General features: G+C 34.2%; 112 protein-coding genes (2 of these 112 running past the window's edge). 48 read left to right on the forward strand and 64 right to left on the reverse strand.

Translation table 11 applies throughout. The features are described from left to right. The 4 genes from pckA to BM296_RS01780 all read right to left on the reverse strand — a co-directional run. On the reverse strand, positions 1 to 1,449 hold the 5' portion of the coding sequence (pckA, locus tag BM296_RS01765; RefSeq protein ID WP_091901020.1) for a phosphoenolpyruvate carboxykinase (ATP). It extends 168 nt beyond the left edge of the window; 1,449 of the gene's 1,617 nt are visible here — the first part of the coding sequence; it begins with the start codon at positions 1,447 to 1,449; its stop codon lies off the left edge, out of view. A gap of 257 nt (positions 1,450 to 1,706) precedes the next feature. Then, on the reverse strand, positions 1,707 to 2,834 hold the full coding sequence (locus BM296_RS01770) for a glycerate kinase (protein WP_091901022.1): 1,128 nt from the start codon (positions 2,832 to 2,834) through the stop codon (positions 1,707 to 1,709). Beyond that, positions 2,835 to 4,301, reverse strand: coding sequence for an SLC13 family permease (locus BM296_RS01775; protein WP_091901023.1), 1,467 nt, complete (start codon positions 4,299 to 4,301; stop codon positions 2,835 to 2,837). 61 nt (positions 4,302 to 4,362) lie between these two features. Next, the gene (locus tag BM296_RS01780; RefSeq protein WP_091901025.1) at positions 4,363 to 4,755 is read right to left on the reverse strand and encodes a DUF423 domain-containing protein; all 393 of its coding nucleotides are present in this window, start codon (positions 4,753 to 4,755) and stop codon (positions 4,363 to 4,365) included. 81 nt (positions 4,756 to 4,836) lie between these two features. Here BM296_RS01780 and BM296_RS01785 point away from each other — a divergent pair, with 81 nt between their 5' ends. Together BM296_RS01785 and BM296_RS01790 are read left to right on the forward strand one after the other, a co-directional pair. Further along, complete coding sequence (locus BM296_RS01785; RefSeq protein ID WP_091901027.1) at positions 4,837 to 6,210, forward strand: saccharopine dehydrogenase family protein; 1,374 nt, start codon at positions 4,837 to 4,839, stop codon at positions 6,208 to 6,210. Between the two features lie 59 nt (positions 6,211 to 6,269). Further along, entirely contained in the window at positions 6,270 to 6,740 is a 471-nt protein-coding gene (locus BM296_RS01790; RefSeq protein ID WP_027065872.1) for an Lrp/AsnC ligand binding domain-containing protein, read from the forward strand. On the opposite strand, the gene BM296_RS01795 is transcribed toward BM296_RS01790, so the two are convergent. The 5 genes from BM296_RS01795 to BM296_RS01815 form a co-directional block, all read right to left on the reverse strand. Next, complete coding sequence (locus BM296_RS01795) at positions 6,737 to 7,237, reverse strand: GNAT family N-acetyltransferase (protein WP_091901029.1); 501 nt, start codon at positions 7,235 to 7,237, stop codon at positions 6,737 to 6,739. The two genes, BM296_RS01790 and BM296_RS01795, sit on opposite strands and share 4 nt — an antisense overlap. A 75-nt stretch (positions 7,238 to 7,312) precedes the next feature. Beyond that, positions 7,313 to 8,008 carry a zinc metallopeptidase gene (locus tag BM296_RS01800; protein WP_027065871.1) on the reverse strand — a complete coding sequence of 232 codons (696 nt, stop codon included), beginning with the start codon at positions 8,006 to 8,008 and terminating at the stop codon, positions 7,313 to 7,315. Positions 8,009 to 8,143: 135 nt separating this feature from the next. Next, complete coding sequence (gene ald / locus BM296_RS01805) at positions 8,144 to 9,244, reverse strand: alanine dehydrogenase (protein WP_091901031.1); 1,101 nt, start codon at positions 9,242 to 9,244, stop codon at positions 8,144 to 8,146. A 301-nt stretch (positions 9,245 to 9,545) separates the two neighbouring features. Then, positions 9,546 to 12,527 carry a leucine--tRNA ligase gene (locus BM296_RS01810; RefSeq protein WP_091901033.1) on the reverse strand — a complete coding sequence of 994 codons (2,982 nt, stop codon included), beginning with the start codon at positions 12,525 to 12,527 and terminating at the stop codon, positions 9,546 to 9,548. A gap of 83 nt (positions 12,528 to 12,610) precedes the next feature. After that, positions 12,611 to 13,471, reverse strand: coding sequence for a UbiA family prenyltransferase (locus BM296_RS01815; protein ID WP_091901034.1), 861 nt, complete (start codon positions 13,469 to 13,471; stop codon positions 12,611 to 12,613). A 114-nt stretch (positions 13,472 to 13,585) separates the two neighbouring features. Here BM296_RS01815 and BM296_RS01820 point away from each other — a divergent pair, with 114 nt between their 5' ends. The 6 genes from BM296_RS01820 (at position 13,586) to BM296_RS01845 (ending at position 19,002) form a co-directional block, all read left to right on the forward strand. Beyond that, complete coding sequence (locus tag BM296_RS01820; RefSeq protein ID WP_091901036.1) at positions 13,586 to 15,460, forward strand: T9SS type B sorting domain-containing protein; 1,875 nt, start codon at positions 13,586 to 13,588, stop codon at positions 15,458 to 15,460. Between the two features lie 63 nt (positions 15,461 to 15,523). After that, the gene (locus BM296_RS01825) at positions 15,524 to 16,402 is read left to right on the forward strand and encodes a cell division protein FtsX (RefSeq protein WP_027065865.1); all 879 of its coding nucleotides are present in this window, start codon (positions 15,524 to 15,526) and stop codon (positions 16,400 to 16,402) included. A gap of 9 nt (positions 16,403 to 16,411) precedes the next feature. Then, positions 16,412 to 16,675, forward strand: a complete 264-nt coding sequence (locus BM296_RS01830) for a DUF3098 domain-containing protein (protein ID WP_027065864.1) — start codon at positions 16,412 to 16,414, stop codon at positions 16,673 to 16,675. After that, complete coding sequence (locus tag BM296_RS01835) at positions 16,676 to 17,473, forward strand: undecaprenyl-diphosphate phosphatase (protein WP_027065863.1); 798 nt, start codon at positions 16,676 to 16,678, stop codon at positions 17,471 to 17,473. A 22-nt stretch (positions 17,474 to 17,495) separates the two neighbouring features. Beyond that, positions 17,496 to 18,209, forward strand: coding sequence for a tRNA pseudouridine(55) synthase TruB (gene truB / locus BM296_RS01840; protein ID WP_027065862.1), 714 nt, complete (start codon positions 17,496 to 17,498; stop codon positions 18,207 to 18,209). Between the two features lie 64 nt (positions 18,210 to 18,273). Then, complete coding sequence (locus BM296_RS01845; RefSeq protein ID WP_027065861.1) at positions 18,274 to 19,002, forward strand: hypothetical protein; 729 nt, start codon at positions 18,274 to 18,276, stop codon at positions 19,000 to 19,002. Between the two features lie 81 nt (positions 19,003 to 19,083). Here the strand turns inward: BM296_RS01845 and BM296_RS01850 are convergent, their stop codons facing one another. The 5 genes from BM296_RS01850 to BM296_RS01870 form a co-directional block, all read right to left on the reverse strand. Next, entirely contained in the window at positions 19,084 to 19,692 is a 609-nt protein-coding gene (locus BM296_RS01850; RefSeq protein ID WP_091901038.1) for a thioredoxin family protein, read from the reverse strand. Positions 19,693 to 19,755: 63 nt separating this feature from the next. After that, a complete protein-coding gene (locus tag BM296_RS01855) occupies positions 19,756 to 21,159 on the reverse strand; it encodes a TolC family protein (protein ID WP_091901039.1) in 1,404 nt (467 codons plus the stop codon). Positions 21,160 to 21,161: 2 nt separating this feature from the next. After that, positions 21,162 to 22,514 carry an HlyD family secretion protein gene (locus tag BM296_RS01860; RefSeq protein ID WP_027065858.1) on the reverse strand — a complete coding sequence of 451 codons (1,353 nt, stop codon included), beginning with the start codon at positions 22,512 to 22,514 and terminating at the stop codon, positions 21,162 to 21,164. Further along, positions 22,507 to 24,189: a peptidase domain-containing ABC transporter gene (locus tag BM296_RS01865; RefSeq protein WP_091901041.1), complete on the reverse strand. Its 1,683-nt coding sequence runs from the start codon at positions 24,187 to 24,189 to the stop codon at positions 22,507 to 22,509. The genes BM296_RS01860 and BM296_RS01865 overlap by 8 nt, the downstream gene beginning before the upstream one ends. After that, a complete protein-coding gene (locus tag BM296_RS01870) occupies positions 24,182 to 24,868 on the reverse strand; it encodes a TetR/AcrR family transcriptional regulator (protein WP_036145938.1) in 687 nt (228 codons plus the stop codon). Before BM296_RS01870 ends, BM296_RS01865 begins: the two co-directional genes overlap by 8 nt. A gap of 177 nt (positions 24,869 to 25,045) precedes the next feature. Between BM296_RS01870 and BM296_RS01875 the strand changes: the two genes are divergently transcribed. The 6 genes from BM296_RS01875 (at position 25,046) to BM296_RS01895 (ending at position 27,857) form a co-directional block, all read left to right on the forward strand. Next, positions 25,046 to 25,408: a hypothetical protein gene (locus BM296_RS01875; protein ID WP_143099033.1), complete on the forward strand. Its 363-nt coding sequence runs from the start codon at positions 25,046 to 25,048 to the stop codon at positions 25,406 to 25,408. Positions 25,409 to 25,560: 152 nt separating this feature from the next. Continuing rightward, positions 25,561 to 25,863: a divalent cation tolerance protein CutA gene (gene cutA, locus BM296_RS19760; RefSeq protein WP_091901045.1), complete on the forward strand. Its 303-nt coding sequence runs from the start codon at positions 25,561 to 25,563 to the stop codon at positions 25,861 to 25,863. Next, positions 25,860 to 25,973: a sodium-dependent bicarbonate transport family permease gene (locus tag BM296_RS19285; RefSeq protein ID WP_394365300.1), complete on the forward strand. Its 114-nt coding sequence runs from the start codon at positions 25,860 to 25,862 to the stop codon at positions 25,971 to 25,973. The genes cutA and BM296_RS19285 overlap by 4 nt, the downstream gene beginning before the upstream one ends. 35 nt (positions 25,974 to 26,008) lie before the next feature. Beyond that, entirely contained in the window at positions 26,009 to 26,572 is a 564-nt protein-coding gene (locus BM296_RS01885; protein ID WP_091901047.1) for a DNA-3-methyladenine glycosylase I, read from the forward strand. Positions 26,573 to 26,593: 21 nt separating this feature from the next. Further along, entirely contained in the window at positions 26,594 to 27,181 is a 588-nt protein-coding gene (locus tag BM296_RS01890; RefSeq protein WP_245786954.1) for a hypothetical protein, read from the forward strand. Next, entirely contained in the window at positions 27,162 to 27,857 is a 696-nt protein-coding gene (locus tag BM296_RS01895; protein ID WP_091901049.1) for a DUF2490 domain-containing protein, read from the forward strand. The genes BM296_RS01890 and BM296_RS01895 overlap by 20 nt, the downstream gene beginning before the upstream one ends. Here BM296_RS01895 and aat read toward each other — a convergent pair. Both aat and BM296_RS01905 read right to left on the reverse strand, forming a co-directional pair. After that, entirely contained in the window at positions 27,849 to 28,481 is a 633-nt protein-coding gene (gene aat, locus BM296_RS01900; RefSeq protein ID WP_027065851.1) for a leucyl/phenylalanyl-tRNA--protein transferase, read from the reverse strand. The genes BM296_RS01895 and aat overlap by 9 nt on opposite strands. Positions 28,482 to 28,614: 133 nt before the next feature. Beyond that, on the reverse strand, positions 28,615 to 28,992 hold the full coding sequence (locus tag BM296_RS01905; protein WP_027065850.1) for a DUF3127 domain-containing protein: 378 nt from the start codon (positions 28,990 to 28,992) through the stop codon (positions 28,615 to 28,617). Between the two features lie 126 nt (positions 28,993 to 29,118). Here BM296_RS01905 and BM296_RS01910 point away from each other — a divergent pair, with 126 nt between their 5' ends. Together BM296_RS01910 and BM296_RS01915 are read left to right on the forward strand one after the other, a co-directional pair. Continuing rightward, complete coding sequence (locus BM296_RS01910; protein ID WP_091901051.1) at positions 29,119 to 30,267, forward strand: sensor histidine kinase; 1,149 nt, start codon at positions 29,119 to 29,121, stop codon at positions 30,265 to 30,267. Between the two features lie 2 nt (positions 30,268 to 30,269). Beyond that, positions 30,270 to 30,626, forward strand: a complete 357-nt coding sequence (locus BM296_RS01915) for a hypothetical protein (RefSeq protein ID WP_091901053.1) — start codon at positions 30,270 to 30,272, stop codon at positions 30,624 to 30,626. Here the strand turns inward: BM296_RS01915 and BM296_RS01920 are convergent. Further along, complete coding sequence (locus BM296_RS01920; RefSeq protein WP_027065847.1) at positions 30,613 to 31,005, reverse strand: HIT family protein; 393 nt, start codon at positions 31,003 to 31,005, stop codon at positions 30,613 to 30,615. The genes BM296_RS01915 and BM296_RS01920 overlap by 14 nt on opposite strands. Positions 31,006 to 31,082: 77 nt before the next feature. Further along, positions 31,083 to 31,559 (reverse strand): transcription elongation factor GreA, encoded by a 477-nt coding sequence (gene greA, locus BM296_RS01925; RefSeq protein WP_027065846.1) that lies wholly within the window; start codon positions 31,557 to 31,559, stop codon positions 31,083 to 31,085. 132 nt (positions 31,560 to 31,691) lie between these two features. On the opposite strand from greA, the gene BM296_RS01930 reads away from it, so the two are divergent. Further along, the gene (locus tag BM296_RS01930) at positions 31,692 to 32,129 is read left to right on the forward strand and encodes a Rieske (2Fe-2S) protein (RefSeq protein WP_317041471.1); all 438 of its coding nucleotides are present in this window, start codon (positions 31,692 to 31,694) and stop codon (positions 32,127 to 32,129) included. A 3-nt stretch (positions 32,130 to 32,132) separates the two neighbouring features. Here the strand turns inward: BM296_RS01930 and BM296_RS01935 are convergent, their stop codons facing one another. Together BM296_RS01935 and BM296_RS01940 are read right to left on the reverse strand one after the other, a co-directional pair. Next, the gene (locus tag BM296_RS01935) at positions 32,133 to 32,798 is read right to left on the reverse strand and encodes a hydrolase (RefSeq protein ID WP_027065844.1); all 666 of its coding nucleotides are present in this window, start codon (positions 32,796 to 32,798) and stop codon (positions 32,133 to 32,135) included. 104 nt (positions 32,799 to 32,902) lie between these two features. Further along, on the reverse strand, positions 32,903 to 35,065 hold the full coding sequence (locus BM296_RS01940; protein ID WP_091901055.1) for a TonB-dependent receptor: 2,163 nt from the start codon (positions 35,063 to 35,065) through the stop codon (positions 32,903 to 32,905). A gap of 368 nt (positions 35,066 to 35,433) precedes the next feature. On the opposite strand from BM296_RS01940, the gene BM296_RS01945 reads away from it, so the two are divergent. Then, positions 35,434 to 37,893 carry a hybrid sensor histidine kinase/response regulator gene (locus tag BM296_RS01945; RefSeq protein WP_091901057.1) on the forward strand — a complete coding sequence of 820 codons (2,460 nt, stop codon included), beginning with the start codon at positions 35,434 to 35,436 and terminating at the stop codon, positions 37,891 to 37,893. On the opposite strand, the gene BM296_RS01950 is transcribed toward BM296_RS01945, so the two are convergent. From BM296_RS01950 to BM296_RS01990, 9 genes are all read right to left on the reverse strand, one after another. After that, a complete protein-coding gene (locus tag BM296_RS01950) occupies positions 37,868 to 39,226 on the reverse strand; it encodes a sigma-54-dependent transcriptional regulator (protein WP_091901059.1) in 1,359 nt (452 codons plus the stop codon). The two genes, BM296_RS01945 and BM296_RS01950, sit on opposite strands and share 26 nt — an antisense overlap. Positions 39,227 to 39,403: 177 nt before the next feature. Then, complete coding sequence (locus BM296_RS01955; protein WP_027065840.1) at positions 39,404 to 39,721, reverse strand: hypothetical protein; 318 nt, start codon at positions 39,719 to 39,721, stop codon at positions 39,404 to 39,406. A gap of 613 nt (positions 39,722 to 40,334) precedes the next feature. Next, a complete protein-coding gene (locus BM296_RS01960) occupies positions 40,335 to 40,640 on the reverse strand; it encodes a hypothetical protein (protein ID WP_027065839.1) in 306 nt (101 codons plus the stop codon). Positions 40,641 to 40,793: 153 nt separating this feature from the next. Further along, entirely contained in the window at positions 40,794 to 41,096 is a 303-nt protein-coding gene (locus BM296_RS01965) for a hypothetical protein (RefSeq protein ID WP_091902928.1), read from the reverse strand. A gap of 208 nt (positions 41,097 to 41,304) precedes the next feature. Next, positions 41,305 to 42,843, reverse strand: coding sequence for a DUF4301 family protein (locus tag BM296_RS01970; protein WP_091901061.1), 1,539 nt, complete (start codon positions 42,841 to 42,843; stop codon positions 41,305 to 41,307). Beyond that, on the reverse strand, positions 42,836 to 43,402 hold the full coding sequence (locus BM296_RS01975) for an AAA family ATPase (protein ID WP_027065836.1): 567 nt from the start codon (positions 43,400 to 43,402) through the stop codon (positions 42,836 to 42,838). The genes BM296_RS01970 and BM296_RS01975 overlap by 8 nt, the downstream gene beginning before the upstream one ends. Then, positions 43,363 to 43,995, reverse strand: a complete 633-nt coding sequence (gene pnuC / locus BM296_RS01980) for a nicotinamide riboside transporter PnuC (protein ID WP_091901063.1) — start codon at positions 43,993 to 43,995, stop codon at positions 43,363 to 43,365. Before pnuC ends, BM296_RS01975 begins: the two co-directional genes overlap by 40 nt. Beyond that, positions 43,979 to 44,239, reverse strand: a complete 261-nt coding sequence (locus BM296_RS01985) for a thiamine-binding protein (RefSeq protein ID WP_091901064.1) — start codon at positions 44,237 to 44,239, stop codon at positions 43,979 to 43,981. Before BM296_RS01985 ends, pnuC begins: the two co-directional genes overlap by 17 nt. A gap of 27 nt (positions 44,240 to 44,266) precedes the next feature. After that, positions 44,267 to 44,905, reverse strand: a complete 639-nt coding sequence (locus BM296_RS01990) for a 4'-phosphopantetheinyl transferase family protein (protein WP_091901066.1) — start codon at positions 44,903 to 44,905, stop codon at positions 44,267 to 44,269. Between the two features lie 82 nt (positions 44,906 to 44,987). On the opposite strand from BM296_RS01990, the gene ahcY reads away from it, so the two are divergent. Further along, complete coding sequence (ahcY, locus tag BM296_RS01995; RefSeq protein ID WP_091901068.1) at positions 44,988 to 46,304, forward strand: adenosylhomocysteinase; 1,317 nt, start codon at positions 44,988 to 44,990, stop codon at positions 46,302 to 46,304. Positions 46,305 to 46,375: 71 nt separating this feature from the next. Here the strand turns inward: ahcY and BM296_RS02000 are convergent, their stop codons facing one another. Beyond that, positions 46,376 to 46,960 (reverse strand): DUF3332 domain-containing protein, encoded by a 585-nt coding sequence (locus BM296_RS02000; RefSeq protein ID WP_091901070.1) that lies wholly within the window; start codon positions 46,958 to 46,960, stop codon positions 46,376 to 46,378. 223 nt (positions 46,961 to 47,183) lie between these two features. On the opposite strand from BM296_RS02000, the gene BM296_RS02005 reads away from it, so the two are divergent. Further along, positions 47,184 to 47,705 (forward strand): 5' nucleotidase, NT5C type, encoded by a 522-nt coding sequence (locus BM296_RS02005; protein ID WP_091901072.1) that lies wholly within the window; start codon positions 47,184 to 47,186, stop codon positions 47,703 to 47,705. On the opposite strand, the gene BM296_RS02010 is transcribed toward BM296_RS02005, so the two are convergent. From BM296_RS02010 to BM296_RS02030, 5 genes are all read right to left on the reverse strand, one after another. After that, positions 47,697 to 48,710 carry a phytase gene (locus tag BM296_RS02010; RefSeq protein ID WP_027065829.1) on the reverse strand — a complete coding sequence of 338 codons (1,014 nt, stop codon included), beginning with the start codon at positions 48,708 to 48,710 and terminating at the stop codon, positions 47,697 to 47,699. The genes BM296_RS02005 and BM296_RS02010 overlap by 9 nt on opposite strands. Before the next feature lie 26 nt (positions 48,711 to 48,736). Then, positions 48,737 to 51,619, reverse strand: a complete 2,883-nt coding sequence (locus BM296_RS02015; RefSeq protein WP_091901073.1) for a TonB-dependent receptor — start codon at positions 51,617 to 51,619, stop codon at positions 48,737 to 48,739. Between the two features lie 184 nt (positions 51,620 to 51,803). Beyond that, a complete protein-coding gene (gene rpmA, locus BM296_RS02020) occupies positions 51,804 to 52,064 on the reverse strand; it encodes a 50S ribosomal protein L27 (RefSeq protein ID WP_027065827.1) in 261 nt (86 codons plus the stop codon). A gap of 40 nt (positions 52,065 to 52,104) precedes the next feature. Further along, positions 52,105 to 52,770, reverse strand: a complete 666-nt coding sequence (gene rplU / locus BM296_RS02025; RefSeq protein ID WP_027065826.1) for a 50S ribosomal protein L21 — start codon at positions 52,768 to 52,770, stop codon at positions 52,105 to 52,107. 97 nt (positions 52,771 to 52,867) lie between these two features. Next, positions 52,868 to 53,323, reverse strand: coding sequence for a DUF4199 domain-containing protein (locus BM296_RS02030; RefSeq protein WP_091901075.1), 456 nt, complete (start codon positions 53,321 to 53,323; stop codon positions 52,868 to 52,870). Positions 53,324 to 53,506: 183 nt separating this feature from the next. Between BM296_RS02030 and BM296_RS02035 the strand changes: the two genes are divergently transcribed. Then, positions 53,507 to 54,829 carry a M16 family metallopeptidase gene (locus tag BM296_RS02035; RefSeq protein ID WP_091901077.1) on the forward strand — a complete coding sequence of 441 codons (1,323 nt, stop codon included), beginning with the start codon at positions 53,507 to 53,509 and terminating at the stop codon, positions 54,827 to 54,829. Between the two features lie 7 nt (positions 54,830 to 54,836). Beyond that, a complete protein-coding gene (locus BM296_RS02040; RefSeq protein WP_091901079.1) occupies positions 54,837 to 56,909 on the forward strand; it encodes a M16 family metallopeptidase in 2,073 nt (690 codons plus the stop codon). 70 nt (positions 56,910 to 56,979) lie between these two features. Here the strand turns inward: BM296_RS02040 and BM296_RS02045 are convergent, their stop codons facing one another. Both BM296_RS02045 and BM296_RS02050 read right to left on the reverse strand, forming a co-directional pair. After that, positions 56,980 to 57,720: a head GIN domain-containing protein gene (locus BM296_RS02045; RefSeq protein ID WP_027065822.1), complete on the reverse strand. Its 741-nt coding sequence runs from the start codon at positions 57,718 to 57,720 to the stop codon at positions 56,980 to 56,982. A gap of 60 nt (positions 57,721 to 57,780) precedes the next feature. Continuing rightward, the gene (locus BM296_RS02050; protein ID WP_091901081.1) at positions 57,781 to 58,677 is read right to left on the reverse strand and encodes a DMT family transporter; all 897 of its coding nucleotides are present in this window, start codon (positions 58,675 to 58,677) and stop codon (positions 57,781 to 57,783) included. A 152-nt stretch (positions 58,678 to 58,829) separates the two neighbouring features. On the opposite strand from BM296_RS02050, the gene BM296_RS02055 reads away from it, so the two are divergent. Continuing rightward, positions 58,830 to 59,177, forward strand: coding sequence for a heavy-metal-associated domain-containing protein (locus BM296_RS02055; RefSeq protein ID WP_091901083.1), 348 nt, complete (start codon positions 58,830 to 58,832; stop codon positions 59,175 to 59,177). Position 59,178: 1 nt separating this feature from the next. Then, positions 59,179 to 59,601, forward strand: coding sequence for a hypothetical protein (locus BM296_RS02060; RefSeq protein WP_091901085.1), 423 nt, complete (start codon positions 59,179 to 59,181; stop codon positions 59,599 to 59,601). 13 nt (positions 59,602 to 59,614) lie between these two features. Here the strand turns inward: BM296_RS02060 and BM296_RS02065 are convergent, their stop codons facing one another. Genes BM296_RS02065 through mutY form a run of 5 tightly spaced genes read right to left on the reverse strand, consistent with a single transcriptional unit; the run spans position 59,615 to position 64,010 of the window. Further along, the gene (locus BM296_RS02065; protein ID WP_091901087.1) at positions 59,615 to 60,562 is read right to left on the reverse strand and encodes a pyridoxal-phosphate dependent enzyme; all 948 of its coding nucleotides are present in this window, start codon (positions 60,560 to 60,562) and stop codon (positions 59,615 to 59,617) included. A gap of 9 nt (positions 60,563 to 60,571) precedes the next feature. Then, positions 60,572 to 61,132 (reverse strand): gliding motility lipoprotein GldD, encoded by a 561-nt coding sequence (gldD, locus tag BM296_RS02070; RefSeq protein ID WP_091901089.1) that lies wholly within the window; start codon positions 61,130 to 61,132, stop codon positions 60,572 to 60,574. Continuing rightward, positions 61,122 to 62,450 (reverse strand): gliding motility-associated protein GldE, encoded by a 1,329-nt coding sequence (locus BM296_RS02075; RefSeq protein ID WP_027065816.1) that lies wholly within the window; start codon positions 62,448 to 62,450, stop codon positions 61,122 to 61,124. The genes gldD and BM296_RS02075 overlap by 11 nt, the downstream gene beginning before the upstream one ends. A 21-nt stretch (positions 62,451 to 62,471) precedes the next feature. After that, positions 62,472 to 62,933, reverse strand: a complete 462-nt coding sequence (locus tag BM296_RS02080) for a single-stranded DNA-binding protein (RefSeq protein WP_091901093.1) — start codon at positions 62,931 to 62,933, stop codon at positions 62,472 to 62,474. A gap of 27 nt (positions 62,934 to 62,960) precedes the next feature. Next, entirely contained in the window at positions 62,961 to 64,010 is a 1,050-nt protein-coding gene (mutY, locus tag BM296_RS02085) for an A/G-specific adenine glycosylase (RefSeq protein WP_091901095.1), read from the reverse strand. A 127-nt stretch (positions 64,011 to 64,137) separates the two neighbouring features. Between mutY and BM296_RS02090 the strand changes: the two genes are divergently transcribed. The 4 genes from BM296_RS02090 to BM296_RS02105 all read left to right on the forward strand — a co-directional run bounded on the left by BM296_RS02090 (position 64,138) and on the right by BM296_RS02105 (position 68,029). Beyond that, positions 64,138 to 64,428 (forward strand): HU family DNA-binding protein, encoded by a 291-nt coding sequence (locus BM296_RS02090; protein ID WP_027065813.1) that lies wholly within the window; start codon positions 64,138 to 64,140, stop codon positions 64,426 to 64,428. Positions 64,429 to 64,690: 262 nt separating this feature from the next. Continuing rightward, positions 64,691 to 66,241, forward strand: coding sequence for an Rne/Rng family ribonuclease (locus BM296_RS02095; protein WP_091901097.1), 1,551 nt, complete (start codon positions 64,691 to 64,693; stop codon positions 66,239 to 66,241). Between the two features lie 84 nt (positions 66,242 to 66,325). Next, a complete protein-coding gene (locus BM296_RS02100) occupies positions 66,326 to 67,513 on the forward strand; it encodes a hypothetical protein (RefSeq protein WP_091901099.1) in 1,188 nt (395 codons plus the stop codon). 39 nt (positions 67,514 to 67,552) lie between these two features. Then, positions 67,553 to 68,029, forward strand: a complete 477-nt coding sequence (locus BM296_RS02105) for a regulatory protein RecX (RefSeq protein WP_091901101.1) — start codon at positions 67,553 to 67,555, stop codon at positions 68,027 to 68,029. A gap of 13 nt (positions 68,030 to 68,042) precedes the next feature. On the opposite strand, the gene BM296_RS02110 is transcribed toward BM296_RS02105, so the two are convergent. From BM296_RS02110 to bioA, 4 genes are all read right to left on the reverse strand, one after another. Then, positions 68,043 to 68,909 (reverse strand): cupin-like domain-containing protein, encoded by an 867-nt coding sequence (locus tag BM296_RS02110; protein ID WP_091901103.1) that lies wholly within the window; start codon positions 68,907 to 68,909, stop codon positions 68,043 to 68,045. A 77-nt stretch (positions 68,910 to 68,986) separates the two neighbouring features. Beyond that, on the reverse strand, positions 68,987 to 70,081 hold the full coding sequence (gene bioB / locus BM296_RS02115; RefSeq protein WP_091901105.1) for a biotin synthase BioB: 1,095 nt from the start codon (positions 70,079 to 70,081) through the stop codon (positions 68,987 to 68,989). Positions 70,082 to 70,193: 112 nt separating this feature from the next. Further along, positions 70,194 to 71,405: a beta-ketoacyl synthase N-terminal-like domain-containing protein gene (locus tag BM296_RS02120; RefSeq protein ID WP_091901106.1), complete on the reverse strand. Its 1,212-nt coding sequence runs from the start codon at positions 71,403 to 71,405 to the stop codon at positions 70,194 to 70,196. Between the two features lie 8 nt (positions 71,406 to 71,413). Beyond that, positions 71,414 to 72,688, reverse strand: coding sequence for an adenosylmethionine--8-amino-7-oxononanoate transaminase (gene bioA, locus BM296_RS02125; RefSeq protein WP_091901108.1), 1,275 nt, complete (start codon positions 72,686 to 72,688; stop codon positions 71,414 to 71,416). 108 nt (positions 72,689 to 72,796) lie between these two features. Between bioA and BM296_RS02130 the strand changes: the two genes are divergently transcribed. Further along, the gene (locus BM296_RS02130; protein WP_245786955.1) at positions 72,797 to 74,236 is read left to right on the forward strand and encodes an ArnT family glycosyltransferase; all 1,440 of its coding nucleotides are present in this window, start codon (positions 72,797 to 72,799) and stop codon (positions 74,234 to 74,236) included. Here BM296_RS02130 and bioD read toward each other — a convergent pair. The 3 genes from bioD to BM296_RS02145 are packed head-to-tail and all read right to left on the reverse strand — an operon-like array spanning position 74,228 to position 76,399. Further along, entirely contained in the window at positions 74,228 to 74,845 is a 618-nt protein-coding gene (gene bioD, locus BM296_RS02135; protein WP_091901112.1) for a dethiobiotin synthase, read from the reverse strand. The genes BM296_RS02130 and bioD overlap by 9 nt on opposite strands. A gap of 6 nt (positions 74,846 to 74,851) precedes the next feature. Then, positions 74,852 to 75,235 carry a putative signal transducing protein gene (locus BM296_RS02140; protein ID WP_027065803.1) on the reverse strand — a complete coding sequence of 128 codons (384 nt, stop codon included), beginning with the start codon at positions 75,233 to 75,235 and terminating at the stop codon, positions 74,852 to 74,854. 6 nt (positions 75,236 to 75,241) lie between these two features. Further along, a complete protein-coding gene (locus tag BM296_RS02145) occupies positions 75,242 to 76,399 on the reverse strand; it encodes an aminotransferase class I/II-fold pyridoxal phosphate-dependent enzyme (protein WP_091901114.1) in 1,158 nt (385 codons plus the stop codon). Between the two features lie 306 nt (positions 76,400 to 76,705). On the opposite strand from BM296_RS02145, the gene BM296_RS02150 reads away from it, so the two are divergent. From BM296_RS02150 to BM296_RS02175, 6 genes are all read left to right on the forward strand, one after another. Then, positions 76,706 to 78,985, forward strand: coding sequence for a PAS domain S-box protein (locus tag BM296_RS02150; protein WP_091901116.1), 2,280 nt, complete (start codon positions 76,706 to 76,708; stop codon positions 78,983 to 78,985). After that, entirely contained in the window at positions 78,982 to 79,383 is a 402-nt protein-coding gene (locus tag BM296_RS02155) for a response regulator (RefSeq protein WP_091901118.1), read from the forward strand. Before BM296_RS02150 ends, BM296_RS02155 begins: the two co-directional genes overlap by 4 nt. A 107-nt stretch (positions 79,384 to 79,490) precedes the next feature. Next, a complete protein-coding gene (locus BM296_RS02160; protein WP_091901120.1) occupies positions 79,491 to 81,290 on the forward strand; it encodes a M61 family metallopeptidase in 1,800 nt (599 codons plus the stop codon). Continuing rightward, complete coding sequence (locus tag BM296_RS02165; RefSeq protein WP_091901122.1) at positions 81,291 to 81,824, forward strand: GNAT family N-acetyltransferase; 534 nt, start codon at positions 81,291 to 81,293, stop codon at positions 81,822 to 81,824. It begins immediately after the preceding gene. 78 nt (positions 81,825 to 81,902) lie between these two features. Next, positions 81,903 to 82,391, forward strand: coding sequence for a DUF2975 domain-containing protein (locus BM296_RS19765; protein WP_091901124.1), 489 nt, complete (start codon positions 81,903 to 81,905; stop codon positions 82,389 to 82,391). 2 nt (positions 82,392 to 82,393) lie between these two features. Next, entirely contained in the window at positions 82,394 to 82,600 is a 207-nt protein-coding gene (locus tag BM296_RS02175) for a helix-turn-helix domain-containing protein (RefSeq protein ID WP_091901126.1), read from the forward strand. 51 nt (positions 82,601 to 82,651) lie between these two features. On the opposite strand, the gene BM296_RS02180 is transcribed toward BM296_RS02175, so the two are convergent. From BM296_RS02180 to BM296_RS02210, 7 genes are all read right to left on the reverse strand, one after another. Continuing rightward, positions 82,652 to 82,930, reverse strand: coding sequence for a F0F1 ATP synthase subunit delta/epsilon (locus tag BM296_RS02180; RefSeq protein ID WP_027065796.1), 279 nt, complete (start codon positions 82,928 to 82,930; stop codon positions 82,652 to 82,654). 73 nt (positions 82,931 to 83,003) lie between these two features. Then, on the reverse strand, positions 83,004 to 84,512 hold the full coding sequence (atpD, locus tag BM296_RS02185) for a F0F1 ATP synthase subunit beta (RefSeq protein WP_027065795.1): 1,509 nt from the start codon (positions 84,510 to 84,512) through the stop codon (positions 83,004 to 83,006). A gap of 167 nt (positions 84,513 to 84,679) precedes the next feature. Beyond that, a complete protein-coding gene (locus BM296_RS02190) occupies positions 84,680 to 86,314 on the reverse strand; it encodes an SGNH/GDSL hydrolase family protein (protein WP_091901128.1) in 1,635 nt (544 codons plus the stop codon). A gap of 17 nt (positions 86,315 to 86,331) precedes the next feature. Then, positions 86,332 to 89,121, reverse strand: coding sequence for a TonB-dependent receptor (locus BM296_RS02195; RefSeq protein WP_091901130.1), 2,790 nt, complete (start codon positions 89,119 to 89,121; stop codon positions 86,332 to 86,334). A gap of 243 nt (positions 89,122 to 89,364) precedes the next feature. Next, positions 89,365 to 91,209, reverse strand: a complete 1,845-nt coding sequence (gene glmS / locus BM296_RS02200; RefSeq protein WP_091901132.1) for a glutamine--fructose-6-phosphate transaminase (isomerizing) — start codon at positions 91,207 to 91,209, stop codon at positions 89,365 to 89,367. A 153-nt stretch (positions 91,210 to 91,362) separates the two neighbouring features. Beyond that, positions 91,363 to 93,270, reverse strand: a complete 1,908-nt coding sequence (locus BM296_RS02205) for a DUF4270 domain-containing protein (protein ID WP_091901134.1) — start codon at positions 93,268 to 93,270, stop codon at positions 91,363 to 91,365. A 5-nt stretch (positions 93,271 to 93,275) separates the two neighbouring features. Next, positions 93,276 to 94,085, reverse strand: coding sequence for a glycogen/starch synthase (locus tag BM296_RS02210; protein ID WP_027065790.1), 810 nt, complete (start codon positions 94,083 to 94,085; stop codon positions 93,276 to 93,278). Positions 94,086 to 94,187: 102 nt separating this feature from the next. Between BM296_RS02210 and panC the strand changes: the two genes are divergently transcribed. The 6 genes from panC to radA all read left to right on the forward strand — a co-directional run bounded on the left by panC (position 94,188) and on the right by radA (position 99,185). Further along, positions 94,188 to 95,033 carry a pantoate--beta-alanine ligase gene (panC, locus tag BM296_RS02215; RefSeq protein ID WP_091901136.1) on the forward strand — a complete coding sequence of 282 codons (846 nt, stop codon included), beginning with the start codon at positions 94,188 to 94,190 and terminating at the stop codon, positions 95,031 to 95,033. Between the two features lie 9 nt (positions 95,034 to 95,042). After that, positions 95,043 to 95,393: an aspartate 1-decarboxylase gene (panD, locus tag BM296_RS02220; RefSeq protein WP_027065788.1), complete on the forward strand. Its 351-nt coding sequence runs from the start codon at positions 95,043 to 95,045 to the stop codon at positions 95,391 to 95,393. Positions 95,394 to 95,395: 2 nt separating this feature from the next. Continuing rightward, positions 95,396 to 96,361, forward strand: a complete 966-nt coding sequence (locus BM296_RS02225; protein ID WP_091901138.1) for a lysylphosphatidylglycerol synthase transmembrane domain-containing protein — start codon at positions 95,396 to 95,398, stop codon at positions 96,359 to 96,361. Between the two features lie 28 nt (positions 96,362 to 96,389). Further along, a complete protein-coding gene (locus BM296_RS02230; protein ID WP_091901140.1) occupies positions 96,390 to 97,532 on the forward strand; it encodes an alpha/beta hydrolase in 1,143 nt (380 codons plus the stop codon). A 48-nt stretch (positions 97,533 to 97,580) separates the two neighbouring features. Further along, positions 97,581 to 97,751, forward strand: coding sequence for a hypothetical protein (locus tag BM296_RS19360; RefSeq protein ID WP_155941599.1), 171 nt, complete (start codon positions 97,581 to 97,583; stop codon positions 97,749 to 97,751). Positions 97,752 to 97,823: 72 nt separating this feature from the next. Then, complete coding sequence (gene radA, locus BM296_RS02235) at positions 97,824 to 99,185, forward strand: DNA repair protein RadA (RefSeq protein ID WP_091901142.1); 1,362 nt, start codon at positions 97,824 to 97,826, stop codon at positions 99,183 to 99,185. 105 nt (positions 99,186 to 99,290) lie between these two features. Here radA and BM296_RS02240 read toward each other — a convergent pair whose 3' ends face one another. Together BM296_RS02240 and BM296_RS02245 are read right to left on the reverse strand one after the other, a co-directional pair. Continuing rightward, complete coding sequence (locus tag BM296_RS02240) at positions 99,291 to 100,331, reverse strand: aldo/keto reductase (protein WP_091901144.1); 1,041 nt, start codon at positions 100,329 to 100,331, stop codon at positions 99,291 to 99,293. A 70-nt stretch (positions 100,332 to 100,401) separates the two neighbouring features. Beyond that, a complete protein-coding gene (locus BM296_RS02245; protein ID WP_091901146.1) occupies positions 100,402 to 101,166 on the reverse strand; it encodes an exodeoxyribonuclease III in 765 nt (254 codons plus the stop codon). A gap of 115 nt (positions 101,167 to 101,281) precedes the next feature. On the opposite strand from BM296_RS02245, the gene BM296_RS02250 reads away from it, so the two are divergent. Together BM296_RS02250 and BM296_RS02255 are read left to right on the forward strand one after the other, a co-directional pair. After that, positions 101,282 to 101,803 (forward strand): DUF3575 domain-containing protein, encoded by a 522-nt coding sequence (locus BM296_RS02250; RefSeq protein WP_027065782.1) that lies wholly within the window; start codon positions 101,282 to 101,284, stop codon positions 101,801 to 101,803. A 26-nt stretch (positions 101,804 to 101,829) separates the two neighbouring features. Then, a complete protein-coding gene (locus tag BM296_RS02255) occupies positions 101,830 to 103,917 on the forward strand; it encodes a TonB-dependent receptor family protein (RefSeq protein WP_091901148.1) in 2,088 nt (695 codons plus the stop codon). A 1-nt stretch (position 103,918) separates the two neighbouring features. Here the strand turns inward: BM296_RS02255 and BM296_RS02260 are convergent, their stop codons facing one another. Next, positions 103,919 to 105,463, reverse strand: coding sequence for a glycine--tRNA ligase (locus BM296_RS02260; protein WP_091901150.1), 1,545 nt, complete (start codon positions 105,461 to 105,463; stop codon positions 103,919 to 103,921). 36 nt (positions 105,464 to 105,499) lie between these two features. Beyond that, on the reverse strand, positions 105,500 to 106,399 hold the full coding sequence (locus BM296_RS02265; protein WP_091901153.1) for a DUF8428 domain-containing protein: 900 nt from the start codon (positions 106,397 to 106,399) through the stop codon (positions 105,500 to 105,502). 40 nt (positions 106,400 to 106,439) lie between these two features. Here BM296_RS02265 and BM296_RS02270 point away from each other — a divergent pair, with 40 nt between their 5' ends. Both BM296_RS02270 and BM296_RS02275 read left to right on the forward strand, forming a co-directional pair. Next, a complete protein-coding gene (locus tag BM296_RS02270) occupies positions 106,440 to 107,147 on the forward strand; it encodes a ComF family protein (RefSeq protein WP_091901154.1) in 708 nt (235 codons plus the stop codon). 43 nt (positions 107,148 to 107,190) lie between these two features. Further along, the gene (locus tag BM296_RS02275) at positions 107,191 to 108,807 is read left to right on the forward strand and encodes an Ig-like domain-containing domain (RefSeq protein ID WP_091901155.1); all 1,617 of its coding nucleotides are present in this window, start codon (positions 107,191 to 107,193) and stop codon (positions 108,805 to 108,807) included. On the opposite strand, the gene BM296_RS02280 is transcribed toward BM296_RS02275, so the two are convergent. Next, positions 108,791 to 109,576, reverse strand: a complete 786-nt coding sequence (locus tag BM296_RS02280) for an amidohydrolase (protein WP_091901156.1) — start codon at positions 109,574 to 109,576, stop codon at positions 108,791 to 108,793. The genes BM296_RS02275 and BM296_RS02280 overlap by 17 nt on opposite strands. A 5-nt stretch (positions 109,577 to 109,581) precedes the next feature. Then, entirely contained in the window at positions 109,582 to 110,046 is a 465-nt protein-coding gene (locus BM296_RS02285; protein ID WP_027065776.1) for an ankyrin repeat domain-containing protein, read from the reverse strand. Positions 110,047 to 110,177: 131 nt separating this feature from the next. On the opposite strand from BM296_RS02285, the gene BM296_RS02290 reads away from it, so the two are divergent. The 3 genes from BM296_RS02290 to BM296_RS02300 all read left to right on the forward strand — a co-directional run bounded on the left by BM296_RS02290 (position 110,178) and on the right by BM296_RS02300 (position 113,367). Then, a complete protein-coding gene (locus tag BM296_RS02290; RefSeq protein ID WP_091901158.1) occupies positions 110,178 to 112,373 on the forward strand; it encodes a PAS domain-containing sensor histidine kinase in 2,196 nt (731 codons plus the stop codon). Positions 112,374 to 112,389: 16 nt separating this feature from the next. Next, positions 112,390 to 112,797 (forward strand): response regulator, encoded by a 408-nt coding sequence (locus BM296_RS02295; protein ID WP_091901159.1) that lies wholly within the window; start codon positions 112,390 to 112,392, stop codon positions 112,795 to 112,797. 162 nt (positions 112,798 to 112,959) lie between these two features. Next, entirely contained in the window at positions 112,960 to 113,367 is a 408-nt protein-coding gene (locus BM296_RS02300; RefSeq protein WP_091901161.1) for a response regulator, read from the forward strand. Between the two features lie 2 nt (positions 113,368 to 113,369). On the opposite strand, the gene BM296_RS02305 is transcribed toward BM296_RS02300, so the two are convergent. Both BM296_RS02305 and BM296_RS02310 read right to left on the reverse strand, forming a co-directional pair. Next, positions 113,370 to 114,704, reverse strand: a complete 1,335-nt coding sequence (locus BM296_RS02305; RefSeq protein ID WP_091902929.1) for a DUF5689 domain-containing protein — start codon at positions 114,702 to 114,704, stop codon at positions 113,370 to 113,372. A gap of 32 nt (positions 114,705 to 114,736) precedes the next feature. Beyond that, on the reverse strand, positions 114,737 to 115,343 hold the final stretch of the coding sequence (locus tag BM296_RS02310; RefSeq protein ID WP_091901163.1) for a TonB-dependent receptor. The gene runs 2,135 nt beyond the window's last position; only the last 607 of its 2,742 coding nucleotides appear in the window; its start codon lies off the right edge, out of view; the stop codon is at positions 114,737 to 114,739.

Raw genomic sequence — 115,343 nt, forward strand, 5'->3', positions numbered from 1 at the left:
TGGACACTCTCTAGGCTGCGCTACACCAAATACGGAGTGGATATGATACTTATCATACGAATACAAGCCTAAGTCACCGTTTAAGACCGCTGAGATCATAGCTCTTGTGTATTTCAATTTCATACGTGTACCAACGCCGTAAGGTCCACCTGTCCAACCTGTATTTACAAGCCAAACATTTACACCAGACTCCTTCATCTTTTTACTTAGCATTTCTGCATACTTAGTAGGATGTAATGGCATAAACGGTGCTCCAAAACATGCCGAAAATGACGGTACCGGCTCTACAACACCTGCTTCCGTACCCGCTACCTTAGCAGTATAACCAGATATAAAGTGATATGCAGCTTGACTTGGAGTTAGTTTAGATATTGGAGGCAATACACCAAAAGCATCTGCCGTTAAAAAGAAAATATTCTTAACATTCTTACCAATTGATGGTTGTTGAATATTATCTATATGATGAATTGGGTAACTAACCCTTGTGTTCTGTGTAATTGAAGTATCGGCAAAATCAACATTACCATCTTTATCCAATACTACATTTTCTAAGATAGCACCTGGTTTAATAGCACCGTATATTTCTGGTTCTTGCTCTTCAGATAAGTTTATAACCTTAGCATAACAACCACCTTCAAAATTGAATACAGTGTTTCTACTGGTCCAACCATGCTCATCATCTCCAATTAATTTTCTATTAGGATCCGTTGATAAGGTTGTTTTACCTGTACCTGATAATCCAAAAAAGATTGCGGTATCCCCATCTTCACCCACATTAGCAGAGCAATGCATTGGCAATGTTTCTTTAAAAACAGGTAAAATAAAGTTTAAGGCAGAGAAAATTCCTTTCTTAATCTCGCCTGTATATCCTGTTCCACCAATTAAGGCAACTTTATCTGTAAAATTTAAAATTGCAAAATTATGCTGTCTTGTACCATCTACTTCTGCATCTGCCATAAAGCCAGGAGCATTAATTACAGTCCATTCTGGAGTAAAGTCTTTTAACTCTGCTTCAGTTGGACGAAGAAACATGTTATAAGCAAACATATTAGACCAAGGATATTCGTTTATAACCCTAATATTTAATTTATAATCCTCATCTGCACAAGCATAACTATCCCTAACAAAAAGTTCTTTTTCATTTAAATAGGAAATTACCTTAGCGTATAATGATTCAAATTTTTCTTGTTCAAACGGAATATTAATATTTCCCCACCATACCTTATCTTTTGTAATATCATCTTTTACGATAAATCTATCCATAGGGGATCTACCGGTGAATTCACCAGTATTGACAGCAAGCGTTCCATTGCCAGTCTCAACTCCCATACCCATTTCCAGTGTGGCTTTTTGTAGTTGTTCTGGTGTTTCTTGATAATGAAAATTGGCGTGTGTAATCCCATATTGTTTTAGGGATATGGTATTCGCATTTGTCATTGAGCTTTTCATGCTTTAGAAAATTTGTTCGTGTAAAACTAAAAAAATAAAAGCTGAACCATTGATTTTCAGAGCTCAATTAGCCGCATTCGTCGTCGAAATACGAATTCAATTAAAGAATCGTGAAAAATGAAAAATATTCGCAGACACTTTATTCCTTTTAATACACATTATAAAGAAATAACGCATATTAAATGTATTATTGTTATTTTGGAATTAAAATTTTAAGAAATAAATAAAAAAAGTCGTGTTTTTTTGACAACAGATTTTCATTTTACACTGAAATAATCAGCCGTTTTTGTAGCTAAAAGCACGGCTGCGTGCTTCATATTATACTCAAGATCCTTACTCTCATCTTGAATTTCAAATACATCGAAAATACCCCTTTGTTTTAATACATGTTTAGAGATGTCCAACTTTCCACAAATAGCAATTACAGGTAAATCATACCTTCTACCCAAATTAATTATCCCTTGCAATAATTTACCATTCAAAGTCTGCTCATCAATTTTACCCTCTCCTGTAATAATATAATCAAAACGTTCTCTTGCCAAAAGCTTATGAACACCAGAAAGCTCTAAAATAAAATCTATACCACTTAAAAATTCTGCATCGAAAAAAGTTTTCAACCCAAAAGCAGCTCCTCCTGCCGCACCAGCACCAGGTAGTTCCGCATGATCTACGTTGTATTTCTTCGACACAATGGTATTTAGATTTTTAAGCCCCATATCAAGATCTTCAATAATCACATCTGTTGCTCCTTTTTGTTTAGCATAAACATAAGCAGCTCCATTTTCACCGAATAATGGATTGGTAACATCATTTACCGCATAAAACTTAACCTTCTTTAAATCTGTAGATATGGCTGTATCATCTATAGTTTTTAATAACTGTAAGCTAGACCCTATTGTATCTAACTTCTCTCCCTTATCATCTAAAAATAGATACCCCAAAGCTCTAGCCATGCCAATACCACCATCGTTTGTTGCACTACCCCCTAAGCCAATATAAATATGCTCTACACCTTTTTCAACGGCGTCCTTTATTTGTAAACCAGTTCCATAGGTTGTGGTTAACATAGGATTTTGCTGTTCTGGCAACAACAACTCCATACCAGATGCATTTGCCAATTCTATGTATGCAGAATTTGTTTTCTGATTGTATAAGTAATAAGATTGAATCAATTTCCCTAATGGGTTCTCGCTAATTACCTGCATAGAAATGCAAGGTATGTAACTGGCAACGGCATTCATAAAACCATCACCACCATCTGATGCTTTGATGTAGTGAGAGGCATACGGAATACCTGATTCTTTTATACCTGAAATAAAAGCCTTGGTAAAGGCTTCACTCGATAAAGACCCTTTAAATTTATCTGGAATGAGTAATAGTTTCATTTATTTAAATTTTTGGGGGAAACTATTTATTGAAATATCCCATAACTCTGGGAGTACAAAATATACGAAAAAGGTTAATATAATAATAGAAATAACATTCATAAAGAAACCTTTACTCACCATATCCGGTATTCTTAAGTAACCAGACCCAAAAACAACAGCATTTGGTGGCGTGGCTACAGGCAACATAAAAGCACATGATGCCGCCACCGCAGCACCTACCATTAAAACGAAAGGATGCACATCTATAGTCAATGCCATCGGAGCCAAAACTGGCAGTAACATTGCCGTAGTTGCCAAATTAGAAGTTATTTCGGTTAAAAAATTCACTGCTGCGATCAGCACTAGTATCAAAATAATAATTGGCAAACCTGCCAAAGAAGTCATTTGACTTCCTATCCAGACTGCCAAACCACTTACCTCAAATCCCTTTGCCAGCGCCATTCCACCACCAAACAATAGAATTATACCCCATGGCATTTTTACCGCTTCTTCCCAATTTATTATCTGATCTCCTTTCTTTTTAGACGGAATCAAAAACAATACGATTGCAAAAAATATAGCAATAATGGTATCATCTAAACCAGGTAGTATTTTCTGTAATAAAAATGAACGCGTGATCCAACAGAAAGCTGTTAATGCAAATACGAATGCCACAACTTTCTCTTCATATGATATTTTACCAAGATTAGATAACAATCTTTTGATTTCTTCCTTACCGCCCGGAAAGGATTTTTGCTTAAACTTGAAAGCATACTTCGTTAGATATTTCCAACAGATAAAAATAAGTATAATGGATATTGGCAATCCAAAAGCAAACCATTGCATAAAGGTTATTTCATAGCCATAAGTATCTAAAACTACACCTGCTAAAACCAAATTTGGCGGCGTACCTATTAATGTTGCCACACCACCTATAGAGGCACTATAGGCAATTGCCAACATTAATGCCTTCCCAAAAGTTTTATTCTCGTCTTCAGCTGTTTTTGGATTATCTTCTAGTTGCTTAATTATCGCCAAACCTATCGGTAACATCATCACCGATGTTGCCGTATTTGAAATCCACATAGATAAAAATGCGGTAGCCACCATAAAGCCAAGAATAATCTTTCTAACATCTGACCCTATTAAATTGATGATATTTAAGGCTATTCTTCTGTGTAAATTCCATTTTTCAATAGCTATAGCTATTATAAAACCGCCCATATACAAAAAAACATACTTATGACCGAAAGAACCTGATGTTGCCGATAATTCTAACCCACCAGATAATGGAAATAAAACCAAAGGCAATAGCGCCGTTACGGCAATTGGAATAGCTTCCGTAATCCACCATACGGCAATCCAAATGGTTGAAGCCAGCACTGCATTGGCTTGCTCAGAAAGTCCTACTGGATGAAAAAAGAAATGAATTATAATAAATAAAATAGGACCCAAGATCAATCCCAGTAATTTTGTTTTACTCATACTAGCGCCATTATAGGTTGAAAATACGTTATTTAAGTGCTAAAATGCCGTATTAACCTGTCTATTTCAAAATTTTTGACTTCACAATTCCGTAACCTAATAATGCCCAGGCCGCCAATAAAAATAAGCCGCCAATAGGAGTGACAATTCCAAAAACTTTAAAGTCAAAATCTACAAGTGAATTCAAGGCCAGTACATAAATTGAAAATGAAAATAGCACTACACCAATTACTGTACATAGGTATATTGTCTTTTTAGATTTCACCATTTCAAAAGGTATTAAGCCAAGAGCGAACAGAAAAAAGGCATGATACATTTGATACCGAACTCCTGTTTCAAAAGTTGCCACAGCTTGGGCATCCACTATATTTTTTAACCCATGTGCGCCAAATGCACCAAATGCAACCGCCAACAGTCCAAATAGACAAGCTGTACCTAAAATTGTTTTTTTCATAACTTTTTCTATAACATTATTTATAAATGTAACAATTTGATACCTTAGTAAAATCGTTACAATCAAAAATACTGAAAACGTATGATGCGAAAAATTCTTGTTATCGGCGCAGGTAAGTCCACCTCTTATTTATTGGATTATCTTTTAGGAAAAGCGGAATCTGAAAAATTAGAAATCACCATTGGTGATATTAACCCTGATGCAATATCACCAGTTATCGCCAACCATGAATATTGTAATGTTATTGGTCTAGATATTTTTGATGATGCTGAAAGGAAAAAAGTAATTGAAAACTCTGATATCGTTATTTCAATGCTTCCTGCTCGTTTTCACATTAAGGTAGCAAAAGATTGTGTTACTTTAAAAAAACACCTTGTAACTGCTTCTTACGTTAGTCCAGAACTACTTGCTCTTGATAAAAAAGTTAAGGAAGCCGGACTCGTATTCATGAATGAAATAGGTCTTGACCCTGGTGTAGATCACATGAGTGCCATGCAAGTAATTGACCGTATACGCGATAACGGTGGCAAAATAATATTATTTGAATCTTTTTGTGGAGGTCTGGTAGCCCCAGAACATGATAATAACCTTTGGAACTATAAATTTACATGGAACCCAAGAAATGTTGTACTTGCCGGCCAAGGTGGTACCGCTAAGTTTATTCAAGAAGGGACATACAAATACATACCTTACCACCGACTTTTTAGACGTACAGAGTTTTTTGAAATTGAAGGGTATGGTCGTTTTGAGGGATATGCCAATCGCGATTCATTAAACTACAGGGAAGCATATAAGTTACAAGATGCCTTAACCATTTACAGAGGAACCATGCGTCGTGTAGGTTTTTCCAAAGCATGGAATATGTTCATACAATTAGGAGCTACCGACGATACATATACTATTGAAAACTCTGAAAATATGAGCTATCGTGAGTTCATTAACCTTTTTCTTCCTTATTCCCCAACCGATTCTGTTGAATTAAAACTGAGGCACTACCTTAAAATAGATCAAGATGATATTCGTTGGGACAAATTATTGGAACTAAACATTTTTGACCAGACAAAACAAATAGGAATACCTAATGCGACCCCCGCACAGGCACTCCAAAAGATTCTTGAAGATAGCTGGACATTAAAGGCCGAAGAGAAAGACATGATTGTTATGTACCATAAATTCGGATACGAATTAAATGGAGAGAAAAAGCAAATTGATTCTAAATTAGTGGTTACAGGAGAAAATCAAACTTTTACGGCAATGGCAAAAACCGTAGGATTACCAGTTGCCATGGCCGCTTTAAAAATTCTTAACGGCGAAATTAATACTCCAGGTGTACAGATACCTATTAGCAAAGAAGTATATGAACCAATATTAAAAGAGCTTGAGTCTTACGGCGTTAATTTTAAGGAGTATGAATTACCATATTTAGGCTATAATCCAAATTCTGTAGTTAACTAAACCCTTTTAACTGTCAGATTGAAACCAAATAAGTACATTTATGTTTATTTTGATAAAACATGAAAACACCAACTTCTTTGGCTAAAATTGACGGAATAGATAAGAAAATCTTACGATTTTTAATGGAAGATGCCCGTAAACCAGTTCTTGAAATTGCAAGAAGTATTGGTATATCTGGCGCAGCTATACACCAACGATTAAGAAAGTTAGAGGCATCAGGACTTTTATCTGGCTCTAAATTCATAGTAAATCCTAAATCTTTAGGGTATACTACAATGGCATATATCGGTATTTATTTGGATAAAGCAATGAGCAACCCGATGGCGGTAAAACAATTAGAAAAAATACCTGAAGTATTAGAGTGCCATTACACTACTGGTAACTGGTCTATTCTAATTAAAGTACTATGTAGAGATAATGAACACTTAATGCAGGTACTGAACAAAGAAATACAAGCTATAGAAGGGGTCTCTAGAACAGAAACCTTTATATCATTGGCACAACAAATAGATAGACAAATATCTATTTAAGTAGAAAGCAAGAGCAATTCTTCTGATTCTTCACTAAGTTTAATTGTATCTATTTTGTTGAACCCCAATTTACTCAATAGGGCAAGTGACTTTTCATTTGTTTCCATACAAATTGCCAACATGCGATTTAGCTTTAATTCTAATTTTCCAAATTGCATGGTAGCACTTGCGGCTTCGAATGCATGACCATAACCTTCGTATTTTGGTAATAAGGCGAAACCCAAATCTAAAGTATCTAAATAATCTCTTTTTAGAAATCCACAAATACCTATTGGAGTTCCATCTTTGAGGGTTACCACCATAAGTCCAAACCCATTAGTAGTATACCCTACAATTAATGAATTTTGAATATACTCTTTTGCATTATCGAGATTTGTAATGTTCTTATCTCCGATATATTTCAACCAACTATCACTGTTCAGTAGTTCATAAATGAAATACGCATCTTCCGAGTTTGCAGGTTTTAAATACAATCTTGCGGTTTTCAGTTGTTTCATTTGCTTTTAATTAAGAACAAAAAAACCCGCCTTAAATAGGTAGGTTTTTATAATTATTATGAATTGAATTCAAAATTAATCTCTACCACCAAAAACTTGAAGTCCCCAGTATACTAAAGTTGCCAATGAACCAATTGCTGCTACCAAATACGTACGAGCAGCCCATTTTAAGGCATCTTCAGATCCTTTATATTCTTCTGGCGTAACTATATTTTTATTTTTTAACCATGCCAACGCTCTATTACTTGCATCATATTCTACAGGTAAGGTCACAAAACTAAATAATGTAGCAAAGCCCATCATTACCAGACCAGCTACGGCAACCCAATACCCAAATCCTACTCCAGCAGCGGCACCTAAAGCCAAACCACCGAAAACAACCCACATAGACATGCTTGATGTAACACTTACTATTGGCACTAACTTAGAGCGCATTCCTAACCACTCATACGCCTGTGCATGTTGTACCGCGTGACCACATTCGTGAGCCGCAACGGCAGCTGCAGATGCATTTCTTTGGTTATACACACCCTCACTTAAGTTTACTGTTTTGTTTTTAGGATTGTAATGATCTGTAAGCATACCAGGGGTAGAAACAACTTTAACATCGCGTATACCATGGTCAGCCAACATTTTTTCTGCAATTTCAGCACCACTCATTCCATTTTGCAAATGCACCTTGGAATAAAATTTAAACTTACTTTTTAATTTGCTGCTTACTAACCAGCTAACCAAAGCAATGGCACCAATCAATATATAATATCCCATCATAACGTTTCAATTTTTAAATCGATTAAATATACTAAAGATTCGTTCTTTTCTAAGAATCTAATATTATAAAAGCAAAAACCCCGCCAAATTCCTTTCGGAAATGGCAGGGCATATTTTACTGACATTTTGTACAGGTTAAGCGACTATCTCTTCCCAACCAAAAGCTTCTATAATTTCTTGGTATACAACTTCTCCCTTAATTATATTCAGCCCTTTCTTTAAGGTTGGGTCTTTTTCACAAGCTGCTTCCCATCCTAAATTGGCTAGCTTTAAAGCATATGGCAACGTTACATTAGTTAAGGCCATAGTAGATGTATACGGTACGGCACCCGGCATATTCGCTACAGAATAATGAACCACATCGTCTATTATATAAATAGGATCTTCGTGTGTTGTAGGCTTGGTGGTTTCTACACATCCACCTTGATCAACAGCAACATCAACGATAACCGTACCCGGCCTCATTTCTTTCAACATGTCTCTGGTAATCAAATTTGGCGCCTTGGCGCCTTTTAATAAGACTCCACCAATAATTAAATCATGTGTCTTAATAAGTCTTCTGATATTAAATTCATTAGAGAATTCAGTAACTACATGTGGTGGCATTACATCATTTGCATAACGCAGGCGCTTCATGTTAACATCTAATATAGTTACGTGAGCCCCTAAACCTGCTGCCATTTTAGCAGCTTGTATACCAACAACACCCGCTCCTAGTACCAAAACTTTACCCGGAGCTACACCAGGAACTCCGCCTAACAATACACCACGTCCTTTAACTGGTTTCTCTAAATATTTTGCTCCTTGCTGAATTGCCATTCTACCGGCAACTTCTGACATTGGCGTTAAAAGTGGCAAAGTACCTTCTTCATCTTCAACTGTTTCATATGCTATACAAACCGCTTTTTGCTTGATCATAGCCTTGGTCAACGCTTCACTAGATGCAAAGTGGAAATAGGTAAATAATATTTGTCCTTCTTGAATTAAATCATACTCTTCGGCGATAGGCTCCTTTACTTTAACTATCATTTCGCTCATGGCATAAACCTGACCAATAGTATCTAGTATTATAGCACCTGCCTGTTGATAATCTTGATTGAAAAAACCACTGCCTTCTCCTGCTTCTGACTGAACATATACTTTGTGGCCGTTTTTTACCAATTCAAAAACTCCGCCTGGCGTCATACCTACCCTGCTTTCATTGTTCTTTATTTCTTTTGGAATACCAACAATCATGATTTATCATTTTATGTTATACTGCAAAATTGAAACTAATTACTCACATATCAAACATAAAATCGATAAAACATAGGGGTTGTATATTTATAAACATATTTTAAATGTACCACACCCCTCTTTTTATAGGGGTTAATACCGTAAATTATATCAATTACAAATTACTACCCCTATAATTAATTCACTATCCCTACTAACAAAATTGACATCGTCTAACTTTTTAAACTAAACTCAGTCGCTAATTCTATAAAACAAAAAGAGGCGATGAAAATCGCCTCTTTTTTCACTATTTATATTGTAATCATCCTACGATATTGACAATTTTACCCGGCACTACAATCACCTTTTTAGGCTCTCGACCTTGTAATTGTTGTTGGGTTTTTTCATTGGCCATTACCGCAGCTTCTATCTCTTCTTTAGATAAGTCTAACGAAAGCTCTAAAGTAAATTTCATTTTACCATTAAAGGAAATAGGATACTCCTTACTGCTCTCTACCAAGTACTTTCCTTCGAATTTTGGGAAAGGTGCCGTAGCAATAGATTCTGAATGACCCAATTTATTCCATAACTCTTCTGCAATATGTGGTGCGTACGGCGATACTAAAATAGCCAACGGCTCTAGTACTTTTCTACTGTAACATTTTTGCGAAGAAAGTTCATTAACACAGATCATAAATGTTGATACCGATGTATTGAAACTAAAGTTCTCTATATCTTCTTCTACCTTTTTAATAGTCTTGTGTAATGTTTTCCACGATTCTTTTGAAGGCTCATCTTCAGTTACCTGAAAAGAAGCATTTTCATTGGAATGGAATTGTCTCCATAATTTCTTTAAGAAAGAATGTGTTCCTGTAATACCAGCCGTGTTCCATGGTTTAGATTGCTCTAAAGGACCTAAGAACATTTCATATAAACGCAAACTATCTGCACCGTACTCCTCACAAATAGCATCAGGATTAACAACGTTGTATTTGGATTTGGACATTTTTTCGACTTCGCGACCTACTTTAAATGTTCCATCCTCTTCAGTGATAAATTCCGCATCCGCAAATTCATCCCTCCACTTTTTAAATCCTTCAATATCCAACTCGTCCGATGCATTTACTAATGATACATCTGCATGAATTGGAACAACCTGATTTATTCTTAATTCAGCTTTCGCCAACTTATTATCAAAGTAACCAGCAAGCCTACTCTTTAAGTTCATATTAAACTCTTTCAGCATTTCAGACGACCTTTCCAACTTAGAAAACAAAGTATAAGAAATGTAAACTTGATTCATTCTTTGCATGTCCTTCCCTAAGTCAGAACTACTACCTTCAAAACCAAATGTTGCCGGCGACAATCTATACACAAAAGCACTAGTCCCCGTAATCATTCCTTGGTTGATGAGCTTTTTAGCAAACTCATCTTTAGGCACCAAACCTTTATCAAACATGAATTTTTGCCAGAAACGAGAATACAACAAATGCCCTGTTGCGTGCTCACTACCGCCAATATATAAATCTACATCTTGCCAATAGTTAATCGCTTTTTCAGAGAATATGTTCTCGCTATTGTGCGGATCCATATACCTATTAAAGTATTGCGAACTACCTGCCCAACCCGGCATAGTATTCAACTCTAAAGGAAATACCGTTTCATTATCTATTTTATCATTAGAAACTACCTTATTTTCTTTGGTACACCATGCCCAAACCTCAGCATTACCTAATGGCGGCTCTCCTGTCTCGGTAGGTAAATATTTTTCAACTTCTGGCAAGGCAATAGGTAAATACTCTTTTGCAATCATTTGAGGCATCCCGTCTACATAATATACTGGGAAAGGTTCTCCCCAATATCTTTGACGACTGAATACAGCATCACGCAATCTATAGTTTATTTTTCCTTCGCCATGTCCTATTTTCTCTAACTCATATATCGCTAATTTCATAGCTTTCTTATACGGTAATCCGTTTAGAAAATCAGAATTTGCAATAACCGTTTTATCCTTATCTGCGAATGCTTCCTCAGAAATATCCACACCTTCAAATATGTTAGGTATAGGTATATTGAAATGCTTTGCAAAATCGTAATCTCTTTGATCACCACATGGCACGGACATTACCGCTCCAGTCCCATAACCAGCCAATACATAATCACCAATCCAAATTGGAATAGGTTCTTTTGTAAATGGATGTTCTGCATATGCACCTGTAAAAGCACCTGAAATAGTCTTCACATCTGCCATACGATCACGCTCCGAACGTTTTGCAGTTGCTTCTATATAGGCTTCAACTTCAGCTTTTTGTTCTGCGGTCGTAATTTTACTTACCAGTTCATGCTCGGGAGCTAAAGTCATAAAAGAAACTCCAAAAATAGTATCGGGTCTGGTGGTAAAAACTTCTATTTTCTCATCATGCTCCTTCACATTAAAAACAGCCGAAGCACCTTGAGAACGACCTATCCAATTCGTTTGGGAATCTTTCAATGGTTGTGGCCAATCGATTTTCGCCAAACCGTCTAACAAACGCTGTGCATATGCGGAAATACGCATGCTCCATTGGGTCATTTTTTTACGAACTACCGGGTGACCACCACGTTCCGACACTCCGTTTACTATTTCGTCATTCGCCAATACCGTACCTAGTGCAGGGCACCAGTTTACTTCAATATCTGCCAAGTACGTTAATCTATATTGCAATAATATTTCTTGTTTTTTAACATCAGAAAACGTAGTCCATTCCTCAGCTGTAAAAGATTCTATATCATCATCGCATACTGCATTTACATTGGCATTTCCATCCGAAGAAAATTTAGCAATTAACGTTTCTATATCCTCTGCTTTGTCGGTATCATTATTATACCAAGAATTGAATATTTGAATGAATATCCACTGTGTCCATTTGTAATACTCAGGACTAGAAGTACGTACCTCTCTGCTCCAATCAAAAGAAAAACCTAGCTGATCTAACTGCCTTCTATAGGTTTTAATATTTGCAGCTGTAGTTACCGCAGGATGCTGACCTGTTTGAATAGCATATTGCTCTGCCGGCAAACCAAAAGAATCATATCCTTGTGGGTGCAATACATTATAACCTTTGTGCCTTTTATATCGTGCATAAATATCACTTGCAATATACCCTAGCGGATGACCCACATGAAGTCCTGCCCCAGAAGGATAAGGAAACATGTCTAACACATAGAACTTTTCTTTTTCAGAATCGTTCTCTGCTTTAAATGTTTGATTTTCTGCCCAGTATTTTTGCCATTTGGCTTCAATTTCGTTGAAATTGTATTGCATGATCTTTACTTCTTTTCTGTAAGTCGCAAAAATAGGTTTATTCTGTTAAAGGCGAAAGAATAACGTTATGGATACAGCCTGTGCTATACCTCTAATAAATTTCCACTGTATAACACCCACAGCATAGAAGCTAGGGCAGATAAATTAATGAGGTAACCAAACAATTTCATTTCTGACAATGTATAAGCCCTACCCTTAAATATCACAAAAATATCTAATACCATAAACGCAGAAAAGAGACCAAGAAATGATGCCAAAACTATATCTTGAAACCAATACCAAACTAAAACAGATTCGCACACCAATATTAAAAGCATCAGTAATTTTGAATTTTTACGCCCAATTAACGTTGCGGTAGTGCGTTTACCCGAAGCTAAATCTGGTTCTATGTCCATTATTTCACCAGCTATGTGAGCCTGAAATGCAAACAATGATAAATAGACCAATGTCTGCCATGGTAGTGTGTCTAAATTATTCAGTTCTGTTGAAAAGAATACCGTAACCACATACCCAACCTGAATTAGAATTTCAAATGGAGGTCTTTCTTTTATTCTAAACGGCTTAAAATTATAAAGGATATTCACGACCACCATAAACAGTAGTAAAAAGAACATTTTTAAACCAGAAATAAAGGTAAATACAATTACAAACACAGACGTGAGTATGGTATTTTTAGTCAGCACACCACTGAGCTGAGACTTTGAAGCCTTCGCACCAAAAAGAAAATTTCCTTTTCTGTCATTTACGGCATCTGCATCTATATCATTATAATCGTTTAGACCGTAAACCAAATAGTTTAATGGAAAGGTGACAAAGAGTAGCCCTAACCAAAAATTCATATTCAACCAAAACTCTGACTGATTGCCAAAAGGAACTAAATAAATCCAAATTGTAGGAAACCAAAGTCCGGGTCTCGATATTTTTAGATCCAATAAATTAAGCATCTTGTATAATTAGGTTGTGATTTTGGTGAAAATACCAATCTTCAAATAGGCTCTGTATCTTGAATTGAGTTTATTTATTCATCGTACTAAAAAGTATATCTTTAACCAGTGAATATGATGTACTCCAGATGTTTTCTACTTACTATTCTACTAACGTGTTGCGGCATAACTTCATTGCATGCGCAACTAGGTTTCTGTGGTGGTAATTCTGGTGACCCAATTTTTACAGAAGATTTTGGTTCTGGAACAACCGACGGGCCTGCTTTACCTGCCGGTACAACTACCTATAGATTTACCACAGGAACCCCAAACGACGGAGATTACACAATTTCAAGCACATCTAACTACTTTGATTGGCTCTCTATACAAGATCATACACCTGGTGATAGCAATGGAAAATCTTTTATAGTCAATGCCAGTTTTACGGCGGGAGAATTTTACCAGCGAGAGGTAACAGGGTTATGCGAGAATACCACATATGAATTTTCATCGTGGCTCATTAATTTACAACCAACAGGTAGCTGTGAAGGCAACAGTATTCCCGTAAATGTACGTTTTCAAATATGGGACGAAACAGATACTAACCTTCTTGCACAAGGTGATACAGGGAGCATACCTGGTACTGGAAGTACTCAATGGAATCAATACGCCTTAGTTTTTAAAACAGAACCAGGGCAGACATCCGTAATTCTAAAGATGAGAAACAACAGTAATGGCGGCTGCGGAAATGACCTTGCCATAGATGATATTCTATTTAAATCTTGCGGAGATAATATCAACGTTTCTTCTGGTGCCAACGAACAAAGCTTGGTGGTTTGCGAAAATCAAGGCGGTGTATCAAGAACATTAACCGTTACACCAGATTTTTCCATTTTCTCAACACATGCGTACCAATGGCAACAGAGTACAGACCAGCAAAACTGGACAGATATTCCTGGGGAAACGGGTGACACCTTATCGACACCTGCTGTAACCAGTACCACATATTTCAGGGTAAAAACGTCTGAAGACCCCATAAATGTGAACAATGACTTATGCAATGTAGTATCGGATGTTTTTGATATTATAGTTTTACCAGTACCCAACGCCCCAACCAGCGCAGGGGATGTTATTATTTGCGAAGGCGAATTAGGAACCTTAACTGCTACAACTCAAAATTCATATTCCATTAATTGGTATGATGCCCCTACTGGTGGAAATTTAATTTTAGCTGAAAATCAAAATTTAGAAATAGGGATAGCCGGCACGTATTATGCCGAGTCCAATTCAAATGAAATAGAATGTGCATCCATCACTAGGACTGCAGTTACCTTAACCGTTAATCCATTACCCCTAATCCCAGATGATGTAAGCACTTTTATTTGTGAAGACTCTTTTATTACTCTCGATGCAGCTGTTGATAAGGTTACTTACCAATGGAGCACAGGGGCAACCACCAAACTTATAGATATTACTGAGCCAGGTGAATATTCGGTGACCGTTACCAATACCAATGGATGTTCAGAATCTCGCAATTTCTTTGTAGAACAAATAGACTTACCAAGGATAGACCGAATAGAATCTGACGGACCCTCTATTATTGTTTCCACTATTAACGAAGGAAATTTTGAATATTCCTTAGATGGAATTTCATTTCAATCCAACCCAATTTTTGAAGCTGTAAAAGGAGGCTTTTATACTATTTATGTGCAAGACAATACAAATTGTGGCGTAGTAACCGAAGATTTTTATCACTTAGTCATTCCTAAGTTTTTTACGCCTAACGGAGATGCCGTCAATGATGTTTTTGAACCAGACGGGCTTGAGATTTTTAATTCTGTTACGATTTCAATTTTTGACCGCTACGGCAAGCTCATCAAATTCGGAAATACAAATTCGGCTTCATGGGATGGCACTTTTCAAGGTGAAAGATTACCAGAAGATGATTATTGGTATCTAATTGAAGCGGATTCTGTCCAATTTAAGGGACACTTCAGTTTAAAACGTTAACGGTTCAAATTTTTAAGTTCCATTTGACAATACTTTGCTATTTTTACTGCACTTTTAAGTACTATGGCGAACTCTTTCGAAAATTACCAAAGACGCAAACTCATCTCCTCCTATTTTTCTGTGGTGCTAAGTATTGCATTGGTCTTGTTCCTATTAGGAATATTAGGATTACTGGTATTGAATACCAAAAAAATGGCAGACCGTTCTAAAGAACAGATTACCATATCTGTCTTTTTAAAGGAGAACACCAAAGAGATTGAAGTAGAACAACTTCAAAAAACTTTGGCAATGTCAGAATACACCAAATCTTCTACTTATGTTTCTAAAGAAGAAGCAGCAAAGCAACACAGTGAAGAAATAGGCGAAGACTTTGTTGATTATTTAGGCTATAATCCACTAAAAAATTCTATCGACGTAAAACTTAACGCAGATTTCGTAACTGCAGAAAAAGTAGAAGAAATAGCCGATACCCTAGCAGAAAAGAGCTTTGTAGACGAAGTAAGTTATGATAAGGTCTTAGTAAGTATGGTAGCCAAAAGTGTAGAACAAATAGGCTTCTGGATTTTAGTAGCCAGTGCCATCTTTACCTTTATAGCTGTATTATTAATAAACAGCTCTATTCGATTATCTATCTACTCTAAAAGATTTATCATCAAAACCATGCAAATGGTTGGGGCGACAAAGACCTTTATTAGAAGACCGTTCATATGGCAAAATATTAAACTAGGTATGATTGGTGCCGCAATTGCTTTATTGGCTATTGGCGGCGTCGTATATTATGTAAATACTAATTTTCAAGATTTAGGCCTTTTAGATGAACCTTATATTCTGGTAATTTTATTCGTTAGTGTTTTTCTATTAGGAATTCTTATTTCGTTCATTAGTACCTATTTCGCGACCCAACGCTTCTTAAATCTTAGAACGGACGAATTATATTATTAAATTTGCGGCATGAGTAAAAACAATAGAGTAGAACAGCATACCAAGCAAGAATTTATTTTTCAAAAGAAGAATTACGTATTCATGTTCATTGGTCTTGCCTGTATTACGGTAGGTTTCATTTTAATGAGTGGTGGTGGTAGTGACGATCCAAACGTTTTTAATCCTGAAATCTTTAATTTCAGAAGAATTAGACTAGCACCTACTTTGGTACTTATTGGCCTAGGAATAGAGATTTATGCCATTTTGTTGAACCCTCACAAAAAGAAAGATTAATTGGATACTTTAGATGCTATTATACTCGGTATTATTCAAGGATTAACCGAGTTTCTTCCTGTTTCTTCAAGTGGTCATTTAGAATTAGGTAAAGCCATTTTAGGAGATAACTCTGTACAAGAAGAAAGCTTATTGTTTACCGTAGTTCTTCACTTTGCTACCGCACTGAGTACCATTGTTGTTTTCAGAAAAGATATCTGGGAAATTTTAAGTGGGCTATTTCAATTTAAATGGAACGAAGAAAGTCAGTTTTCTGCTAAAATTATCATCTCTATGCTTCCGGCCGTATTCGTAGGTCTGTTTTTTGAAGAACAATTAGAAGCTTTTTTTGGTGGCAATATTAGGTTTGTAGGCTTTATGCTTATCATTACCGCAGTACTATTATACTTTGCAGATAAAGCAAAAGACACCGATAAAAAAGTAAGTTTCGCCAATGCATTTATTGTAGGTATATCTCAAGCAATTGCTATGTTACCTGGTATTTCTCGTAGTGGAGCTACTATTTCTACTTCTGTTCTTTTAGGTGTAGATAAATCAAAAGCTGCTCGTTTTTCTTTCTTAATGGTTGTGCCGTTAATTTTCGGTAAAATTGCCAAGGACCTTATGAGCGGAGATTTAACTTTCGACGGAGAAAATAATGTAGCGATGGGCGCAGGTTTTATTGCTGCCTTTCTTGCCGGTCTTGCCGCTTGTACTTGGATGATTAAATTGGTACGAAAAAGTAAGCTTTCGTATTTCGCCATCTACTGTCTTGTTGTAGGATTGATTGCCGTAATTTACGGATTCACTAATCCGTAGTACTACTTAAACACTCAAATTCATGAAAGATTTGACCAAAGAAGACTATTTAAACGGTCAAGTATTATTGATTGATAAACCATTAGAATGGTCCTCTTTTCAGGCGGTCAATAAATTGAAATGGGCTATCAGAAAAAGGTTTAGTTTAAAGAAATTTAAAATCGGACACGCAGGTACTTTAGATCCGTTAGCTACGGGACTTCTTATAATTTGCACCGGAAAATTTACCAAGAAAATCACCGAATACCAAGGACAAGAAAAAGAATACACTGGTGTTTTCACCTTAGGTGGCACCACACCATCTTACGACCTTGAAACAGAAATAAACGAGACTTTCTCAACAGAACACATTACCCCCGATTTAATTAAAACCACCACTAGCCAGTTTCTTGGTGAAATTGAACAAGCACCACCTGTTTTTTCTGCACTAAAGAAAGATGGAAAACGTTTGTATGAATTAGCTCGCGAAGGCGTATCCGTAGATATCCCAAAACGAAAAGTATCTGTAAGTGCTTTCGAAATTACTAAAATTGACGGTCTAAATATTCACTTTAGAATTGCATGCAGTAAAGGCACTTATATAAGATCAATAGCTCACGATTTTGGCAAAGCCCTAAATTCGGGAGCACATTTAACTGCACTTAGAAGAACCAAAATAGGTGATTTTAACGTAGATAATGCACAAGACCCTTTGGTCTTTGCCGATATATTATTAGGACCTGAAGAAAATAAGTAACCAAGATTTGATTGTCATTTATCGATCTTCTAAAATATTTTGGTGTTATTAAGGTTATATAACCATGAATCTGAACAGAAAACAATTATCATTACTTGCCACTATTTTTAGCTTGTCTATTGTAGTGCTGGTTTTGTATGGAATTCAGTTTGGTGGACAACAAGAATCTCATGAAGATTATGTTGTAGAAATGATCATGGACCAAGAGGTTTTAGAAGAAATTCTAAAAAAAGAGGAACCATTAGAGGAGCAAATCAATGCAGACCCTATAAAAAGCCACTTAGCCTTTAATGAAACGGCAAAGCCAAGTTATGGCAATCCAGAACCTTTACAGACTTTAGAAGAATTAATGGAAGAACGCAGCGAAATGAGCGACGGTGACCCTACCGAAGATATCATTTCTGATACGGGTTATTCTGAGAGAGTAAAAGCGCTGGCTAAAAAGAGAGAAGAAAAAAAACAATTATTAGGTGAAAAGGAGGCTCAGAAGAAAGAGTTTACCAATAACCTAGCCGCAAGAAGAACATCTGTTTCTTACTCTTTGGTTGATAGAAACAATTATAAATTACCTCCCCCCATATATACTTGTATTGAAGGAGGCAAGGTTGTTATCAATATAGAAGTAAATGCATTAGGCTATGTTACCGAAGCAGATTACAATGAAAGAAGTTCGGGAACTTCTAATGGCTGTCTTGTTGAGAACGCTATTAATTACGCCTTAAAAGCAAGATTCAATTCTTCTGAAAAAGATTCTCAAAAAGGTACAATTACTTACTTATTTCAAGGGAAGTAAACTAGTCCAGAAAAGAAACACACAAAACATTGCTAAAAATGCTAATTTGAACTTTTGAGTACCGCCTCGAAATTTTTAATCTTAATTATCGAGTAATTTTAGCAAATCTTCTAGAATACTTTGCCCTTTATCTTTATTATAAAAAATCTGTAAGTCTTGTTTAAATTCTGCTGTTAACTGACCATTTTCCGCTTTATAGGTATCTACCAATTTTGTCGCTTTCATTGACCTTGGTCCCCAAGTGGCTACTACGGTATTTTCCTCTCCATCAATTGCTATTAATTTTGGTATAGACATACCGCCATTGGTTAGAAACTGATTCATAATATCTAAATTCTCATCACGTAGAATTATAGACAATGATATATTAGGATTTAATTCTGTTATCTTGTTCATCACCGGTAATGCAGGTGACGCATCTCCACACCAGCTTTCTGACAATACCAACCAAGATATTTTTTGCTGAACAGATTTAATCTTAGCAACAGCATCATCGCTAAACTTCAAGGTTTTGTCCCATCTTCGCATACGACTATTATTCAATTGCGTGTATTGAGACAATGCTTCCGATTGAACCGGACCTGTTGCCAATCCTTTTTCAGCTAAATCTGAAACCAAATTTCTATATTCTGAATAGCTATAACCAGTTTCTAATCCTTTTTTAACTAAATCTTCTATCACTAATTCCATCAAGCTTACTTTTATTTTTATCTATTCTAATCGAACGCTTTAGTAGTGATAAATGTACAAAGCTTACAAATTCTCTGGATTGACCGCTAGACTATTAAATAATTTAGCCTTAGCCGTAAAGTATTTATTCTCTACCTGATTTTGTTTTAAAACAGCATCTATCAGCTTACTTTCCCTTGAATTAATAAGGAACAGCGAGCTTTCTCCAAAGGTAAATTTTCGTTCTTCTGCTGCCAATAAGGCTTCATAACTTGCCACAATATCATCTATTAAAACATTCTGATTTTCAAATGAATCTAACTCATTGTAAATAGCCGTTATTTTATTTTGAATCTGTACCTCAGCATTATCAAACTCGTACTGAGCATCTTTTAATTTCAATTTTGCCAATTTCAAATCTCCCCTTTCTTTTCTCAGAAATAACGGGAGCTCAAAATTCAATCCACCCTTGTAGTTCTGTGTTTCAAATGAATTTATATACTCTGGTGTTTCCGTAATAAATTTATACTCCACGTCTATTTTAGGCAATAACTTGTTTGTCTTTAAACGCTTATCTACTACCAAACCATCTATTTTATACCCTAATGATTTTAATTTAGGGTGATTATCCAGAACAAAACTATCTAATGGCTTTCCTAAAATTTCCAATGCTTGATCTATCTCTGTATCTAAAGAAGTATCTGGTACCACTTGCGGCTGTAGTTCCATTGGTATGTTTTCACCCATCCACAAGTAATTAGAAAGTTCTAACCTCGCATTTTGCAAAACAACATTTGCTTGCTCCTTTTCTAACGCTCTATTCTGAACTGCTATTTTAGCCTCAACCGTATCTATTGCTGCTATTTCTCCAGACTGCGCACTTCTGTTTACGCCTTTTAATCTAACCTTTGCATTTTTTAAAAAGTCATTAAACAATAAACTATTGCGGTAAGCCTGCAACCAATTGAAATAGGCCAAAGAAGCATCGAACAATACTTGATTGACCAATAAATCTCTATCTGCCTTAGACTGCTCCCTAAAAAATTTGGCTTTTTTTACGGTGGCCATGCGCTCGTTCATCCAAGATCCACGACCTAAAGAAAGAGACACCCCGGCACTGTAAAGCCCGTCATCTGGCACATTTCTTTCGGCATTTAAATACTCACCAGAATACTGCTCAAATTCACCTTTCAACTCTATTCCGTACCAAGTAGGCACTTTAAAAGTAGAATTCAATAAATCATAATACTCCGTTCCTTTAAACTCCTTTGTAGCATAATCAAGGGAAATTTTAGGGTCAAAACCGCCACGTGCTTTCATAAGATTTGCTTGCCCCACGCTCATAACCATCTCTGCCTGTTTGGTAATAGGGTGGTACTTTTTTACATACCCCAAATACTCTTTAAAATTCAATGGTATAGTATCTTCCGTTTGGGCATTTGCAACAAAACCAAGGCACAGATAGAAAAAGAAAATAAATCTTCTCATCGTTATTTTTTTACGGGTTTGTCTTGTGCTCCTTCTGGTTGATAATAATTTGGCGGAAATCCGTTTAATTGACGCCACAGCTCGTACCAAATTGGCACATCTTCCAATAATGCAATTGTATTTGCCCCAGAACCTACACGTAATGCATTTGGCCAAGCTTGATCTTCCTTATCCGGGGACAGCAACACTCTATATTTCCCATTCGGATTTATAAATGTTTCAATGGCAACTACTTTACCGGCATACGTACCGTATGATGCATTTGGCCACCCGCTAAATACTATTGCAGGCCATCCATCAAACTGAATTCTGACTGTTTCTCCTAAATGAATAAGCGGTAAATCTATAGGATTTACAAATGTCTCAACCGCCATATCATAATCTGCAGGCATAATACCAACCAACGGAGTTCCTTCTTTAAAGGTCTCTCCAATACCAGATGTTATTACCTTATTTATATACCCATTTTGCGGTGCACGTATATATCGTAACGCACTTCGCATTTGATAATTTGTATAATCATTCTCCAATTTACTTACCTGTGCCTCAGAGTCAAATTGGTTGGACATCGCCGTAAATTTATCGCTCTGTGCTTTTGAAATTTTATCGGTATACGAAGCCTGCACTCTATTAATTTCTACCTCGGCATTTATAATTTCATTCTTGGCAGCCAATAATTTATTCTCTTGAGAAAGTAATTTTGCTTGCGTTTCCTGTAGTTTTAATCTTTTCTCTTCAACATCTGTTACCGCCTTTAAACCTTCGCTTTGCAATTGCGCCGTACGCTCATATTGCCGCTCCGCGATTTTAATATTGGTTTTAGCAGCTTCAAAATCTATACTATCACTTTGCGCTTTTAGCTTTGACTGCAACAGTTTGTTTTTTGCCTGCTCTAACTTTAACCTTCTTTCATTAAAAAGTGCACCAACCTGATTATCCAATGATTTTACCTTACCCTCGTAAGATGTAACAGAAGAACTTTTAGACTTCAATTGTTGCCCGGTGCGTTCTACTAAATCTGGATCGAAATATTCTGATTTAACTTCAGATATAAAGAGAATAGTATCTCCCTTTTCTACATAATCTCCCTCTTGTACAAACCACTCTTCTATTCTACCCGGTATTTGAGATTGAATAGTTTGTGGTCTTTGACCAGGAGTTAAAGTAGTTAAATATCCTCTTGCATTTATAGTTTGTGTCCAAGGAAGAAACAATACAATAACACCTACTGCCGCAAAAGCAAAAAGAAACCTATTAAAGTGCTTGTAATGTCTATTATGATTAACTTTTTGAACGGATTTAAAACGCTCTATAGACACATTTTGGTTTAGTTTTTTATGAGATATATTAAGCATCTTTTCCTTCGATTTCGTTAATTATCTGTCCTTTTTCCATCGTAATGATTCGCGAACATTTTTTGATCCACTTATCATTCTCACTCACCACTAACAATGCCCAGCCGTTAGATGGGTCACTTAAAAAGCTTAAAATTTTATCTGCTTCTTCAACGTTAAACTGATCTAAAGGATCTTTTAGAATAAGTAGTTTTGGCTTACGCACAATACTTCTGGCTAAAACAATTTTCTTTGACACCGTATGCGGAATCTGTTTCCCCTCTGGATACAGAATTGTATTTAAACCTTCTGGTTGTTTTTTAACAAAATCAGTCAGTCCAACTTTATCAAGTGCCCAATACACTTGCTCATTAGTGGTGTCTTTATCGCCAAAAGTAATATTGTGTAAAATTGTACCTTCAAAAGGCGATTCTTCTGGTAGCGATTGCCCTAGATGAGAACGATAATAATTTAAGTTCATTCCTTTTAAAGAAACACCATTCACATATACTCCACCGGAATCGGGCTCTATGATACCTGCTATAATTCTTAGCAGCGTATTTTTACCAGAACCACTGCTTCCTCTTAATAGAATAGTACACGATGGAGAAATTGTTAAACTTAAATTAGAAATTATCTCTCTTTTAGGTTGCGGTACGCTATATGAAATTTCATTTAATTCTATGGTAAACGCTTGGTTCTCCAAAAATGGTTTTTCACCATTCTGTTGTTCCAATTCCTTATCTACCACCTGTCCCATTTTTTCTAAAGAAGTTAATAGGTCATAAAAAGTTTCAAGTCCTAAAATCAGCTTCTCTACTGAACTTATCACTAAAAGAATAATGATTTCTGCAGCTACAAATTGACCTATGTTCATCTCTTGGTTTAGCACCAACAATCCACCTATCAATAAAAGTCCGCCAGTTACCAAAACCTTAAAACCAATCATCTGTATAAACTGTAGCACTATTACCTTAAAGTGGCTTTCTCTGGCATTCAAATACTCTACTACTAGGGTATCGTTTTTATCCAAAGCATGAGAAGTTTTACCAGATAGTTTAAAACTTACAATTGAACGGGCAATTTCCTGAAGCCAATGCGCCACTTTATATTTACTCTTAGACTCATCTAAACTAGTGTCTAAACCTCGTTGTGCGGTAAACTTAAATACTACATATATCAGCAAAAGCAATAAAATACCATACACGATAAAGAAAGGATGGTAGAATGACAACAGCAATAAACCAAATACAATTTGTAATAATGCGGCAGGAAAATCTATTAAAACTTTAGACAATGATTTTTGAATCGTTAGCGTATCAAAAAACCTATTCGCCAATTCTGGCGGATAGTAATTATGAAGTTCGCTCATTTTTATTTTCGGAAATCTATATGCGAACTCAAATGATGCCCTAGTAAAAATTTTTTGCTGAACATTTTCAATAATTCTAATTTGCATTAACTGAAGTATCCCCACAAATGCTACACCCAAGGTTACCAATACAACCAATACTATCCACGATGTACTTATTTGAGCACCTTGCATTAAGTTAATTATTGCTTGTATACCTAATGGCAAAGACAAGTTTACCACACCAGCAAATATGGCATAGTAAAAAACCTGAAATACGTCTTTCTTATCTAGTTTTAATAAGCCAAGAAAACGTTGCCAAGCAGTTAGTATATTTTTACTCATCTATTTCTTTATTTAGCGTATTGAATACAAGGTGTGTTAGATACTGTGTCGGGGTTACCTTGTCGTTACAATCTGTAAGGGAAGGAAAATGTTCTTTTAAAAAATGCTGATGCAAACCATTTTCTAAAATGGTACTTGCCAGACTTGTTGGATATTGATAATCAGAATCAACTTCTGTAATCATTTCTCCCAGCCTACCTATAAGTCTTTTGTAAATGATGTAGAAACCTTCTTTATTTTCGGCATCTACCTCTTTAGTTAAGTATGACTTAGAGTACTCATTAATAACAATTTTATTTAGCAAAACTTCATTAATGTGAGAGAAAGCAGAATCTTCTTTAACCTCTCTAGTCATTATTAATATTGCTTTTAGCAGTTTTTCTTTTGAGCTTTTAATACTATTAGTTGCGAATACCATTTGATACTCCATCCAACCCCAATACCAAGATGTTAGATATAATAGAAGCTTATGTTTATTCTCAAAATAACGATAAATAGAACTTTCGTTAGAGCCTATTTTAAGTCCTAATTTTTTGAAAGTAAAGTTTTCAAAACCCATTTCATTAATCATCTGAATACTTATTTCGATGATTCTCTTTCCCAATTCAGAGGACTCTGGATTCTTAACAAATAACTTGTCGTTAATCTTAATAGTTACGCCCTGTAATAATCTATCCATTACTCCTAAATTTAAATCTATTGCAAATATAATAGTATTACTATCATACTATAATAGTTTAACATTTTTTAACGAAAGTAATGCTTTCTTATTTGAAGTTTTTGTTATTTTCGAGTTGAATGAAACATCACAGAAAAGATGTTTACAAAAAGAATGTTTAATTTAAAATGTAGTGTTATGAAATATACCATTGTACTGCTTGCATTTTTAATGTTTTCAACGAGCAGCTTTAGTCAAAACGAGGTCAGTAATTTAAAACCTGGCGATATCTTATTTATAAGTAAAGATGGAAACACACCGTTTCAACATCTCTATTTTCCAAAAACAAATTTTATTATTAAGCGCGGCGCCATTGCCAATTATAAAGGTTTAAATGGAATGCATGTAAAAATTGAATCATTAACAGATGACTATATCGCAAGAATAGTACCTGTAAACGGTAGCAAATTTTTTAATAAATTTTCTTACGTAAATGCCAATTTAAAAAATGCATTAAACGACGAAGAATTAAAGCAGTTGAATACTGGATATAAATCTTAACTGTTTATATAATTAGCGATTAACGGAAATCCTAAATGGTCTTTATAAAAGTGCTGTTTAGGATTTTTTATTACCTACAAATCAACAACTGCAGTATTAAAGAAGAGTAATAAAAAGGGATGTAAAATATTTAAAGTATGATTCTAGCTTAGATTACGGTTAAGAATAAAAAACAGGCAAAAGAGATCACAAAACTACTTTTAGAGCAGAATTTGTTATTTACTGCAAACATTTCAACAACAAAGGTTTTTAGAAAGAGTAGGGCTACTGGATTGATTGAAAAACACAAACAGACAGTGATAGAAGGCAAAACAAAATCATTACTATTTGCAGCCATAAACACGCTGTTAAGAAAAAATTATTCCAAAAACATGCCTATGCTTTATGCCGTACCTATTGTTTACATGGACGAAGAAAAAACTAAGCCGCTACGAGACCAGACAGCCAAAGTATAAATACTACAGTTAATCTAAGCCCAAGTTTATATTTGCCTCTGGCAATTACTTTCCCTTTCAACATTACTATAGGAATGCCCATTTATTTGAGTATTGTTAACTGGTTTTAATTTGACCAGAAGCCAATATATAGTACTTTTAATTCATGGATAAAAATAGATGTGGCTGGTGTAAAGGCGATACCCTTTACGAAAAATACCATGATCAAGAATGGGGCGTGCCTGTAAAAGATGATGCATTATTGTTTGAGTTTTTAGTGCTGGAAACTTTTCAAGCTGGGTTAAGCTGGATCACCATTCTTAAAAGACGAGAGAATTTTAGAGTTGCTTTTGACCATTTCGATTATAAGAAGATTGCCAAATATCCTGAAACTAAAATTCTAGATTTACTACAAGACGAAGGTATCATTAGAAATAAATTAAAAGTTAGGGCTACAGTAACCAACGCCCAGGCATATATAGAAATTCAGAAAGAATTCGGTTCTTTCAGTGACTATATTTGGAAATTTGTAAATCATAAGCAGATTAAAAACGAGCTAGTAAATTATAAAGAAGCACCAGCAAATACGCCTATTTCAGATACCATTAGCAAAGACCTTAAAAAGCGAGGTTTTAAATTTGTAGGTAGCACAATTATATATGCATTTATGCAAGCTACCGGTATGGTAAATGACCACCAATTAGATTGTTTTAGATACACCGAAGTCTAAGTAATAACAAATATACCTACCATGAATAATATTCAAGTAAAAATAATCTTAGCTAGTTTTTTTTTCTGTTTTCAACTAGCACACTCTCAATATAAATACGAAAAGGAGCATCGTATTCTTAAATCTCAATTTCCTACAGAAGCAATTGCTATCATTGAAGAAAATATCACAGATTATAAGCGCATTAAATTTTATAAAGAAACAGATAGTATAAAAATCAGTTATGAGGCAAAACTTAAAAAAGATAAACTTTGGTACAGTATAGAATTTAATGAATACGGCAAGCTGGAAGACATAGAAATACTAATAAAATCTACTGACGTACCAAATGACACCTATTCAAACATTGAAAGCTATTTGAACAATAATTTTACTAAATATCGAATTAAAAGACTACAACAGCAATATCCTTCAACTAATGATTCATTTGATGAAATTTTTAAAAATGCATTTCAAAATCTTATTCTACCCTCTAACAACTATGAAATTGTAGTTGTTGGTAGAAAAGAGAAGGGATATTTAGACTACGAAATCTTGTTTGATGCTGACGGTAACTTTAAACAAATAAGAACCTCTCTACCTCCAAATTATGACCACGTGCTTTATTAAGGGATTATTTGTTAGTTTATTTATAGTATGGATAGGAACTCTTAACCTACAATCTCAAGACAATACTACTGCATATTGGGAGCCAGAAGTATCCTTAAACTATAAGGCAACCCCTTTACTAAAACAGAATTTTTCATTATCAAATAGAAATTACATCTACAATGACCAAAAAGCGCAACTTACCGTACGGCAAATAGAAATCTCCCATTTTTCATCTTTGGCAATTGACCCATATAAAAGTATTGGTTTAGGAATCCAATATAGATTTAGAGAAGCCTTTGAAAATGACAAGGAAAATGAGCTTAGATTTACAGAGCAATTTAATATTGCCAAAAAAACAAGTAGCGCACGTTTAGGCCACCGATTTAGAATTGAACAGCGCATACGACCCACTAGTTCTGAACATCGTTTTAGATATAGATTCGCTGTAGATATTCCCTTAAAGGGTTTGAAAATGGATATTGGAGAACCCTATTTAGTAGCTACAACAGAGTCGTTACTTAGCCTTGGAAAAAGTATAAAACCAATGTATGACCAAAGAATAACTTCTCAAATAGGATGGTCTATTTCCCATAATCTAAAAGCACAGTTTGGCATTCAATATAGAATGGAAAATTATACCGAACGTACGGAGCATGTGTTCTTTATTTTAAACAGTCTTGTAATCTCACTTTAAGAATTTTACAAACTCTTTTCTCGAAATTTCTTTAGCACCCATACTTTCTAAATGGTCTGTATGTAGTTGGCAATCTATTATATTGTATTCTTTAGCTTGTAATTCTTGCGCCAATTTTATGAAAGCAAATTTTGACGCATTAGATGTTAAACTGAACATACTCTCGCCGCAAAATATATGACCTAAATCAACACCATATAAACCACCTACTAGCTTGTCTTTTTCCCAAACCTCATAAGAGGTCGCTATTCCTCTTTTATGCAATTCAATATAGGCATTCTTCATTTCCTCCGTTATCCACGTACCATCCTGCCCCGCTCTAGGAACAGAAGAGCAATGTTCTAAGACTTCTTTGAAACACGTATTTACCGTTAAGGTGAATTTGTTGTCACGAATTACTTTTCGCATACTTTTAGAGATTTTAATCTCATTTGGATAGAGTATCATTCTGGGATCGGGACTCCACCATAGAATAATAGAATCATTATCAAACCAAGGAAATATTCCACTTTGATATGCCAACAATAATCGTTCTGGAGAGAGATCACCACCCACCGCCAATAGACCTTCTACATTAGCACTATCTACTGGTGGAAACACAAGCTCGTCGGTTAAAAAGTACATGGCTACTTAGGGTATTCTAAATTTATCTGAAATTAAATAAAGGGTGTAAAACAAAAAAACTTGTTCAACTACTTAAGTTAAACAAGTTTTTTATTTAGAAGGCATACTGCCTTATAAAATTTCTTTACGATCCTTAGAACGGAAGATCGTCATGATCTTCTTCATTTAAGTTATCTGCAGGCTCAAAAGCCTCCATTGGTGGTACTGGTGGCATTCCTGCTGCAGGTGCACCTTGAGATGCTCCTTCTATACGCCATCCTTGAATAGAGTTAAAGTACTTAACCTGACCTTGAGGATTTGTCCACTCTCTACCTCTAAGGTTGATGCTAACTTTTACATCTTGCCCTACTGCATACGTGTTCAACAAATCACATTTATCTTGTACAAACTCTACCATTATATGTTGTGGATATTGCTCGTCTGTAGTAACAACCAATTCTCTTTTTCTAAACCCATTAGACCCAAAAGTTTGGGTTTCACCTATCAATTTAACTTTACCTTCTATTTCCATCTTGAACTCTTTTTACAATAGTCTACAAAAATACATAAAATGATGCGTTAATAAAACATGGTGCAACGATAACAACACAACAATTATTCACAATTAGGGTTATCTTTAGTATTAGATAACTATTGGATGAACTTTATTCCTAAAAACAAAATTTCCAACATTTTTCTATTGATAGGCTCCTTTGTAGTAGTGAGCCTAATCTTATGGAATACCAATAGCTTTTTCAAACAATTTAAGGAAGAGGAACGTTTAAAAATGGAGATTTGGGCTACGGCACAATCAGAATTTTTACAATCATCTGAAACAGTAGATTTAGGAAGTCTTCATCTAAAGGTATTTCAGAACAATACATCTACCCCAATGATTCTTATTAACAAAGATGAATCTATACGGGTAAATAATTTTCCACCTAATAAAAAGCAAGATTCGGCCTATATTCAACAACAACTGAGTAAATTCAAGAGCGAGAATACTCCTATTTCTATAGACCAACAAGGCGAACATTTAGCAACCTTATATTATGGAAACTCTGATGTGCTTAACAAACTAAAGTTTTACCCTATTGCCTTACTCTTAATAATTTTTCTCTTTGCCGCAGTAATCTACTTCTTGTTTAAAACAAACAAAGCTGCAGAACAGAATAAATTATGGGCCGGTATGGCAAAAGAAACCGCACACCAAATTGGCACTCCACTGTCATCTCTTTTAGGATGGAACGAATTGTTGAAATCTGAAGACATCAACCCTAGTATTACTAAAGAGATTGAAAAAGATATTGATCGATTACAAACTATTACAGAACGTTTCTCTAAAATTGGGTCTCTACCAAAACTTGAAGAAAGTGACATTGTAAAAGAAACCCAAGATGCTTATGACTATTTAAAGCGAAGAAGCTCTAAGCTCATTCATTTTTCATTTAACACTAAAGTTGACTATTTACCGGTTATGCTCAATAGTTCATTATATAATTGGACTATAGAAAACTTGGTTAAAAATGGAATAGATGCCATGCGTGGAAAGGGTAGTATTGCCATAGAAATAGTTCAAGACAATAAATTCGTCAACATTTTAATAGCAGATACCGGGCACGGTATTTCAAAAAGCAACTATAATAGTATCTTTACACCAGGTTTCACCTCTAAAAAAAGAGGATGGGGTCTTGGTCTTTCTTTAGTAAAACGTATCGTAGAAGAATATCACGACGGTAAAATAAAGGTGTTATCATCTGGCAAAGAAGGAACTATAATGCAAATTTCTCTAAAAGTGTCTCACTAATTATGACCAAGGAAAAATTAGAAGTTATTAAAGAAGCCAAACTGAACAATAACTGTCCTGAATGTTTTAATCAAGATTTGAATCTTACTTTTTATCAAAAACATACCTACGGTAGCTTCTTTCATAAAATTACATCTGAACTAAGCAACAAATTAGTTTGCAACACTTGCCATTCTACAATCTATCCTGTAAGCTGGACGGATGATATAGAGCGCATGTTCAATTACTACCAAAAGACAGCAGTACCAGCTAAAAAATCATCTAAACCAACATTACTTTTTTACAGTTTAATATTGGTAATGATCGCCTTGGTGGCAGCTGTAATATATTTGTTTATTTCTGGAGCTATTCCACTTTAGCGCCTATAGCCTGGGCAAGATCAGAAAGCTCTTCATTACTTAGTTTTACCTTATGTTGAAAAGTGGCATCTTTCATTTCATTTAAAGGAATTAAATGCACATGCACATGTGGTACCTCTAACCCAATAACCGACATACCTACACGCTTACAATCAACTGTTTTCTCTAAAGCTATACCTACTTTTCGTGAAAATGACATAAGTCCTAAATATGTCTCTTCATCTAATTCTAATATTTTATTGACTTCTTTTTTAGGTATACATAGTGTATGCCCCTTTGCATTGGGGTTGATATCTAAAAAAGCTAGAAAATTTTCATCTTCAGCTACTTTAAAACATGGTATTTCACCATTAATAATCTTAGTAAAAATAGTTGGCATAGTTTCTAATATTTAGTGGCAATAAAAAATCCTACCCTAATGAATAGGATAGGATTAAATATAGTTATTTAAAAAATTTAGGCTCTTGTAATTTCAAGAATTTCAAATTTTATAGCTCCGCTAGGCACAACAATTTCTGCCGTATCCCCTACTTTTTTACCTAATAGACCTTTACCTATTGGAGAACTTACCGAGATCTTACCTGTCTTTAGATCCGCTTCACTTTCTGCAACCAACTTATAAGTCATTTCCATGCCATTATTTTGGTTTTTCAGTTTTACCGTTGATAGCACCAAAACTTTAGAAGTATCTAATTGAGACTCGTCAATTAAACGTGCATTTGCAACGGTATTCTCCATCTTTGCAATTTTCATTTCCAAAAGGCCTTGCGCTTCCTTTGCAGCATCATATTCTGCATTTTCAGATAAATCACCTTTATCTCTTGCCTCACCGATTGCTTGAGAAGCTTTTGGACGCTCAATATCTCTTAAATGATTTAGTTCTGCCTTAAGTCTTTTTAAGCCTTCGACAGTATAGTATGATATGTTACTCATAACTTCCTCGTTTTATAAATAGACAAATCCTCTGCAATTGCCTGTTAGGTCGGCTTTTTAAGAGAGGATTTAACACAAATATACATAAATTTTACGCACATTTGCTTAAGTTTTTCAAAACAAAATTAAAGCATGATGAGCAGATTAAGTATCTTAATTTTATTGATTATTTCAGCCTGTAGTAGTGATGGTACTAATAGAAATCCTTATTTACAAGAAATTAATTTTCGCTTTGAAGCTAATTTAAATTTACCCTCTTATAGTCCACTTACAAATACCGGTAGCGCCGTATACATTCCAAGTGATCTTGCGGGTACAAGAGGTGTTTTTGTTATTAATTCAGGTTTTGATCAATTTAGGGCATTTGAAGGTAGTTGCCCAAATCATGCACCGAACGATTGCTCTACCATGGTTTTGAACGGACAAACTGCTACTTGTTCTTGTGAAGATTATGAATACAGTTTATTTACCGGGCAATTATTAAATAGACCTGACGACGAAAACAGATATTATGATATGTTAGAATACCGTACCAGCATTAGTGGCGGTAGTGTTATTATCTTTAACTAACAACTATTCTTCTAAACGATACTTATCCATTATTTCTTTAAATAATTCTCCCGTACTTGGTGGAGTGTAAGAAATGGCATTCGCACCTGCCTCAATGGCATCAAGAATAGTTTCTTCTGTTTTTCCGCCTGTTGCAATAATGGCAACATTGGCATCTAAATCTCTTATTTTCTTAATAATATCGGATGTTTTACCAGCACCTGAAACATTAAAAATATCAACCCCTGCAGCTAACCTGCCTTTTATATCATCTTTTTCAGATACTACGGTAATAGTTACGGGTATATCAATTTTTTCTTTGAGTAATGTAATAAGACTATTAGGCGTAGGTTTATTTAAAACCACTCCCAATGCGCCTTGAAACTCGGCATGTATTGCCAATTCCAATGACCGTACCCCTGTAGTTAGTCCGCCACCTACTCCACAAAAAATAGGTTTGTCTGCAGCCAAAATAAGTGCATTTGAAATTACCGGTTGTGGTGTAAATGGATACACCGCAATAATAGCATTGGCATTCGTGTTTCTGATAATTGCCACATCTGTACTAAACAAAAACGACTTAATTGATTGACCAAAAACACGAATACCAGAGCATTGTGAAATTACTTCTGGAACAGTAACAATGTTGTTCCTTAACCTACTACCAAACACCGGAATATTACGCTCCATAACCCTGAAAATTAAGGGTCTAAATTAGAATATTCTTTACTACGTTAATGGAATTAGATAAATATTTAAGAGAAATTTACAATGCTATTCTACTATTATGATTTTTAAAAATTTACTGTTGCCCCTAATAAGAAATTAGTGCCTGCTTGTGGATAATATCCTTGAACTTCAAACGTATTTCCTGGTGTAGACCAACTGTCTAAATAAGTATATCCGTTAGATACATATTTCTCGTTAAGGATGTTATTTACCAACCCAGAGAATACAACTGACTTAACTACACTGTTCATTTTAATTTCATAAGTAATATTGAAATCATTAGTAAAATAAGAATCTAATTTAGATTCTTCTGTATCTGTATTACTTAAATACTGTTCACCAACAAACTTGGAATATAAAGAAAGACTTAATGCATCACATGGCATATAACTAAGCACATTACCCGCTACCAAGCCTGGTGAATACGCAATATTAGTATCTCCTAAACCTTGCAAAAGACCATCTCTGTCTATAAAGAAGTCTTTATTCTTATTATCACTAATTGATAAGTTTGGTCTAAGGTTAAACTTATCCCCCAATCTTATATTTGCATCTATTTCAAGACCAAATCTATAGCTATCTCCAACATTTTCTCTTAATGAGGCTCCAACATCATTAAGTTCTCCTGTTAAAACAAGCTGGTCTTTATAACCCATATAGTATAGATTGGTATTCACTTGCACATCAGCAGATACATAACGCCATCCTAACTCATAATCATTTAATTTTTCTGGCTTTGGATTACCGCCTTCATAGTCATTCCTATTTGGCTCTCTATTGGCAACTGCATACGACAAATAGAAATTGTTGTTCGCATTTAAATCGAACATAATACCGGCTTTAGGGTTGAAAAAATTAAACGTATCATCTACCAGCCCGGTATCTTCACCATTTGCCTGATAACCCACTGTTCTATACTGGATATCTCCGTATAGTGACCATTGATCATTTAACTGGTAATTTGCCTTTGTATATAAATTGAAATCCGTTTTCGTAGAGCTATCATCATAATAGCGATCTTGATAGCTACTGTTACTTGCATATTTAGCCCAAATAACTTCCCCAAAATGGTCTCCTTCATACTTATTGAAACCACCACCAACTATTAAATCTAGCTTGTCTTTCCTATAGTTTGCAGAAAATACGGTACCGTAAAAATCATTATCTAACCAACGTCTTCTAATTACATCAGTAGTATTTACATCTATCCCATCAACGTTTATAGGGTCAAAACCGTAGGTAGAGAAATCATCATCTTCTTTGTATTGCTCAAAGTACCCTCTACCTCTAGTATAATGTATCGCGATATTGGTACTCCAGAAATCTGAAATTTTCTCGTTCCATAATAACTGTGCATGGTCTTGCTTGTAATTATCTACTTCATTATTATAAAATTGTGTATTTCCCTCTGAATCTGTATAAATACCAGCAGAATTAAAAGTTCTGTCATCTTGTAAAGTTTGAGCATCAATACCATTCCAAGCTTGATAAGTAACCTCATGACCCCCAAATATTAATGCTTTGATCAATGTATTATCATCTTTGTATGCTCCTTGCAAAAAATAAGAATCTAGATCCGATCGTGCTCTATCAATATAACCATCAGAATTTATTTTTGATAGCCTACCTGAAATTTCAATATGGTCGTTTAGAAGACCCGTACTGAATTTTAAGTTATTTCTCAAGGTACCATAACTACCAATAGAAGTTGATATTTGACCATAGGCATCTTGAGAGAACCCATCTGTTAAGAGGTTAAGACTTGCACCGAATGCGCCGGCACCGTTTGTAGATGTACCTACACCTCTCTGCAATTGCAAACTCTCTGTAGAAGATGCAAAATCTGGCATATTCACCCAGAATGTTCCTTGAGATTCCCCATCGTTATAAGGTATGCCGTTTATGGTAACATTAATACGGGTGGCATCGCTACCTCTAACTCTAATACCGGTATAACCAACACCTGCACCAGCATCTGTTGTGGTTACAACCGATGGTAAAAAATTCATTAAAACAGGAATGTCTTGACCCAAATTTCTTGGCTTAATATCCTCTTTTGTAAGATTTGAAAATGTAACCGGAGATTCATTGGTTACTCTAATTGCAGAGACGAACACTTCGTCTAATACTACTTTTTGACCCTCTAAAGAATCGGTTTCCTGTTCTTGGGCACAGACACCCATACTCAGCGCAAAAAACGCCAAAATTGTGAAAATAGATAGTTTCATTCGTAAAATTATTACGAATAAAAGGGGCTATTATTCTAAGTTAAAATTGATTTTTGAGCAACTAAGCTCGGTTTCCAAAAGATTTCATATGAATAAAAAAAACCATACTACATCTTACTCCAAAAATCTAAAATAAATTTTTGAATTGTCCCTTGGCAGCATTACCCGCCCAGGTTCTTTGGGTATAATCTCAGCTTTATTCTAAATATGTTTAGAATTCGGCACCCCTTTGAGATGCCGCAAATGTAATGCACATAATTCATCTCTCATAAAGAAAACTAAAAAATAACTACTTGTTTATTTAACAACATTTTAGAACTGTTACCCAACGTTTTATCGTACTTATACTAAGTGTATTACTACTTTATATGGATTCTAAAAAGAATAAATTCACCCTTAAGATTACCGTTAGTTATTTACTATTAATCATATTAGGTGTAATAGCATCATACTATATCTACACCGAAGTTCAAGATTATATCGCTACCGAAAACACTAACGAAAATGACAGTAAACTACTAAAAACCAATTCTTTTCTAGCCCAACTTTACGAAGCTGAAAGCCTTTCTAAACTTGCTTTACAGACCAAAAGCAAGACTAATTTTGCGGCATATGAAAATAAGATAGACTCACTTTACATTAATATAGATGAATTAAAAACGCTTACAGATAGTGATTACCAACACGGACTTTTAGACAGTCTTAGCGCTCTACTGAACAAAAAAGTTACCAACATTAATGCTTTACGTTCCCTTAGACTTAAAGACCAAACTGGTACTGCCATAAATTCTGCACTAAAGGAATTTGATAAGCTTGAGGAATCTTTAGGCATTATAAAACCAGAAGGATTGGCACCAAATTTAGAAGAACTATCACCAAAGGCCCAAAGTGCCATTAAAAAAGTAGCGGATTATTTAAATGCAAACGTGCCCGACGAGAACAATCCACAACAAAAGGCACAGACGATGGATAGTGTAGTTCAGGTTTCTAAAAATCTTCTGAAGGATGTACAACAGGAAAACACCTTAAATGAAAATTCGTTAGCCGTACGAGAAACTAATATTAACAGAACAGATATTGAATTATCTCAACAACTACGCTCCATACTTTCTTCTTTTGAGCAAGAGATTATAATGAACAGCATCTCTAGTTCCATAAAAAAAGAGACTTTCTTAAAAAGAAGTATTCGGCTAGCCGTAATTGCTGCAATACTTGGTTTTCTGGTAGTCGCTGTTTTCACATTTATTCTTAATCGAGATTTTTGGAAAGCGAACTTATACAGAGAAAAACTAGAAAAGGAAAAAGCATACTCAGAATCTCTATTAAAAAGTAGGGAACAATTAATTGCTACAGTTAGTCATGATTTGCGAACACCGCTAAATACGATAAGTGGATATGCTACAATAATTGAAGAGTCAAAAAATACCGTAGATAATAAAGAACACATAACCCATATTAAATCTGCCACAACGTATGTAAATAATTTAGTAAACGATTTACTTGATTTTTCTCAGTTAGAAGCTGGTAAAATGATTGCCAAGAATTCTACTTTTAGGTTAGATAGATTGATACAGGAAACTTCTAAAAACATAGCTTCTCAATACAAAAACAAAGAAATTGAGCTTATTCTAAACTTAGGCGAGTCTTTAGAAAACCCAATTATATCCGATGCTTTTCGGTTACGTCAGATAATTTCAAATCTATTGGGGAACGCCTATAAATTCACCCAAAAAGGGAGTATTTCACTTTCGGGTAGTGTGGTCGATACAAATAAATCTAAAAAACTTATCCTACAGATAACTGATACAGGTATTGGTATTTCTAAGGAAAAACAAGAGCTTATTTTTAAGGAATTCACTCAAGCAGAAAGTGATACCGATAAAAAATATGGCGGATACGGATTAGGACTTACAATCACCAAAAAACTTACTGAATTACTAGGAGGCGCGGTAACATTGAAAAGCGAAATTAACGTAGGTAGCACTTTTACTCTTGAAATACCTGTAGCATTTGGCGAAAAAATCGATGAAAGCCAGCATGAACATACAGCGTTAGAATCATTAAAAATATTAGTGTTTGATGATGATACCGCTTTTTTAAAATTGATTGGCGAAATGTTGAAATCTGCAGGAATTGAAGCACACCTCTTTTCTGATTTCAATAACTACCAAACTAATGCTAATTTTGATTTTGATGCTGTATTAACCGATATAGAGATGCCTATCGTAACCGGTTACGAGGTAGTTGACAAACTAAAATCTGGCTCTTACCCAAGTTTTAAAGACCAACCTATTATTGCCATGACTGGCAGGAGAGATCTATCACCTGAGCATTTTATAGAAAAAGGATTTAACAAACTCATTCGTAAGCCATTCTCAAAAACAGAACTACTTCAAAAACTAAACGAAATATTTAATAATTCTGCGGAAGAGATAATAGTAGAGTCCATTAAACCCCACAATAAATCTACAGAACTTTACAGTTTAAAGACCTTAAAAATGTTTTTGGGCGATGATAAAAATGCCTTAGACGAAGTATTGCTGATTTTCATAAAAGACACTGAAGAAAATTCAAATCAACTAGATACAGCCGTTAAAAACATTGATGTAGCGCAAATAAATAAGACTGCCCATAAAATGCTACCTATGTTTCGGCAACTAGAAATCAATACTGCTATTCCTATTTTAGAAATATTTGAAGTATTAAAAATTGATGAGAATACATTTGAAAAATTGATGATCAAAAATGATAAACTACAAAAAGAGATTAATGTATTACTAGAAGCGCTTTCAGCAGAAATAGTTATAAATCCAAATCGTAATAGTTGATTCTGTTATAAAGTGTTTTTCTAGTTACTTGTAATAGCTTAGCCGCTTTAGACTTATTGTAATTGGTACGTTTTAAAGCATTTATAATCTGCTCTTTCTCAAAATCTGCTTTTGAAAGACTTCCTATTTCCACAGATTCTAAAACTGGATTCATTAACTCTGACGGCAATGCTTTTGCCTCAATTTTACTGGTTGTCGTTAATAGTACTGCACGCTGAATTACATTCTGTAATTCCCTAATATTTCCTGGCCAATGATATGCATTGAAAATGTCCCAAACCTCATCTGAAAAATCAGTTATTTGTTTATTCAACTTCTTATTGAACTTTTCTAAAAAGTGTGATGCCAATATAGGTAAATCTCCATGTCTGTTTTTCAATGCGGGTATTTGTAATGAAAATTCATTTAACCGGTGATACAGATCTTCCCGAAAAGTACCCTTTTCTACCGCTGCTTTTAAATCCTCGTTGGTAGCAGATAAAATTCTAACATCTACATCTATTTCAGTATTACTTCCTATTTTTTTAATCTTTCTTTCTTGCAATGCCCGTAATAGCTGTATTTGATTCTCGTATGATAAGTTACCGACTTCATCTAAAAATAAAGTTCCTTCGTTTGCCGCCTCAAAACTTCCAATTTTATCGGCTATAGCTCCCGTAAAACTTCCTTTTATATGACCAAAAAACTCACTAGCGGCTAATTCTTTGGGTATTGCCCCACAGTCTAACGCTATAAATGGTTTTGCTTTTCTAGAACTTTTCTGGTGAATATTCTTTGCAGTCACCTCCTTACCCGTTCCACTTTCCCCAATTATGAGAACAGACATATCTGTAGGCGCAACTAAAACAATATGCTCTTCTAAAACCTGGGTCGCTTCACTTGTTAACACTAACTCATTTGAAGTAGTTATTTCTCCTTCCTCAACATCCTTTATACTATCATTTGTATTTGATGAAATAACAGGTTCTTTAGCACTTGTTGGTTTAGCATTTAAAGCGCCATCAATAACTAATAACATTTGGTCTGGCGTAAAGGGTTTAGATATATAATCATAAGCACCCATTTTCATTGCTTTTACAGCTGTAGCCACCTCTGCGTAACCGGTCATAACAATTACCGGAATACTACCTTTAAGTTCAGAAACTAATTTTATACCGTCATATTCAGGTAAGCGCAAATCTGTAATTACCAATTGAAAATCTTGTTCCTTTATCTGCTTTTCGCCATCTAATCCAGTATGACTTAATACTACATCAAAATTATTTCTTGCCAAAAACCTTTGAAGCATTTGTGCAAAAGAAGTATCATCCTCAATTATTAAAATTTTGGGCATAGTGGTTTGGGTGTTCTAAGTATCTACGTAAAAATACCATATGCCGACTATTAGTATTTTAAAATTATCATAAAGCTTTTAAGAGTTGAATTAAAAAACTGCATAAAAAAAGGAAAGAATAGCATTTAGCTATCCTTTCCTGACCAAACCAACTTGAACAAACAAGTTTCTCTATAATTACATATCTATCCAATTACCATCTTCATCTGCATACACTGTACCTTGTGTGCCATCTTCAAGCGATAGTATTAGCTTAAATTGCTTCTTTTCATTTGTATATGCCTTATCTAAATTTGCCGTTGGAAAATTTGTAGATATTGCATTTGTTACTGCTTGTGGAACTTCAGAAACCGATATTTCTTTAAAATCATCGGCTACTACCGATATTTCATTTACTTGGTTATGAAGTATTCCGTTTTCTGAAAGTAGTGCATCTTGTGCATTCACTGCAAAACCTCCTATTGTCATTGCTCCTAATAAAAATAAAGTTTTCATCTTTCTAATATTTTAGTTAATAATTCATTCCAATACTATTAACATAGAAAAAAGAGTGCCACAAGACACAAACTCACTAAAACACTTGACAATCAGCATTTTAAAATTGTAACACTTAAAATACTATTGGGTAAATCTGTACCCACAATTTATTAGTGTATAATATTTACTCAATAAAATCATCACCAAAAAAGTGATTATAGAACATTATTCCAAAAAAAGGAGCTGCAAATGCAGCCCCCCTCAAACCACCTATCAAACTCTTGTCTTAAAATCTTTTAAATCAACACCTCAATCAATTCAACAACAACTAAAATTGGCAATGCTAATCCGGGGGATTATTTCAAATACAATTATTTGGTGGCACCTTCATAGTTAACGGTTAGTGTTTACGCGAAAGTGATTTTATTTCTATTTATTTCTCTAAACATAATTTTGAAATGATACTTAATGTTAATATCAAAACTGTGCATATAATTGAAATAAATACTATAGTGACCATTGTTTCATAACTTGCTTCACTTATTTAGACACAACATTTTCTGGTAGGTCACATTTTAAATAAAAAAAAACTGCATTAGGCAGTTTTTTTTATTCCCATCTTTAAAATGGGCTATTTTTTATTGAACCAATTACCGTACTGATCAATGTAAACAGTTTTTCTTGTTCCACTTTTAAGCACCATAATTAATTTAAATTCTCCTTTATCATTTTTAAAAGCTCCTCCCAATTTTGATGTTGGATACTGCTTTAATATTTCTTCAATAACTGGTGGCGTTAATTCACTAGATTTTATTTTTACAAACTCGTCTACTTTATTTATAACCACTCCTGTTTTTACCGTTTCTGATGCTGTCATTGCCGTAGCGTTAAACATCATTCCAAAAGTCAACAATACAAGTAATGCGTAATTTTTCATGCGTAATTTTTTAATAATTAATAACTCTCATTCCTTAAATACTTACGGAGGAATCTTACATATGGATTATTAGTTAACGAATTTTTAAAATTTTAAATGCAAAAAAGCTGCCTAGGCAGCTTTTGACAATCAACTAACTCAAACTTATAATATCTACATTTCTAACCAGTTACCTTCTACATCTGCATAGAGAACTGTTGATGCTCCATCTTGTGAAGTAATTTCTAATTTATAATTATTTTCATCGTCAATATATGCTTTGTTCAACATTGCACCTTCATAATCTGTTGCTAATGCATTTACAATTGGTGTTGGTAAATCTGAAGCAGCTACTTCTGTATAATCTTGTAAAAAGATATCTTCCATTATACCATCATGAAATATTATTGGGGTAGCAGCGGTTCCTATTGTTAAACTACCTATCGCTAAAGCTGTTGCAAAAACTAATTTTCTCATCTTTCTAATTTTTAAATTAAACATTCTTGAAATGTATATTAGAAAAATTGTGCCAATAGAAGTAGTAAAGGCTGAAATATATTTAAATATCTGATTTTCAATATTTTGAGATATATTTTAAAATTATCAGTCTTGGGTAAAACTGTGTGTAAATAAAAAAAGTGTGTAGCAACTACACACTTTTTTATACGATACTATATCTTAATATCTAAGCCTGATGCGAATCTTTTAAAAGATCTACCACGCTTTTTACTGGATTAAAGGTTACCAAAGGTACTTCCACAAAAATTGTATTCCAGAATGCCATAGCTCCATTCCATAATCCTGGAAGCTCAAGTGCTTTTAATTCTTTACCATCTTTAGTTTTACCAGTTATAAATCCTTGTTTTTCATCAACGAACTTAAGTAGGTCATACTTTTCACCTTTATAATTACGAACAGCACAAACCAAATCTACTGGATTAAAATGGGTAGAATTCTTAAGAAGGTTGGCTTGCTGAGAATTACTCATATCTATTTGCGCAGATTCTATAATCTGTAGAGAAACTTCTCCTTTACCATTGGTTACCCAAAAAGGACCTCCACCAGGTTCTCCTTCATTTTTCACCATCCCACAAATACGAATAGGTCTATTGACCTTATCCTTAAGTATATTAATTTTTTCTGTATTTGATTTTGAGCCAAAATCATTTGAGAAGCGAACATTTAAATTTGCACTCAAAAAGTTTTTAATTTCTTCAATTTTCTCATCAGACACATCACCTGTATCCAATAATGCGGCATAATCAAATGCCTTACTTTGTTCTCTAAGAAGTACACCTGCCAACACCTTTTTACTATCAGCAACAGCTTTGGCATCTTTCATTACGGCAACATTATCAATATTCTTAATAAAAATAATATCGGCATCTTGTTCATTTAAATTCTGAATAAGCGCACCATGACCTCCTGGTCTAAATAAAACAGAGCCATCTTCATTTCTAAATGGATTATTATCCATATCTACCGCCAATGTATCTGTGGACGATTTTTGAAACGAATAATCTACATCATATGCTATACCTGTATCTGCAGATACTTTTGGTCCAGACTCCTTAAACTCTTTACCAAACATCTCTTCATGTTGTTCAGAGATTGTAAAATGAAGTTTTGCCTTTCCATTAGAGCCTGCATATAATGCTCCTTCTTTTAAATGCTCTTCAAATGGTGTAGCTGCAGAAGACCCATAATTATGAAATGGCAATAATCCTTTCGGGTAAAAACCGTAATTAAGTGCATCTTCCCCTAATAATTCAGAAATGAACTTATATACTTTTTCACCTTGAGAATCTGATTTCAATTCTATTCTATCCATTACCTTTTGGTAAAATGGAAAACGTTCTAAACCTTCAGAAAACTTCTTAATGTCTTTATCGTTTGTTCTATTTAAATAAGTATCTAAAGTTTCTTCTACAGGATTATATGCTGATAAAAAACTAAACAAAGCTTTGAACATTCTAGAAGCTGCACCAGAGGCAGGAACAAATTTTAAAATATCAAGCTCTTTTAATTTTGAATCATAAAATGCTATAAGTTCTTTTTCTTCAATTTCAGAAAACTTAAGAATTCCATTACCAATTACGGCCGCATTCTCTAATTTTACGAAAGGAATACCTTCTTTAAATGTGTTGATATGACTCAACATCGTTTCTTTAGAAATTCCTTTACTCTCTAATTGCTTTAGGTCTTTATCTGTAATTTCAATCATTTATTAATAACGTATCTATATGGTTAATGGCTTTCGCTAAACGTTGTTTTTTACTTCCCTTCAAGGTAATAAAATTTTTGCCATATTTTTCTAATGTATCTTTAAAATAATTGAACATTTCTTCCCTTTCGTTAGGCTTATCCCTTAAATCATCTGCCTCCCAAGGAATATCTATGTACGTCAACAAATAAAGATCATAAGAATTCTCTAAAGCATACTTTTCTAAAACCGGGTCACAATCGCCAACATAATATGCTTCTGAATATACTTTTGTTTCCAAAAGATCGGTATCGCAAATAAGAATTTCTGTTGCTTTTTTAGTAAGCTTGTTTTCTAATCTCATTTGCCCTTCGGCAATAGGCAACAAATCATGAGGTTCACAAGTTTTACGCTCATTGTTCCATTTATCTTGAAGATAATCTCTGGCATACTCCGGTACCCAGACCGTATGATAATGCCTAGCCAATTGTTCCGATAATGTTGTCTTGCCTGTAGATTCTGGTCCAAAAAGAACCACTTTTAAGACATCTGAAGGTTCTTGTCTGTATTTTTCTTCCATGCATTATAACCGTAGACGGCCAATATTGTAAAAATGAGATATTGAAAACTAGTAAACGTAAATCCTTTATAAAAGTATAATGGAATAGATATTAAATCTCCTACAATCCAATATATCCAATTTTCTACTTTTCTTTTGGCCATTAGCCACATACCCACAAAAAATATGGCTGTTGTTATAGTATCGACATAAGCTGTCCAGCTATTCCATTTGTCAAAAACTTGATACACTGTAAACACAAAAATAATGGTAGCTACAAAAATGTATACCGAGGTTATATGTTCTTTTTTGGTTACTCTTGTTATAGGGGTATAATGTTCTGCATCAACCTTTCTTGTCCATATATACCAACCATACAAACTCATTATAAAGTAGTAGACGTTAATTAGCATATCGCCCAACAAACCCCACTTTAAAAGTAAATAAACAAATATTGAAGTACTAATTAGCCCTGTTGGGTATACCCAAATTTTGTTTTGTTTAGAAAACCATACAGATAGCAGTCCAAAAATTACGGCAATAATTTCTAAAGCAATATCTAAAACATCGTATTCGGCATACTGCCCAAACAAATAATCAAAAATGGGGCTCATAGTCGCTTCTATCAGATTTAACTATTTTCATGAATAAAAGACCACGATCCATAAGCTCAAATGCTATTTTAATCTCGGCATTCAACACTTTCATCACCTCATCATATGCACCATAAACTTGAGTACTTAGCGGATTCTCAAGAACCGTTAAACCACAAGCACGTAAATTTTTAATAAAATTTATTATATGTTGTTCAAAATCATCTTGCAGTGGCGAAAAGGTTAATTCTACTGATATTTCCATGATATGCTTCTTGGTATTTATTAAAATTTATTCATTATCTCTAGTGGCATAAACGCAAGTGAAATTTTCAAATTCCAGAAATCGAATTCCGTACATAGAAGATTTACCTTCAAAAATAATTTGAGCAGTCGTCTTATTATTATCAAACATAAAATCCTTCACATTTATATGGTGTAAAAAGCTTAAGCCTTTATGCCCGTAAATCTTATAAAGTGATTCTTTAGCTCCCCAGACAATGGTCAGTTTTCTAATAACAGCAGCCGTATTCGCCAAAGTTCTATATTCTTCGAACTGAGTGAATTTATTTGCGATGCGAAGTATTTTATCGCGCTGCATTTCAATATCTATTCCTACTTCTTCAGCTGTACTAATGATGATGCCCGTAAAATTATGTGAGTGGGTGATCGAAATAAAGTTTCCATCTTTTAAGTGTGGTTTCCCTTTTTCATCATATACCAAATCTACATCTTCATACCCATACTTAGCCAACAGATGCCGAATGCTTAAAAAAGCCCTACGGTGAAGTTCAGACTTCATACCATTGAATCTATTCTGGCAATGCGTTGTAAGTTCTATTCCTTTCCAAAGATCATCTTCAGACTCTTCAACCTTCCATATGGCTAAAGAGGTTTGTTCGTTTACTGTTATAGTTTTGTAAAGCGGCATGGGATTCTTAGTGTTATTCGTACCTTTGCACGAATTAAAAATTGCTGTACACAGATTAACGAAAGTATAAAATAATAAAGATATGAGCACGAAAACTATTCCGTATGTGCCTTATAAGGTTAAGGATATATCCCTTGCTGATTGGGGAAGAAAAGAAATTGAATTAGCAGAAGCTGAAATGCCAGGTTTAATGGCACTAAGAGAAGAGTACAAAGATGAGCAACCTTTAAAAGGAGCTCGTATTGCTGGATGCCTTCACATGACCATACAAACTGCTGTTTTAATTGAAACTTTAACAGCTTTGGGTGCAGATGTTACTTGGAGCTCATGTAATATCTTTTCTACTCAAGACCAGGCTGCAGCAGCTATCGCATCAACAGGTGTACCTGTTTATGCTTGGAAAGGTATGAACGAAGAAGAATTTGATTGGTGTATCGAACAAACCTTATTTTTTGGTGAGGACAGAAAGCCATTGAATATGATTTTAGATGATGGTGGCGATTTAACCAATATGGTATTGGACAAATATCCAGAAATGGCAGAAGGCATTAAAGGTCTTTCTGAAGAAACTACAACAGGAGTTCACCGTTTATACGAGCGCGTAAAAAAAGGTACTTTACCTATGCCAGCTATAAACGTTAACGATTCTGTTACCAAATCTAAATTTGATAACAAATACGGATGTCGCGAAAGTGCCGTTGATGCTATACGTAGAGCAACAGATACTATGCTTGCCGGTAAACGTGTAGTTGTTGCAGGTTATGGTGATGTTGGTAAAGGAACTGCTGCTTCATTTAAAGGTGCCGGTTCTATTGTTACCGTTACCGAAATTGATCCAATTTGTGCTTTACAAGCTTGCATGGACGGATTTGAAGTAAAGAAACTTGAAACAGTTATCGGTACAGCAGATATCGTTATTACCACTACTGGAAACAAAGATATTATTAGAGCAGAGCACTTTGAAGCACTGAAGGATAAAGCTATTGTTTGTAACATTGGTCATTTTGACAATGAAATTGACATGGCATGGTTGAACAAGAACCACGGTAATACAAAAGATGAAATAAAGCCACAGGTTGATAAGTATACTATTAACGGTAAAGACTTAATTATCTTGGCTGAAGGTAGATTGGTAAACTTAGGTTGTGCTACTGGTCACCCTAGTTTTGTGATGAGTAATTCATTTACTAACCAAACACTAGCTCAAATCGAGCTTTGGAAAAATAGCGCTAACTACGAGAATGATGTTTACATGTTACCTAAACATTTAGATGAGAAGGTTGCAAAACTTCACTTATCTCGTTTAGGAGCTGAACTTACAGAGTTAAAGGATTACCAAGCCGATTATATTGGTGTAACGGTTGAAGGTCCATTCAAGCCTGAATACTACAGATATTAATATATTGGTTATATAAAAAAAAGGTCCTGATTTTCATCAGGACCTTTTTTTTGCTTTACACTTTCTTCAAATTAGTTATTTTCTGCCAACATACCATCTAAATAGTAGCAATCTGTTTGCTCTTTAATTTGAGCTAAACCTTCTTCTTTAGAGCTTAACGGATTAATTTTAACCTCTTTACCGTTTGGCATGTAAACGATATAAAAACCTTCTTCAAAAGAGGATAATTTTATAATCTCCCCATTAGGTCTTACGGCATTCCATGACTTTTCACTTGGCTTATAAACCAGATCAATTTTCTTTCCTTTTTTAGGTCCATCAACAACAGTTACCTGCATTCTGTTTTTAGTTGCCGTCATTTGAAAAGTATTACCATCTCTTTCTACCATTTGAGTCTCTGATTCCCCTTCTTCCATGGCTATTGGGTTAGAGCCGCTCCAAAATTCTATTACGTTGAAAATAACGGCATCTCCTAAAAAGAATAAACCGTAAACCGGAATTATATTCAAGCCCCAAAACACCAAGTTATTTACAAACTTACTATCAGAAACACCCTGGTTCCAGTCTTTTAAATTGTTAAATGCACTAAAAGAACCCAAGCAACTAGAGAATAATAATGTACTCGCCATTGCAACACAGATAATTGATTTTTTCATGATATAAATTGTTTAGAATTAGGTTCGCAAAATACCGCTCTACACCTCTTTTACTTTCTCTTATACATATTATTGTTAACTCTATAGATGCTTTTGCCAACACACTACATTAAATGATTGTTAAGCTAGCCTCTATTTATTTCAAAATTCATAGTTTTAATTCTTCATTGGAAAGTTGGTTTTACACTATTACCTTTCTATTAATTAAATCAGAATTTTTTTTATGATACTATTTGTTGACATGGATGAGGTAATTGCAGATACCTACGGCGCCCATATTGAACTTTACAATGCAGAATTTAATGGTGAGCTCACCAAAGATTTATGTTCAGGTACTGACGTTTGGCGAATGGTTCCAGAAGCGCACCAAGACAGTGTTCGTAAGCACGCTACAAGAAGAGGGTTCTTCAGAAATTTAAAACCTATTGCAGGCAGTCAAGAAATATTATCTAAACTTGCGGACAAACATGAAGTCTATATCGCATCTGCCGCCATGCAATTCCCTAACTCTTTAGAAGAAAAAAGTGAATGGCTAGATGAGCACTTTCCTTTTTTACCTTGGCAAAATAGAATTCTTTGCGGTCACAAACACATTCTCAAAGGAGATATACTTATAGACGACAGAAGTTTTAACTTAGAAAATTTCGATGGTAGAAGCCTACAATTTACCTCGCCACACAATGTAAACACCGAAGGATTTGAACGTGTGAATACGTGGTTTGAGATTGGAGAAAAATTATTGTAACCCCAATCTCTTCAAGTCATAAAAGTAAAAGTTCTTTTCGTCGTTCATTGCGACGAAAAGTCCATTTTTGAATGTATCATTTAACGGCACAGTTACCGCCTCACAACCATCAGTTTCGGTGGTAGAAAGATTCACAGCATTAATATAGGCATTGGTTTCCCTATCAAAAATATTGAACTCGCCCTTCTGCTGGTTCGACACAATTAAATAACCATGTCCATCTGTGTAAGATGCAATAGCAATACCTTCTATATCTTCATCAAAATATTCACCACCAAAACAAGAAATCTCTTCATTTCCCATACTTGGTTCTGCATGGTATTTTTTAATGCAGACACCTTCATCAGAGAAATAAACAAAACCATTTTCATCATCTACCGCAATTGCCTCAATTTCTTTAACTCCGCTAAACTTGCCGAATTTTCGAACATAATTAGAGGATACACCAAGACTATCAGCATTAAGAGCATACTGGTACAGATAACCTTCTGCAGGACCAGTTTTTCTACCTACAATAGCATATACAGTTGCATCCTTGGGTGACTTAAATAAGCTTACCCCCATAGGCAATCTATTCACTTCTAATTTCTCATCTTCAAATACCTCAAAACCACCACCGTCTAAAGGCTTCATATCAGGTACAGAAAACATTCTTATTTGCTGCTTCTCACGCTCTGTAAAAACCAAAATATCGGTTACCGTAGAATCGTTCAGTTGAAAGCCATATTCAATATCGACATTGTTTGGGCGTTGAATACCTCTAATAGTTTTATCCTGAATAATTTTTCCGTTCAAATCAAAAGCATAGATAGCACCATTAGTTTTTTTATCGGTTCCAAAAACAATACTCTCAGCAGGATTTTTAGGGTTAACCCAAATAGCAGGATCATCGGTATCGTTCAACGTAAATTCCGTGATAACATTAGGTATAATTTTTGGCAACCTACTTTGTCTGCAAGAAATCATTACAATTGTAAGCACTAGTAAATATGATAAATTTTTCATTTTTGATATTTAACGTGGGTACTGAATTATTTTTTAAACAGGTCGTATTTTAAGCCTAAGCTAAAACGTTGTCCATAAAATTCAATTTGCTGTGTACGCTCTTTAACTCCTTGAAAATAACGCAATGGCTGATTGGTAATATTATTTAAATCTGCATACACACTAAGATTTTTATTAATCTGAAAAGTAGTATTAAAATCTAAAAACATTTGAGTATCGTAGTACCTATCTTCAAAATCGTTACCGCCGATTTCATCAATATAACTATCAGAAAAATTTGCCGATAATCTTGCACTGAATTTTTTATCTGCATAACCTAAAGACCCATTAAACATATTGGGTGCCGTATTTGGCAAATCTAAATCGCTACGCTCATCGCCATCTTCATTTCGTATGCCATCGGCAGAAGATGATAAGTAAGTGTAGTTCAAATAAAGACTAAAGTTTCTAGCGAAACCTGGCAGAAAATCTAACTGACGCTGAAATGCAAATTCCATCCCAAAAATTGTAGCGCTATCGCCATTTAATGGTTGAAAAACATCATAGCCTTCTGTTCCTGCACCTAAATTATCATCAGGTGCCTCATATATAAATGTATAAATGAACTCATCTATATTCTTGTAGAACAAACCTCCAGAAATTAAACCTACACTTTCAAAATAATGCTCTGCCATAAGGTCAAAATTCATAGATGTAGTTGGGTTCAAATCTGCATTACCTAAAACCAATTCTTTGTCCTCGTTAATTACTTCTGCCCTTGGAATTAAATCTTGATAATTTGGTCTTGCCAATGTATTGGTCCATGCAAACCTTAATATGGTATTTGTAGATACATCATATTTTAAATGAACACCAGGTAACACATTTGTATATGAATTTTCGCCAATTACTTCTTCTACCAGTACAGCCTCATCTATACCAGCATCTTCATCTTCCTCTATATAAATAACTCTATTACCCTTAGATTCCAGCTTCGTATTCTCTAATCTCACCCCCACCAAAACACTAAATTTTTCAGATAGTTTCTGATTTAGCATAACATAACCAGCAAACACATCTTCATTTACGTTAAAGTTGCTTGGCGCAAACTCATCTACAATTAACTCGCCATCTGCAATGTTTAAATCTAAAGCACCTAGCCAAGCCTCACTCGCAAAAGAACCTATTTGATACTGACTTCCTGCCAGATAATTTGGGTCACTATAATCTTTTACGGGTACTGTTGCCAAGGTTGGAAAATCATCTTCTAAATCAAATTCATAAAAATTATTGTCCCTTAATTTGGATTTAAATCTACCTCTTGCACCAAATTTTAAGCTGCCTTCACTTTGACTAAAAATATCTGATGGAATTTCAAAATTTACAAATACGTTTAAATCTTCTTCTTCTGTATACTGATTTTCTTCAGTAATCTCACTATACTCGAAATTTTCTAAAGCAGCATCTGCAGTATTTACTACCGAATATCTTGGATACCTAGAATTTAATACATCATTATTAATACTATATTCAGATTCAAACTCTGCATAACGCTCATTTAAACGCTCTTCAGATGCTTTAGCAAAAGAAGTCATCCAATCTACTTTTAAACTGCCCCAAAGATGATTTCCCCCTAAGCTGTAATTTTGCATGCGTTGATCTTCTAAGCGGCGATTTTTATTTCTACCGCTATCAATACCACCTTTAGATTGTCTTTTGACTTCTACAGGGAATCTTGTAGGTACACCGTCGGTTATAATAAAGTCGCTTTCTTCAATATCTTCTGCATCTAAAATCTCATGCTCTAAACGAAATCTGTTTTCACGATCATCTCTCCAATTATACATTGTTTTTAAAAACACAGTATTATTTGCGTCGAATTTGTAATCTAAATTTGCTGAAAAACTACGTCTTATCCTCTGTACTAAATATTCTCGTTGCTCATATACATTTACGTAAGGATCAACATCTACCTCTTCTAAAATTGGTTCTCCATCTCCATCTTCAATTCCAGTATTATATTCGAACTCATCTGTCCACTCCGCCTCTACATTATCAGAGCCAAAATCGTTATCATTACCAGAGACTGAAATCATCCAACCAAACTTATCATTTTTACTACGGTCACCTAAAAGAACCGAGCCATTTAAAATGGGTTTATCTGTAATGAAATTAATACCCGACCCCAATGTAGCAGAAAGTCTAAAACCTTGCGGAGATGTTCTTGTTATCAAGTTTACAGAACCACCCAATGCATCTGCATCCATATCTGGTGTAACCGCTTTACTTACTTCTATAGATTGAATCATATCAGCAGGTATCAAATCCATCTGAACATTTCTGTTATCGCCTTCAGCGGAGGGTATTCTGCTACCATTTAATGTCACGGAATTTAATTGAGGTGATAAACCTCTAACAATAACATTTCTTGCCTCACCTTGATCCATTTGCATTGTTATACCAGGAATCCTTTTTACTGCATCACCTATATTGGCATCAGGAAATTTACCTATTTGATCAGTTGAAACTACATTGGTTATATTCAAATTGGTCTTTTGGGTATTTAAAGCTTTTGATTGACCACTTAACCCGTAAGCAGATACCTCAACACCTTCAAGTTCCACACTTTTCTGTTCTATAGATAACCTAATACTAACGGTTTGGTGAGCAACTACGGTAACTTCTTGTGATAAATCTGAATATCCGAGGTAAGATACTTTTATAGAATAGGTGCCTTCGGGAACATCTACTATTGTGAATTTTCCATCAAAGTCTGTAATCGAACCTTTTGACAATGAGGGGATAATGGCATTTGCCCCGGGTAAATATAATCCGTTCTCGTCAGTAATGACACCCTGAATGTTACCAGATTGGGCAAGTAAAATAAAAGGTAATAATAAGAGCAAGAAGAGTAATACTGGTTTTTTCATTTTCTATGTGGTTGTTATTGGGCCACAAAGAAATTAGAAACGAGTTGAAATAGTGTTGCCTTAATTTTAAGGCTATTTTAAGATTTCTTGAATTTTAATAGATATTTACATTAAGTTAACCCATTGCTAACAAAAAAACCCTCTTCATTGCTGAAGAGGGTTTTTTAAAATAAGTTATTAAAGCTTATGCTTCAAAAGGCTCAATGGAAACAAATGATTTTCCACCAGCTTTTTTAGTAAACTTTACCATACCATCTACACGTGCGTGTAATGTATGATCTTTTCCTGCGTAAACATTCTCACCAGGATTGTGTCTTGTTCCTCTCTGTCTAACGATAATGTTACCAGCGATTGCAGCTTGACCACCAAAAATCTTAACTCCTAATCGTTTCGATTCTGATTCTCTACCGTTTTTCGAACTACCTACACCTTTCTTATGTGCCATTGTCTAAGGTTTTAAATATTATTTTACTTAATGGTTAAGCTTATTTAGCTACACCACCATCTAATTCGTCTTGCCATTTCTGTAACTCGTCCCATTTACCATCAGCAGCTAATTGTGCTTGCTTTGGCCATGTTTCTGTTACGTGATTTCCACGAACGTCAGCAATAATTTCAGAAATTTTAGCTGCGTCTGTTTTTGCTAAATCAGCAAAAGTAGAAATACCTGCATTATTCAAAGTTTCAGCGATCTTTGGACCAATACCTTCAACTTTTTTCAAATCATCACCTTTACCTGTAGCTTTTTTAGCTTTAGGCTTAGCTGCTACCGGTGCTGCTTTAGCTTCTTCTTTTTTAGCTTTTGGTTCGGCTTTTTTAGTTTCTGCTTTTTTAGCTCCTTTTGAAATGATAGATTCGATAACAATCTCAGTTAGAGATTGACGATGTCCATTTTTCTTTCTGTAACCTTTACGTCTTTTCTTATGAAAAACGATTACTTTGTCACCTCTTAGGTGTTTAACGACTTTAGCCTCTACTGCGGCTCCGTCTATAGCCGGGGCGCCGATAGTAACGTTCGATCCATCAGCTAAAAGAAGAACATTGTCAAAAGTGACTTTCTTACCTTCTTCTGCTTGTAAACGGTGAACGTACACTTTCTGGTCTTTTGCAACTTTAAACTGCTGCCCTGCCATCTCTACAATTGCGTACATATTGTTAAATGTAATGATTAAACCTGATGGATTTTTTCCATAGGCGGGTGCAAATATAATTCTTAATCGTGAATTTACAAGTGTTTTTTTACGAATTTTATACTCCCTTTAATTTTGTAGTGTTCGAAGTCTTAAATAGTTGCATAAAAGAGAGCGTTAATACCAGACTAGTGGTAAAGCCCATAATTGCCACAACCAGAAATACTATAGCTTCAAAACTACGATAGGTACTTGCCCATTTCGTAGACAATTCTTCTAAAAATCCCGGCTGAAGCTCTGTAGAATACACTGCAAAGAATAGAGTGAAAATTAGAGTTGCCACCCCACCAGTAATTAAGCCAGCCATAAAACCACCCCCATAAGAAAAGGTACTGCCTTTTTTTAATTTGTAATATTTAATGGATTCATAAATTGCAAAGCCCGTTATAACGACGTTAAAAAGACTATAAAAAACATTTACGTGTAGCTGTAATAATGACAATATTAAAAAGTAAGCAATTAAACAGCCACTGGCAGCTACGCCAAATCTAATAGGAAGAGCATAATTATTCATCGCAGTAATTTTTTGTTTAGACTTTTAAGATAATGAATAAACAACAATTATATTGAATTAATCTGTTAAAGAATACTTATATTGAAGATTGTTCCTACAAAAAACTATTTTGACGTAACAATTTATGAAGATTACTTACTAATGATATAGAACTATAAATTACACTAACTTAAAACTGTTTAAATGAAAATGAAATTACTATTGGTTTCGGCTATGTTCCTCTACGGGTTTAGCGCTACTTCTCAAGAGGTCACTTACGAAGAATACAATTTGGAAAATGATCTTCATGTAATTCTTCACCAAGACAATACAGCTCCTATAATATCCATTTCAGTTCTGTATCATGTGGGATCAAAAGATGAAGACCCTAAAAGAACTGGTTTTGCCCATTTTTTTGAGCATTTACTTTTTGAAGGTACAGAGAACATAGAAAAAGGACAGTGGGATAAAATTGTTTCATCTAACGGTGGATCAGGTAATGCCACTACAAATGAAGACAGAACGTATTATTACGAAGTTTTCCCTTCTAACAATTTGGAATTAGGCCTTTGGCTAGAATCTGAAAGAATGCTTCACCCTGTTATTAACCAAAAAGGTGTTGACACGCAAAATGAAGTAGTCAAAGAAGAAAAAAGACTTCGCGTTGATAATTCTCCTTACGGAAAATTCATAGAAAACATTAAAAAGAATCTATTTCAAAGCCATCCTTATAAAGAAACTGTTATTGGAAAAATGGCCGACTTAGATGCCGCTACTTTAGATGAATTCAAAGCTTTCCAGAAAAAATTCTATTCTCCTAACAATGCCGTTTTGGTTATTGCAGGAGATTTTGAAACCGAAAATGCCAAAAAGTTGATTTCAGATTATTTTAAGGATATCCCTAAGGGAGCAGAAATTACAAGAAGCTTTCCAAAAGAAAATCCTATCACAACAGAAATTAATGCAAAGGCTTACGACTCTAACATTCAAATTCCAGCTTCTATGATTGCTTATAGAACTCCAGGACTTAAAAATAGAGATAGCCAGGTGTTAGAAATGATTTCTACCTATTTATCTGACGGTCCATCTTCAAAACTTTACAAGAAAATGGTAGATGAAGAAAAGCAGGCATTACAAATCGGTGCCATACCGGTAACCTTAGAAGATTACGGTATGTATATTGTTTTTGCACTTCCTGTGGGTGAAACTAGCTTGAGCACGCTTAATACTTCTATTGAAACTGAAGTTGAGAAATTGAGAAATGGCCTTATTTCTGAAAATGATTATCAAAAACTACAGAACAAGTTTGAAAATGAATTCGTAAACAGTAATTCTAGTATTGAAGGTATTGCAGAATCACTTGCTGAGTATTATACACTTTATGGAGATACATCTCTTATCAACAAAGAAATAGAAGTTTACAGATCTATTACGAGAGAAGAAATCAAAGAAGTTGCCAACAAGTATTTAAAACCTAACCAAAGGTTAGTATTAGAATATTTACCTGAACAAAATACTGCAAACTAAAAAAACTATGAAAACTACATATATATTATTCTTAACATTATTCTCGGCAATTACTCTACAAGCACAGGTAGACCGTTCAGTTATGCCAACACCTGGACCTGCGCCTGAAATTAACTTGGGAGAACCGCAATCTTTTAACCTCAACAACGGATTAAAAGTATTGGTAGTCGAAAACCATAAACTACCAAGAGTATCTATGCAATTATCTATAGATAACCCGCCAATTTTAGAAGGTGACAAAGCTGGCACAGCTAGTTTAACCGGCAGTCTCTTAGGGCTAGGATCTAAAAATATAACAAAGGAAGCCTTCAATGAAGAAATCGATTTTTTAGGGGCTAGACTATATTTTAGCTCTCAAGGCGCTTATGCACAATCGCTTTCTAAATACTTTTCTAGAATGATGGAGCTTATGGCAGACGCGGCTATAAATCCGAATTTTACTCAAGAGGAATTTGACAAGGAAAAGGATAAACTTATTACCGGATTAAAATCTGAGGAGAAAGTAGTTTCTTCGATTTCTAGTAGAATTCAAAGGGCTTTAGCCTATGGCAAAAATCATCCTTATGGAGAATTTACTACAGAAGCAACAGTAAACAATGTTACCCTTGGTGATGTTGAAGAGTTTTACAGAGAATATTTTGTACCTGCAAATGCCTATTTAATTGTAATTGGTGATGTAAATTTTGAAGAAGTAAAGACTTTGACAGAAACTTATTTTACATCTTGGACGAAAGCCGTGCCACCAAGTTTCTCTTATTCTCAACCCAAGAATGTACCAAATACTCAAATCAACTTTGTTGATATGCCAAATGCCGTACAGTCAGAAATTACTGTACAGAATATTGTAAACCTAAAAATGAGTGATGACGATTACATTGCTGCATTATTAGCCAATCAAATTTTAGGTGGTGGTTCTGACAGTAGAATAAATCTTAATCTTAGAGAAGACAAAGGCTATACTTATGGTGCATATTCGTCTCTTGGAAATGATAAATACGGACCATCTAGATTTGCTGCTTCTGTTGAAGTAAGAAATTCGGTTACAGATAGTTCAGTTGTACAATTATTAAAAGAGATTGAACTCATTAACACACAACCTGTAAAAGACGAAGAACTTAAAACCACAAAGGCATTATATGCCGGTAGTTTTATAATGGCTCTTGAAGACCCAGAAACAATTGCTAGATATGCTTTGAACGTTGAGAAAGAAAATCTATCTAAAGATTTTTACAAAACATTTTTAGAGAAACTAGATAAGATTAGCAAAGAAGAAGTAGAAACAGCTGCTAAAAAATATTTCAATGTTGATAACGCCAGAGTAATTGTCGTTGGCAAGGGAAGTGATATTTTGACTAATCTAGAAAATGTTCAGTTCAAAGGAAAGAAACTTCCTGTGCTTGCTTACTCAAAAACTGCCGACAGAGTTGAAACTCCAAATTACAATGCAGCTATACCTACAGATGTATCTGCGCAATCTGTACTTGAAAAATATATTGAGGCTATTGGTGGAAAATCAAAACTAGAAGGTGTTAACACGCTAGCAATGATGGCTGAAGCAGAAATGCAAGGCATGAAGCTTAATTTGAACATCAAAAAAACATCTAGCGACCAACTAATGCAAGATGTACAAATGATGGGTAATTCAGTTAGCAAACAAGTACTTAATGGCGATAAAGGTTATATGATTGTACAAGGGCAGCGTAAAGATCTTGCTGGTGAAGAAATAAAAACCTTTAAAGGTGAATCTGCTCCATTTTCTGAACTCCAATTATTAAGTGACAACACCATTACTTTGGAAGGCATGGAAATGGTTGGTGATAAAAATGCTTACAAACTTAAAGTTGGCGAAAACAAATCTGCTTTCTATGATGCCGAAACCGGACTTAAACTACAAGAGGTGACCATAACTGAAATGCAAGGTCAGCAAATTGCAAGCACTTCTAATTTTGAAGATTACAAAGAGGTAGCTGGTATATTGTTTCCTTATAAAATAATGCAGACTGTTGGACCGCAATCCTTTGAATTTATAGTTTCTGAAATTAAAGTTAATGATGGTGTTTCTCCTTCAGATTTTGAATAACAACATACTATTTCCAAAAGAAAAACCCGCTAATAAGCGGGTTTTTTATACTTCTATATTGACTTTATTACTATCCTATTTTTCTAATTCTGGCTTCGCCAAATATTAAACCTTTATCCACTTCAGGATTACCTGAGTAATTCACGTTGGTTTCACCATAGCAAGTCACTTTTAATCGTTCCACAACATTTACCCTAAAATTGCTTTCTCCATAAGCAGTAATCTTAGTTTCCTCTGCTACCATGTTTTCAGTATTTACTTCACTTTCTCCGTAAGCTCTAAATACTTGTCGTGATACTTTACCCTTACCTATTTCCAAATAACTGCTACCGTAAATTGCAACGGTTAATTCATCAATAGAAACCGAATCAAAATAGACTTTAGCCTCACCATATAATGACATTTTAAAATCATCAGCAGTAAAAAGATTTTTACATCTTACTATCTCTTCTCCCCTAATAGATAAATTTTCAAGCTTTCTATACGTTACAGTAACGGAAGCCATTGTACCGTTGTAAATAGATTTGCTACCTCTCCATTGATCACTAGAAATACGTTCAGACTTTGTTACCACTTTTGCACCATCTAAATACAACCTTAAGGTTCTACCTTCTACCTCCACATTTAGTTTATCTAACGAGATTTTTGCATTATCAACCACTACACTTTCTTCTTCACCCTCAACTAGATTAACCTCTATATGCGGACTAACTATTAGTTTATCAAAAGATTTTACATTGAATGTTTTTTCTTGTGCCTGAATTCCACTGACCATGAAGATTATAGCCAGAATAAATAGTGATTTTTTCATGATTTCTGTTTTTTGATTAGTTCTCTAAAAAGACAATACTATTTTTCATTTGTTACAGTACTACTTAATTTTTTCATTCAAATTAGGTTTTTTACGATTTACAAGCCAGACTCCAAATAAGATGATAAGACCACCTAATAACTGAATGAAACTAATATTCTCACCATCTAAAAACCCGAATAAGACAGCAACTAGCGGAATTAAATAGGTCACCGATGCCGCAAATACCGGACTAGATAATTTTATTAATTTATTAAATAGAATGTTTGCCAAAGCTGTTCCTAAAAAAGCCAATGCCATTATATACCAAACTGCTTGATGCATAGCACTATTATGAACAAACTGTTGAAATACTCCAGTATACACAAGTATAATCAAGGCAGGAAAAAAAGCCACTCCAAAACTAGCTGTTGTTACTGCCAACGGACTTAAATGAGACAGATATTTCTTTATGATATTGATATTAAAAGCATACCCTAAAGCCGCAAAAATAATGAATAACGAATACCAGTAATTTTGATTTATATTATTCTCCATACCAGCTGCAATCAGCACCACAGTCCCAAAAAGACCTATTAACACCCCAAGAACCTGCCTACCCTTCAGCATTAAACCAAATAGCGCTATGCCTACCAAAGTAGTAAACAAGGGAGCAACAGAATTTAAAATTGAGGTTATACCACTACTTATTTCCGTTTGTGCCAAAGCAAAGAAAAATGGCGGAAAAAATGAACTACAGAGTCCCGCTATCCCAATCCATTTCCAATCTGTTTTAGAAAGCGTTTTCAATGATCTAAACCCTATAATAAAAAGTAAAGTTGATGCAAAAACAATTCTTAATCCACCTACTTGTAATGGAGTATACCCAATAAGAGACCTTTTAATTAAGATAAATGAAGAGCCCCATATAAATGAGAGAGTTATGAGGTAAAGCCACTTTTGATCTATATTTTTCAAAACTATTAGTTTAAAACAAAAGTGGGATTTTTTACAAGAAAAATATCTAACTACTAGTTTATTTTATCAAATTCTGAATTGCATTTTACATAATTGGTATCTTTACAAGGAGTTTTTGCTCTATTTATTAATCAGTACAAAAGATTTGAAGTATGAAATTTAAATTATTATTTCTTGGATTGGCACTGTTTGTTTTAGCCACAAATGTTTCACAAGCACAAGAAAGTCCTATCAAAATTGAAAATAGAATTACAAATACCATAGTTGTAAATATTGACGGTATGGCTTGTCAAGAAGGGTGCGCAGATAAAATTGCCTCTAACCTAAAAACCAATGACGGTGTAATTTCCGCTGATATTAGCTTTGAAAACAAAAACGGAATTATCGTTTATGACCCCTCTTTAATTTCTATTGAACAAGTTAAATCTGTTATTACAGATACCAAAGTAAAAGATTACAACTACACTATAAATTCTGTAAAAACTCAAGACAACAACTAAAATGAAAAATATTCTTTATACCCTATTAGTAGCTATTTTGTTGACTTTTACCTCTTGTAAGGAAACAAAGAAAGTTGAAGAAACTTCAAAAATGGAGCATGTAATGAGCATACATGATGAGGTGATGCCAAAAATGGGAACTCTAGGAAAACTAGTTGGTCAATTAAAACCAATGGCAGATTCTCTTGGAGCCGAATCTGTAGAAGCAAAAGCAATGAAAGACCTCCAAGAAGCAAATAGATCAATGATGGATTGGATGCAAGGTTTTGGTGACCGTTTTGATGCAGAAGAGATAATGGACGGCAAAGAACTTTCTGACGAAAAGAAAGAATGGCTAAAAGAAGAAGAAGAAAAAGTTAATCAGGTTAAAGAGAATATTAATTCTAGTATTAAGAATGCAGAAGAAATTCTTAACAAGCAATAGAATTTTAAATCTTCTAAAAAGGTAATTTAGAAAGATCTACATTACCACCAGATATAATAATACCTATTTTTTTATTCTGAAAAATTTCTGGCTGTAGTTTTGATTGTTTTAAAACTGCAGCCACAGTTACAGCACTAGAAGGTTCTATAATAATTTTCATACGTTCCCAAACCAATTTCATAGCGGCAACTATTTCATCTTCGGTCACTCTTATGATTCCGCTAACCAATTCTTTAATAATAGGGAAATTCTTATCCCCTAACACTGTTTTTAGTCCGTCCGCAATGGTATTTGTGGTTTCATTACTTTCAATTTTACCACTTTGCAAAGAACGGTAGGCATCATCAGCCTCAAAAGGCTCAGCTCCATAAACTTTACAATTATTACTAAAATATTTAGCCGCCAAAGCAGATCCTGCAATGAGTCCGCCACCTCCTACCGGGCAAAATATAAAATCTAAATCAGGCTGTTCATATAAAAGCTCCATAGCCGCTGTACCTTGACCCAAAATAACATTGTTATCGTTAGAAGGATGTACAAACGTAGCTCCAGTCTTTAATGCAATTTCATCTGCCAAAGCTTGTCTTGCATCAACTGTAGGCTTGCACTCATATATTTTACCACCATACTCTCTAACACCAACTTTTTTAACTTCTGGGGCAGTATCGGGCATTACAATATGCGCAGCAACACCAACACTTTGCGCTGCCAATGATAATGCTTGAGCAAAATTACCTGAAGAATGCGTTACTACACCACATTTTTTCTGTTCTTCTGATAATTGTAAAATTGCATTTGTAGCACCACGCATTTTGTAAGCACCTGCTCTTTGAAAATTCTCACATTTAAAAAATATACTTGAGTTGACTTCTCTATCGATTAGTCTAGAGGTAAGAATAGCGGTATTATGAACAAATGGTTTTATTCGAGTGTGACAATCTAAAAGATTTTGCTTTGTCATCATGCCTTATTATTTTTTCCACCGTAGTGTTTCAATGATACCCCTTATATCATTTTGAAGATATGCGGCGGCCGGAAGAATAGAATCGTAATTGGGTTTAGTATAAAAATAAACAGAACCCGTTAAAAAGTGTTCTGTACTATCCGTTACAAAAAACTGAGATTGAGAGGCTGCATTTCCTTGAACTTCAAATAAAGCCCCATAAATTTTCTCATTAGGATTTACATATGGTTGCTCTACAATATTATCTGCCTTTGAAGCATGCTCATAACTTAGCCTTTTTGAGTCATTGATCAATTGAGACAAGTTACCTTCTATCTTTTTATAACTTAGAAATATGGCACCTTTCATATCAGGGTATGAAATAGTATATGCTCTATCCCCATTAGGCTCCGCCGTTGCTAGTTGATTGTATTTAAAACTGAAATTTTCAGTTTCTAAATCCGCTAATTTACCTTGTGGATATTCTAAACGCATTTTAGCCTTTGGTTTAGGAATTACAGGCTCATCTTTACAGCTAACTACTAAAATAAATAAAATCAAAAATCCTACTAACGAACTAAGCTTCATGTGGCAAGGTCACTTTTATTTGTTTCAATCTTTTTTTGTCCATTCCTTCAACAACAAACGTATAAGAATCAAAAATTATTTTTTCTCCTCTCTTCGGGAAACTTCCCGCTTTTTCTAAAACAAAGCCAGCTAATGTTTCAGACTCCCCTTTGTTTTCTTCAAACAAGTCACTATCCTCCAACTTAATTACCCGATAAAAATCTTTAAGAGGGGTTTTACCTTCAAATACATAATTAAAATCATCTAACTTAGAGAATATAAGATCTTCATCATCAAACTCGTCACTTATATCTCCAACAATTTCTTCAATAATATCTTCTAGGGTTACCAAACCAGAAGTACCTCCATATTCATCAACTACAATTGCCAGGTGATTCTTCTTTTCTTGAAACTCACCCAATAAATCATCCAACTTTTTATTCTCAGGAACAAAATAAGGCTCCCGTATTAAAGTCATCCAATTAAATGTCTTTCTATCTAGGTACGGCAGTAAATCTTTTACATATAGCACTCCCTTTACCGTGTCTATATTCTCGCCAAAAACGGGTATTCTTGAATATCCATTCTTCTTTATTTCACCTAGAACTTCAGGAAATTTCATTTGCTCATTAAGTGCAAAAATATCTATACGAGGTCTCATTACCTGCTTGGTATCTGTGTTACCAAAGGTTACAATACCTTCTAAAATCTTTTTCTCTTCTTTAGTGGTATCTCCGTGAGAAGTTAAATCTAATGCCTGTGACAACTGATCAATACTTAAGTTGGTTTTTTGTTTCCCTAGTTTATTATACATAAACAGTGTACCTGAACGCATGGGTAAACTTAATGGCGAGAAAATAAAATCTAACACACGTAGCGGAAAAGCCATTAAGTGCGCAAAACTCATTCTATTTCTATTGGCATATACTTTGGGCAAGATTTCACCGAACATTAAAATAAGAAAGGTAGCGACGACAACTTCTAAAAGAAAACGTACAGATACGACACCGAACAATACATTAGTTATATTTTCAAAAAGGGTGTCACCAATAATACTGAATAAAAGCACTACTCCAATATTAATGGCATTGTTGGCAATCAATATAGTTGCCAATAATTTTTTGGGACGTTCTAAAAGTTTAATTAAAATGGAACTTTTGGCAGATTTCTCATCTTGTAATTCCTTAATTTCAGTTGTAGATAGACCAAACATAGCCACTTCGGCACCAGAAATAAGTGCAGAGCAAATAAGCAGCACACAAAGCACAATTATATTCATTGCAAAAACACCGTTAACAACCAATGTTGTCATTAAGAACGGTAAGGGGTCTGGGTCCAATAGTTTCTGTTTATAATTTAGTTAGAATGGCAAATCATCATCTGCATCTTGACTTAAAGGAGCAGGTGCTTTTGGTGGTGTTCTGTTTTCAGTATCTGCCTTTTGAGGACTAGGTGCTGAACCACCATTGTTCTGCATACCCTCTTTTTTAGTAGACAAAAAAGTAAATTCTTGCACATGTACCTCGGTAGAATACCTGGTATTACCATCTTCCCCTTGCCATTGACGATTCTTTAGTCTTCCTTCAACATAAACCTTATCTCCTTTACTAAGATATTTTTCGCAAATTTCAGCAGCTTTATTCCTTACAACAACGTTATGCCAATCTGTATTGGTAACGCGCTCTCCCGTAGATTTATTGGTATAGGTCTCATTAGTAGCTATTGGAAATCTACCAATACTACCGCCTCCTTCAAAATAATGCATTTTAACTTCATCACCTAAATGCCCTATTAACATCACCTTATTTAATGTACCGCTCATAACTTAAAGATATAAAAATCAAAAGTACTAAAATTTAAATGCTTTTATAAAGTCTGCTATTAAAACAGGCACAGGAAATTCAGTTAATTTTTTAATCGAAATCTTACCATCAAAATCATTTTCTGTGTTCACTATCCAGAACTTAGTATGTAAATGTTGATGAGATAATTTATGCACAATGGCATTGTCATTATATTCTAACAACTCAACAGATTCCATATCACCTAACGCTTCCTTATACCTTATAGTAATATCATCAATCTCTAATATTTCTTTTGACTCTAAAAGTGGAAATTCCCAAAGGTTCTGCCAAATACCTTTTCCTTTTCTTTGTTTAAGACTTGTAAATTGAGCTCCATCCATATCCTTATATATAGGTATAAGATAATTGAAGTATCTATTTCTAACTTTTGTCTTCTTTAACTTAAAAGGTAATTGATCAACCAGACCTTTTTCAAGACCTACACAACTATCATTTAAAGGACAAAGGAGACATAATGGTTTCTTTGGTGAACATTGTATAGCTCCAAACTCCATTATACCTTGATTATAATCCCTTATTTCCACTGGATCCATCACTTTTTCAGCTAACGCTTTAAAATATTTAATCCCTTCAGTACTGTTTATTGGTATATCTATACCATAGTATCTAGCCAAAACCCTGTATACATTTCCATCTACTACAGCTTGTGGTTCATTAAAACATATAGATGAAATGGCACTAGCCGTATAATCGCCTACCCCTTTCAGTGTTAAAAGTTTCTTATAATTATCAGGAAATACACCACCATACTCATTTACGACCATTTTGGCCGCCGCATGCAGATTTCTTGCTCTTGAATAGTAACCCAAACCTTGCCAAAGTTTTAAAACTTGTTCTTCATTGGCATTGGCAAGATCATGAACAGAAGGGAAATTGTCTACAAAGCTCAAGTAATACGGGGTTCCCTGGGCAACACGTGTTTGTTGGAGTATTATTTCTGACAGCCATATTTTATAAGGATCAGTAGTCTTACGCCATGGTAAACTGCGTTTGTTTATGTGATACCAATCTAAAATTTTACCCGAAAATGACATGCTCTTGAATACTAAGTTATAAAAGTAGCAGTTTATACACTTAAAATTAACCCATTAGAAAGAAAGATTGAATTTAATTTATATATTTGCAACCCGAAAAAACATACAGAAAATCTAATATTGAAAGATGACGAAAGCGGAAATTGTATCGAAGATCTCAGATAAGCTGGGAATTGAAAAAGGAGATGTACAGGCAACTGTTGAATCCTTTATGGAAGAGGTAAAAACATCATTAGAAAGTGGTGACAATGTTTACCTAAGAGGTTTTGGTAGTTTTATCATTAAAACTAGAGCCGAAAAGACCGGTAGAAATATTTCCAAGAACACAACTATTAAAATACCCGCTCACAACATTCCAGCATTTAAGCCTGCAAAGGTTTTTGTAGAAGGAGTTAAGAGCAACGTACACGTAAAATAATTAATCTTAAAAAAAGAACTTTATGCCAAGCGGTAAGAAAAGAAAGAGACATAAGGTAGCTACACACAAGCGCAAGAAGCGTAGAAGAGCTAACCGACACAAGAAAAAGTAGTTTTATAACTACTTTTTCTTTTTAAAATACGTTCATTGACATAGAGGTCCATAGTTTGGATCTCGGCAGATACTTTTGTATTTGTCTATGGTATTGTTTAATCAGTTCGTTCCCTATTTTAATAGTTGGAACAACTAAATATATATTCAGGTGAATAGAGAATTAATCGTAAGATCTAGTTCCCAAGCCGTTGACTTTGCCTTGTTAAAGGACGGAAAACTCACTGAACTACACAAAGAAGAGAATAGTAACGATTTTTCTGTTGGCGATATTTTTCTTGCCAAAATTAGAAAGCCGGTGACTGGTCTTAACGCAGCGTTTGTTAACGTTGGTTATGAAAAAGATGCATTCTTGCATTACCACGATCTTGGACCGCAACTATCTTCTATGCTTAAGTTCATAAAACAAGTGAGTACTGGAAAATTAAAGGATTACTCCTTAGGAAATTTCCCGTTCGAGACCGATATTGACAAAAATGGTGTTATTACCGATGTCATTAAAGCGAACCAATCACTATTGGTTCAAATTGTAAAAGAACCTATATCTACTAAAGGACCAAGAATTAGCTCTGAGCTATCAATTGCCGGACGTTACTTGGTTATGGTTCCTTTTTCTGACCGTGTTTCCGTATCTCAAAAGATAGCGAGCAAAGAAGAAAAAGACAGGTTAAAAAGACTAGTTAGAAGCATTAAACCAAAAGGATTTGGTGTTATAATCAGAACAGTCGCAGAAGGACAAAAAGTTGCCGAGCTGGACAAAGATCTAGAAAACTTGCTGAACAAATGGACAGCAATGTGTAAAAAATTACAACGTGCTCAAACGCCATCTAAAGTATTTGTAGAACTCAATAGAGCATCATCTATATTAAGGGATGTTTTTAATGATAGTTTTACAGGTATACATGTTGATGACGACACCTTATTTAATGAAATTAAGGAGTATGTTGCGGAAATCGCTCCTGAAAAGGAGAGCATCGTTAAGCACTACAACAACACTAATGTGCCTATTTTTGAAAAATTTGGAATCGAAAGACAAATTAAAACGTCTTTTGGCCGTACTGCCGCAATGAGCAAAGGCGCCTATTTAATTATAGAGCATACCGAAGCACTTCACGTAATAGATGTAAACAGTGGTAATAGATCCAATAAAGCCAAAAATCAAGAAGATACTGCCCTAGAGGTAAATCTTTTATCCGCATCAGAAATTGCAAGGCAGTTACGCCTTCGTGATATGGGCGGTATTATAGTGGTAGATTTTATCGATATGATAAAACCACAACATAGAAAAAGGCTTTTTGAACATCTTAGAGATGAGATGAAAGACGATCGTGCTAAGCACAAAATATTACCTCCTAGTAAATTTGGTTTAATTCAGATTACCCGACAAAGGGTACGACCTGAAATGAATATTAAAACAACGGAAGAAGATCCCAACAACACAGGGAAACAGGTGGAAGCACCAATTGTTTTAATAGATAAAATTACAGCGGACCTTGAAAAACTTTTAAAAGGACCTGCAAAGGACAACAGTATATCTTTAAATATACACCCGTTCATAGCAGCTTATATAACTAAAGGGTTTCCATCAATGAGAACAAAATGGTTCTTAGAATACAAAAGATGGATTAAAATTCAACCGCGCGATGCGTATACGTATCTTGAGTACCGTTTTAAAAATAAAGACGGCAAAACAATATATTAATGAAAAAAGCGATTTCCTTACGGAGTCGCTTTTTTTGTGCCTAAAAAGTAGCGAAAAACAAACTAATTAATCAATACACTTTATATGAAACAGGTACTTGCACTATTCATCCTACTATTTTTAAGCTTTAATACTTTTTCCCAGGTTACTTTTGAACCAGGTTATATTATTGACAATTCGGGACAAAAAACAATTTGTCTAATTAAAAACAATGACTGGGAAAATAACCCAGAATCTTTTGATTATAAAATAAATGAAGCTGCAACAGTGCTAGAAGGAAATGTATACAACATTGCCGAATTTTCTATTGATAACGGCAAAAAATATTTAAGGCAAAAATTAGAAATTGATAGGTCAAAATCTCTAGTAAAAAGGTTAAGCAAAAACAAAAATCCTGAATTCATAACTGAAACTTTGTTTCTGGAACAACTACTTGAAGGTGATGCAAATTTATTCTATTATGAAGACAGTAATCTAATTAGATTCTTTTATAACATAAACAATAGTCCTACGGAACAGTTAGTTTATAAAAAATACCTCACCCCTGACAATCGTATTGGAGAAAATACAGATTTCAAAAAACAGCTATGGGACGAACTTAAATGTGATAATTTATCTCTTGATGATGTAAAGACTACCGATTATAAAAAATCTGAATTAATAGAATTTTTTACTCTTTACAACCAATGTAAAAATCCCGCATATGTAAACACTACCGCTTCTAAAATTAATAATAGAAAAGTTTTTAATTTGGGTTTACGCGCTGGTTTAAATTCTGCTTCAATGGATTTTAAGTCACCACAATCAAGCACAAATTTTAACCTAGACAATAGCTCAAGCTTAAGATTTGGAATTGAACTTGAAGCCACATTACCATTCAATAGAAATAAGTGGTCCATATTTATTCAACCCATGTATCAAAGTTTTGAAGGCGAAGCACAATTAGAATTTCAAAACGTCTTCGTAGATTACAAATCTATTGAAACTTCAATTGGGGTCAGACATTACTTTTTCCTCAACCCAGATTCTAAAATATTTATAAATTCGGCATTTCAAATAGATAGTGCCTTAGATTCATATATAGATTTTGAAACTAGTAGTGATTTTGAAATAGCACCTCGTACTTCCTTTAGTTTCGGATTAGGCTTTGCCCATAAAAATGCAAGTATCAAATTAAACTACAATCCAAGAAGAGCACTGCTTAGCAATTACGCTGCTATTTCATCTGATTATAAAGTGCTCTCTTTAGTATTTGGCTATAACTTTTTATAAACGCGAAAAGTCACTGTTGGTTTATTACTTTTGAGATGTATGAATCAAAAAACAAAAGGCTACACAGTTCAAGAAGCCACTAAAAAAATAGAAAGTTATTGTGCCTACCAAGATAGGTGCCATAAAGAAGTGGTTTCTAAATTGAAAGAAATGGGTATGATTCCATTAGCAGTAGATACCATTATAGCCCAACTAATAGAAGATAGATTTCTTAATGAGGAGCGCTTTGCTAAAAGCTTTGCAAGGGGTAAATTCAACATTAAAAAATGGGGGAAGAATAAAATTGTCAGAGAACTGAAATTCAGAAATATATCCAAATACAATATTACCACTGCATTAAAAGAAATTGAACCTGAAGCATATTTGACTACACTAGATGATTTAGCAAATAAAAGACTTCAACAAATTACCGAAACCAATATTCAAAAAAGAAGAAAAAAATTAGCTGACTACCTTCTGTACAGAGGTTGGGAAAGTCATTTGGTGTATGAAAAACTTCAAGAACTTATAAAATAAAGCCATTTAAACTTTAGGCTTGTATTTTTTGTTTTTTGTTAGTTCTAGAAATGGCTTTCTTATTTTTCCAATCTATCCAATCTTGCCCTTTTAGCTTGCGCATTAATACATCATAGTAACGCATTATTACAATGTTGTACGATGCTTTAGCCAAATTTTTGGGGTTGCGCGCTAATGCTCTTAAACTCATTGAAAAACCCGGAGTATTATATTTCATATAATGCCAATAGCCTTCTGGCATATATAAAACTTCCCCATGTTTTAAAGTTGTTTTGAAACCGTTTGCATTCTTTAAAGCAGGCCACTTATCATAATCAGGATTCGAAAAATCTATACTTTCATGTGTAATTAAAGAATGTGGAACCTTATAAAGATTCTCTGTCTCTGACTGAGGAAATAGCACCACCTCTTTTTCTCCATCAAAATGAAAATGAAAAATATTGGCCAAATCAATATCGTAGTGCATAAAAGTATACGAATCTCTTCCGCCAAAAAAAAGCATAGGCAATCCCTTCAAAAGTTTTAAACCGAAATCTGGAAAAGTGTAATCTTTCTGAAGCGCAGGTACTTCCTTTAATATATTCCAAAGAAAAATTCTATACTTAGTAGGCTCCTTTTTTAATAAATCAACATAATCTGCCATTTTCATTTTGGCGTGTGGCTCATTAAAACCATCTTTATGCTGAACTGGTCTATTATCATACAAAGGCACGGTAATATCTCCCGCAACCTCTTTCATATAGTCCAAATTCCACTTATTAAAAGCAGGCCAATCTACAATAGCCTCTTCTAACACTACAGGTTTTTGAGGCTTAAAATAGTCGTTAATAAAGTTGTCCTTGGTAATATATTTTACCCTCGGAATATCTGCTAACTTCAATTACTCATGGTTTTTTAGGGAAGCCAAAGGTAATTAACGATACCAAAACAATTTCTTAAAAAAGTATTAATATGACCTTAGTCAATAATTTTAGCTTTTTGCTTGGCAGTTTCATTACGCTCAATAAAATGCCCAGGTCTAGACCACTTTGGCTTTTCGCCTAAAGATTGAATTTGAGAATCTGCTGCTTCCACTGTTTTTGGCTGAGATACTTTTGTGAATGGTTTTTGTGGATTTAAGCCCAACATTTTAAACATTGCCATATCCTCATTTACATCAGGATTCGGAGTAGTCAATAATTTATCACCTGCAAAAATAGAATTCGCACCAGCAAAGAAACACATTGCCTGCCCTTCCCTACTCATTTCTGTACGACCGGCAGATAAACGTACTTGGGTCTCTGGCATTACAATTCTAGTGGTAGCCACCATACGAATCATATCCCATATAGATACAGGCTCTATATCTTCCATTGGCGTACCTTCTACCGCAACCAATGCATTAATTGGTACTGATTCTGGTTGGGGATTTAATGAAGTTAAAGCAACTAACATACCTGCTCTATCTTCTAATGCCTCGCCCATGCCAATAATACCACCGCTACAGACGGTAACATTACTTTTACGAACATTTTCAATAGTATCTAAACGATCTTCAAAAGCACGAGTAGAAATAACATCTTTATAATAATCTTCCGAAGTATCTAAGTTGTGATTGTAAGCATACAAGCCTGCTTCTGCCAAACGTTTTGCCTGATTCTCGGTAATCATACCCAACGTACAACAAACCTCCATGTCAAGCTTGTTAATGGTACGTACCATTTCTAACACTTGATCAAATTCAGGACCATCTTTTACATTTCGCCATGCAGCCCCCATACAAACACGAGAACTACCTGAAGCCTTAGCTCTTAGCGCTTGAGCTTTTACTTGAGAAACAGCCATAAGATCATTCCCTTCAATATCTGTGTGATAACGAGCAGCTTGAGGACAATACCCACAATCTTCCGGACATCCGCCTGTTTTAATTGAAAGTAATGTAGAAACCTGTACTGTATTTGGGTCATGATTTTTCCTGTGTACAGTTGCAGCTTCATAAAGTAGCTCCATTAAAGGCTTATTATATATTTCTAGGATTTCTTCTTTTGACCAATTATGTCTTGCTTCGCTCATATAATCTTAGGTTGTTACCAAGGTTCAAAAATAACGGAATTTAAATTGAAAAAATAATTGGAGGTTTTAAAATAATAACCTCATCATCAAATCAAACTTTATTTAAATCAGATCATTCATTCTTACTTACTAAAATACTCACAGCATTACCACCAAAACCAACAGCATTTACCAGTATTTTTTTAAGTTTTCTATTCGTAGTTTTTGACTCCACAAAAGGCACTGAAATCATCCTATTATGTTGTAACATTAAAACTGCCAACTCTAGATTTAGCATCCCCGAGGTTGCGAAAGTGTGACCAATTTTCCATTTGTTAGTAGTCAATTGAGGCATGTAATCCCCAAAAACTTCTTTAATAGCATTGAATTCTGACGAATCTCCTTTAATGGTACCTGGCGCATGCATTACAATTGCATCGACCTCAGCAAAATCTATTTCGCCTAAAGCCATTTTCATAGACTTTTGAAAACATAAAGCATTAGCAGATATAGATGTGTTATGTTTTAATATTTCAGTCGCATAGCCTACTCCCTCTATAATAGCCAACGCATTCTTTACTACTCCTGTTTCTAAACAGGCGACTGAAGCAGCTTCGCCTAAAATCATAGAATTGTATTCTTTCTTCAGGTTTAATGCTTGGCAAGGGTAACTTCGGCTTCGTTCAGTTACCGTTGAGATATTGACTACCGAAGCAGAATTCGACTTGGGCGCTTTTGCATAAATTTTCAATGCCTTCATTTGGGCAATAGTGAAATTGGTCAGCGGCGCTTCACTAGCACCAACCAAAAACTTAGTTGCCATTCCGCTATTTAGCCAAGCTACTCCGTTCAATACAGAATGCAAACCCGTTGAACAGGTGATGGAATGTGATATTTCTGGTCCAACAGCTCCTAAATCATGAGATACCCATGAAGAAATGTTGCCCAATGTTGTTGTAGGCGAGCTTAAGGTAGATGTAATGCCCGTTTCCAAATATTCCGCATGATACTGTTCAAATAATTTTGTAGCCCCTCTAGATGACCCTAAATTGATTCCGAACTCTGAAGTGTTTTCCCAACCAGATTTCTGTACTGCCAATCTAGACGCCACCATTGCGAATAGCACACTATCATCTAACTTTTTATATTTAGTATCAGAATTTCTAAGTTCATCGACTTTTATTTTTGCAGCCGGTAACAATGGTGCAACCCAAGAGGTATTTCTATTTTCTTTTGCTAAAGAAAAGTAATGGTCATTATTTTGATATGCCGCCCAAGTTTCTTCTATTGTACTTCCCAGTGGAGATAAGGAGGCAATGGCCGTTATGGATATTTTTTCTTTCAATTTCTATTCTAAAATGTATCTAATGCTTCAGTAATGGCGTCATAAATTTTCTGAAGTTGTGCATTTGTAATTACATATGGTGGCAATACATAAATTGTATTTCCTAATGGTCTTAATAGCACACCTCCTTGTAAAAAGAAGTTATAAAGTTCATCACGTAAATTACCATAACGTTCCATTTTAATCTGAAGGTCTATGGCTAATATTATGCCCATTACCCTTACTTGTTCTACTTTAATATGACTTTCAATTTTCGATGCAAATGCGGTGTGAGCCTTTTCAATATAAGTTCTTCTTTTTAAGACATCGGGAGAATTTAACAGCTCAATACCCGCTATTGCCGCTACACAACCTATAGGATGTGCACTAAAAGTATGCGCATGAAAAAAACCTTTATGTACCTCATCACTTAAAAACCGATTATAGACTTCTTGAGAACAACTAGTAATACTTAATGGGAACATACCCGCAGTAAGTGCTTTACTTAAACACATAATATCTGGCTTATTCACTAAATTATCTGAAGCAAAATCTTTACCTGTTTTACCAAAACCGGTCATTATTTCATCTGCTATACATAACACCTTGTTCTCATGACATACTCCGATTAATTCATCTAAACCTGTAGCGGAATGAAATTTCATGCCAGCCGCACCTTGTACTAATGGTTCAAAAACAAAAGCAGCACAACTATTCTCTTTTAGTATTTGAGCCAGCATCTTTTTTACTTCACCTATATTATCAACTTGGGGAGTAGGTATACGAACGACTTTCAATAAAAAATCTTCAAACGGACCATTGTAGGATGAGAGTCCAGATGCACTCATTGCCCCAAATGTATCGCCATGAAAACCATCTTCAAAAGCAATTAGGGTATCTCTTTTTTCTCCATTATTATGAAAATATTGAAGCGCCATTTTTATCGCTGCCTCAATTGCCGTAGAACCATTATCGTTGAAGAATAATTTTGCCTGATTTTGAGGCAAAATCTCCATTAACTTCTCTGAAAGTTCAATTGCCGGCTCATGAGTTAACCCGCTGAACATCACAAAATCTAACTTCTGCATCTGTTTGGTCATTGCCGAAATAATATATTGGTTACCATGCCCATACATTACCGTATACCATGATGCTATTCCATCAATATATTCGTTTCCTTCCTCATCAAATAACAAAGCATCTTTAGCCTTTACAATGGGTAATTGCGGCTTGTTTAATTTGTGCTGCGTTAAGGGGTGCCATAAATGTTTTTTATCGCGAGTAGATAGATTTTCCACTTTCATAGAATTTATAATTCTTCATTTTATCTATCTTGCAAAGATCGGGAAATAAACCGCAACTAAGAGATGCCCTTAAAAAGAAAGCTAAAAGCATTTTTAAATTTTTCCCAAATGAAAAATACATCCGTATTTCTCATTTTCTCTTTTATCACCTTTTTTATTCGTTTCCCCTTTTTCTTTAGGGATTATGTAGATCGCGACGAAAGTACTTTTATACTTTTAGGTCAATCTTGGGCTAACGGCTTTTTACCTTATACACAGTTATGGGATTTAAAACCACCATTAACATTTGCTTTCTTTGCTTCAATAATATCTGTATTCGGTAAAAGCTTTATAGCTATACGTTTTACAGGTGCGCTTCTAGTAATTATAACTGCTTATTTTACATATAAAATAGCACATACGACCATTCCTAAAAGGGCTTCTGTTATAATTGGCATATGCTGTATTTTTCTATTAAGCCTTTTTGGAAGCCTACAAGGTGTTATGTCTGAGCATATTTGCATTGCCTTTTTTGTTCCTGCACTTTACATTTTGTTTACTAAGAAATCTACCATTTATATATTCTTAGCTGGTATATTAATGGGTGCCACAGTTATGGTGAAATTGAACATGGCGTTCCCTATTCTATTCATTGGTATATTCTTGCTTTATGAATCCTTTTTCTCTAAGAAAAACATTAACCTAATTCATGTATTATTATTTGGAATTGGTGTTGTAACAGTAATTTTAGCGACTATACTTCCCTACTATTTAAGCGACCAAACACTTGTATGGTGGAGATCAGTAATTTTAGCGCCCTTAGAATACACCGAAGCCAGAAGATACTCCATTTTTAAGTTAGCACCCATTTTTATAATTACCGGTCTATTCTTGATATATGCATTTAAAACCAAATATCTAAATTTTAAAAATAGAACCGAACAACTACTTCTAGTTGCCATTTCAGGTGTTCTGTTCTCTTTTGTTAAAGGCGGAAGAATTAATGGTCATTACTTAATTCAACTACACCCAATGTTACTTATTTTGGTTGGGATCGTCATCTATAATTTAATATTACAATACAAGCCAAAACTACCTGCTTACTTAGCTTTTATAGTCTTATTGATACCTGCTGAGAGTTATTTAGAGTATGCTAATGTCATAAATAATAAATACAAGAAAGGAACTTTTTTTAATGGTGAAGGTTTTTCTGCTCCACAATTTATTTTAGAAAATAATTTGGAAACCAAGAACATTCTATTTTTTGAATATCACATTGGTTATTGGAATTTAAATACGCTACCGCCTACAACCGCTTCTACACACCCTAGTAATATATGCAGAGACGAACTATTTTCGTTTTTTAACAATCCAAGAAAAAACTCCATTGAAGAGCTTCAGTTTATAATGGAAGAATTGCAACCTAAAACAGTTGTAATACGAAAGAACCGGCGAATTTTAGATAAAAAGGAGATTGAGGAAAATGAATATATAGATGCCTATTTAGCCCAACATTATAAATTGCTCGCTACCGTAGATAATGCCGAAATATTACAGCGTTTAGAGTGATTTTAATATCCCCTCAAACCTATCTGCATATTTTTTAATCACCTCTTTCGTAAACTCTTTTTCTTCATCTATTCTACCAATTAAAGAGACACCTGTTTTATGAAGAATAATATTTTCTGTATGTGGATTGGCCTCTCCACTAAATATTACCGAAACATCATATCCTTTATGCAACAACCATTTAATTGTTAAAAGCGAATGATTTATACTACCCAAATAATTTCTTGATACAACAACAACTTTATAATCTGGCATGATAATATCAAACATGGTATCTTCATCATTTAACGGCACTAAAATACCGCCAGAACCCTCTATTATTAGGTGGTTTTCTGTTTCCGGTTCATTAATATGAAACCTATCTATTCTTATACCATCTATTTCTGCCGCTGCATGCGGACTCATTGCAGATTTTAATTCATAACTACATGGGTGAAATTTAGATTTATTGTTAGAGATAAGGCGTTTCACTTTATCCATATCCGTATTATCTAAATCTCCAGCTTGTACAGGTTTCCAATAATCTGCTTGTAGTGCTTCAGTAAATATAGCCGATGCAATTGTTTTACCTACTTCTGTTGAAATTCCTGTTATAAATATTTTCTGCATGTGATTTTACTTTGAGTTTGTGATTATACCACAATTTAAACACTTATATTTTCTTTTTTCGAAAAAAGGAAAAAGTTTATAAAATATTCCATTGCTGTTATAAAATGGCTCTGATCGTTGTGCTTTACAATTGGGACATACAATTGTATTTCCATCGTTATCAACTGCGTAAGCTCTAATTTCATCATATATAGCTATAGCCCTTTCTTTATCTTTTGAGTAAACCTGTAATTTTACACCCCCAATTGCATTACTAATTAACGGATCTGAATTTAAAGTATTTTCATCTCTAAGAAATACAGGAATACCTTCAGATTCTAATTTACCCCTAACAATTTGTACGTCGGCAACATATTCAAAAGAAGCCAGTTGATAGAATTTTTCTTCCATGTTTACTTATATAAAACCAGCTAACAATTTCACCAACAAACCAATTTCTTCTTTAGAATTAAAACTATGTAAACAAATTCTAAGTCGTTCTTGCCCTTCAGGTACGGTAGGTGATAGAATCGCCTTTACATTGAAACCTTTATCAATTAATTTTTTAGATACCTGTTTAACTTTTTTAGAACCTGCTACTATACAACCCTGTATTGGAGTATCACTAGGGATAAAAGACCCATCTATTTTATGTACTTTAAGCTGATTTTTGAAAAACTCTATATGCTCTTTCAATGTTGCTTTTGACTCTTTGCCCAGCTCATTAATATATTCATGTGCCGTTATAATTGTTGCTAAGGTATGAGGAGTTAAAGCCGTGGTATAAATAAAAGGCTTAGCGAAATTAACTAGATAATCTTTTAAATCTTCAGAACCAAGTATTGCTGCACCGTGGCAACCAAATGCTTTGCCAAAAGTAACTGTTCTAGCAAAAACATCATTTTCAAGTCCCAGTTCTGTAATTAACCCTTCTCCATTCTTTCCTAAAACACCAACGGCATGGGCTTCATCGACTATTAAATTATAACCATTAGACTTGGAGAATTTCGCCAATGCTTTTAAATCTGGAGAATCACCGTCCATTGAAAAAACGCTTTCAGATACTATATAAACTGCGAAGTCTTCATTCTCATTTCTTGCAGTGTTTAAGTTGATTCTCTCTTCTAAGCTTGATAAATTATTATGCAAAAAACTATAAGCTTTTGCTTTGCTCATACGAATTCCCTCTCGTATACTAGCATGTACAAATTCATCATAAAAAACTAAATCTCCTCTTTGCGGCAATGCACTAAAAAGACCCATATTAGCATCATAACCAGAATTAAAAACCAATGCCGCGTTAGATTTATAAAATGCAGCTAGCAATGGCTCTAATTTTTGATACAATTTATGATTGCCCGATAAAAGTCTAGATCCACCAGAACCATTTGATGCAATACTCTCGGTCAATAACAGCTGAAAGGTTTTAGAAAACAAGGTTTCATTGGTCGCAAAACCTAAATAATCATTAGAAAGAAAATCTATGAGACCATCAAGCGAATTTAACGACCGAAAAGTATCCTCCTTTTTACGATTTTCTAAAACATTAAGTAATTTTTTGGGCAGTTGGTTCATTTCACAAAAATAGCTTTTCTCTGAAATGATTGTAGCCTAATTAACGAATTCCTGAAATTTTTACCATGTGTATCACCATATTACTGAAAGTCATTCAATCTTTCCACAAAACCAGTGCGAAAATCGTTTTATAAATCTGACTAGTAATGATTTACAAAATCAAAAAAACCACACATTAACGAAAAAATTTTATCCAAAATGATAGAAAGATAAACTAATGGCATATTTTTGCGTCTTTTTTTAAAGAAATTTCCTACTTTAATATTAAAGTAATGGAATAAGTGAATGTCTTTTGACAACAATTAAATGAAAGGGAGCAACATTTTTGATAATAATAGATTAGATGCATTGTTGTCATTTGACGTAATGGATACGCATCCAGAGGCTATCTATGACGAAATTACATCACTTGCCGCGGCTATTTGCAACACCCCGTCTAGTTTAATATCACTAGTAGATGATAAAAGGCAATTCTTTAAATCTCACCACGGGTTAGATATTAATGGTACATCATTAGAAGACTCTTTCTGCAAGAACGTAATTAGTGATGATGTAGATTTACTCATCGTAGAAGACACACACAAAGACAATAGATTTAACGATTATAATCTTGTTAAAAACGACCCCAATGTAGGGTTTTATGCCGGTGCATCATTAACTACAGAAAATGGATATCGTCTTGGTACGTTATGTGTGCTAGATTACCAATCAAGAAAACTCGATAGCACTCAAATTGACGGACTTCAAACTCTTGCAAAACAAGTTGTACAATTATTAGAATTAAGAAGGTCTAAAAAGAAAGAGAAAGACCAAAAATTAGATTTAGAAAGAAAAGGACAACTTCTAGACAATATTGTTTCTGCAACGGGAATAGGTATATGGGAACGTAATCTTAATGAGGATTCTATAATACTAAACAAGCAAGCTTTTGACATTTTTGGTTTGAACAAAGATTCTGTTAATCAATTTAGTACAGACATTTGGTTTAGCCTGATTCATCAAGATGATTTACCAGAGGTTAAGAATAAAATGCTGGCATGCTTAAGCTACCCTTCTGTTGGTTGTAGCGTTCAATACCGATTCTTACAAGAAGATGGCACGTATAAATGGGTTCATGAAAAAGGTAAAGTTTTAAAATGGAGCGATACTAAGAAACCATTGGCAATGTATGGTACCATTCAAGATATCACAGATAAAAAAAATTATAACACCGAGCTTCAAAGGGTTAAAAACAACCAAGAAGCCATGATCAATAGTACTAAAGACTTAATGTGGTCTATAGATTTAGAGTTTAAGCTTATTACTGCAAATACAGCATTCCATGAATTAGTTACAAAAATTCAAGGAAAACCTTTTAATGAGGGTAGTTTAGTTTTTTCTGATCAAGTAGATCAACAGATTACCGAAAAATGGAAATCTTACTACAATAGAGCACTAACCAGTGGTCGATTTTCAGTGAAACAAAAAACACAAAATCCTAGAAAATTTTGGACTACCTATGGTCTGACGTCATTTGACCTTTTGTACAATAAGGAAGGTGAAAAAATTGGGATTACCTGTTTTTCTAAAGATATAACCTCAGAAGTTTTATCTCAGCAAGTTTTAATGAGCGCCAAGGAAGAGATGCAAAAAATAATGGATACTTCTTTAGATATCATTTGTACGTTAGATGAGGAAGGATATTTTTTAAGCATTAATAAAGCATGTAAAAGGGTTTGGGGATACAATCCAAAAGATTTAATAGGTACTAATTATCTTTATTTAGTATTTAAAGATGATGTTGAACTAACTAAAATTTCAGCTGAAGCTGTTTCTTCTGGTGAAAAAATAGTCAATTTCGAAAATAGATATGTACATAAAAACGGAACTATTGTTCCTATGCTTTGGTCTTCTAATTGGGATGAGAAAGATCGTATTTATTACTGTATAGCTAGAGACAATACCGAAAAGAAAAAAGCCATTGAGCAATTAGAAAATAGTGAGCGCCGATATAAAACTTTAGTACAGGAAGGAAGTGATATGATATGCATTGTTGACGAGAAAGCCGTATTTTCTTATGCAAGCCCCACATCAACGAAAATATTAAATATTACACCAGAAGAGTTTGTTGACACTAATGCATTTGAATATGTACATCCTGAAGATTATACAACGGTTTATAATGAATTTATAAAAGTTTTAGATTGCCCCCAAGTAGCTATTAAGCCATTTAGATTTAAACATGGTAATGGACATTGGATCTGGTTAGAAACCATTATAACAAATAAGTTAAACGAGCCATCCATTAAAGGGATTGTAGTAAACTCTAAAGAAGTTACCACCAAGGTTCAACATTTAAAAGCTATTGAAGAACAGAATGCCCAGCTTAAGAAAATTGCATGGACCCAATCTCATATCGTCAGGGCCCCTGTCGCTAGATTAATGGGCTTGATTGATTTGTTGAAAGATGATAAGGAAAAGTTAAAACCGGAAGAAAAAGAACGTATTCTTAATTATATAATTACCTCTGCAGATGAAATTGACCATGTTATAAAAGATATAGTTGAAAACACTATTAATGCAATTGACCTAGACGAAATTACATGAATTACCAACTACTATTAATTGAGGATGATCCTATATTCACATTTTTACTGGAAAAGGGAATTGATCATGCAGAACTGGAAGGCGAAGTACTAAGGTTTTTAAATGGTAAACCTGCTATTGATTATTTAACTAAAGAATATTCAGATAAAAACAACTATATCATATTTCTTGACCTTAATATGCCTGTCATGAATGGTTGGGAATTTATGGAGCAATTAGAAGTTTTAGCCAAAACAGATAATTGTATGGTGTTTGTTTTAACGTCTTCTTCATATCGTGATGATATTGAAAAATTAAAGAAAAAACCACTAGTAGCAGAGTTTGTAACAAAACCTATTACCGAGTATCACCTAAAAGGAATTAAAGAAACCATTCTAAATAAATTTGAAAAAAACTAGAGCAACTAAGTCCTATTTTTTTTCCAACTTCTAACGTTTTAATTATTAAAAATTTAATGTAGATACATACTTGAAACAGCTTCATTATCTTAGCTAAAAATCATAGTATGCGCTATTTTATTCTTTTTATCATTTTTGGTTTTCAGTCAATACAAATAATTGCACAAACCAATTCATATTCTATTTCTTTTGAAAATGCCGTTCATCATGAAGCTAATGTCTCTGCTACCTTTCCAGATATAGCATCAGATACTTTAACACTTAGAATGAGTAGAACATCGCCTGGTAGGTATGCTCTACATGAATTCGCCAAAAATGTTTACAACTTTAAAGCAAAGGATAATAAAGGAAATTCACTACAAGTTTCTAGAACAAACCCATATGAATGGAAAGTTTCGGGCCATGATGGTACCATTGTAATTTCATATACACTTTTTGCCAATAGAGGCGATGGTACCTATTCGCAAATAGATGAGTCTCATGCACATTTAAATATACCGTCAACATTTATGTATGCCCCTATATTAAATGAAAGAGAAATTGAAGTAGATTTTAAAACAAGAGACGATTTAAATTGGAAAATAGCTACACAATTACCACACGTAAAAGACAACATCTATAGTGCTCAAAATCTCTACTATTTTATGGATAGCCCTACAGAGTTAAGCAATCATAAGACCAGAGAGTTTAATGTAGATGGACAAAAAATAAAACTAGCATTACACGACCCGGGTACCGAAGAAGAGGCTGATACTTATTTTGAAAAAATTAAAAAAGTCGTACTTGAAGAAAAGGAAGTTTTTGGAGCATTACCTTCATTTGATTATGGTTCATACACCTTTTTAGCATGCTATGTTCCAAATGCATCTGGAGACGGTATGGAGCATAGAAATTCTACAATTTTAACCAGCACAAGAACTTTGGCAAATGGAGGTATGGAAGGTAACATAGGTACCGTATCCCATGAATTTTTTCATAGCTGGAATGTAGAGCGCATACGACCAAAATCTTTAGAACCTTTTAATTTTGAAGAAGCAAACATGAGTGGAGAACTCTGGTTTGCAGAAGGCTTTACAAGCTACTACACCAATCTTATTCTTTGTAGAGCAGGACTAATTACTCCTGAAAAATATGTTGAAGGGTTAACTGGCACCTTCAACTATGTATGGATTTCACCTGCCAGGCAATTTTTTAACCCTATTGAAATGAGTTACCAAGCTCCTTTCGTTGATGCATCAACCTCTGTAGACCCTGTAAACAGGGAGAATACATTTATCTCTTACTATTCGTATGGTAGCGTTCTTGGTTTAGCTCTTGACCTTTCTTTAAGGGAAAAAGACTTAAATTTAGATGATTTCATGAAACTAGTCTGGAATACCTACGGAAAAACTGAAAATTCGTATAGTATTGAAAACTTAAATGAAACCTTGAACATTTATGCCGGTGACACTTTCGGTAATAACTTCTTCAACCGTTTTATTCACAAAAGCGAAATGCCAAGCTATACCGACCTATTTAAAACCGTAGGTGTTAGTTTGTCTCAAAATACAGAAGCGGCTTATATTGGCGCCGCTGTATCTATAACAGATGATTTAAACGGTAAAATTCAAAGCAATACCAGAATTGGGAGTCCCGCTTATATTGCCGGATTAGATAAAGATGATATCATCACATCAATAAACAATAAACCTTTCCCTAACGGAATTCAATTTAATACGTTTATCAAAGATGAATTCAAACCAAAAGATACCCTTTCAATAACATTTTTAAGAGAAGGTATAGAAAGAAAAACAGAAGTCACTTTAACCTCTGACCCAAACTATGCCATCAACTTAATTGAGAAAAATGACAAAACTCCTTCAAAAAAAGTATTAAAAGCCCGCCAAGCTTGGTTAAAAGTTGAATAAATGAGTCTAATTTATACTACAGCCACAACTACTGAAGAATTAATACAAATTCTCTCTTTACAAGAAATGAATTTAAAATCGTCTGTTTCCGATTTAGAAATGGAACAAGAGGGTTTCGTTACCGTTCACCATACTTTAGATGTTCTGACAAGAATGAATAATGCCTGTCCACATATCATTGCCAAAGATGGCGATAAAGTGGTAGGCTACGCATTATCGATGACCGATGATTTTAAAGATGAGATTTCAGTTCTAAGACCAATGTTTACAGAACTAGAAAATGTAAACATTAAAAATTTTATTACCATGGGGCAAATATGTGTTGCCAAAAGCCATAGAAAGTTGGGTATTTTTCGCGGACTTTATAATGCTATGAAAATTGCCTCTTACCCTAAATATGACGCTATCATCACAGAAGTTGATGCTACTAATACTCGTTCTTTAGGAGCTCATTACGCCGTAGGATTCAAAAAAATATGTACATATAATAGTTTAGGTCAAGATTGGGAATTGATCTCTTTGAAGACTCTTTAAAAATACAAAATTTAATTTTATTATTGTTTTTCGATAATTTTTATATATTTGTTATCGTTAAACAATAATAATTGTAATATGAAGAATCTTATTTTTTTTCTATACCTATTAATTTGTCTTTGGATTATAGGAGGATTAGTTGCAATTTTTAGATCAAGTTCAGATCTTTACAACTTGATTTTAATAGAAAACGTCTACGATAACTTAACAATTCCTATTTGCATTTTAATAGCAAAAATTAGTATCAGCAGTATTTTAACCTTTTATTTATTGAAATTTAGTAGAGTCATAAATAAACTAAACCTTGAAAATTTTCTATCCAAGAAAAACGGAAAATCTTTTAAAACTATTGGAAGAGTATTTTTGTACTATTCTTTTATAAGATTATTTATCAACATAATTGAAATTTCGCTAGGTGAAAATTACCAGAAATTAATAGAATATAATACTAAAGGAGTCATTGAAGGTGTTGTAACGTTATTAATTACTTCTTTATTCCTTTTAATTATATCAAAAATAATTGATCAAGGTTATTACTTTAAGAATGAAAACGACCTAACCATATAATTATGAGCATTGTCGTTAACTTAAATACCGTATTAACAGACCGTAATTTAAAAAGTAAAGAACTGGCAGAAATGATTGGTATTACCGAAGCTAATCTATCCATACTTAAATCAGGTAAAGCAAAAGCCATTCGCTTTTCTACTTTAGAAGCCATTTGTAAGGCATTAGAATGTCAACCAGCTGATATTTTAGCTTATAAAAAGGAATAAAAAAAGGCTATACTTTACAGTATAGCCTTCTTATATTTATAATATATTGAGTTAATCTGCTAACACAATAACCTTATTATTCTTCAACTCAATAGTACCGCTAGAAATTTGTAATACTGTATTACCTTCTGCATCTTTAGTAAACTTAGATGCATACTCTTTTTCTAAAGATATATTACCTGAAATCTTGACTTTACCCTCTTGTAATAATGATACAATTGGTGCGTGATCCTTCAACATTTGAAACTCTCCATTAATACCAGGCACCGTTACCGAAGTAACTTCTCCTGCAAATAATGTAGCTTCTGGTGATACAATTTCTAAATACATATTTTTTTCAGTATTCAGTATTCAGTGTTCGGTATTAAGTTATAAAACTGACACCGTAAACTGTTTACTAGTTTTAAGCTTCAGACAACATTTTCTCACCTGCTTCGATAGCCTCTTCAATAGTACCTTTAAGGTTAAAAGCAGATTCTGGTAAGTGATCTAATTCACCATCCATAATCATATTAAAGCCTTTAATTGTTTCTTTAATATCAACTAAAACTCCTTTAAGACCTGTAAACTGCTCTGCCACGTGAAAAGGCTGAGATAAGAAACGCTGTACACGTCTTGCTCTACCTACCGCAGATTTATCTTCTTCAGATAATTCTTCCATACCTAATATGGCAATAATATCTTGAAGCTCTTTATATCGTTGCAAAAGCTCTTTTACTCTTTGTGCACAAGCATAATGCTCTTTACCAAGAATATCAGCAGTTAAAATTCTTGATGTAGAATCTAATGGATCAACTGCAGGGTAAATACCAAGCTCAGCAATCTTACGAGACAATACCGTTGTTGCATCTAAGTGAGCAAACGTTGTTGCCGGTGCTGGATCCGTTAAATCATCCGCTGGTACGTATACCGCCTGTACAGAAGTAATAGAACCTCTTTTTGTAGATGTAATACGTTCTTGCATAGCACCCATTTCTGTTGCTAATGTTGGTTGATAACCTACCGCTGATGGCATACGACCTAATAAAGCAGATACCTCAGAACCCGCTTGTGTAAAACGGAAAATATTATCAACGAAGAAAAGTACATCTTTACCTTGACCTTCCCCTGCTCCATCACGGAAATACTCTGCAATTGTTAAACCAGAAAGTGCAACTCTAGCACGTGCTCCTGGTGGTTCGTTCATTTGACCAAAAACGAAAGTCGCTTTTGAACCTTTCATTGCAGCTTTATCAACTTTGGTTAAATCCCATCCGCCTTCTTCCATAGAATGCATGAAATCATCACCGTATTTTATAATACCAGATTCTAACATCTCACGAAGCAAATCATTTCCTTCACGAGTTCTTTCACCAACACCTGCGAATACAGAAAGACCACCGTGACCTTTTGCAATGTTGTTGATCAATTCTTGAATCAATACAGTTTTACCTACACCTGCACCACCAAATAAACCAATTTTACCACCTTTTGCATAAGGCTCAATCAAATCGATTACCTTAATACCTGTAAATAAAACTTCAGTAGAAGTAGATAAATCTTCAAATTTTGGCGCTTCTCTGTGTATAGGAAGACCATCTTTACCAGATTTAGGTAAATTACCTAAACCATCGATAGCATCACCTATTACATTGAACAAACGACCATATACATCATCACCTACTGGCATTTGAATCGCACTACCTGTAGCAACTACATCAACCCCTCTACTAAGACCATCGGTAGAATCCATAGAAATTGTTCTAACCGTATTCTCGCCTACATGAGATTGTACTTCCAATACTAAAATAGACTTATCCTTATTAACAATTTCTAAGGAATCATAGATTCTAGGAAGATCTGCACCTGATTGAAATTCTACATCAACTACGGGTCCAATGATTTGCGAAACTTTACCTGTAACTTTTGACATTACTTATATGTTTATTTATTACGTTTAATAATATCTGAAAAATGCTCTCATTTTCAGGCTGCAAAGATATAGTTTTCAATTTTAAAGAAAAATTGTTTTTTTTCTTTTTTACAAAAGTAAAAAGGTGCCTATTAAGCACCTTTTAATTCTTACTATTTTATATACAATTATTGTAGTGTTGCCGGGTAGTTTGTAGGGTAATCACCTACATTCAATAAATTACCAGAGGCTTCAAAATTTGAACCGTATGTAGCATCAATTGCTTTCATAAATTCATTTGCCAACAATGCATACCCTCTAGCAGTAGGGTGTATACCATCTAAAGAAAAGGCACTACCTGTGACCAAACTAGATGTTAAAGTGAAATCTCCACTTGTAATACCACCATTTGCCAATTGGTTCAATAATGTATTTGCATCAACTAAAGCTAAACCTGCCTGATTGGCTGTAGCTGCGATTATTTGATTAAAAGCTTCTGTAGCCGCAGCTATTTCTGCTTGCTCACTAGGAATTAAAACCCATTTATCTTCTAACGGAAGCGAAATACCTTCTACCGAAAATTGACCTGCCAATGTTTGAGGCAATCCCGCTTCCATTAAAGCACCAACCGATTCTACATTTACCGTACCAATGATAGCTGAACTTGGTAATACAAATAAGTCATCTGCTGTTGCCTCTCTTGTTTGTCCATAAGTATTACCTAACAACCCAGCAACTAAGGGAGCTGCTTCAGCAGGTAACCCGAAAGATTGTACAAAAGCCGGAAATGTTGGACTTGCACTTAAAACTCCTGCTATCTGAGCAGAAAGATCAGTTAATGTTTCATCTCTTATAACCACTTCACTTGCCGCTGTTGTAGAAAATTCTATGGAACGTTCTGGCACACCCAAGAAAGCATACACTTGATTCAGTTGTCCAAAAATTCCATTTAAAGTCGCTATTTGATTTCCAAAATCTGGGTTAGTTGGATCTAAAGGATTATGAGGTACCGTTGTAAAATGAGGTACATCAGTAACATTTGGAATATTCGCAACTACTCCTTGTGCTCCTCCTGCTGTTAAAGTAGCTATCAAAGCTCCATAACTTCCGTCAAAACCAACTCCTGGCGCTCCAGAAACTGGTGTAATTGGATTTGTTCCATCACCTCCTGTAGTAGCGTATCCCAATACATCATTATTACCTATCCATAAAGAGAAAAAGCTTGGTGCCTGCGCTACCGCCATTTGCAACACACTAACATCTGGAGTTGAACCAGTCATTCTAACAAAATAAGGATTTGCAAGACCTAATTGCACATTGGCAATATTACCATAACCAGGCGCCAATAAGTGAAAACTTTTAGCCCCAGGTACTCCTAAATTATTAAAAGGACCTGTTGGATTATTTAAGGCAATATCAGTTGTAACAGTTACATCTCCAATCAAATCTTCTAAAGGTACTGGACCAGCGCCACCAAAAACCAATCTAGGACTCTGAATTCTAGTACCAGCAAGAGCAAGACCTCCAATATTATCACTAGTTAATGGTTGTGTAAAACTACCACCACCTGCAAGACTAAATTTCTGTGACAACAAATTTGGCATTGACAATGTTTGACTTGCTTGAAACAAGGCACCATCTGTGAAACCTGCCGTTAATGAATTTCCTAAAGAAACATAATTAGAGAAATCTGCTGATCCTGCTGTTAATGCAGGCAACTCTTCAGAAATTACCTCTGGGTCAAGATCAACATCTTCAGGGTCATTACAAGCTGTAAAAGCTAATAGACCTAAAGAAATATATAAATATTTTAAGTTTTTCATTTCAACTTTTGATTTTATTAGTTGTTAATTGTCCAAGATAAGTAGTACATAGAACCTATATATCCAGTTCCGAACGCTGTATAATACTCTTTATTAGTAAGGTTGGTACCCCCTAATTTAAAAGTTGATTTAATACTTGGCACATCATAATTAATTTGTGCATCTACTACATGAAATTCTGGAATTACACCATTTCCAAAAGTAGCTTCCCAGTAATAATCATCGCTAAATCTATACGATACATTAAACCCGAAATTTTCAAAAAGTTCTTTATTTCCGAAAGATGCCTTGAACTTGTGTTCTGGAGTGTTGAAATTCAACATAACATCAGGATTAGCATCGCGATCAAAATCTAATTTTGTAAACGTATAACTACCACCTAAATCAAAATTACCCAATACCTTAACATCAAGACCAATAGAAGCTCCATAAGAATTAACATTGGCATCAGTATTAGTGTATGTACTATAAGCCTGAAAATCTCCATTCGCTATTGCCGCTACAGAAAGTCCGCCATCACCAACTTCTCCGTAAAATGGAGCAACAACCACCTCTTGAGAAATGAAGTCTTCATAACTGTTATAATATGTACTAAAATCTATTACAAACTTATCAACCTTACCTCTATACCCTATTTCAAAAGATGTTACTTTTTCCGGCTTAACTAAATCTGGATTAGCCACTTCAAGTACAGATGGATCTCCGGTTTGCCCCAAAGCCGTAGCAGATGCCGCAGAGTAGGAATTGTTATATGCCGCTGCACCGGTTTGAGTAACCGACGAAGGCTGACCTAATAATTGACCGGTAGCACTCACATCAAAATCTCTTGAATACTGCTCCAAATTATCGGGTGCAGACCCTACTAGAATTGCTCTACCAGCATCCAAACCAATAAAAAGATCTTGAGTAGTCGGGTTTCTAAAACCAGTTTGAGCAGATGCTCTTATATTATGGTTTCTGTTCAACGTAAAACCTGCAGATAATCTAGGAGAGTAAAACCCATCAAAGAATTCAGATTTATCATAACGCAGAGATCCTGTTAATTTTAAACTTTTTTCTCCCGCCATAGGCAATGTCTTTTGAACCTGAGAGTAAATTCCAAATTCGGAATAATCAATAGGACCGTCTTCCTCGGAATCCGTATAAATGGTACCTAAAGAATTTAAACTATATTCTCTAAAAGAACCACCAACTTGTATTTCTGCCCAATCAATCAAATGACTAAAGTTATAATTAGCATCAGCATGATAGTATTTAGATTGATCATAAAACTGTGACCCCACACTTAAATCTGGATCTTTAATTACTTTATTAAATGCAGCTTCAAATTCTGGTGTACCTGGCAACAATCTGCCTGACTCGGCTTGTGCTCTTGCAGCAGCATGAGCTTGAGCATCAGTAGCCCCGCCTAAAGTGGCCTGAACATAAGCTCCAGTATATTCACCAAACCAAGTATTGTCATCTTTCCAACTTCTATTAATGTTGATACCTGTAAATACCATATCATAAGAGTCACCGGCTTTATCACTAACAACATAACCTCTTACAAAGAAGTTATCGTTCCTAATTTCAAGTTTATGTTGTTCTTGAAAAAAACCTGCTATATTATACCTGTTTGTACCTTGATAAATTGTGTTACCTGTACCTACTTTACCAACATAAGAAAGCTCCAAACTATTGTCTTCAATTGGTCTATAATACAAGCCCCAATCTGCTTTAATACTTTCTGCATTATAATTCGTTAAATCACTTTCATTATACCCTGTTCTACTAACAATTTCTGAAGGCACCAAAGCATTTGCTCCTGAAGGTAAAATACCCAAGCCCTCTAAGGTAAGTGCAACTTCTTTAATATTGGTAGACACCTCATCACCATAGACATTGATTCCATCATAGTTCAAGTTATCTCTTGTACCCCCAAGTGTATTTCTATCATCCGTATTATTTGCGGCCCAATCGGTTCCTTTTAAGTAACCGAAGTTAACTTTTGCAGCAAATTTATCACTGAATTTATGTGCTGCTCTAATTCCAAAATCAGTATATGAATTATCACCAGAAGCTTTTTGAGAAGTTATTCCTTGTTTAATAGAAACACTTATACCCTCATAATCGAAAGGACTTTTACTACGCATGAATAAAATACCGTTAAAAGCATTTGCCCCGTAAAGCGCAGATGATGCTCCTGGTAAAAGTTCGACACTTAGTACATCTGGTTCAACTAAACCTACCAAATTACCAATAGGAAAGTTTAATGCAGGTGTTGAGTTGTCCATACCATCAACAAGTTGCATAAAGCGTGTATTAGCAAAAGATGCAAAACCTCTGGTATTAACAGATTTAAATGTTAAACTGTTCGTATTTACATCTACACCTTTTAAGTTTTCAAGACCGCCATAAAAATCAGCAGCTGTGCTGTTTTTAATTTCAGAAACACCAATTCTCTCTACCGTAACAGGTGATTCAAAAATACGCTCTGGCGTTCTTGAAGCAGATATTACAACTTCATCCAAAAACGTTTGAGATTCATTTAAGGTTATTGTAATAGTTTGACTTGCGCTAGTAATATTTTCTGTTGTACTAGTATACCCGATGCTTGAAATCTCTATTTTAAAAGGCGGAACCTCGGAAGTAGCCAAATTAAAATTTCCATCGAAATCTGTTACTGTTCCAATGGTCTTGCCGACAATAACAATATTGGCCCCGGGGATAGGGTCGTTATTTTGGTCAACAACATTACCATTGATATTGGTCTGGGAATACCCGAATGTACCAATAATCATCAATGCTAAAAGTAGTATTGCTCTCATTCTCAATTAAAGTTTAAAATTAGTTGAGGGTTAAGATACAGATTATTTTATATGGATAATAGTAATTTGAAAAAAATTATGCATGCATAGTAAAATTTCCGTAATTATCCATGGTAATTTCTAAGATATACGCAATTAACTTTAAAATAACAGTGATAAAATCATTATCCAAAAAATGGTTTTTAAACGCAAAAAGGGAATGAAATGAATCATGCCCTTTTTAAAATGTGATAAAAAATTAATTTATTCTACCGTAACCGATTTAGCCAGGTTTCTAGGTTGATCTACATTACAACCTCTCATTACCGCAATATGGTATGACAGTAATTGTAGTGGTATAGTAGTCAACAAAGGAGTTAGGCTTTCTAAAGTCTCAGGAACCTCAATTACATGATCAGCTAAATCTCTAACTTGCTCATCACCTTCAGTAACTATAGCTATAATTTTACCTTTCCTAGATTTTATTTCTTGAATATTACTTACCACTTTTTCATAATGCCCCTTTTTAGTTGCTATTACAAAAACTGGCATATGCTCATCTATTAATGCTATTGGACCGTGTTTCATTTCCGCAGCAGGATATCCTTCTGCATGAATATAACTTATCTCTTTTAATTTAAGTGCACCTTCTAATGCCACCGGGAAATTATAACCCCTTCCTAAATAAAGACAATTTGTTGAGTCTTTATATACGTCTGCGATTATTTCAATAAGTGCATTTGACTGTAAAGATTTTTCAACCTTGTTTGGTATATTCTCTAATTCAGTCAAGTATTCATGATATTTTGACTCAGAGAAAACACCTTTAGCTTTCGCTAATTTTAATGCAATAAGAGTAAGAACTGTGATTTGAGTAGTAAACGCTTTTGTAGAAGCAACACCAATTTCAGGGCCTGCATGTGTATATGCACCTGCATCGGTTTCTCTAGCGATAGAAGACCCAACAACATTACAAACACCAAAAACGAAAGCTCCTTTTTCTTTAGCTAATTTAATAGCTGCCAAGGTATCAGCAGTTTCACCTGATTGTGAAATTGCAATTAAAACATCCTTATCCGTAATAACAGGATTTCTATATCTAAATTCAGATGCATATTCCACTTCCACAGGAATTCTTGCTAAATCTTCAAATATATATTCAGCTACTAATCCTGCATGCCATGAAGTACCACATGCTACAATTATAATTCTATTGGCATTTAAGAATTTTTCCATATTAAGGTCAATTCCAGCCATTCTAATTAAACCTTGATCCGCCAATAAACGACCTCTATAAGTGTCTTTAATTGCTCTAGGTTGCTCATAAATCTCTTTCAACATAAAGTGATCATAACCACCTTTCTCAATTTCTTCTAGATTCATTTGAAGCTCTAAAAGATTAGGATATGCCACTGAGTCATCCTTAATTTTTCTAAGCTTAATTTCTTTCCCTAATCTAATAATTGCCATTTCCTCATCTTCAAGATAAACAGCATTATTAGTAAATTCGATAAAAGGAGAGGCATCTGAAGCAATAAAAAATTCTCCCTCACCAATACCAATAGCCAAAGGGCTACCTAATTTGGCAACAACAATCTCATCTGGTTTTTTCTGATCAAAAACTGCAATAGCATATGCACCTACCACTTGATTAAGCGCTATCTGAACTGCCTTTCCTAATTTAACACCTTCAGTTTTTTGAACCTCTTCAATTAAATTAACTAAAACTTCAGTATCTGTGTCTGATTGAAATATATAACCACGCTTTGTCAACTCTTGCTTAATGGACTCGTAATTCTCGATAATTCCATTATGAATAATTACTAATTCACCTGAATTAGAATAATGAGGATGAGAGTTTACATCATTTGGAACACCGTGGGTAGCCCAACGTGTATGACCAATACCTATACTTCCTTCTTGAGAAATACTTTTAGCTTTATTCTTTAAGTCCTCAACTTTACCTTTTGTCTTAGCAAGATTAATTTGATTACCATCATATAGTGCAATACCTGCACTATCATATCCTCGATATTCTAATCTCTGAAGTCCTTTAATTACGATAGGAAAAGCATCCCTATATCCTATGTAACCTACAATTCCGCACATAATACTATTTGTTTGAAAATTTTATTAAAATCTAATTGCATGTTAGATATACGAACATGCCCAAAATTTAGACTATTTAGGATATACAACGTTAATAATCCTTCGCTGGTATGCCATCGATAAAATAAATGAATGTAACCTAAAAATTATACGTTAATCTGCCTTTGTATAAGATATCTCTAATTTTAATCGCTTATCAAAATTAGGATCGGTAGCCTGAATATTACTACCGTACAAGATAGTACCTAATGGAGTGACTGTAGAAGTTGTAGGTAATTCCGTTTCACCATTTGTAACCTTTGCATCAGCAATACTCCAATTCTGAATGTTTGTTGTTAATGTCAATGCCAAAGTAGCGTTCGTAGAATCCCTAACAACCATATTATTGATATGGTCTGTAATCTTAACAGAATACTGTACACCTTTACCGTTAGACTTTTCTATTATCCCATCGAAATTAAGATATGCACCAAATAGGCTAGATGATTCAAGATCAGTTTGTTCAGTTAGCGTATTTATTAAAGGAAATTTATTTTCTGTATTATACAAATACAATCTTGGCGGCTCTATTGCACTACCAGCTGCGTCTAATTGGTCTCTATCAATATAGAAAATTAAATTTGCCTCATTTATAACCCAATTTTGACTTCTAATTTGCTCAACAACACTCTCGCCTCCATCTTCTTCAAATAGATTTATTTCAGCATAAGTACCAGGACCACCTTTTAAATATAATCTAGAAGCATTTTCACCGTTATCCAACGCCTGTAAAATTTGAGGACCGTAGTTTTCGGTAATTAAAGTATTTACAGCATTTCCAGAAACCCCAGTTGCAACCGTAGACAAGAATGAAAATGTAAAATCTTTTTCTAAAATATTATTAGGGTTATCATCACTAGTATCGTCAATGGTACCATTAGTATCGTAATTATCATAACTGTAAGTCATTGTGATATTAGCACTTTTAAGATCAAACATGACCAATACATCATTACCCTCTTGATCAACAATTGAAAAATGTAAACCACGAATAAATTCAGTAAAATTAGATTGACTTAACAATTCTGAACTTCCTTCTTTATCTAGAATATTATTTTGAAAGAATTCATTATCTAAAGCCACTCTAATTCCAGGTTGTAACTTAGTAAATGTTTGAGACTCATCAACATCTTCTGTGGATTCATCATCTTCATTAGGAATTAATATTTCTTCATCAATAATTTCAACTACACCTTCAAACAAAGGGTCGCCTGTAACAAAATCAGGAGAGAATACTTGATTTGAATAATATTGTTGCGCTTCTTGAAAACTTGCATTTGGATCTAAATCGCGCAAGAAAAAAGTTGAACGCTCTACCTTTAAATTAAATGAAGGTAAAGGGGATTTACTTACATCATCATAATTCTTCCCGTTTATATAAATACTATCCAATTCAACCTTTTCGGCAAAACTGTCTGCAAAAATAGTTTCACCATCTCCATCGTTCAACCCATCTCTATCGGCATCAACACTTGAACTATCTAACGGATCTGTATTAGATGCTGTCTCTACAATGTTGGAAACACCATCACCATCATTATCATTACTACTATTATCTGGTTCTAAATCATATTCATCTACAACACCATCACCATCACTATCCAATGAATTAGTTAAAAAAGGAATATAAAGATACACCTCTTTTATTGTTTCATTTTCCTGAATTGTTGTAATAGATTCATCTGTTATACCCTCCCTATCTTCTTTATCTTGAGATAAATTACCAAACGACGGATTAGCAGCACTTAGAAATAACTGAGAAGTTACAGATGCTTGTGTTTTACCATAAATTGGATCATTATAAGTTCCCAATTGATAAATTGGCAATTTATTGGTCTGTACCGCCTCAATATTCTTATTGTAGGCAAAAACATCATATACTTCCTTACCGGTCGTAAATGGCTCATTCCCAACAACACCTGAACCTACAGTTGTTAAATCTTGCTCGCAAGCAACCAAAAGACCCAATACCAAAAACAACCCCGATAACTTAGGGATAGCGGACTTAACAATAAAATTCATTCAGATTATTTTAAAACTTCGGTGTTATAAAAATTAGCATAAGCCTCCTCAAACTCTTGAACGGGGACATATGGCAACACTGGTTTTTCTTGGTTGGATATATGGCTTTCTAATTCTTCAGGAATATCTTCCGAAGCTAAAATAATAGCATCAGAATAATCAACAGCAACCTTTAACAAATTATTATAGGTAGGCTCTGCTAATGATGCGATTGCTTCTTCTGGGATGCCATCAAAAGCTATTCTTTTAATCATATCCTTATCTAAAGCCCCTTCAAAAGTTTTACCGTACACAGACAACACTATTTTACTTTCAGCAAAAAGTGGTTCATCTGCATAGAATTTCTTAAGATACAATGGTAATAAACTTGCCATCCATCCGTGAACATGGATAATATCTGGCGACCAGTTTAATTTTTTAACCGTCTCCATAACACCTTTGGCAAAGAAAATTGCACGCTGGTCGTTGTCAGGAAAAAGAGCTCCTTGCTTGTCAGTAAAAGTAGCTTTACGCTTAAAGTACTCTTCGTTATCTATAAAGTAAACTTGTATTCTCTCTTTTGGGATAGATGCCACCTTAATGATTAATGGCATATCCATATCATTAATGACCAAATTCATTCCAGAAAGTCTAATTACTTCGTGTAATTGATGCCTTCTCTCGTTGATGTTCCCATATCTTGGCATGAAAATCCTAATTTGACCACCATTGCTGTTGACCATTCTAGGTGCTTCATAAGACATTAGGGAAACTTCGTTTTCGGGTAAGTAAGGAACTAATTCAGAAGATACAAATAATATCTTTTTTCCATTCATAAAGGTTATATTTTATTTTTCACTGGAACGCAAGTGCAAAATTACAAAAAATATAGAGATTAGCAGTAATTATAGTAAGTTTGCTCGCTAATGCAATTTTCAATGCTGGTAATAGAGACCAAAAATAAGCTTAAGGAAGTATTAAGTAAATTAGACGACAACCTAAGTCTAGGCCTTGTCCCCACTATGGGAGCACTACATAAAGGCCACGCCTCTTTAATACAGAAAGCGGTAAATGAAAACGACAGAGTAGTCGTCAGTATTTTTGTAAATCCTACACAATTTAACAACAAGGAAGATTTAGATAAATATCCTAAAACTTTAGAATCTGACATTAAATTGATTTCGTCGATTTCAAAAGATATTTTTGTTTTCACTCCTGCAGTTTCAGAAATATATACCGATTCAGTCGTTCCCAAAATATATGATTTTGAAGGGCTTGACAAGGTTATGGAAGGTGAATTTAGAGACGATCATTTTAATGGTGTAGGCACTATTGTTGAAGAACTCCTTACCATTATAAAACCCACAAAGGCATATTTTGGGGAAAAAGATTTTCAACAATTACGTATTATTCAAAAACTTACTGAAATACAGCATATTCCTGTAGAAATAATTGGTTGTGAAATTATTAGAGAAGATCACGGCTTGGCCATGAGCTCTAGAAATGAAAGGTTGAGTAAAAAAATACGACAAAAAGCTGCATTCATTTATAAAACATTGCAAACCGCCAAAAATAAATTTGGCATGGAAAATGCATTGAATGTTAAAGATTGGGTTATAAATGAATTTCAAAAAAACGATGAATTTGAATTAGAATATTTTGATATCACCGATGTTGAAACACTGACCCCAATCAACAATAAAATTAATAATGTAAAATACAGGGCATTTATTGCCGTTTACGTTGAAGACGTAAGGCTAATTGATAATATAGCCCTAAATTAGAATATAGATATGCAAGTAGAAGTAGTTAAATCAAAAATACATCGTGTAAAAGTTACCGGTGCAGATCTTAATTATGTTGGCAGCATTACAATTGATGAAGATTTAATGGATGCCGCAAACTTTATTCGTGGCGAAAAAGTTCAGATCGTAAATAATAACAATGGCGAACGCTTAGAGACATATATTATACCTGGCCCAAGAAAAAGTGGAGAAATAACTTTAAATGGTGCAGCTGCACGAAAAGTGTCAGTTGGTGATATTCTCATTTTAATTTCTTATACTTGGATGGATATTGAAGATGCAAAAAAATTCAATCCATCTTTAGTTTTCCCTAACGAAGCAAACAATCTTTTAACTTAACGTTGAAGAATTCAGTAAAAAAAAATCTTAAGATTATACTCCCAATTGCATTGGGAGTTTTTTTAGTTTGGTACTCTTACAATTCTACAACCCCTGAGAATAGAAAAGAAATAATATTCTACATAAAAGAAGCAAACCCATTTTATGTATTTCTTTCCGTTTTACTTGGTGTTTTAGGGCATGTATCTAGAGCAATTAGATGGAATTATCTTTTAGAACCTCTTGGATATAAACCTAAACTAATTAATAATATTCTAATAATTTTAACTTCTTATTTTGCTAATCTAGGTATTCCTAGAACAGGTGAAATTCTAAGGGCAACAGCCCTAACTACATACGAAAATGTTCCATTTGAAAAAGGCTTTGGAACAATTGTAACCGAAAGGGTTATAGATGTAATTATGCTACTCTTGGTGGTTACTATTGCATTTCTGCTACAGACAGATATAATTATGGGCATTCTTCAAGCACGTGGGTTTAATATAACTGGACTTATTTTACTTGCTATCTTTGGAATCGTTCTGTTCTTTTTATTCGTGTTTATCATTAAAAAGTCAAAGAACGCATTTGCCATTAAAATCAAAACTTTTGTAAAAGGTTTACTAGACGGAGTTTTTAGCATTTTTAAAATGAAAAACAAATGGCTGTTTATACTGCACACTTTTTTCATTTGGGGATGCTATATAGGTATGCTTTGGATTATTAAATTCACTGTACCTGAAACCATCTCACTTTCCCTTAGCCAGCTCTTGGTTGCCTTCGTAGCTGGGGCATTCGCTATGGCAACTACAAATGGAGGTATTGGTCTTTATCCTATTGCAGTAAGCAGCGCTTTAGCGATTTTTGGAATCAGCGCAGTATCAGGTGATGCCTTTGGATGGATAATTTGGATTGCACAGACTTTGATGATAGTCGTTTTTGGGGCAATATCTTTTCTTCTATTACCGTTATTGAACAGAAGTAAATAGTATCTTACAACTAACAATTACTACCTCTATGCGTTATGTATCTTTAATATTCGCACTTTTATTTGGGATTACATCCTATTCTCAAGTGACACAAGAAATATTTGAATCGTTTAAGCTTCAAGAAAGAAGAGACGTTCAATATTATTTTCCAGAGAAAATGGATGAAACCAAAAAGTACCCCCTAATTATAGTACTTGACGGTGAATATCTTTTTGAACAAGTTGTAGCGACATCAAAATTTTATAGTCGTTTTCATGGTATGCCACAAAGTATAGTTGTAGGCATAAACCAAAGTAAAAATGATATTAGGTACGAAGATTGCTCCTTTGATCCAGACAGCGGTCTTCCATCAGAAAAAGGTAAAAATTTTTATGAGTTTATAGGCATGGAACTTATACCATACTTAGATCTTAATTATAGTACAGCACCATTTAAAATGGTAGTTGGTTATGACATCACCGCAAGTTTCATGAACTATTGGTTGTTTAAAGACAATTCTATTTTTGATGGTTATGTAAGCATATCTCCAACTCTTGCTCCGGAAATGGAAAGTAGGGTCCCTATGCGTTTAGGTATTATAGAAAATCAAATATTCTATCAGTTAATTGTAGAAGGCGAAGACAGCAATGATAAGAAAAGGATTATGTCAATGGACAAAAGCCTTAAAGCATTAGAAAAGGAGTCTTTACATTATTTCTTTGATGAATATAAAAACGCCGATCATATATCTGTTGCCACATACGGTATCGGCAAGGCATTTGATAACATATTCGGGATGTTTAAGCCAATTAGCCCTAAAGAATATAAGACTCAAATTCTTACTAGCGATGATCCTGTATACAGTTATTTAGAAAATAAGTACCAAGGTATTGTTGATATGTTTGGCTTTAGCAAACCTGTTGAGCTGAACGATGTAATGGCAATATATGCAGCATCTAGAAAAAAGGAAGATTTTGAATCGTTAAAACCATTATCTGAACTTTGTAAAAAAGAATACCCAGAAACTATGCTTGGATTTTATTTTGAAGCTGAGTACTACGAACAACTAGGTGAACCTAAAAAAGCATTAAGAACATTTGAAAAAGCTTTTCAAATGGAAGAAATAGATTTTTTAACTAAAGAAATGGCCCTTGAAAAAATGGATGCACTAAAAGCCGATTTCGGTTTTTAAACAGAATTAATAAACGGCTAGTCCCAAATTAGCCCAACCTACTTAATTATGATTAAAATTGACGCAATGTACTTCGTGTTTTCCGGAGTGCTCTTTACTTATTTTGGATTAAAAGGAGAATTTATATTAGCCTATAATGGTATTGCCCTATTTATGGCATGGGCTTCATTTTTCCTAGCTTTTAGCGCTTTTAAAAAAGAAAGATCAGGTGAAAATTAATTTTTAATTTCTTTCTAAGATATACTCGTTTCAAACTTCTTGCTACCTTTAGCCACACCTTAAAAGCTAAAGATGGCCAAAACAAAAACTGCTTTTTTTTGTCAAAATTGCGGAACTCAATATGCGAAATGGGTTGGACAATGTTCTGCCTGTAAACAATGGAATACCGTTGTTGAAGAGGTAGTGCAAAAAGAAGAAAAAACCAATTGGAAGTCCTCTTCACAAGCATCAAAAAGAGTATCCAAACCTCTTTTGGTGAATGAAATCAGTATTGAAAAAGAAGTACGCCTAAACACTTTTGACCTTGAATTCAATAGAGTTCTTGGTGGCGGCTTAGTACCTGGCGCCCTAGTTTTACTTGGCGGCGAACCCGGCGTTGGTAAAAGTACGCTCCTTCTTCAAATCGCTTTAAAACTACCCTATAAGACACTATATGTTTCTGGTGAAGAAAGCCAAAAACAGATTAAAATGCGGGCCGATAGAATTCACCCAAACAGCCAAACCTGTTTTATTCTAACGGAAACAAAAACTCAAAATATCTTTAAACAAATTGAAGCTACAGAACCAGATATTGTAGTTATCGATTCTATACAAACATTACATTCAGATTATATAGAGTCTGCTGCAGGTAGCATTTCTCAAATTCGAGAATGTACGGCAGAGCTTATAAAATTTGCCAAAGAGACGAACACACCCGTAATACTTATCGGTCATATTACTAAAGATGGTTCTATTGCCGGGCCTAAAATTTTAGAACACATGGTCGATACCGTTCTTCAATTCGAGGGTGATCGAAACTATGTATATCGTATTCTGAGATCGCTAAAAAACAGATTCGGATCAACCGCAGAGCTTGGTATTTATGAAATGCAAGGCAGCGGATTGCGCGAAGTCAATAATCCTTCAGAAGTATTGATTTCTAAAAACGATGATGGATTAAGTGGTACCGCCATTGCCTCGACCGTTGAAGGTATGCGGCCATTACTCATCGAAATTCAAGCTTTGGTCAGTACAGCTGTTTACGGCACACCTCAACGTTCAACAACTGGCTACAATGCAAAAAGATTAAATATGCTATTGGCCGTATTAGAAAAACGGGCAGGTTTTAAACTTGGAGCAAAAGATGTTTTCTTGAATATAACCGGTGGTATTTCAGTAGACGATCCTGCAATCGATTTAGCCGTTGTTGCAGCAATTCTATCAAGCAATGAAGACATCCCTATTGATAAGGGTATTTGCTTTGCTGCCGAAGTTGGACTAGCTGGTGAAATTAGACCTGTACAAAGAGTAGAGCAACGAATTCTTGAAGCCGAAAAGCTCGGGTACACTACTATTATCATTTCAAAGAATAATAAAATAGGACTCAAATCGACCAAAATAAAAATTCTTTTGGCTTCTAAAATCGAAGAAGTGGCAGCTAATTTATTCGGCTAGCGTTTATCTCTCATTATTCTGGCCAAAACCATAATAACGACAATTACCACTATAATAAGAATTACCTGTCCGAATCCGACTTGTAACAGTACAAGGTTTTGCATATTATGGTGCCGGATTAGGTATGGAGTTGTGAATACCTTCAATTTGCTGAATGATATCATCAGATAGATCCACATCTATGCTTCCAATATTTTCTTCTAATTGCCTTATACTTGTAGCGCCTATAATCGTACTGGTAACAAAAGGTCTAGAATTTACAAATGCCAATGCCATTTGTGCTAATGAAAGACCATTGGTTTGTGCCAAATCATAATATCTTTTTGTCGCCTCCACAGCTGTATCGCCAATATATCTATTATACTGCGGAAATAGACTTAACCTTGAACCTTCTGGCATTCTATCACCTAAATACTTTCCACTTAAAGCACCAAAGCCCATCGGAGAATATGCCAACAAACCTACCTGCTCTCTCATAGCTATTTCTGCCATACCTACTTCGAACAGTCTATTCAATAAACTATAAGGATTTTGAACAGTTATTGTTCTAGGCAATGTTCCATGAACTTTACTTTCCTCTAAAAAGCGCATAGTTCCCCATGGCGTTTCATTAGATATACCTACATGTTTAATTTTGCCTTCACGAATTAAATCTCGCATGGTTTCTAAAACCTGATGAATGTTATCTTCCCAATGGTCAGATATATCATGTTTGTATCCTCTTTGACCAAAATAGTTAGTGCTCCTGTCCGGCCAATGTAGTTGATACAAATCAATATAATCTGTTTGTAAACGCTGCAAACTTCCTTCAACGGCTTCAATAATTGATTCCCTGGTAAAACCGGTAGTACGAATAAACTTCGTCATATCGGCTTTTCCTGCAATTTTTGAAGCTAAAACTATATCTTCTCTATTACCATTTTTCTTAAACCAATTACCAATAACTTTTTCAGTAGCTGCATACCTGTCTTTATGCGCCGGAACTGGATATAACTCTGCTGTATCTAAAAAATTAACACCTTTGTCAATGGCATAATTTATTTGCTCATGACCTTCTTCTTCGGTGTTTTGATTACCCCAGGTCATAGTGCCTAGACAAATTTTACTTACTTCAATATCTGTATGGGGTAAATTGGTATAAATCATTCAACTTAATTATTTGCTAACATTAAATACAAAACTACTAAATAAACCAAGGGTTCTTGCACCCTTTTCGCTAACTCTCTACCTCTATTAAAATAGGGCAATGATCACTATGCTTTGCTTCCGAAAGAATAACAGATCTAGTTAATCTATCCTTTAAAGTAGAAGCAACCATAGCATAATCTAAACGCCAACCTTTATTGTTATTTCTAGCATTTGCCCTATAGCTCCACCAGGTATAATTTTCTGGTTCAGAATTAAATTCCCTAAAACTATCTATGAAACCACTCTTTAAAAAATCTCCCAACCACTCTCTTTCAACCGGTAAAAACCCCGATACATTTTTTAATCCTACGGGATTATGAATATCTATGGCTTCATGGCAAATATTATAATCGCCAAGTACTATTAAGTTAGGATTTGTCAATTTCAGCTTATTGGCATATTCTTGAAAATCATCCATATATGTAAGTTTATGATTTAAGCGCTGCATATTTGTTCCCGATGGCAGATACATACTCATAACAGAAATATCTCCAAAATCTGCTCGAATATTTCTTCCCTCAAAATCCATATAATCTATACCAGTACCAAAAACAACTTTATCTGGCTCGGTTTTAGATAATATGGCTACACCACTATACCCCTTCTTTTGCGCACTATACCAATAGTTGTATTTATAACCTGCATCTTCAAATAAAGAAAGGTCTAATTGATCTTCATTTGCCTTAATCTCTTGCAAGCAGACTACATCTGGAGATACAGTACCCAACCAATCTAAAAATCCTTTTCTAATAGCCGCCCTAATTCCGTTTACATTATAGGATATGATTTTCATCTATCTACATTTTGGCTTAAAAATAAAAAAGAGTTGAAGATTAAAGGTGTATACTTTCTATTAAAATCATAATTTCACAGCTTTAAAATTTTATTTGCATATTAAAACGCATCTCATGTACAAGTTTATTTTATTCCTTTTAGTATTATTTACAACTACTTCTTCATTCGCTCAGGCTTATGGCAATGATGAAAACAGCCATGAAGTAAAGTTGAACATTGGTCAATTTTTAGTTTCCACTACGGTTGAATTTGGCTATGAATATTACATAAATGAAGATACAAGTATAGGAGGAACCCTATATTTTGATGGTAAGGCAACAGATTACAATGGTAACTTTGGTATTGGACCTAATTTAAGAGCATATTTTGGTTATGGACCAAAAAGTGGCTTATTTGCAGAAATATTTGGACTTTACTACACTGGTGAAGATGATGACGATTCTGAAAATTTAGGTAATAGAAATTACGACTATTCTACCGTAGCCTTAGGTCTAGGTGGTGGTTATAAATGGGCAACTAGGAGCCAAAAATTTACAATTGAACTAAATGGTGGACTAGGTAGAAATATTAATCCTGAAGATTTTCAAAATGACTTTATGTTCAAAGCCGGTTTATCTTTAGGTTTCCGCTTTTAATAGGTATTTTTGGGGTTTACACCTCTATGAACAAAATTTTACGACTATTACCGCTTATCATTATTTCATCAAATATTTTTGCGCAAACTACTATTGAAAATGATAGAATTACGCAATTAAACGAAGTAATTGTAATAGATACGCTTACTGCCAAAAACGCTATAGGCATCATTCCTTCGCAGACCATTGGAGCTTCAACTTTTTCAAATTATAGTCCAGTCGATTTTATCAGTTCCATAAATCAAATCTCTGGTTTGTATGCCCTATCTGGCGCACTGAACACTAACAGAATTACAATAAGAGGTGTAGGTTCTAGAACTCCTTTTGGTACGGATAAACTTAGACTTTATTACAATAACATTCCTGTTACCAACGGCACTGGTTCATCTACTATAGAGGCATTTGATTTAGAAAACTTAACTTCTGTAGAAGTTATCAAAGGCCCTAAAGGTTCAGGATTTGGAACGAACTTAGGTGGCGCAATTATATTAAATACAAAACAACTTAGCGACCAACCTACTAAATTCACCAATAATACTACTATTGGGTCTTACGGATTATTTAAAAATAGTTTAGGATTTACACATTCACAAAAGGATTTTTATATGACCTTTCAATATGGACATATGGAGATTGATGGATACCGCGAAAACAACAGATTTGAACGTGACGGATTTCTTTTAAACACCATTTTCAAACTTTCAGAAAAAAGTGAAATCGGACTTCTGGTAAATCATATTGATTACTCAGCTCAAATCGCTAGCTCAATAAGCCAAGAAGATTTTGATGAAGACCCTACACAAGCTGCCTTTACGTGGAGGTCAGCTAAAGGATACGAAGACAACAACTATAGTCTTATTGGTCTTTCTCACACATACAAGGCTAGTTCTAAACTAAAAAATACAACTAGTTTGTTCTATACTTATTTAGACCACTACGAACCCGCACCCTTTAATATTTTAGATGAAAATACAAATGGATACGGACTGAGAACTTTGTTTTCTGGCAATATTAACATTCTTGACAATTCTCTTTTTTACACTTTTGGCGGCGAACTTTATAAAGATGAATATTCTTGGGGAACTTTTGATAATCTATACCAAGAGAATAATGGCAATGGAAGTCTACAAGGCGATAGGCTATCTCAAAATAAAGAATTTCGCAGTCAAATAAACGCATTTGCTACAGCTTCTTATTCTTTAACAACTAGATTAACCGCGCAATTAGGATTAAACATTAATAAAACCCAATATGACTTTAGGGACCTTTTCAACTCAGGAGATACTAATACTAGCGCCAACAGAGATTTTAAAGCACTATTCTTACCAAGTTTAGATATTAATTACACTGTTTCACCAACCAATCAATTTTACGCAAATATTAGCCGCGGATTTTCTAATCCAAGTCTTGAGGAGACTTTAACACCTGAAGGAATAATTAATCCCGATATCGTTCAAGAAACCGGTACAAACTATGAAATAGGCATCAACCATAAAAGCCAAAATGATAGGTTAAAATTAGATATCGCTTTTTACCTAATGCCCATTAAAAATTTACTGGTAGCTAAACGTGTTAGTGACAACCAATATATTGGCCGTAATGCCGGCAAAACAAAACACCAAGGTGTTGATCTAGACTTCAGCTACAAAATTAAAATTTCTGATAAAATAAGAATTTCACCATTTATAAATTACACGTATAGCAATCACAAATTTGTAGATTTTATAGATGATGAAGCCAACGAAGATTATTCTGGAAATGCATTGACCGGAGTACCAAAATATAAAATTAACTCAGGAATACAGACCAATTTTGGAAATGGTTTGTTTGCAAATATTACTCACCAATTTATTGACGAAATTCCGCTTACAGATGCAAATTCCCTCTACAGTGATTCTTTTAATATTTTAAACTTAAAATTAGGTTATAAGAATCAAATATCAGAAAAGTTTCGAGTAGGATTAGAATTTGGCATCAACAATTTAACCAACACAAAATATGCGCAGTCTGTCTTAATAAATGCTAGTGGATTTGGAGGAAATGCCCCAAGGTATTTCTACCCTGGGAACAATCTAAATTATTATGGTGGTGTAAAATTAACCTACACCTTGTAGTTTATTCTATTTTCTTCAACCACGTCTTCATATCTACCGCATCATGAATAATACCATTTAATGCAGATATAGCAACACGCTCTTGTTCCATAGAATCTCTATGTCTTATAGTAACTGTTTGATCTTCTAATGTTTGATGATCAACAGTAATACAGAATGGAGTACCATTAGCGTCTTGTCTTCTATAGCGTCTACCAACGGCATCTTTTTCATCATAAGTAACATTAAAATCCCACTTAAGGTCATTTACAATACTATGAGCAACTTCTGGTAAGCCATCTTTCTTCAATAGTGGTAAAATTGCTGCTTTTACCGGTGCTAAAACTGCTGGCAGCTTTAGAACGGTTCTAGTAGTATCGTTCTCTAATTGTTCTTCTCTTAGTGAATTTGAAAATACTGCCAAGAACATTCTATCTAAACCAATAGATGTTTCCAATACATAAGGCACGTAGTTTTTATTTACCTCGTGATCAAAATATTGTAATTTCTTACCTGAAAACTTCTCATGACTACTTAAATCAAAATCAGTACGGGAGTGAATTCCTTCCAATTCTTTAAAACCGAATGGAAAACGAAATTCAATATCTGATGCCGCATCAGCATAATGTGCCAATTTCTCATGATCATGAAAACGATAATTATCTTTCCCTAAACCTAATGACAAGTGCCATTTCATTCTTTTTTCTTTCCAGATTTCGTACCATTCTTTTTGAGTACCTGGTTGAATAAAAAATTGCATTTCCATTTGTTCAAATTCTCGCATTCTAAAAATGAATTGTCTAGCAACGATTTCATTTCTAAAAGCTTTACCGGTCTGTGCAATTCCGAAAGGAAGTTTCATTCGACCAGATTTTTGAACGTTCAAGAAGTTTACAAAAATACCTTGCGCAGTTTCCGGTCTTAAAAATAAGTCCATAGCACTTTCTGCATTGGCACCTAATTTTGTACCGAACATCAAATTGAACTGCTTTACATCTGTCCAGTTTTTAGATCCAGACATTGGACAAGCAATATCCAACTCCTCTATAAGTGCTTTTACGTCAGCCAAATCTTCATTTTGCAAAGACTTACCTAACCTGCTTAAAATTGTTTTTCCTTGTTCTTGATAATCGACTACACGCTGATTCGTTTTTAAGAAAGTCTCCTTATCAAAAGCTTCTCCAAAACGTTTTGCAGCTTTATTGACCTCTTTTTCAATTTTAGCATCGATTTTAGCGACATAATCTTCTACTAGAACATCAGCTCTATATCTTTTCTTGGAATCTTTGTTATCTATTAATGGGTCATTAAAAGCATCTATATGCCCTGATGCCTTCCAAGTTAATGGATGCATGAAAATAGCAGCATCTAGTCCAACAATATTGTCATTAAGTTGCACCATGGCTTTCCACCAATACTCACGTATATTCTTTTTTAGTTCTGCACCGTTTTGACCGTAGTCATATACAGCACTTAACCCATCATAAATTTCACTAGATTGAAATACATAACCGTATTCCTTGGCGTGAGAAATTACACGCTTAAAATCATCTTCTTGCTTTGCCATTATGTAAAAATAGAATAATACCTAAAAAAAAAGTAGTTATTTCAGTTGAAATTCTGAAGAAGTAATCAAACGTTCGTCTTCAAACACATTTAATGTGTAATTACCTTCCATTAAAGAACCTTCTGGAATGGTAATAGATTCACAGATATACATGTCAACTCCAGTAAAAGAAAATTCAACTCTTTTACTATAAACATTTCCATTAACAGTAATAGTATTGGCGTTGTCTTCAATGATCTGCTTGTTAGGATCAAGAAACTGTAAATAAACTATTTTGTCATTACCGGCTTCACTTTCGTCTGCCAAAATAGTTACACAACCTCTTAATTTCTCTATAATTGATGCCTTATTGGTTTTGGTTGGTTTTGTTCCACGAATTAATCTAAAACCGCTTCCTTCAGAATTAGCCATTTTTAAATAACTCTTGGTCTTTAATTTCTGGTTTAGTTCTAAGATTTTTCTTCTCTGTAAAGCTTCCGCTTCTGCTAAAGAGTTACTATTAGCTCTAAGATTTTCTATTTGCTTACGAGACTCATCATACTTATCTGTAAGTAACATGTTATTATAACGTAAAAAATTGTTCTTTAAAATTAAGCTATCGTTTTTAGATTCTAACCTACGTAACTCTGTTTTAAACTCTCTTAATTTTTTTACGGTAAAATTTAAACGCCCAACTGAATCTAAAAGCTCTTGAACTTTAAATTTTGAATCTTGTAATTCAATTTCGTTCATCTCACTTTTAGCAGATAAACGATCCACATCTGCTTTCATCAAAGTAAGGTCTTTTACCAAAATTGATTTTTCTTGTTCTAGAAAATCTATTTCAGCATTTGACTGGGCATAACTATAATAGAAAGCAATTAATAATGCTATAATAACCGCAACAAATGCCGCGAGTATTATTTTATAATTGAATTTGTTATCTTGACTGTCCATTTAATAAGTGGGCTGTAGGTTGTTTAATCTGTAAAATTTGATGAAAAACAGAATTTCAAATATACTAAAGGATGTTACCAACATACTGTTACCCATATCATGTTTTGGATGTAATGCACGATTATATAGAGGAGAGGTTATACTCTGCACATCTTGCCGACATCAATTACCTCTTACCGAGTACACATTTAACGATGAAAATGCCGTTGACCGTATTTTTTATGGTCGAATTAACATAAAAAAGGCAAATTCATTCTTATTCTTTACCGAAATTGGAATCGTAAAAAATCTCATACATTTTTTAAAATATAAGAATCAAGAAGGAATAGGACGGTTTTTGGGCGATTGGCACGGTCAAATTCTAAAAGAACAAGGCGATTTACCACAAATTGATTTTGTTATTCCTATTCCCCTTCATCGAAAAAAATTAAAAAAAAGAGGCTACAACCAAGTGACACTTTTTGCTAAACAAATAGCCTTTCATATTAATGCTGTTTATGCAGATGATTTACTTGTTAAAACAGCTAACACAAAAACACAGACCAAAAAAAATAGATTAAGCAGATGGTATGACAACCGGTCTTTATATGAGATAAAAAATAGTGAAACCCTTATAAATAAAACCATTTTATTGGTTGATGATGTAATTACCACTGGTGCTACTATGGAAATTTGTGCCAATACTTTTAAAGATATTGAGGGTGTAGAAATTTACATTTCTAGCATTGCTGTAGTTCCAAAGAATTAAATTCTATAAATATGTTGTTTCTTTGCGGTCGATAATCACACTAATGAGCAGAAAAATTTTAGGTTTTATATTTGTTTTTATCATTGTTTTGGTATCCTATCAATGTGCACAACGTGGCACCCCTACTGGTGGACCAAAAGATATTACTCCTCCAGAATTAACAAGAGCAGAACCACCTAATTTGACGACCAATTTTAAGGGCAATAAAATTAGGCTCTACTTCAATGAATTGGTAAAATTAAAAGATATTCAAAAACAACTTATAATATCTCCTCCCTTAAAAAATTCGCCTGTACTTTCTCCAATGGGGAATGCTAACAAATATGTAGAAATAATTATTAAAGACACCTTAGAACCTAATACCACATACACCTTCAACTTTGGGCAAGGAATTGTAGATAATAATGAGGAAAACCCAAATTCATTTTTTACCTATGTTTTTTCTACCGGCAATTATATTGACTCTTTAGAACTTACAGGAGTTGTTAAAGATGCATTCAATAAAAAAGCAGATGATTTTGTTAGTGTAATGCTCTATAAAATAGACACAAGCTATACAGACTCTACAGTTTATAAAAAGCCACCCAATTATATTACCAACACACTCGATAGTGCCGTAATATTTAAACTAAAAAATTTAAAAGAAGGAAAATATGCCCTATTTGGTATAAAAGATGCCTCTAGCAACAACAGATTTGATCAAAAAACAGATAAAATAGGGTTCGTAAAAGATACTATAAATCTACCAACAGATTCCATTTACCTACTGAATCTTTTTAAGGAAATACCAGATTACGGTGTTGCCGTGCCTAGTATGGAAGCAAGTAACAAAATTAGCTTTGGCTATTATGGGGTTGGTACAGATATAAAGATTGAATCTCTTACAGAAATACCAGACTCTGTTAGAACCAAGATTATGAAAGAAAGAGAAAAGGACACTATCAATTTTTGGTTTACACCTTATGAAATGGATTCCCTTCTTTTTACGATTACCAATGAAGCATTAAAAATACAGGACACATTTAAAGTAAAGAATAGAAAAGTTGCATTTGATTCATTAAAAATAGCAATGAGCCAAAAAGGCAATATTGAAATGAACAAACCTATTAATCTTCTTAGCAATACGCCGTTAGTTAGTTTTGATAGTACCAAAATAAAATTGATGGATAAGGATTCTATTGAGATAGCTTACAAATTAAAGCTGGATACATTAGAAAATTTATTGAATTTCGATTTTAAAATTGACCCTGACCAAAGCTATAGAATGGAGCTTATACCGGGTGCCGTGACAGATTTTTTTGAAACTACTAATGATTCTGTGGCATATTCCTTTAAAACCAAAAGCATAGCGGACTATGGAAACTTAACCTTAAATCTAAATGGCAATTCAATTATCTACCCCATAATTGTTCAGCTAACGAACGAAAAGGGCGCTATACAACGCGAGATTTACGCTACCGAACCGCAGCAATATGTTTTTGACAATTTAAATCCTGGTAAATACCAAGCTCGTGTAATATTCGACAATAACGAGAATGGAAAATGGGATACAGGCAGTTTCTTAGAAAAAAGACAACCTGAGAAAATAAGTTATTATCCTACATTAATAGAATTACGGGCTAACTGGGAAAAAATAGAGACATTTAATCTAATAGACTAAACCTATCCCTATCATTTAAAAAGGGTAGTTTATTCCGTATTAAATCTATTTCATTCTTAACGACATCAACAATTAGCACCTCTTCTTTTTTTGAAAGGGAAATTAATTCCCCAAGAGGGTCATATAAACTTGAGTGACCAGGGTAATTGTGTCCTAATCCGTCGGCTCCAACACGATTTACACCAATACAATATGCCATATTTTCAATGGCACGTGCTTTTAATAGAGCATCCCATGCATTAATTCTTGGAGTTGGCCAATTTGCAGCATATAATAGAATGTCAAAATCTTCTGTATTTCTACTCCATATAGGAAAACGAAGATCATAACAGATTAATGGACAAATGGCAAATCCCTTATAATTAACAATTAATCTTTTATTACCTGCGGTGTATTTTTCATGCTCTCCTGCCAAAGTAAAAGTATGTCTCTTGTCATATGTAACATATTTTCCATTGGGTTCTACAAAGAAAAGTCTATTGTAATGTGTATCATCCTCATTAAATACAATACTGCCTACTACTGCGCTATTTATATTGGCAGCCATATCCATCATCCAACTCAATGTAATTGACCCTTCTTCATTTTTAATATTCTCTGGAGACATGGTAAAGCCTGTTGAAAACATTTCTGGAAGAACAATTAAGTCAACATCTTCTACAATTTGTTCAATTTTAGCACTGAACATTTTCCTATTGGCACTTGGATTTTCCCAATGTAATGCAGACTGAATTAGAGCTATTTTCAAATTACCTTTTTCTTGTGCCATACATATTATTCAAGCATATCTATAAAAGCATTTAAACCCTGAGTTTTTGCATGATCCAATGCTGTATTTCCCCTATTATCTTTAATTGTTTTATCCGCACCATTTGCCATTAATAATTTGGCTATTTCCAAACGGTTAAATTGTGCCGCATAAATAAGGCAAGTTGCACCCATTGCATTTCTTTCATTCAATTGCGCACCTTTCTCAATCAGCAATTTTGCAATATCTGTAAAACCTTTAAAACAAACACCCATTAAAGCAGTGTTTCCAGAAGCATCTACAGCATCAATTTTTGCTCCCTTGTCTAAAAGCAACGTTGCAATCTCCATTTCATCATAGTATGTAGCCAAAATTAATGGGGTTGACCCTCTAGTGTCTTTACTGTTAATAAGTACAGGGTTCTTTTCTAACATAGACTTAACCTCATTAAAACTACCCTCTCTAATGGCCTTAAAAAAAAACTCGTTCATAATCTTACTTTATTAAAAATCCTATAAAATTTAGAAAAAAAGTGATTAAATCATGAAGTATTTTCTTACTTACCAACTATTTTTTCTTACCTTAAAGGAAATATGTACCTTTAAATTTAAATCAATAACTTTTGAAAACACTGGCCGTTGACTTTCTTTTAAAAGAGTCCCCCAATGCAATTGCTATCGTCGATACTAAGTTAAACTTTATTAGCTACTCTAACCAGTGGCTGCGTAAATTTACCTTAAACGACAACGATATTATCGACAAACATCTTTTTGATGTTACTATAGAAACACCCGATTTTTTCAAAACTGCGCTTGAAAATGGAGTTAAAGGGAAAGAGGATATTAACCACGGGCAAAAATTTGTTTTGCCCAGTGGAAAAATACAGTGGTTAAAATGGAAAATTCTACCATCAACTTATGATACTAATGGTTTTGATGGAGCAATAGTGTTTTTAGATGATATAACTATAGATAAAAAAGAAATTGAACTCCTTCACAAAGCAGAAGAAGTTGCCAGAATAGGCTGCTGGGAACTTGATTTAAAAACCGGATTGATTAACTGGACCAAAACTACTAAAGACATTCATGAAGTTGATGAAAATTTCACACCCAACTTAGAGGACGGAATTAACTTTTACAAAGAAGGAACTCATAGAGATAACATTACAAAATTAGTAGGTGCAGCAATTGCTGATGGCAAACCGTTTGATACAGAATTAATAATTGTAACCGCGAAAGGGAATGAAGTTTGGGTTTGTGCAAAAGGTGAAGTAGAATTAGTAAACGGTCATGCTTCAAGACTAGTTGGTACTTTTCAAGATATTGATGAACGTAAAAAAGTTCAGTTAGCACATAAAGAAATTACCGAGCGCCTTAAAATTACCACCAAAACAGCGAAAATTGGAACATGGGAATATGATCTTTTAGAAAATGAATTAATATGGGATCAAGAAATGTATAAAATTTTTGATGTTAAAGAAGATCAGTTTTCAGGAGCTTTCGAAGCTTGGTCATCAACTATACATCCAGAAGATAAGGAAAAGGCACTAACAGCTACTAATGACGCCATAAATGGAATTAAAGATTTTGATGAAGAGTTTAGAATAAAGCATAAGAATGGCTCAGTTAAACATATTAAAGGTCTCTCTAAAACAATTAAAGATTTTAATGGTAAAGCTATTAAAATGACAGGTGCAAACTGGGATATTACAGAATTGCGAAGTGCAGAACTTAAACTAGCCAAGAGCACTGAAACTTTTGCAGAAACTTTTGAACACTCTTCTATTGGTATGGCACTTGTAAGCCCTGAACTTAAATGGCTAAAAGTAAATAAAAGCTTATCTAAAAGCTTAGGGTATTCAGAAGAAGAATTACTAAAAATGAAAACTACAGATATTACTTATCCAGATGATTTAAGTAGTAGTGAAGTTTTTAAATCTAAAGTATTCAGTGAAAATAATAATAATTTACAATTGCAAAAAAGATACTTTCATAAAGATGGAAATGTAGTACACGCTATTATTGGGGTTACACCTGTAAGAGATTTAAATGAGAAACCAAGTCATGCCATTGTTCAATTTTTAGATATCACCAATAGTATTGAATCACAGAATAAATTAGAAGCTTTAGTAGAGGTTACAAAGAGCCAAAATGAGAGCCTTACTAATTTCGCACATATTGTCTCTCACAATCTAAGGTCGCATTCTACTAACATGACAATGCTGACTAAATTTTTAAATGAAGAGAAAGATGAAAATGAACGTCTAAATTTAAATAGAATGATTACAAGTGCTACTGAAAGTTTATCTGAAACTATTGATCATTTAAATGATGTAGTTTTAGTAAAAACAGGAGCTCTAGAAAAATTACAGAGCATTAGCATACTTAATACTATTAACCAAATTACAAAAAGCATAAACGGTTTACTAGAAGAACAAAGTGCAACTATAAAAATAGATGTATCAAAGTCTCATTTTGTAAATGCCGTTCCTGCTTATTTGGAAAGTATATTTCTTAACATTCTTACAAATGCTTTAAAATATAGGTCATCTGAACGAACTCCTATTATTGAAATAAAATCTAAAGTAAAGGGTGATTTTATCCAAATATCATTTAAAGATAATGGTCAAGGTATTGACTTAGAAAAACACGGTGATAAAATATTTGGTATGTATAAAACATTCCATAAACATAAAGATGCAAAAGGTATAGGTCTTTTTATTACAAAAAACCAAATTGAAGCAATGAGCGGTACTATTTCTATAGAAAGTATTGTTGATAATGGTACCACAATATTTATAGAACTTAAACACAACTAACTAAAAAAAACTGAATATGAAAAAAGTTCAACTTTGCTGCATAATTGACGATGACCCTATATTCGTTTATGGAACAAAAAGAATTATTAAAGAAGTAGATTTTGCAGAATCTATTCTTGTCTACAGTAATGGACAAGATGCACTTGACGGACTAACGAAAATTTTCTTAGCTAAAGAACCATTGCCAGATGTAATATTTTTAGATTTGAATATGCCGATTTTAAACGGTTGGGAATTTTTAGATGAATTTAAAAACTGCCAAAGTGAAAGATCAAAATCTATTACAATCTATATCATTAGTTCTTCTGTAGACCCTAGAGATTTAGAACGAGTTAAAGATTACGATCAAGTTGACAACTATATTTTAAAACCGATAACTCCTGATGATCTTGCGAAGATTCTAGGCGCTGTCGTGGAAGGATAATTTATATATATCAATCAGTGTTAAGTCCATTGCTAATTGCAACGATTAGTGTAATTTTTTTTCAAAAAAAGGTTATCTTAATTACATAACTTAGCAAATAAATTTGATTACTCCATATAAAAATCTAAATCTGGGTAAGATTTACTATTGAATTATTTTAAAATGAGCGTATTTACAAGTTGTTGTATTATAGATGACGACGAATTTTTTTCTGTTAGCGGTAAGAATATTTTAAAGCAACATAATTTTAGCGATAATATTCTATACTATACTGGTGGTCAAGAAGCTCTTGATGGTCTCATAGGTTTGTTAGTTGAAAATATTACCCTTCCAGATGTTATTTTTTTAGATTTAAATATGCCAAATAGAGATGGCTGGTCTTTTCTAGAAGAATTTGAACAATTACCTGAAGATAAAATAGAACATATTCAAATTTATATCACCAGTTCATTTATAAGCCCTACTTACATGGAGAAGGCAAAAAATTATAAATTGGTTAAAGATTACATTGTTAAGCCATTAACTGAAAGTACGGTTAAAAAAATAATAGACGCAAAAGAAAACGGATAAAATTATCGCACACCAGGTGTAAAATCTACTGGAGCATTCTGTGGCTGATTGATGGTGCCTTCATCACCAGTATCATTAAAAATTACCCACTCAATTGGTTTAAAAATAGGGCTACCAAATTCTATTTCTATATTTCTAACCGCCCTACCATCTTCAAATTCATGGTTAGTGTTACTCCCATCTTGTCCCACAACTCCAAACAAATCTATAATTTTCCCAAAAGGGTCTTCTAGAACTATATTATCATCTCCATTGGAATCTGCCGGAGAATTAGTGCCCGCAGAAATGTCTGGAGCAAAGCCGTAAACTTCTTCAAATTCCTCTGCATTTGGAGAAATCACTAATAATTCTTTCCCTTCCATTACAGAATCAGACAAATCGATTGTGGAACTAACTTCAGTATTATCATTTGTGTATCGTAGCAAAGACCAACCTTTTAAAGACAAACTTTCATTACCAGCGTTATAAAGCTCTATAAATCTTGCACCCGCATTATTGTCAGGGTCTGCTATTTCAGTTATTAAAATGGAATTAGAAGTAAATTCATCAACAAAATCCTCACATCGTTCCTCATTAAAATTTAGGTCATTCTCATCTCTTATTATCAATTGATATTCATTCTTGTCTAAAGTCAAAATACCAGTAGCACCACCCATTTTATCTGGAACTATCTTAGATTGAAAATCAGCGTAACCACTATTTAAAAGTACCAACTCTTTATCACTGCAGTCAACTAGTGTCCTTAAAGTTTCCTCTTCCTCAACTGCATAACTCTTGCCTAGCTCATCTAACTTAAATTCCACGTTATTCACCTTCACTAGAGTATTTACCATGTTCTCATTTAATTCAGATATAGCAACTGAAGTCGGCAGAATACCATTGTTCTCTTTACAAGAGACCAAAACATGATCAAAAACAACATTTTTAGGTAATCTACCCACACTTATATTACCAAAAGAAGTAAGTACACCACCAATCTTATAAATACCATTAGATTGCCCTAAATACAATCCCTTTAATTTTATGGTTATTTGCTGACCAACATCAAAAAACAAATGAGAATCTCTTAACTCTAACTCCAATTGTAGACCTTCAGTAGGATTAGCAGGAGCGTCTTGAAAAAAGACAACATTGAAAAAATTGCCTTTTATATCAGAGGAAATAACATATCCCTGAACAGCAATATCTTCTTGAATTTGAACAGTTTTATCTATATATAAACTTTTTAGCTCTGAAATACTTATGATTGTAAAATTGGAATTTGAACATTCAATCTCAGGCGTATTGAATTCTCTGTTTTTAACACAAGAGCCAAGCACTACACACATTGCTATCATCAAATAAAATATGTTGCTATTACCATTCATATTTAAAAACTAAATGCAAAATTTAAAAAATATGTTCTACCGAAACCATACCAATATTTTGGAGCAAATGATGGATTACCACTTAAATTATCTTGCTTTAACTGACCATAATTACCATTTCTACTTTGTTCATATCCACCAGTTCTGAAAGTGGTATCAAATACATTATTAATACTTGCAAAAACACTTATATACTTGCCCTTTCTAAGCCAAGATTTACCACCAACCATATTTAACAAATAAAAATTATCAAGCGGTTTTTGCTTTAATAATTTTTGAACATTTTCATCTGTTGCATCCGTAAACCTCAATTGTGTCTCAGGGTCAATTAAAAAACTTTGAGTTCTAGTAATGGTAGATATATTAGCATAATTATTCCCTAGATAATTAGCCGACCCACTTATCCACCAGTATTTGGGGTCTCTATATTCGATACCTGCTGCAATAGCTTTTTGCGGACCTTGTGCCAGTTTATACCCTTTTACGGCAGATTGTCCTAAAAACTTTGAACCAGAAACATCGATTAAGTCTTCACTTGCCCCTGCCGTATCGAAATTAATGGTCACGAACGGATTGCTCGCATATTCATATTTTGCTATTGAAGTAACC

This window comes from Maribacter stanieri, from assembly GCF_900112245.1.
GTDB lineage: Bacteria > Bacteroidota > Bacteroidia > Flavobacteriales > Flavobacteriaceae > Maribacter > Maribacter stanieri.

Coding starts and splice junctions, on each gene's coding strand:
- BM296_RS02240 (WP_091901144.1), bottom strand. CDS start 100,331: ATGATTTATACCAATTTACCCCATACAGATATTGAAGTAAGTAAAATT.
- BM296_RS01865 (WP_091901041.1), bottom strand. CDS start 24,189: ATGAGTAAAAATATACTAACTGCTTGGCAACGTTTTCTTGGCTTATTA.
- BM296_RS02035 (WP_091901077.1), top strand. CDS start 53,507: ATGAAAATGAAATTACTATTGGTTTCGGCTATGTTCCTCTACGGGTTT.
- BM296_RS01895 (WP_091901049.1), top strand. CDS start 27,162: ATGACCACGTGCTTTATTAAGGGATTATTTGTTAGTTTATTTATAGTA.
- BM296_RS01990 (WP_091901066.1), bottom strand. CDS start 44,905: ATGCCGCTTTACAAAACTATAACAGTAAACGAACAAACCTCTTTAGCC.
- BM296_RS02130 (WP_245786955.1), top strand. CDS start 72,797: ATGAAAAATACATCCGTATTTCTCATTTTCTCTTTTATCACCTTTTTT.
- BM296_RS02280 (WP_091901156.1), bottom strand. CDS start 109,576: ATGGCACAAGAAAAAGGTAATTTGAAAATAGCTCTAATTCAGTCTGCA.
- BM296_RS02090 (WP_027065813.1), top strand. CDS start 64,138: ATGACGAAAGCGGAAATTGTATCGAAGATCTCAGATAAGCTGGGAATT.
- BM296_RS02205 (WP_091901134.1), bottom strand. CDS start 93,270: ATGAATTTTATTGTTAAGTCCGCTATCCCTAAGTTATCGGGGTTGTTT.
- BM296_RS02265 (WP_091901153.1), bottom strand. CDS start 106,399: ATGGACAGTCAAGATAACAAATTCAATTATAAAATAATACTCGCGGCA.
- BM296_RS02040 (WP_091901079.1), top strand. CDS start 54,837: ATGAAAACTACATATATATTATTCTTAACATTATTCTCGGCAATTACT.
- BM296_RS01850 (WP_091901038.1), bottom strand. CDS start 19,692: ATGGAATTAGTGATAGAAGATTTAGTTAAAAAAGGATTAGAAACTGGT.
- BM296_RS01795 (WP_091901029.1), bottom strand. CDS start 7,237: ATGAAACAACTGAAAACCGCAAGATTGTATTTAAAACCTGCAAACTCG.
- BM296_RS02045 (WP_027065822.1), bottom strand. CDS start 57,720: ATGAAAAAATCACTATTTATTCTGGCTATAATCTTCATGGTCAGTGGA.
- BM296_RS02000 (WP_091901070.1), bottom strand. CDS start 46,960: ATGAAAAAATCAATTATCTGTGTTGCAATGGCGAGTACATTATTATTC.
- BM296_RS02255 (WP_091901148.1), top strand. CDS start 101,830: ATGAACAAAATTTTACGACTATTACCGCTTATCATTATTTCATCAAAT.
- BM296_RS19360 (WP_155941599.1), top strand. CDS start 97,581: ATGATTAAAATTGACGCAATGTACTTCGTGTTTTCCGGAGTGCTCTTT.
- BM296_RS02155 (WP_091901118.1), top strand. CDS start 78,982: ATGAATTACCAACTACTATTAATTGAGGATGATCCTATATTCACATTT.
- bioD (WP_091901112.1), bottom strand. CDS start 74,845: ATGCAGAAAATATTTATAACAGGAATTTCAACAGAAGTAGGTAAAACA.
- BM296_RS01810 (WP_091901033.1), bottom strand. CDS start 12,527: ATGCAATACAATTTCAACGAAATTGAAGCCAAATGGCAAAAATACTGG.
- ald (WP_091901031.1), bottom strand. CDS start 9,244: ATGATTGTTGGTATTCCAAAAGAAATAAAGAACAATGAAAGCAGGGTA.
- panC (WP_091901136.1), top strand. CDS start 94,188: ATGCTGGTAATAGAGACCAAAAATAAGCTTAAGGAAGTATTAAGTAAA.
- BM296_RS01935 (WP_027065844.1), bottom strand. CDS start 32,798: ATGGAGCGTAATATTCCGGTGTTTGGTAGTAGGTTAAGGAACAACATT.
- BM296_RS01965 (WP_091902928.1), bottom strand. CDS start 41,096: ATGAGAAAATTAGTTTTTGCAACAGCTTTAGCGATAGGTAGTTTAACA.
- BM296_RS01845 (WP_027065861.1), top strand. CDS start 18,274: ATGAATCTGAACAGAAAACAATTATCATTACTTGCCACTATTTTTAGC.
- pnuC (WP_091901063.1), bottom strand. CDS start 43,995: ATGAGCCCCATTTTTGATTATTTGTTTGGGCAGTATGCCGAATACGAT.
- BM296_RS01910 (WP_091901051.1), top strand. CDS start 29,119: ATGAACTTTATTCCTAAAAACAAAATTTCCAACATTTTTCTATTGATA.
- BM296_RS01970 (WP_091901061.1), bottom strand. CDS start 42,843: ATGATTGAAATTACAGATAAAGACCTAAAGCAATTAGAGAGTAAAGGA.
- BM296_RS01950 (WP_091901059.1), bottom strand. CDS start 39,226: ATGCCCAAAATTTTAATAATTGAGGATGATACTTCTTTTGCACAAATG.
- BM296_RS02275 (WP_091901155.1), top strand. CDS start 107,191: ATGAGCAGAAAAATTTTAGGTTTTATATTTGTTTTTATCATTGTTTTG.
- BM296_RS01915 (WP_091901053.1), top strand. CDS start 30,270: ATGACCAAGGAAAAATTAGAAGTTATTAAAGAAGCCAAACTGAACAAT.
- BM296_RS02270 (WP_091901154.1), top strand. CDS start 106,440: ATGAAAAACAGAATTTCAAATATACTAAAGGATGTTACCAACATACTG.
- BM296_RS02010 (WP_027065829.1), bottom strand. CDS start 48,710: ATGAAAAATTTATCATATTTACTAGTGCTTACAATTGTAATGATTTCT.
- mutY (WP_091901095.1), bottom strand. CDS start 64,010: ATGTCATTTTCGGGTAAAATTTTAGATTGGTATCACATAAACAAACGC.
- panD (WP_027065788.1), top strand. CDS start 95,043: ATGCAAGTAGAAGTAGTTAAATCAAAAATACATCGTGTAAAAGTTACC.
- radA (WP_091901142.1), top strand. CDS start 97,824: ATGGCCAAAACAAAAACTGCTTTTTTTTGTCAAAATTGCGGAACTCAA.
- BM296_RS01825 (WP_027065865.1), top strand. CDS start 15,524: ATGGCGAACTCTTTCGAAAATTACCAAAGACGCAAACTCATCTCCTCC.
- BM296_RS02015 (WP_091901073.1), bottom strand. CDS start 51,619: ATGAAAAAACCAGTATTACTCTTCTTGCTCTTATTATTACCTTTTATT.
- truB (WP_027065862.1), top strand. CDS start 17,496: ATGAAAGATTTGACCAAAGAAGACTATTTAAACGGTCAAGTATTATTG.
- ahcY (WP_091901068.1), top strand. CDS start 44,988: ATGAGCACGAAAACTATTCCGTATGTGCCTTATAAGGTTAAGGATATA.
- BM296_RS02105 (WP_091901101.1), top strand. CDS start 67,553: ATGAATCAAAAAACAAAAGGCTACACAGTTCAAGAAGCCACTAAAAAA.
- BM296_RS01985 (WP_091901064.1), bottom strand. CDS start 44,239: ATGGAAATATCAGTAGAATTAACCTTTTCGCCACTGCAAGATGATTTT.
- BM296_RS01905 (WP_027065850.1), bottom strand. CDS start 28,992: ATGGAAATAGAAGGTAAAGTTAAATTGATAGGTGAAACCCAAACTTTT.
- BM296_RS01955 (WP_027065840.1), bottom strand. CDS start 39,721: ATGAAAACTTTATTTTTATTAGGAGCAATGACAATAGGAGGTTTTGCA.
- BM296_RS01815 (WP_091901034.1), bottom strand. CDS start 13,471: ATGCTTAATTTATTGGATCTAAAAATATCGAGACCCGGACTTTGGTTT.
- BM296_RS01890 (WP_245786954.1), top strand. CDS start 26,594: ATGAATAATATTCAAGTAAAAATAATCTTAGCTAGTTTTTTTTTCTGT.
- BM296_RS01960 (WP_027065839.1), bottom strand. CDS start 40,640: ATGAAAAATTACGCATTACTTGTATTGTTGACTTTTGGAATGATGTTT.
- BM296_RS01800 (WP_027065871.1), bottom strand. CDS start 8,008: ATGATGGGATATTATATATTGATTGGTGCCATTGCTTTGGTTAGCTGG.
- atpD (WP_027065795.1), bottom strand. CDS start 84,512: ATGTCAAAAGTTACAGGTAAAGTTTCGCAAATCATTGGACCCGTAGTT.
- BM296_RS02080 (WP_091901093.1), bottom strand. CDS start 62,933: ATGAGCGGTACATTAAATAAGGTGATGTTAATAGGGCATTTAGGTGAT.
- BM296_RS01775 (WP_091901023.1), bottom strand. CDS start 4,301: ATGAGTAAAACAAAATTACTGGGATTGATCTTGGGTCCTATTTTATTT.
- BM296_RS01940 (WP_091901055.1), bottom strand. CDS start 35,065: ATGAAACTATCTATTTTCACAATTTTGGCGTTTTTTGCGCTGAGTATG.
- BM296_RS01870 (WP_036145938.1), bottom strand. CDS start 24,868: ATGGATAGATTATTACAGGGCGTAACTATTAAGATTAACGACAAGTTA.
- BM296_RS02305 (WP_091902929.1), bottom strand. CDS start 114,704: ATGATAGCAATGTGTGTAGTGCTTGGCTCTTGTGTTAAAAACAGAGAA.
- BM296_RS01920 (WP_027065847.1), bottom strand. CDS start 31,005: ATGCCAACTATTTTTACTAAGATTATTAATGGTGAAATACCATGTTTT.
- BM296_RS02210 (WP_027065790.1), bottom strand. CDS start 94,085: ATGAATGGAAAAAAGATATTATTTGTATCTTCTGAATTAGTTCCTTAC.
- BM296_RS02030 (WP_091901075.1), bottom strand. CDS start 53,323: ATGAATAATTATGCTCTTCCTATTAGATTTGGCGTAGCTGCCAGTGGC.
- BM296_RS01785 (WP_091901027.1), top strand. CDS start 4,837: ATGATGCGAAAAATTCTTGTTATCGGCGCAGGTAAGTCCACCTCTTAT.
- BM296_RS02150 (WP_091901116.1), top strand. CDS start 76,706: ATGAAAGGGAGCAACATTTTTGATAATAATAGATTAGATGCATTGTTG.
- BM296_RS02250 (WP_027065782.1), top strand. CDS start 101,282: ATGTACAAGTTTATTTTATTCCTTTTAGTATTATTTACAACTACTTCT.
- BM296_RS02295 (WP_091901159.1), top strand. CDS start 112,390: ATGAAAAAAGTTCAACTTTGCTGCATAATTGACGATGACCCTATATTC.
- BM296_RS02180 (WP_027065796.1), bottom strand. CDS start 82,930: ATGTATTTAGAAATTGTATCACCAGAAGCTACATTATTTGCAGGAGAA.
- bioB (WP_091901105.1), bottom strand. CDS start 70,081: ATGAGCGAAGCAAGACATAATTGGTCAAAAGAAGAAATCCTAGAAATA.
- aat (WP_027065851.1), bottom strand. CDS start 28,481: ATGTACTTTTTAACCGACGAGCTTGTGTTTCCACCAGTAGATAGTGCT.
- BM296_RS02300 (WP_091901161.1), top strand. CDS start 112,960: ATGAGCGTATTTACAAGTTGTTGTATTATAGATGACGACGAATTTTTT.
- BM296_RS01770 (WP_091901022.1), bottom strand. CDS start 2,834: ATGAAACTATTACTCATTCCAGATAAATTTAAAGGGTCTTTATCGAGT.
- BM296_RS02145 (WP_091901114.1), bottom strand. CDS start 76,399: ATGAACCAACTGCCCAAAAAATTACTTAATGTTTTAGAAAATCGTAAA.
- gldD (WP_091901089.1), bottom strand. CDS start 61,132: ATGAAGCTTAGTTCGTTAGTAGGATTTTTGATTTTATTTATTTTAGTA.
- BM296_RS02140 (WP_027065803.1), bottom strand. CDS start 75,235: ATGGAAGAAAAATTCTATCAACTGGCTTCTTTTGAATATGTTGCCGAC.
- BM296_RS01820 (WP_091901036.1), top strand. CDS start 13,586: ATGATGTACTCCAGATGTTTTCTACTTACTATTCTACTAACGTGTTGC.
- BM296_RS01930 (WP_317041471.1), top strand. CDS start 31,692: ATGATGAGCAGATTAAGTATCTTAATTTTATTGATTATTTCAGCCTGT.
- BM296_RS01780 (WP_091901025.1), bottom strand. CDS start 4,755: ATGAAAAAAACAATTTTAGGTACAGCTTGTCTATTTGGACTGTTGGCG.
- BM296_RS02065 (WP_091901087.1), bottom strand. CDS start 60,562: ATGACAAAGCAAAATCTTTTAGATTGTCACACTCGAATAAAACCATTT.
- BM296_RS01830 (WP_027065864.1), top strand. CDS start 16,412: ATGAGTAAAAACAATAGAGTAGAACAGCATACCAAGCAAGAATTTATT.
- BM296_RS02175 (WP_091901126.1), top strand. CDS start 82,394: ATGAGCATTGTCGTTAACTTAAATACCGTATTAACAGACCGTAATTTA.
- BM296_RS02195 (WP_091901130.1), bottom strand. CDS start 89,121: ATGAGAGCAATACTACTTTTAGCATTGATGATTATTGGTACATTCGGG.
- BM296_RS02055 (WP_091901083.1), top strand. CDS start 58,830: ATGAAATTTAAATTATTATTTCTTGGATTGGCACTGTTTGTTTTAGCC.
- glmS (WP_091901132.1), bottom strand. CDS start 91,209: ATGTGCGGAATTGTAGGTTACATAGGATATAGGGATGCTTTTCCTATC.
- BM296_RS02060 (WP_091901085.1), top strand. CDS start 59,179: ATGAAAAATATTCTTTATACCCTATTAGTAGCTATTTTGTTGACTTTT.
- rplU (WP_027065826.1), bottom strand. CDS start 52,770: ATGTACGCAATTGTAGAGATGGCAGGGCAGCAGTTTAAAGTTGCAAAA.
- BM296_RS01975 (WP_027065836.1), bottom strand. CDS start 43,402: ATGGAAGAAAAATACAGACAAGAACCTTCAGATGTCTTAAAAGTGGTT.
- BM296_RS02100 (WP_091901099.1), top strand. CDS start 66,326: ATGAAACAGGTACTTGCACTATTCATCCTACTATTTTTAAGCTTTAAT.
- BM296_RS01945 (WP_091901057.1), top strand. CDS start 35,434: ATGGATTCTAAAAAGAATAAATTCACCCTTAAGATTACCGTTAGTTAT.
- BM296_RS01855 (WP_091901039.1), bottom strand. CDS start 21,159: ATGAGAAGATTTATTTTCTTTTTCTATCTGTGCCTTGGTTTTGTTGCA.
- BM296_RS02260 (WP_091901150.1), bottom strand. CDS start 105,463: ATGGCAAAGCAAGAAGATGATTTTAAGCGTGTAATTTCTCACGCCAAG.
- bioA (WP_091901108.1), bottom strand. CDS start 72,688: ATGAAAGTGGAAAATCTATCTACTCGCGATAAAAAACATTTATGGCAC.
- rpmA (WP_027065827.1), bottom strand. CDS start 52,064: ATGGCACATAAGAAAGGTGTAGGTAGTTCGAAAAACGGTAGAGAATCA.
- BM296_RS01875 (WP_143099033.1), top strand. CDS start 25,046: ATGAAATATACCATTGTACTGCTTGCATTTTTAATGTTTTCAACGAGC.
- BM296_RS02160 (WP_091901120.1), top strand. CDS start 79,491: ATGCGCTATTTTATTCTTTTTATCATTTTTGGTTTTCAGTCAATACAA.
- BM296_RS02230 (WP_091901140.1), top strand. CDS start 96,390: ATGCGTTATGTATCTTTAATATTCGCACTTTTATTTGGGATTACATCC.
- BM296_RS19765 (WP_091901124.1), top strand. CDS start 81,903: ATGAAGAATCTTATTTTTTTTCTATACCTATTAATTTGTCTTTGGATT.
- BM296_RS02190 (WP_091901128.1), bottom strand. CDS start 86,314: ATGAAAAACTTAAAATATTTATATATTTCTTTAGGTCTATTAGCTTTT.
- greA (WP_027065846.1), bottom strand. CDS start 31,559: ATGAGTAACATATCATACTATACTGTCGAAGGCTTAAAAAGACTTAAG.
- BM296_RS01885 (WP_091901047.1), top strand. CDS start 26,009: ATGGATAAAAATAGATGTGGCTGGTGTAAAGGCGATACCCTTTACGAA.
- BM296_RS01860 (WP_027065858.1), bottom strand. CDS start 22,514: ATGCTTAATATATCTCATAAAAAACTAAACCAAAATGTGTCTATAGAG.
- BM296_RS02165 (WP_091901122.1), top strand. CDS start 81,291: ATGAGTCTAATTTATACTACAGCCACAACTACTGAAGAATTAATACAA.
- BM296_RS02245 (WP_091901146.1), bottom strand. CDS start 101,166: ATGAAAATCATATCCTATAATGTAAACGGAATTAGGGCGGCTATTAGA.
- BM296_RS02285 (WP_027065776.1), bottom strand. CDS start 110,046: ATGAACGAGTTTTTTTTTAAGGCCATTAGAGAGGGTAGTTTTAATGAG.
- BM296_RS02005 (WP_091901072.1), top strand. CDS start 47,184: ATGATACTATTTGTTGACATGGATGAGGTAATTGCAGATACCTACGGC.
- BM296_RS01790 (WP_027065872.1), top strand. CDS start 6,270: ATGAAAACACCAACTTCTTTGGCTAAAATTGACGGAATAGATAAGAAA.